The organism is Vreelandella titanicae, from assembly GCF_014697095.1.
GTDB lineage: Bacteria > Pseudomonadota > Gammaproteobacteria > Pseudomonadales > Halomonadaceae > Vreelandella > Vreelandella titanicae.
The window spans coordinates 514,997-627,594 of the sequence record NZ_CP059082.1 but is presented as its reverse complement, the minus strand read 5'-3'; the positions used below and the strand labels follow the sequence as shown (position 1 = coordinate 627,594).

Below are 112,598 nucleotides of genomic sequence, written 5' to 3'. Positions count from 1 at the left end.
GCTTTCCCCATGCTGCGTTTCGCCCCGGCCAGCGCGAACTCGCTGAAGATGTTTACAAAGCTGCCAGCACCGGGCGCTGCCTGCTCGCCCAGGCGCCCACCGGTATTGGTAAAACCATGGGCACGCTGTTTCCGATGCTTTCGGCCATGCCCCGCCAGCAGCTCGATCGGATCGCCTTTCTGACCATGAAAACCCCTGGCCGCCGTTTGGCGCTGGATGCCCTGGCGACACTGCGCGGCAGGCGCGACGCCGCCGAGGCCCAGCCCCTGCGCGTGCTGGAACTGGTGGCCCGGGATAAAGCCTGCGAATACCCAGATCGCGCCTGCCACGGCGAGTCGTGCCCATTGGCCGCCGGCTTTTACGATCGCCTGCCTGCAGCACGCCAAGCGGCGGTGGATCAGGGATGGCTGGATCGCGACGCGCTGCGCGAAGTGGCGTTGGCCCACGATGTTTGCCCCTATTATCTCGGCCAGGAGCTGGCGCGCTGGGCGGATGTGATCGTCGGTGACGTCAATCACTGGTTCGATAGCCACGCCCTGCTGCACGGTTTGGCCCAGGCCAACGATTGGCGAACGGGCGTGCTGGTCGACGAAGCGCATAATCTGATTGAGCGCGCCCGCGGCATGTACAGCGCCGAGCTCGATCAGCAGCGTTTCAACCGGGTTCGCCGTGCTGCGCCCAAAGCGCTCTCCCGGCCCCTGGGTCGTTTGTCCCGCCAATGGCAAGCGGTGATTAAAGAAGCAGGGCTGGAAGAGGAGGGCGACCCCAGGAAACCGGCCTACCGGCTGCTTACGGTATTGCCCGACAAGCTAGTCACCGCTGCCCAACAGGTGGGCGCCGCCATCACTGACCACCTGGGTGAGCACCCCGAAGATGCCAGCCTGGAACTACAGGAATTGTTATTTGAAGCGCTGGCATTCTGCCGCCTGGCGGAGCGCTTTGGTGAGCACTCCCTGTGTGATCTTACCCGCTATGGGCGCGGTCAGGCGGTGTTGGGGTTACGCAATCTGATACCCGCCGATTTTCTGGCCGCACGGTTTAACGCGGCCCACTCAGTGGTGCTGTTTTCGGCGACGTTAAACCCTGCCCACTACTACCGGGATCTGCTGGGCTTGCAGGAAAACACGGTATGGCGGGAAGTGGCATCGCCCTTTACTGCGTGTCAGTTGGAGGTGCGTATACGCACGGATATCTCCACGCGTTTTCGGGATCGGGACGCCTCTATCGATCCTATCGTCGCGGCCATGGCGCAGCAGTATCAGCGCAAATCAGGCCACTATTTAGCGTTCTTCAGCAGCTTTGCCTACCTGGAGGCAGCGCTGGCGCGGTTTCGCGAGGCGCACCCGGAAGTACCCGTTTTCAGCCAAACCCGCGGGATGCCGGAAGCGCAGCGCGAGGAATTTCTGGCGCGCTTTGCACCCGGCGGAGAAGGCATCGGCTTTGCGGTGTTGGGCGGTGCCTTTGCAGAAGGCATCGACCTGCCCGGCGACCGATTGATCGGAGCCTTTATCGCCACCTTGGGACTACCGCCGTTTAACGACTTTAACGAAGCGCTTAAAGCACGACTAACCGCCCGCTTCGGCCAAGGTGACGACTATACCTACCGCATTCCCGGCATGATCAAAGTGGTGCAGGCCGCAGGTCGCGTTATTCGCAGTCCAGAAGATCAAGGGGTTGTGGTATTAATGGATGATCGTTTTGCCCAGGCCAGCGTACGTGCGCTATTGCCACGCTGGTGGACGCTGGGAGATATCCACTCCTAACTTAGGATCCTAACGCGAACCATGACAGATCTACTCTGGTACCAGTATGCGCTGATCGGGCTAATTTTTGCCTGGAGCGGTTTTGTGCGAACCAGCCTGGGCTTTGGCGGTGCCGTGCTGGCACTGCCTTTCCTGCTTTTGGTCGTCAACGAGCCACTGGTATTTTTGCCGATTATTGCCATTCACCTGCTGATTTTCTCCAGTTGGATCGCCTGGAGTGGGCATCGCCAGCTGCAGCAAGCGGGCGTGGGCACCACATCGCCAGAGAGTAATATCGATTGGGGTTATTTAACCAAAGCCTTGAAAATCATGATCATCCCCAAGCTGATTGGGGTAGTGGGGCTGTTAACGCTGCCCGCACAAGTCATGACCAGTATCATTTTCGGCATTGTGATCATCTATGCCATTGGCTATGTATTGAATAAGCCGTTCAAAAGCAAGAACAAGTACGTGGACTACGTGCTGCTGGCGCTTGGTGGGTATGTCAGCGGTACGTCGCTGATTGGCGCGCCGTTGATTGTGGCGGTATTCGCCACTCACGTCGCCAAAGAGCAACTGCGGGATACCATGTTTGTGCTGTGGTTTATCCTGGTGATGATCAAGATGGTCTCGTTCCTGATTGCAGGCGTGGATCTTCAGTTAATTCACCAGCTGTGGCTGCTGCCCTGTGCCTTTATCGGCCATTTGGTGGGCGAGAAAGCCCATCGCTATATGCTCAAAGCGAACACCGGGCTGTTCTTTCGTGTGCTGGGCGCGGTGCTGATTCTTGTCAGTGTCGTGGGGTTGGTTCACCCGCCCGCGTAAGTGCTGATGCTCAAAGCTGGCTGTCGGCCTTTAGCGTCGTCTTGCCTAGAATGATCAGGACAACGGCCAGCAGGCCGCACACGACTGCCATGCCGGTAAACACGTTACGCAACGACTCCAGCCAGATCACCGCCGGGGCGACCACCACCGGGGAGATAAACTGGCCGAAAAAGAAGGTCGAGGTAAAACCGCCAAACACCCGACCACGCACCCGTTGAGGAGTGATCCGCATCAGCCACGTGGTGGTATTGGGCATAAAGGCGCCAAGGCCAAAACCGGAGATCGCCGCACCCACGATGGCCATGGCGTAACTCTGGGTGAAGCCCACCACCAAAAAACCGGCGGCCGCCAGGAAAAAACCGAGCACATAGATGGTCATCACCGACAGGAACGGCTTGTAGTAACCATAGCAAAACGCCACGATGCTGGCCGTCAGGGCTGCCATCGAGAGCGCCACGCCGATCGCTACGCCGCTGACTTGACCCTGCTGGGAAAGCAGAAAGGGCAGCTGCGCGGGAAACATATAAAACATGGTCATGCTGATCATGGCGATCAGGTAAGCAAGACAGGTACGCCCGTAGTCCACCGTTACCGGCGCATCGCTTGTATCGCGGCTGGCACCATCACTGGATTGAGGCTCTTGGAGAATCGCCCAGGCATAGGGAAGCAGCAGCACACCGGTCATATAGAGTAAAAACGGGCCGCGCCAACTCCAGTCGGAAAGTAGCCCGCCCAGGTTAATAAAGATTACCCCGCCCAGCGCCATGCAGCTGCTTTGCAGCCCCAAAAAACGGGCGCGTTCGGAGCTGTCAAAATAATCCCCCACCAGCGTGGTACTGATACTGAGAATACCGGCTACCGCAATCCCCATCAGTGCACGGGAGCTTAATAGCAGATCCACGCGATCAATGAAAAAGCCCGCGCCCCCCGCAAAACCGTAGATGCCCAGCATCATCAGCAGCAATTTCTTGCGCCCAAACCGGTCAGCAAGATAGCCCATCAGTGGACTGAACAGCGTAATCATCAGCGCAGGCAGGGTCAGAATCAGCTGGATCACTACCTGGGGCTGGTCGGGAAAATGGCGGCTGATGCCCGGCAGTGCAGGCGCGATAATTGCCCCCGACATCACGGTCATGGTGCTGGCAAACAGTAGTACGGCCTTAATATGCGTTAATTGGCTAATAGTCTTGTCCATATCAAGAGGAGGGGAGAGAGTGAAGAGCACAAACGCTAATCGTAGCATGTTTGTTAGCGTGCTATGTTTGTGTTTTTTACCTTCTACTTCTCAAGCAGTAAGGTTCGGCTACGAACCGTTAAGCGCTATGGGAAGAACCAACGGGGTAGCGGTCATCTTCATATTTCTTGATGAGCAAGGAGAGTGCCTCAAGCTCATTAGCCTCTGGAGTACCAGCATCTGCGGCCCATAGCTCTTCTAGGCGAGCAAATGCACGATCAGGATCGGCATCGTTATGGATAGGCTGGATATTCATCATACAGTCTCCGCATTTACGTGGTCGTACTGTTGATGCGTGCCAACAAATGGTGGCCAGGGCTGTTTTGTGACCGCACAGCAGTTCAAGGGGTGGTGGTAAGGCAAGCCAGGTGTTGGGCGGTGTAGGCGAACTATTACATTACGTAACGTTAAATTACTTGTTTGCAACTTAGCAAAACTTTGCCATAGTGAAAGTGTCGCCTAAGAGCACGCGTTGCGGAAACGCTTCGCCAGAATAATGCGGCAATAAAAACCCTCGGCTATTTGGAGTAGCCGGGGGTTTTGTTTTGCTTGGGTTATGCGCCTTTGCGTGCTCTGGCCAGTTCGGCCATGGCGACGCGGGACAGAAAGCCCGAGCGGGTTTTGTCGCCGGGGTGGCTGGCCACAAAGTCGTCAATTTGCTTAACCAGTAAATCAGGTAATGTGACGTTGATCTTGTGGCTTTTGCCCAGATAGGGGGTCAGGTCGATATCCACCACCGCCCAGATCCAGCCGGCGTATTCAGGGTTGTCCATGTGGTGCTCAATAGACGTTGCTTCGGGAATGGAGTCGCCATAGTCCACGGCTACTTCCAGCCATCCTTCGATCGCTGCTTTCACATTGGCTAACGCCTCTTCAAAGGTGTCACCCGCTGAAAAGCAGCCGTTAAGATCGGGTACTACGACGCCATAGGCGTGCTGTTCGTCGCCGCGCTCAATTGCAATGGGAAACAACATACGTTGATCTCCTTTATGGGGGGCAGCAGTGGCCAACCTCATAAGAGGCCGGCGCTTTTTCTGATTGCTCTTACCAAGCCCGTTTTCAAATTCTTTTTGGGATGTGGCACTGTCACCGTGCCGGGCTTGGTAGGTTGCCTGAAGTGGCAGTGGCTGCCGTTGACTCTGACCAACTCCCAGCCATCTTTCTTCAGTTCTTTTATCAGTGTTCTGCTATCCACCTCCTGCCTCTGTGCTGTTAATTATTGGGGTTACTATAACCCCGAGTTTAAAAAGGATCAACTTCTATAACCCTGATAACCCCAGTTTACTCAATGGGTGGTTCCGTCGATTATCCGGTGATTGTCGGTGTAAGAGATCTTTTACAAATCTTGTCGGCAATGGCTTACATCAATGGGGGCTTGAGGAGCTGGCTATGACGCTTGGATGCGCGAGCTGGAAGGAGCCAGCTTTTCTGTAAGGAGACGGATACCAAAGACCATCGGCCATTGGATGGCCGGGGATTATGTTTTTAAAACAGGGCATTGGGAAAATGAAGCGGCTGAATTGCTTAAACAGAAAGTTCGTGTTCGATAGCGGTGGTTACAAACTGATTAAGGCTTTGTCCTTTGGTCGTGGCGGCGTCGGCGGCGTGCTTGTGCAGCTCTTCCGGTAGGCGCACCTGAAACTTGCCAGAGTAGGACTTGGTGGGTTTAATGTCGCGCTTTTGGCATTCATCCAGAAAAATACGCAGCAAGATTTTGCCTTCGTCGCGTAGCCTGGCAACGCTATCGGCGTATGCGATGTATTAGCCATTTGCTGCTAGCCTCTAATGTTTCTGCTTGGAACCTAGTGTTGCTACCAACAAAAAACGGCCACTTGCTATATTAGCTAAGTGGCCGTTTTTTCTAAATTTTTTGGTCGGAATAGCAGGATTCGAACCTACGACCTCTGCCTCCCGAAGGCAGCGCTCTACCAAGCTGAGCTATATTCCGAAGGTTGCCGAGCAATGCTTATCTGTGCTCAACAACGGAGGTGGATCATACTTAGCCAGAGGTGTTTTTTCAAGTCCTCGGCGGTGTGATCTAGCAATTTTTATGCTTGGCGATCAACCGCTAAGCGGGCCAATTGGGCCATGCTGTCGCGGTAGACGCTGGGCGGTAGGGCGTCCAGTTGCTGGAGGGCTTTATCGGCCATCTCTTCGGCGCGCTGGCGGGTATAGTCGAGTGCGCCGGTGGCGTGAATAATTTCCAGCACGGCGTCGAGCTGCTCAAGCCCGCCATCGCGAATCACCTGGCGAATCAGCTTGGCCTGTTCCGGCGTGCCTTGCTCCATGGCGTGGATCAGCGGCAGTGTCGGCTTGCCTTCGGCTAGGTCGTCGCCAACGTTTTTGCCCATGGCATCGGCGTCGCCCTGGTAATCCAGCAGGTCATCGATCAACTGAAAGGCGAGACCTAAGTAGCGGCCATAATATTGGAGAGCGCGCTCCTGTTCCGGCGTTGCTTCTGCCAGCACAGCACCGCTGTGGGAAGCCGCTTCAAACAGCATGGCGGTTTTGCCCAAAATGGTCTCGAAGTAGTCCTCTTCGGAGATGCTGGGGTTGCCGATGTTGGTCAACTGCAGCACTTCCCCTTCCGCGATGATGCAGGTAGCGCCGGAAAGGATCGCCATAATGCGCATCGAGCCCACATCGACCATCATCTGAAACGAGCGGGCGTAGAGGAAGTCGCCGACCAGTACCGAGGGCGCATTGCCCCAGGCGTCGTTGGCGGTTTTCTTGCCCCGGCGCATATGCGATTCATCCACCACGTCATCGTGTAGCAGCGTGGAGGTGTGCATAAACTCTATTAATGTGGCCAGCGGAATATGCTTGTCGCCGGTGTAGTCGAGGGAGCGGGCGGCTAGGAGTGCCAGTAAAGGGCGCAAGCGCTTGCCGCCGCTTTCGGTAATGTACTGGCCGATCGTTTCAACCAGTGGCACTTTAGAATTGAGCTGCTCGACAATTGTCCGATTGACGGCTGCGAAATCATCGGCCACCACGGCATGCAGCGGTGAAGGCGTTGGGCTGTCAGGCTGGGCTGAGGAGACGTTAGCGGTCATGGGATACGTTCATCGCGGCAGATTGAGGCGGTAACTCCCGCCCATAGTGGAGGTCATGCTATGGGGCTGCCTGTTAGGCGTCAAGACACGCGCTGTGGTCACGCTATGATATGCCGTTATAAGGAGATGGTCGTGTCAATTGACAACGGCCTATGGTCTTGTGGTAAGAGAAGATAGTCGTTATAATCCGCGACCCACTCATCTTGCTCCCTGTCAGATGGCTCCAAAAGGGGCGCCACTCGCAGCAGGTCGATAAGAGCACGACTCGAAAGAGCGTAGGAGATGAGTGCCGTTTAACCGTTAGAACGGCATTAACGACAGTCCGGAGAGCGACATGTACGCAGTTATCAAAAGCGGTGGTAAGCAGTACCGCGTTCAAGAAGGTCAAACCCTCAAGCTCGAGAAAATCGAAGTCGCTACCGGCGAAACGATTGAGTTTGACGAAGTGCTGATGGTCGCTGACGGCGATGACTTCAACATCGGTGCGCCGATGATCAGTGGTGCTAAAGTCTCTGCCGAAGTGGTTTCCCACGGGCGCGGCGATAAAGTCACCATCATCAAGTTCCGTCGTCGTAAGCACCACATGAAGCGTCAGGGCCACCGCCAGTGGTTCACTGAAGTCAAAATTACCGGAATTTCTGCGTAAGCGGTCAATTCCCTTAGGAGGATTTTGCAATGGCACATAAAAAGGCAGCCGGCTCCACGCGTAACGGTCGCGATTCCGAGTCCAAACGCTTAGGTGTAAAACTCTTCGGTGGCCAAGCGGCGACTGCGGGTAACATCATCGTGCGTCAGCGCGGCACGCGTTTCCACGCGGGCACGGGCGTAGGCCTTGGTCGTGACCACACACTGTTCGCACTGAGCGACGGTTTTGTGAAGTTTGAGACCAAAGGCCCGAAAAACCGCAAGTTCGTTAGCATCGTTTCTGCCTAAACGGCTAGTGCTATGCTCGCGGTTGCGAGAAAAAAGGCCCCGCTATGGCGGGGCTTTTTTGTCGGTTAAATCTCTTTTCCAATACCCTTTCCCAATATGTCTTAACACTATGTCTGTAATCAGTATGCTGGTGGCAATAAAGGGTTGGGAAAAAATTTGGTAAACAGCAGTGCATATTAGGGCGGCGGAAGCGGCCGGGAGAATCCAATGCAGTTCGTCGATGAAGCCTCGATTATTGTTGAGGCGGGCAAAGGCGGCAATGGCTGTCTGAGCTTTCGCCGCGAAAAATATGTGCCCAGAGGCGGCCCTGATGGGGGCGATGGCGGTCATGGTGGTAGCGTTTACTTAATTGGTGACGATGCCCTTAACACCTTGATCGATTTTAAATTCCAGCGCTTCTATAAAGCTCAAAACGGGCAGGGCGGCATGGGTCGTCAAATGAGCGGCAAGGCCGGTGAAGATCTGCACGTCAAAGTGCCGGTGGGTACCACGGTGATTGATGAAGACACCCTGGAAGTCATCGCCGATGTGACCGAAATTGGCCAGGTGGTGCTGGTGGGCGAAGGTGGTCGGCGTGGATTGGGTAACATCCACTTTAAATCGTCTACCAACCGCGCACCGCGCCGTACCACAACGGGCACCGACGGTGATCGCCGCAACCTGCGCCTGGAAATGAAAGTGATGGCCGATGTCGGCCTGCTGGGCATGCCCAACGCGGGTAAATCGACGCTGATTCGCTCGGTGTCCGCTGCCAAGCCCAAGGTCGCCAACTACCCGTTCACCACCTTAGTGCCCAACTTGGGCGTAGTGAAACTGGGGATGCACGAGCACTTCGTCATGGCCGACGTACCGGGCTTGATCGAAGGGGCCTCTGAAGGCGCAGGATTGGGGCTACGTTTTTTGAAGCACCTAACCCGCACGCGGCTGCTGTTCCATGTGGTCGATGTGGCACCGTTTGATGAGTCTGATCCGGTGGAAGCGGCCAAGGCGATTGTGCACGAGTTGGGTCAGTTCTCTCCGGCGCTTTCTGAGCGGCCGCGCTGGCTGGTGCTGAACAAGTTTGACCTGCTGCCGGAAGATGAGCGTGAAGAGCGCGCCCAGAAGATTATTCAGGCGCTGAACTGGGAAGGCCCGGTGTTCCGCATTTCAGCGATCAGCAGCGACGGCACCGATAAGCTGGTTCAGGCGGCTTACCGCTGGTTGACCGAGCAGCGCCGCCTTGAGAACGAAGATGAAGAGGCGCTGGCCCGTGAAGAAGAGATGCGTCGCCGCATGGAAGAAGAGTCGGTTGCGCGTACCGAAGACCGTTTGGGTCGTCGGCGTAAGCGGGACGATGAAGATGATGAAGATTTCGACGACGATGATTACGACGTTGAAGTCGAATACGCCCCTTAGTGGTATTGAACGGGTGCATTCGGTAGTAAGCTAAAATCGGTAGTATGCAAAAAGGGGGCTGCGTTCGCGCGGCCCCTTTTATGGGCGTCTGATTAAGTTGCAAGTGGCTGATTTAGTGATGAGTGCCTGATTAAGTTGTTAGCGTCTGATTGAGGTGGGTCGCATGGAAAGTAACGAGCAAATCCTGGGCCGCAGCGCGCTCAGCCGTGCACGGCGGGTCGTGGTGAAGATTGGTAGTGCGCTGCTGACTAACGATGGCCGCGGCCTGGACGAACCCGCCATCGGTGGTTGGGTGGATCAAATTGCCGCTTTGCACCAGAAGGGGATTGAGGTGGTGCTGGTCTCTTCCGGCGCCGTGGCGGCTGGCATGGTGCGTCTTGGCTGGCAGGTGCGCCCCAGCGCCGTGCATGAACTGCAGGCGGCTGCGGCGGTAGGCCAAAATGGCCTGACCCAATGCTACGAGCAGCACTTTGCCCGCCACGACATGCTCACCGCGCAGATTCTGCTTACCCATGACGACCTTTCCAACCGCAAGCGCTACCTTAATGCGCTCTCTGCGCTGCGTACGTTGGTAGAGATGCGCGTGGTGCCGGTGATCAATGAAAACGACACCGTAGTCACTGATGAGATTCGCTTTGGCGACAACGACACCCTAGGCGCGCTGGTTGCTAACCTACTGGAAGCGGATGCGCTGCTGCTATTGACCGACCAGGAAGGCCTGTTTGACGCCGACCCACGGCATAACCCCGATGCCCAGATGATTGCCGAAGGGCGCGCCGACGACCCACGCTTAGCCGCCGTCGCAGGCAGCGGTGGCGCGCTGGGGCGGGGCGGTATGACCACCAAGGTGCGCGCGGCGCAGTTGGCGGCGCGCTCCGGGGCGGTCACGGTGATTGCCAGTGGCCGCCAGCCCGACGTAATCAACCGGATAATGTCGGGCGAAGCGCTAGGCACGCTGCTGCGTCCTGACCAAGTGCCCATGGCGGCACGCAAGCGCTGGTTGGCGGGTCAACTGCAGGTGCGTGGCACGCTGGTGCTGGATGCGGGGGCGGTCAAGGTATTGCGCGATAAAGGCTCAAGCCTACTGGCAGTGGGCGTGCGCGATGTACAGGGCGGTTTCAAACGCGGCGATATGGTGGTGTGTGTGGATGAGCAGGGTGCGTCAGTGGCCAAAGGCTTGGTCAACTATGGCGCTGATGAAGCGCGCCAATTGGCGGGCCAGCCCAGCCACCAGATCGAAGCCATCCTCGGTTACGTGGAAGCCCATGAACTGATCCATCGCGATAACCTTGTCGTTATATAGAGGCTTCTTCTGGTCGTTTTTCAGTCCCGAATGCGGGGCGGTAGAGGCACTTGCCGGGGCCAGTCATCAGGTACCAAAAATAGCCGCTCGTAGCGTTGTTCATTGTGCTCCCGCTCTGAGAAGCACAGCATTACTTGCTGGGGTGAGCGCCAGGCGTGAACCTTTTCGATAATGGTGGGCAACTGCTCCGCCGCAGGGCGAAAAGCGCTGAGGGGTGGCGGTGCCAGCCAGTGAGGTTTTTCCAACCACGCCATGCGCGGCATGGTGGAAAACCGGGCTGCCAGCGCAGGCCAGTCACGTAAGTAGCACCAGGTACCTCGGCGATGATCAGCCGTCGCGCCTTCGGGCGCTGGCATGGCGGCGTGCCAGGGGTAGTAAAGTACGCCGGGCATCGCCAACCGCTGGGTTAACTGCTCGCCTAAACGCAGATCAGAAACACCCAGATCCCGTGGCGTTAGCCAATGCGTAAGCGTTTCCAGCGCAGGCGCCGTGGTGGAAAGGGGGAGCTGGTGACGTCTGAGGTGAGAGCACTTAAGCGCCAGGCTGTCTAACCCGCCGGGGCCAATCCAGCGGCTTTGACTATTGGCTGCCCCAGGCCCTTCAGGCAGCCCCAGGTAGAACTTAATAGCGACTTCTAAATGTATCGGTGCCGGGTTGTCGCGGGTTCTGTACAGCATATCCAGCTCGCCCAGGGTGTTGCGCTGGCGGGTGATGCGCACGTTCCGGGCGAGCAGCCGTGTATTCGGTGCGTGATCTAATAGCATATGCCACAGGCGTTCGTGGTAATGGCCCATGCGCGTTGCGCGGCTGCCGTTCAACGCGGTTAGCGGTGATAGGCCAAGCTTACGTAGCCAGGGCAATAGCGCTTTCTCCAGCCCTAACTCTTTAATGGTGGGCCGCCCTCCACAGGGAATCGGCGGAGGAAGCACCACAAGATCAGGCGTGGAGATCAGCCAAGCCAAATCTCTTAGCACTGACACCGTGTTGCCGAGTTCTACATTCTCCAGCGCGCCATCAACGCCTTCGTTCAGCACGGATATCTCCTCAGCAACCTCATAAGGTCAGCACTATCACTTTAGCTACATGATTTGTCAGCCTACCATAAACGCAGCGGGCTCCCCGTGGGGAGCCCGCAAAGCGATTAGCTGGATAAATTAATCGCGGTCAATTTGAGTCACTTCGGAAGAACCCTGACGGACGCTGATTTCTAGCTCACGGCCATCTTCGCCGCGGCCTTCAATATCGATGATGCCGCTTTTATCGATATCGAGATCTTCAAATTCAACCATACCCTCCTGGCTAGCTACGTCCAGTGCTTGACGGATATCGTCTTCGCTCATACCCCAGGCACCGGTAATCAGGCGCTCGCGTTTCTCTTGTAGCGTTTCACCGTTATCAAGAGAAAATTCCACATCGGCGTACCACTCATCGTCCAGCCAACCTTCTACCTCTACGCGGCCACGGCTTTTAATGCTAACTTCTTCGTAGTGGCTGAAACCGTAGTCATTGGCGTGGGTCAATACGTCATCAATGCGATCCATCGGCAGCGAATCGTCGGCCTGGACACTCCCTGCAGCCGCAGCAAGCAGCAGCGCAGAGGTCGGGATCAGCAGCATTTTTTTCATGGTGTTCATAGCAAATTCCTTCTTTACGTATCTGTACGAGAATGTCTGTACGTCAATGTTTATACAACAGTGAATAAACGGCATTCAGCGAATGCGACAGGGAATTTATACCACCCCGATACTTTCCTTAAGCTGACAAAGCTGTTCATCTAACGTTCATGTTGCCTTTGGCATGCTGACCCTATGAGTAAAATCCTACGCCACTTTAAAAAGCTACTGCGCAGCGTCCCTCGTCGCAACGTCACTGGGTTAGCCTTGGTGCTGTTGCTGGCGGGTAGCGCGGTGGGTGACCAGCATTGGGAGTCGCTACACGGCGAAGTGCGCCGCGGTGAGGTCGTGCCGCTCGACACTATTTTGGACTGGCTGGAAGCGCACTATATAGGGGAAGTGCTGGAGGTTGAGGTGGAACGTGAAGGAGGTTATGTCGAGTATGAGATCAAATTGCTTGGCCCCCAGGGCCAAGTTGTCGAGTTCGAGTTTGATGGCCATAACGGCCAATTAATGGCCATTGAAGGGGTGCGTATCAATGATATGCGCCGCTAGCCTGTTGATGTCACTTGCCAAAAAAGGGTAGTTAGCCGATGAAGTGTTTGTTGGTAGAGGACGACCAGGCGCTGGCTCGCGAGCTTAGCCAAGCGTTGCGCGATGGCGACTGGCTTGTAGAGCATGCGGCTAACGGTCAGGATGCCGATTTTCTGGTACGCACGGAAGCCTACGACACGCTGATTCTGGATGTCGGACTACCCGATGGCGATGGCACTCGCTGGCTTTCGGCATGGCGGGAAGATGGTATCGACCTGCCGGTGCTGATCCTTACCGCCCGGGAACGCTGGGCCGATAAAGCCGCGGGTTTTACTGCCGGGGCGGATGACTACGTCACAAAACCCTTTGAGCCCGCGGAAGTACTGTTTCGCCTGCGCGCCCTTGTGCGCCGCAGCCACGGCCATGCCCATCCAGTACTGAAAGTGGGTGAGCTGAGTTTGGATACCCACACCCAGCACGTCACCTTGGCAGGGCGTCCGGTGGGATTAACCGCCCAGGAAACCCGACTGCTGGGCTATTTAATGCACGCCGCACCGCGGGTGGTGAGCCGCACCGAGCTCTCGGAGCACGTTTATGACCGCGACCACGAGCCGGACTCCAACGTGATCGATGTTCAGGTCAGCCGCCTGCGTCGCAAGTTGGGCAGTTGGCGAATTGCCACCCTGCGTGGCCAGGGCTACCGCTTATTAGCAGAAGAGCCCGCTACCGAATGAGTCGACTCAATTCGGTCTGGCCTGAACTTTGGGTAAGGCGCTGGGCAAAGCGCTCTATAAGCCTGCGGCTACTGCTGGCGGTGCTAGTGATGATAGGGCTGGCGCTGCCCGTTGCGGGCACGCTGCTTTCTCATCATTACCGTGCCTCGGCCACTCAGGCCTTTGATGAGCGCCTGGGGGCCACCCTCAACGTCATCATGGCGGGCGTTACCTACGACCGCATAGAGCAACAGCTTGTCCATGACCGGGCGCTGGGCGACCCGCGTTTTGACAATGTCTACTCCGGCTGGTATTGGCAAATCACCGATGGCGAGCAGCATACGTTGGCCTCGCGCTCGCTGTGGGATCAGCGCCTGCCGGTGATTGATAGCGACACTCTTAGCGCTCGCTCGATACCTGGCCCTCGGGGGCAGTCGCTGCGCGTGGTGGAGCGTGATATCTATTTGGCGCCGTTAGAAACGCCGCTACATATTAGCGTCGCCGCCCGGGACGATGTGTTGGCCCGGGACATTGGCGAATTTCAGCGCCTGCTGTGGGGCGGTTTAGTGGGCCTGGGCGTGTTGTTGCTTGGCGTATTGGCGCTCCAGGTACGCTGGGGGCTAGCGCCACTGCGCCGCATGCATGCCAACCTGCATGAGGTGGAGCAGGGGCGCGCCGAGCAGTTAGATACCCGCTTGCCCGACGAGCTGGCAACGCTTGCTGCCTCAATGAACGCGGTGCTGGCCCGCGATCAGCGCTTGATTGAGCGTGGCCGCCATACCGCTGGCAACCTTGCCCATGCGCTGAAAACCCCGCTGAGCGTGATGCGCCTGCAGCTACGCCAGTTGCCGGAAGCGAACCGAGCCGCCTGGGAGGTTGAGCTAGAACGCGTGGATAGTGCGGTACGTCATCATTTGGCACGCGCTTCAGCGGCGGGCGAAGGCGTTCGCTTTGCGCCCATTGATTTACATGCCACCCTGGCGCCGCTGCTCAATGGGCTGGCCAGGCTTGCCCAGCGGCGTGGCATTGAGCTGCGCCAAACCTGGGCGGGTGAGATTAAAGTCCATATGGATGGGCAGGATATTCAAGAGCTGGTGGGTAACTTAATGGATAACGCGCTGCGCTGGGCGCATAGCGATGTGCAGCTACAGCTAGAGAGTGACGGGCAGCAGTTAACCTTGACCGTTAGCGACGACGGCCCCGGTATGAACGAAGCAGAGTGCCAGCAGGCGGTGCAGCGCGGTAAACGGTTGGATGAACAGCGTTCGGGCAGTGGCTTGGGTTTGGCCATTGTGACTGATCTTGTCGCTCTGTATAGCGGCCAACTGCACCTTAGCCGCGCCAGCACTGGTGGGTTAAAAGTCGTGGTGGAGCTGCCCGTCGTCGCTCGTAATCGTCTCGTATAAATAATGGAGACCGCACCGAATGAATCGTACAGATACGCTGCCCGATATAGTCGCCGGCCCCCTATTAAGACGTATCAGCACTACACGGCTGGTACTTTGGCTCGTCGCCACTCGGCCACTGAACATGGCATTAGTGCTGCGCCCAGGGCACGCCGATAGCCAGTCAATCGGCTTAGCGCACCACCAGCAGTGCATCCCCATCGGTCAGCGGGCCTTTATCTACCTAATTGATTGTGAGCTTGAGTCAGCGCTGCCCTGTGACGAGCGCATCGAGTACGACCTGCAGGTGGTAACACAGCAGGGCGAGTGGCGCTCTCTGCCCGAGTGGGCGCCGTGGCTCTGTTATGATGGCGCCGCCTATCCTGCCTTTGTGATTGCATCCCGCCATCACCGCCTGATGCATGGCTCCTGCCGCAAGCCCCATCACGACAGTGCCGATGGCCTGGTGCGCGCCGACAGTTGGCTTGCTGAGCAGCAGTCAGCGCCCACCGAGTGGCCCGCTTGGCTGCTGATGACCGGTGATCAGGTGTACGCCGACGACGTGGCCGGGCCGATGCTACGCGCCGTGCATGCGTTGATTGAGCGGTTAGGGCTGGTGGATGAGCGGCTGGAAGGCGCGACTGTCGACGATAGCCAGGCGCTCTACCGCTCGCCGGATAGCTACTATCGGCGCGCGGAGCTGCTGCCCGATGTGACCAGCAACGCGGCACTGCGCGAGCGCTTCTTCGGCGGTGTCAAAAAGCCAGTGTTTACCTCGGCGAATGCCCATAATCACTTGATGACGCTGGCTGAAATGCTCGCCATGTACTGCCTGGTGTGGTCGCCGGTGCCCTGGCAGGTGATTGCCCCTAAAGCGCCTGCCTTAGATGAAAAAGACGCCGAGCTCTATCGTCAGGAGCAGGCGGTAATCGATGCCTTTGCTGAAGGCTTGCCCCAGTGTGCGCGGTTGATGGCGCACCTGCCCAGCCTGATGATCTTCGATGACCACGACGTTACCGACGACTGGAACCTAACCGCCGACTGGGAGCGCGCCGCCTACGGTCACCCGTTCTCTAAACGTATTATCGGTAACGCTCTGGTGGCCTATCTGCTTTGCCAAGCCTGGGGTAACGATCCGGATAAATTGAACCCGTTAGCCCATCATGCCTTGACCCTGCTGGGTGATGGCGACCAACCGCTAGTCTGCGCTGAACAGGATGGGCTGATCGAGCGATTGCTGCGTTTTCAGGGCTGGGAGTTTCAGGTGCCCGGCACTCCCGCACTAATTGTGCTGGATACCCGCACCCGACGCTGGCGCAGCGAACGCAGCCCGCATCGGCCTTCAGGCTTGATGGACTGGGAGGCGCTAATGGAAATGCAGCAGGCGCTAATGGGGGCCAAAAGTGCGGTGATTGTCTCTCCCGCACCGATGTTCGGCGTCAAGTTGATAGAGGGAATCCAAAAGCTGTTTACCCTTGCCGGTAAGCCACTGGTGGTGGATGCCGAAAATTGGATGGCGCACCGGGGAGCGGCCAATACGCTGCTGCAGATTTGGCGGCACTCCAAAACCCCAGGCAACTACGTGATTCTATCTGGCGACGTGCACTACTCGTTTGTCTACGACATTGTGGTGCGTCATCAGCGCCGTTCTCCCCATCTGTGGCAGATCACCTCAAGCGGGATCAAAAACACCTTTCCCAAAAACCTGCTCAATACCTTTGACCGGCTCAATCGCTGGCTCTATGCGCCGTGGTCGCCGCTTAATTGGTTCACCAAGCGCCGCAAACTAAGCGTTCACCCCCGCGATCCTGACCGCGCCAGCGCGGGTGAACGGCTGTGGAACGCCAGCGGCATTGGCTTAGTAACGCTGGATGAAAAAGGCCACCCTATCGATATCCGACAGCTCGACGCCGACGGTAGCGAGGTGGTCTTTCCGGCGCGGGAGAAACCGCTCATTTAACGTCAGTGTAGCGTCAACTGACTGATGTCCTTGATGATTGTCATTATAGCGTCACAAAAATGACGCACGCTTGCTTGCAGCTTATCAACCAACTCCAGGGAAGGTGACACATCATAGGAACCACCGCTGGTTATTAGGGTGGCAGAATAGGGCAGCAGGCAAATGACCGCACAAGAATCGCAGTGGTTGCAAAAGATTATTGCAACAGAAGAGTTGCACGTGCTCTTTCAGCCCATTGTGGATGCCAGCCAGCAGGCGATTTATGGCTACGAAGCACTGATTCGTGGGCCTAAAACATCGCCGCTTCACTCGCCGTTACGACTGTTTGAAGTAGCCACTCAGGCCGGAAAGCTGGTGGAATTAGATATACTCTGCCGACGGTTAGCCATCTACCGCTTTGCAGAGCTCGATCTGCCGGGCCTGCTGTTTCTTAACGTTATGCCGTTGACGATCGTAGAGCGTGATTTTCGCGAAGGCTTAACGCTTGGCTTTATTCGTGACAGCGGCTTGCCCCCAGAGCGGGTGGTGATCGAGCTCACTGAACACGTGCCAATCCACGACTACGAGCTAATGCGCCAAGCGGTGGATCACTACCGCACCATGGGCTTCCAGGTGGCGCTGGATGACCTCGGTGCAGGTCACTCAAGCCTGCGCCACTGGTCGGAGCTGCGCCCGGATTTCGTTAAACTCGACCGACACTTTATCTCCGGCATTGACCAGGATCCTGCCAAGCGAGAGTTCCTGCGTTCGATTCTCGATGTGGCGCGTAGCCTGGACTGCCAAGTGATCGCCGAAGGGGTGGAGACCGCTGCTGAGCATCTTTGCTTGTGGGAACTCGACCGTGGGCTCGCACTACTACAAGGCTTCTATTTCGCCCGACCCAACCAGCAGCCGCCTTTAGAACTCAATATGGTGCTGCCAGCGAGCACCCAATTAAAAAGTCCAGCGGGTCGCACCACGCGCTCGATTTTACGGGCTACCGATGCCATAACTACGGATTGCGCAGTGCCGTATATCTCCGAGCGATTTCGCCAACAACCCAGTTTGCGCTGTGTGGCCGTGCTGGAGAATGGTAAGCCCGTGGCTGTGGTGCGACGCAACTCGTTTTTAACTCTATTTACCAACCCCTATAGCCATTCGCTTTATGCCAAGCGCCGTGTGCTGGACGTTGCTGATGCACGCATGCTGGTGGCCGAAGCGGATACTCCGCTTGAGATTTTGAGTCAGAAGTTGACCGACAGCCGGGATATTGAGCAAGAGGACTTTGTCATCGTTAACGCTAACGGTGACTACCTGGGGATGGGCAATATCGTTGACCTTTTGCGTGAGATTACCGCGATTCAGGTGCGCCAAGCGCGGCATGCCAACCCGCTCACCGGCCTGCCGGGTAATATCCTGATCAATGAAACCCTGGCGGCTTATTTGGCCTCCGGGCATGGGTTTGCTGCGGCCTATGTTGACTTGGATAACTTTAAAGCCTTTAACGATGCCTATGGCTACGCCCGAGGTGACCACATCATCATTTCGCTATCGCGGCTGCTGCAAGCACAGGTAGAGAATGCCGGGGGCTTTATTGGCCATATTGGCGGCGATGATTTTATGATGTTGCTGCCGCTTGAGTACTGGGAAAGTGTTTGTCAGCAAATTCTACACTCATTCGAGGTGATGGCTCCGGGCTTCTATGAAGAGGCTGACCGCCTTCAGGGCGGGATTCACATCGAAAACCGTCAAAATAGAATGACGTTTTTTCCCTTTGTGAGCGTCTCGATTGCGGTAAAACCCATCCATGATACGACTACCTGCCAATCGCTGGATATCGCAGGCGAGCTTTCTGAGCTGAAGCACCAGGCGAAAAAAATTCCCGGTAACAGCCTGTTTGTAGAGCGCCGCGGTCACGAGGCTTTTCAAGCTGTAGATTAACTGTCCTTCGCCAAAACGTCACGAAGTGGTCATATAAGTGCCCCATTTTTGTCATCTGGAGTCGTCAGGATGTTGTCATCTTTTAATAACTCTACAGAACGCTACAGGTGACCCATGCAGACATTATCCCTCTCCCGCACGTTAATCAGTGCCGCCGTTGCCAGTGCCTTCGCCTTGGTCGCAGTGAACGCCTCTGCGGATCTTTCATCGCGCTATGTGGATAACGATGGCGATATGGTTGCCGATGTTCCCAGCGACGAGTCACAGTGGGTGGATCCGGATACCTTGGTGTTTGCTTATACGCCGGTTGAAGATCCTGCGGTTTACGCTGATGTCTGGTCTGGTTTTTTGGATCACCTGAGCGAAGCCACCGGCAAAAAAGTCCAGTTCTTCCCGGTGCAGTCCAATGCTGCCCAGCAGGAAGCGCTGCGCGCTGGCCGTCTCCACGTAGCCGGTTTCAATACCGGTGGCGTACCGGTCGCGGTTAACTGCGGTGGTTTCCGCCCCTTCGCCATGATGGCCGCGGAAGATGGCAGTTTTGGCTATGAAATGGAGATCATTACCTACCCCGGAAGCGGCATTGAAGCCGTTGAAGACTTGCAGGGTCGCCAACTAGCGTTTACCTCAGAAACCTCTAACTCTGGCTTCCGCGCCCCCTCGGCGCTGCTGCGCTCTGAGTACGGTATGGAAGCGGGTGAAGATTTTGAGACCGCTTTCTCTGGTTCTCACGACAACTCCATTCTCGGTGTCGTTAACGAAGATTACGACGCGGCGGCGATTGCTAACTCCGTAGGCAAGCGGATGATTTCCCGCGGTGTAGTGAACGAAGGTGATTACGACATTATCTACACCTCACAAACCTTCCCCACCACCGCTTACGGGCTGGCGAATAACCTGAACCCGGAACTTGCCGAGAAGATTCAGGATGCGTTCTTCAGCTACGACTGGGAAGGCACGGCCCTCGAGTCAGAATTCGCCAACTCCGGCGAAGCGCAGTTTATTCCGATTACTTATCAGGATAACTGGGCGGTTATTCGCACTATCGCTGACGCCAACGGCGTGACCTACGACTGCGATTAATCTTTAAGCAGTACCCCAATACGATCGGCCAGGAGGGCAACCTTCTGGCCGAACCGCTATGTAGATGAGGCACTTCCATGTTGACACTCACCGGCGTTGGTAAACGTTACCCTACCGGGGATCGAGCGCTGACGGATATTGAACTCACGCTGCCCAAAGGCCAAGTGATGGCGCTGATTGGACCATCTGGCGCGGGTAAAAGCACACTGATTCGCTGTGTGAACCGGTTGGTTGAGCCTACTCAGGGCAGCATTCGCCTGGACGGCACGGAACTGACGAAGCTCTCGGGACATAAGCTGCGTCATGCCCGCCGCTCCATGGGAATGATTTTTCAAGAGTATGCGTTAGTAGACCGCCTAACCGTGATGGAAAACGTGCTTTCAGGTCAGCTCGGTTACGTGGGCTTTTGGCGCAGCTTCCTGCGCCGCTACCCGCAGGAGGCTGTGATTGAAGCCTTCCGTCTATTGGAGCGAGTGGGGTTGCCGCATGCCATCGATAAACGTGCCGATGCCCTGTCTGGCGGCCAGCGCCAGCGGGTGGGTATCGCCAGGGCGCTCCTGCAAAGTCCTAAGCTGTTGCTGGTGGATGAACCCACCGCCAGCCTTGACCCAAAAACTTCGCGCCAAATCATGCGTTTGATTCGTGAGCTGTGCGCAGAGCGCGAACTGGCGGCGATCATCAATATTCACGACGTAGCGCTGGCCCAGCAATTTGCTGACCGCATTGTCGGCCTGCGGGCGGGTGAAATCGTCTTCGATGGCCTTCCCAGCGACCTCACCAGCGAGATCCTCACCACGATTTACGGTGAAGAGGACTGGGACACCACGCCTGAACCAATGGACGATGAAGTCAGCGGCGATGAGGCGACTAACACTGCTCCGATTAATCCTCCCTACGCGCGGGTGATGTCGTCAATCGAAGCGGGGGCAGCACGATGAGCGAGCATGCACGCCAGCAGGCGGCGCAGCACGGTCAGTGGCGGCGACTACCGCTAATTGACAGTCCCCGCTTGCGCTGGGGACTCGCCATTGGAGCAGTGGTGTATCTGTCTTTAGCGCTTGCCTCGGTTGAGGTGAACTGGGAGCGGGTGGCGGAAGGCGCAGGCCGTGCGGTTAATTTTTTAGGCGCCTTTATGCAGCCCGACTTTGTCAGCCGCTACGACGATATCGTCGCGGGATTGCTGGAAAGTTTGACCATGACGCTCACCTCCACGGTACTGGGTGTGCTGCTGGCGATCCCCGTGGGTTTAGGGGCAGCGCGTAACATTTCACCACTGCCGATCTACTTTGTGTGCCGCGCGATTATCGCCGTTTCGCGCACGTTCCAGGAGATCATCATCGCGATTCTGTTTGTGGTGATGTTCGGCTTCGGGCCCTTTGCGGGCATGATTACTCTGGCCTTCGCGACGATTGGCTTTATGGCCAAGCTACTGGCGGAAGATATTGAAGATTTGGATTGGCGGCAGGTAGAAGCGGTACGCGCCACGGGCGCCAGTTGGTGGCAAACCATGAACCACGCCGTGCAGCCCCAGGTCATGCCGCGTTTGATCGGGCTCTCCATGTACCGTTTGGATATCAACTTCCGTGAGTCCTCGGTGATTGGCATTGTCGGCGCAGGCGGTATTGGCGCCACGCTGAATACCTCGCTGAGCCGCTATGAGTACGACACCTCCGCGGCGATTCTGCTGATTATCATCGCCATCGTGCTGCTGTGCGAGTACAGCTCAAGCCATGTCCGCCGCTGGACTCAGTAAACGCTGATTCAGTAACTGCTGGATCCGTAAGTTCTGGCCCCTTAATTTGTCGAGAGTTTAAATGCCTGTTTCCACTACACCCCAGGGTCAGCCGGTTTGGCGGCGGCGCACCACCCGCGCTCAATGGTTGCAGTACCTGGCTTGGCTGGCGGGTGTCAGCCTATTTCTGCTCTGCTGGAAGATGATTTCCGACAACACCATGTGGGTGTTTGTGGAAGATGCCGGCCGCCAGGGAGCAGATTTGATCAGCCGCATGACCCCTCCCGAATGGAGCTACGCCAATGTGCTCTGGAAGCCCATGTGGGACACCATCAATATCGCCACTTTGGGCACCGCGTTAGGGATTATGATGGCGTTTCCGGTGGCATTTTTAGCCGCCCGTAACACGACGCCGCATCCGCTGGTGCGCAGTTTGGCGCTGATGGTGATCGTTTCATCGCGCTCCATTAACTCGCTGATTTGGGCGATGCTACTGGTCACCATTCTTGGCCCCGGCGTACTGGCGGGGATTATTGCCATTGCCCTGCGCTCCATCGGCTTTGTGGGCAAGCTGCTTTACGAAGCGATTGAAGAGATCCATCCCACGCCCGTTGAGGCGATTAGCGCTACCGGCGCGAGTCGACTGCAGGTGATGAACTACGGCGTGCTGCCCCAGGTGATGCCCGCGTTCGCGGGGATTAGCGTTTACCGCTGGGACATTAATATCCGTGAGTCGACGGTGTTGGGCTTGGTCGGGGCAGGTGGTATTGGTCTGCAGTTGAATGCCTCGATCAATAGCCTCGCCTGGGATCAAGTTAGCGTCATCTTTATTATGATTTTCGCCACCGTGCTGGTGTCGGAGTGGATTTCCGCACGTGTGCGTCACGCGATTATCTAGTAATTGGTTTCCTAATCTACAAACTGCCTAGGTCGGCGAGGTTACCCCTATGCGCTTTCCTGAAGCCGAACAAACAACGATAGATTTACTGCGCCACGGCGAGCCGGTGGGCGGGCGTATGCTCCGCGGCTCCACCGACCATCCGCTGAGTGAAACCGGCTGGCAGCAGGTGACCGATGCAGTCATGCGGCAGACGGTCGACGGGCATCTTCCCTACGATGCGATCGTGACCTCGCCGTTAACGCGCTGCCGTGAATTCGCCTTATGGCTGGGCGAGGAGTTTGATCTGCCCGTTCAGGTGGAAGACGATTTCGCCGAGTTGCATTTGGGGCAGTGGGAGGGCAAAACCCACGCCCAGGTGTTTGCCGAAGAGGGCACCGAGCGAATGAGTGCCTTTTGGTTCGATCCTGCCGCGGTGTCTCCCCCCGGTGGCGAAACCCTGCAAGCCTTTGACGCGCGATTAGCCGAGGCCTGGCAGCAGCTGTTAAGTAACCCGCCTGGCAAGCATGTGCTGGTAGTGGCGCATCTATTTGTCTGCAATGGCCTGCTGCGCCAGGTGATCGAGCAGCCGCTTTCGCGGGTACTGGCAATGGATTTACCCTACGCGGCAATGAGCCGGGTGCGGCATGAACGCCATGCGCTGGGTGAAACCAGCTTTGTCGAGTGGATTGGCCGCTAACCATTGGCGGCTAGGCATGCTTTGCGCCATCATGAAAGCACGTTGATTTATTGGAGCGGCTGCCCATGCTACTGGTTCGCCTGTGGCCTCTACCTTGCGGGTTGGCACCTTCTGGAAGGTGGCTGCTTACCTGCCTGTTACTACTGGCACTAGCGGGTTGTGCCAGCCGCGATCTTACCCCCATTGAGGCGCCTCCTAACCGCGCAGGACTCTCTATGGAGCGTGCGCTGATTCTCTCCCATGCTCAGCAGGCCATTGGCACACCGTATCGTTTTGGGGGAAATACGCCCGATGGTCTGGACTGCTCTGGCTTAGTGGAAATGACCTACCGGGCGGCGGGTATTCGTGTTCCGCGTTCCGCCGATGAACAGTTTCGTGCCTTGCCACAGGTGAAAAAACCACGCCCTGGTGATCTGCTTTTCTTTGGCGACCGTCGCAAAGCGACCCACGTAGGAATTTATCGTGGCAACGGCCAAATGATTCATGCACCTGGTAAGGGCCGTGCAGTAGTCAGCGTGCCGTTAGAGATCGATTACTGGCAGGCGCGCTTTTTGGGTGCCGCCAGTCCAGCGCCTTAAGGAGCGCTCAATTCAGCCGCTTGTTAGGCCTGAAAATCCGTCAGACTTTATGATTTGAATCAATATAGAGTTCCCCAAACGCCCTATACTCGCGCCGCTTGTCGTTATTTCATCCCCTAAAATTAATCGTATTTCACTAAACGGCAAAGTGCGGCAGACTTAGCTAAACGCGTCAGTTGATGCGGACAATAATAATCAAGCACGCCGCTTACCTCCCCAACGACGCTATCTGTTTGAGGCTAAGCTATGAAAACTATCGTTAACCGCATGTCGATGCGGTTTAAATTTGTCTGTGTATTGCTGCTTCCCTTGCTTGCCCTGGCTTGGTTTGCTGCGCAAGGCATTATGGAACGGCGCGCGACGGTGCAGGAGTTTGATCGTCTTCACGCCTTGACCCAACTGGCCCAGCGTGCCGGTGACGCCGTGCACCAAATGCAGCTTGAACGGGGCATGACCGCTGGCTTTCTGGGCAGCGAAGGTAATGCCTTTGGCGATCAGCTTAATCAGCAGCGTCCCAACACCGACGCCGCTGTCCAGGCTTTCCAAGCTCAGCGTGATGCCTTGGATCCAGCGCTGTTAACACCTGCTGTCCAGCAACGACTCAACGAAATCGACGCCCAGTGGCAGCGCCAGGCAGCCTTACGCAAGCGTGTCGATGGCCTTGATATGGCGATGGGTGATGCGTTGAGCCACTACACTGGCATCAACGGTCAACTAATGGCCTTTGTGGGTACGTTGTCGCATCTAACCAGCGAAGGGGGTATTGCTCGCCAGCTAAGTGCCTACTACCAACTGCTGGAAGCCAAAGATTTAGCGGGGATTGAGCGGGCGATGCTTTCCAATGCCTTCGCCAGCGACGGCATGCCCGACGCTACGTTACGCCGTTTCTTGTCCTTGCTGGGCGAGGAACAGGCATTCTTGACAAGCTTCCGCCTGTTGGCTGGAGATGAAAGCCGCGACCAGCTTGACCAGGCATTGAGCGGTGCAGAGATCGAGCGTCTCTTGGCTCGGCGCGAATTGGCGATCAGTCAAGCGCAAGCCGGCGGTTATGGTGTCGACCCGGAACAGTGGTTTGAGTGGCAAACGGTGAAAATTGCCCGCCTTAAAGCGTTAGAGGATAGCGTGGCAGATACAGTGGTGGCCCAGACTGTCGCGCTGCGTGAGTCGGCCCAACAGGCACTTTGGCAGTATGCGGTAATTGCGCTCGTGGCCAGCTTGATGGCGATTGTCGCTGCCGTATTGATCGTACGCGTCATTACCCAATCGCTTAACCAAGCGCTAACCAGTATCGCGACCCGGGGTAGCGATTTGACACAGCGCTTAGTGGTGCCGGGTAGCGATGAGTTATCAAAGCTATATCAGGCGTTTAATGAATCGTCGGAAGTTACCGAAGCGCTGGTCGCTGACGTTAAGCGCAATGCGCAGTCGGTGGCGGTGGCCAGCAATCAAATGGCGCAGGGTAATCAGGATCTTGCCCAGCGAACCGAAGAGCAGTCCGCCTCGCTGGTGCAAACCGCGTCGAGCATGGAGCAGATCACCGCCACGGTGCGCCAGAGTGCTGAGAACGCGCAGCAAGCCCAGCAGATGACCGGTGAGGTGGTTCAAGAGGCAAAAGAAGCCACCGCAGTCGCTTCTCAAACCCAAGCCGCCATGCAGCTTATCCTGCAAGCCAACGAGCAGGTGACTAGCATTGTGGCGACCATCGATAACATCGCTTTCCAAACCAATTTGCTGGCGCTTAATGCCTCGGTTGAAGCGGCGAGAGCCGGTGAGCATGGGCGTGGTTTTGCGGTGGTTGCCGATGAAGTACGCAAATTGGCTAGCCGCAGCGCCCAGGAGGCCAGCCAGATTCGCCAATTGATCGATAATAATGTGACCAAAATTTCAGAAGGCGAAAGCCTGGTGACTACCACCAATGAAGCTCTGGGGCGGATTGCTCAACGGGTAGGGCAAATGGCAAGCCTGATGGATGAAATGGCGTCGGCTACCCATGAACAGTCGGCGGGTATTGAGCAAATTAACCGTGCCATGGCCCAGTTAGAGGAGGTGACTCAGCAAAACGCTGCATTGGTTGAGGAAATGGCCGCGGCGAGCCGCTCTCTTGATGATCAGGCCGATGATATGACCCGCAAAGTGAGCGATTACCAAGTACGCGATACGGCGTTGGCCACCCAGCGTTTAGCCCTCTCTCCCGCGTAGCTTACCTGCCATTATATTGAGCAAACTCTTTAACTAATTACCTCGTCAGCCGATAAGGTACTTTGTAGTGCAAAGTACCTTCGCCGTCATAGGGTGTTATTATGCCTAGCAATACTACTGTCTTCATAATAACAGCTCTATATAACAACGAACCTATATAGCGACGGCTCTATAAAAACGACGAGGAGAGCAAAGACATATGTATGAATCCTTGAATTTATCGAAGGAACAGTCTTTGTCTCAACAGCACTCCCAGCCATCGCCTTCACTGCCCCGCTCGAATGCGATGCCAACGGCATCTGTAAGCCATGCGGCGTCACCCGCTGAATCGGTATTTAGTTACGCCAACGAAGCGATCATTATTACTGATGCGGAAAATCGGGTGGTGGAGGTGAACCCCGCTTTTTGTGAATTAACGGGGATTACGCAGGGCGATGTACAGGGCAAAACACCAGAAGCGTTCAGCATTTTACCGCTGGACGATAGCCGCACCACGCGGTTGATGCGGGAAGAGCTGCAGTTGCGTGACCGTAGCAAAAGCCAGGTGAGCTACCGTAGTCACGATGGCCAGTTTTATCCCGGCATGATGTCGATCAATCGTGTGCGCAATGAGCACGGCGAGATCGATCACCATGTGATTGTGCTCGCAGATCTTTCGGCCATTCCGGCCCATGCCCGCCACCTTAATCGAGAAGTCTACTTTGATGCCCTCACGGGGCTACCCAACCTGCAACTGCTGACGCAGTTGATTCAAGAGTCCATGCAGCATGCAGAAGCCAAGCAGCTCCCCTTGGCGGTGTGTTCGCTGGATATCGACTTCTTCAAAAATATTAATGACCGGCTGGGTCCCACCGTAGGCGATGCGCTGCTGTCTTCTTTTTCACAGCGCATCAGCCATCTGCTGTTTGGCGATGACGTGCTGGCGCGGGTGGGTGGCGATGAGTTCGTGCTGTTACTGCACCACGGTGTCGACGATGACTTTTTCGAGAAGTTGCTGGGCTCCATTCGACAACCGATGATGATTGAGGGCCAGAGTGTTCATCTGACGGCGAGCCTGGGGGTTACGCTCTACCCTAATGACCACGTTCAGGGCGATGTGCTGCTGCGGCATGCCAATCAGGCCATGTATCGTGCCAAACAGCGTGGCCGCGACACGTTCCACCTGTTTGACCCTAACCATGACCGCTTGCTGCAGGTGCGCCATGAGCAGCGCCAGCGTTTTATTGATGCCCTCACTCACAATGAACTGTGCCTTTACTATCAGCCCCAGGTCGATATGCGCAGTGGCAAAGTGGTCGGTCTAGAGGCGCTGATTCGTTGGCAGCACCCTGAAGATGGGCTGCTGGCACCTGGGCAGTTTTTACCCATCATCGATACCACGCCGTTGGAGGTGGATCTTGGCGAGTGGGTCATTGAACGAGCGCTGCGTCAGTTGAGTGAGTGGCAAGTTCAGGGCATCGCGCTGCCGATCAATGTGAATATAAGCCCTACGCATCTGTTAGTGAGTGATTTTAGCCAGCGGCTTGGCGAGTTATTGGCACGTTACCCTGATGTACCGCCCGTAATGCTCAAGCTCGAAGTGCTGGAGAGCGCCGCAATGCACGATATCCAGGCTGCGCTGCAAAATATGGCGCGCTGCCAGTCGCTGGGGGTGAGTTTTGCTATTGATGATTTTGGCACCGGGTTTTCGTCGTTAACCCATCTGCGGCAGTTGCCGGTCAGCCTGATCAAAATTGATCAGAGCTTTGTCCGCGATATGCTCACCGATCAGGATGATATGGCGATTGTGGAAAGCGTCATTTACATGGCTAATCGCTTTAAGCGGCCCATGCTGGCAGAGGGGGTAGAAACCTTAGACCATGCCAAAGCCTTGATGGCGCTAGGCTGCGATTTAGCCCAAGGCTATGGTATTGCGCGGCCTATGCCCGCCGAGGCATTACCTACCTGGTTGGCAAATTGGCCTAGCCGTGAAGAGTGGAGCTCTCTTGCGCTAGCGGACAATTAAGCAGCTTGTTCCTCTGAAGGTTGCTCGTTAGCGGCTGATTCATCAGCAGAAGAAGTTGCCTCGGCGCCGTTGCTGCGGGCTTGCTCCATTTCACTGCGCTGCATGGACGCTTCGAGCTTGGCTTCCAACAAGTACTGACGCGCTTGGGCAGCCACTTGATGATCTTTGGGAGAGGGATCTGCAGGCGCCATGGCTGCGGCGATCACGGTTTGCATTTTTTCGATAGTGGCTTGGGGGTCATTGGGTACCGGGCCATAATCGATCGGTACTTCTCCCGCGACCGCGTAGCGCTTGCCATCGGGGCCAACTTCATACTCGTAGCTGGCGCCGCCTGCATAGGCACCGCCCACGGTTTGGTGCGCCATCTCGTGCTGGCGAACTTCGCGGTCGTTCTGTTTAAGCTGGTCTAGTAGCCGAATCTCATCCGGCGCCATGGGCGTACCGTCAGCCCGTTTGGGGCCAGCCTCGGCACTGCTGCTCTCTTCACTAGCACTAGTCGTTTTTGGGTCGTCGGTAGACGCCGTATCTTCTTCTAGAGCACGGCCTTTAGCGGCTTGCTCAACGCGCGGGGACATTGTATTCGCTGAAGGGGACGTCCAGGCAGCGTGAGAAACAGTGCTAATGGAAGAAACGGCCATAGGTCATTACCGACTAAGTACGAGTTGGGATACCATGAAGTATTAGCGAGCAACGCCGACAGTGCAAGTTTGCGCTGTGCGATGCCAACACTTTTCTGACACGATGCCAGCCTATGCCAAGTCTATCCCTGCCCTATGCAAACCATTGATGTGGTCATTAATCTTAATTATGATGAATGTCTAGCCCATTACGAAGGGCGTATCGCCAACGTGCGAACCCGCAGCGTAGATGGCCGTTGGGTGATATTTCCCGCCGAAGCAATTCGGCGGGTGGTGGGCCGGGACGGTGTGCGCGGTATTTATCGATTAAGTTTTTCTGAGCAGGGCCGATTTATTAGCATTGACCCCTTAACCGGACGTTGAACCGCCTATGCACCGCCATGGAACACCGATCACTTTAAATGACCTCATTTATTCCATTATTCCTAATTTAAACAGTGCTGAAAAGTTAGTTTTCGCTACGTTAGAAAGCTTGATCGAAGCCGCTTCAAATCCTTTGGACATCCTTAAACGCACCGATCAACGCCAAGCGTTTGGTCTGGAAGTTCATCGTATACGCATCAACCTGGAGCACCTGCTCGACCGTTACCGCACCGAGTTAGAGGCTGTGCTGCGTAGCGAAGGTGAGTATACCGGCCCGGTAGTAGAGCCCGACGCCCAAGAGGCCGATGCCATTCGCAGCGCTGTGGATATCTATGTTCATGTATGCGCCTTTCAACGCGGCGAGCGCCCCCACCCTGTGCCTGGGCGCGAATCCATGTCGCGCCAACGGGTATAGCGCATCATTCATCACATGGCATCAACATTGCTTGTATAATGTGCCAATTGGACTTTCAGGGTTATCCCCTTGAAAGCAAACAGCCTGCCTACCCGGCGCTGGCTGTAGACACATTAGGAGATATACCATGTCTGCCTCACCCGTCACGTTGATGGTGGCTCGTCGCGTTGAGCACGGCCGCTACGCCGATTTTAATCGTTGGCTTAATGAAGGGCGCGAACTGGCGGCCGACTTCGCTGGCTACCTCGGTTCTGGCGTACTGTCGCCACCGGCTGATGACGATGAATACCAGATTATATTCCGCTTTAGCAGCAGCGAGACCTTAGCCGCTTGGGAGCACTCCGCTTCACGGCATGCGTGGTTGGCGCGTGGTAAAGGCTTATATGAGGCGCCCCATGAGCACCGGGCCACCGGGTTGGATGCGTGGTTTCAAACCGGCAGCAGTGCACCGCCGCGCTGGAAGCAGGCCGTGGCTGTCTGGCTGGCTTTCTTTCCTATCTCGCTGATCTTTCAGTTTGTGTTCGGCGGCGTATTGGCCGATTGGGCGTTGCTGCCGCGGGTGGTGGTGAGTACCCTAATGCTGACGCCAGTGATGGTATTTGTGTTTATTCCGCTCTCTATGCGTTTACTAGCGCCCTGGCTGCAAGGTAAGTGGTCACCGCTGGATCTGCTGGCGCGTTGGCGCCATGCGCACCGTTTATAACGCACCTAATTAATAAGCATTAATTTTGACGTTGCGTTGATACTAATGCTCCTATGATGATGGGCTTTATGGTACTAAGCTAAATGTGCCATTAGAAAAGGAATACGTGTCGCCAGTGCAATGCTGGCGCGCGACTCAGCCCCACGGAGTGTTTATGATCCACGTTCACCATCTGGAAAAGTCTCGTTCGCATCGCATCCTGTGGCTACTTGAAGCCCTTGAACTGGACTACGAGTTGGTGGTTTACCAACGCGATGGCAAAACCCAGCAAGCGCCAGATTCGCTGAAAAAAATTCACCCGCTGGGTAAATCTCCGGTGATTACCGACGGCGATTTTACCGTGGCCGAATCAGGCGCCATCATAGATTACCTTGTTCAACGCTATGGGCAGGGGCGCTGTCAGCCTCCCATCGGTGATATGAGTGCGTGGGTGGACTACCGCTACTGGTTGCACTATGCCGAAGGGTCATTAATGCCGCTGCTGGTGATGCAGCTTGTGTTTAGTCAAATTCCCAAACAGTCGCCCTGGCTGATTAAGCCACTGGCTAAGGGAATTAGCGATACGGTAAGCAAGCGCTTCTTAGCACCGCAGCTTAAACAGCACCTGAACTTCATAAACCAGCACTTGTTGGCGCAGGGTAATTTTGCCGGGCCGTGGCCCAGTGGTGCTGATATTCAAATGAGTTTCCCGTTACAGGCCATGGCCGCCGTGCAGTCGTTGGAAAAGTATCCTGCCATCGCTGCGTTTGTGTCACGTATTGAAAAAGACGCTGCCTGGCAGCGAGTGGTCGAGCGGGCGGGCCCGCTGACCATGCCTGGCCAGTGAACAGCCACTATGTACTATTTTGCCTCGTCTGCAGCTCTTCCGGCGGAGCTTCTGCGCAGCATTGACAGCTACTTGGGGCGATGGGGCATCGCCTTGCTGCTTGTGTTCCTTCTTTTGGCGCTGCTGGGCAACCTGTTGCTCAAGCGGCGCATGCAGCATAACCGGGCGTTACTGCAATCCAATAAAGAGATGCTGGCGACTATTCTGGATAGCGTCGATGCCTTTATCTATATCAAATCCCCAAGCTTGGAGTATCAATACGTTAATCGTCGGATGAGCGATCTATTTGGCCTGCCTGCCGACAAAATTATCGGTAAGCGCGATGCGGCGTTTTTTGATGCCGGGAGCGCTGCGGAAATCAACCAGGTTGATCGCAACGTATTAGATTCGGGGAAAAAAGTAACGGTAGAAGAGAGCAACGTTTTGCGGGGTGAAAGCCAGGTAAGAACGTTCTTATCGATTAAAATGCCGCTTTCCATGTCCCCAGGCGCACCTCCCTCCCTGTGCGGTATTTCGACCGAGCTGACTGACTACCTCGAAATGCAGTCACGCACCCACTACCTAGCCTTCTATGACTCGCTAACCGGGCTGCCCAATCGGCGGCTACTGATGGACTCCTTAACGGCTACCATTGATCATGATGAGTGGACTATATTTTTCAGTGCGGTACTGGTGATCGACCTGGATAATTTTCGCTTAGTGAATGATATTCAGGGCCATGAGAGTGGTGACCAGCTTTTGGTCAGCGTGGCTGAACAGCTACGCCAGCGGCTTGATGAAGAGGTAACGCTAGCCCGCTTCAGTAGCGATGAGTTTGTGGTGCTGATCAAGAACCTGGGCGAGGAACAAAAAGACGCCGCACTAAAAGCCGAGCGTGTGGGGCGGCAACTGCTGGAAGTCATTGCGCAATTAAGAAGCAGTCACTCGTTACCAATCAGTGCCAGCATTGGCATTTCGCTGTTTACGGGAGCTGGCGAGTACAGTATGGATAGCGTGCTGCAACAGGCAGATATGGCGTTGCAGCAGGCGAAAAGCGCGGGCGGCAATACGCTGCGCTTTTTTAACAGCGAAATGCAGACCAGCGTATTGGAACGGGCCAGTTTAGAAGCCGATTTGCATCAGGCGCTCAAGCGCAACGAGCTGGCGCTGCATTACCAAGTGCAGGTCGACCATCAGGGCGTGACTACCGGCGTTGAAGCGCTGCTGCGGTGGTATCATCCTCAGCGTGGCTGGGTATCCCCCGCAACGTTTATCCCGCTTGCGGAAGAGAATCGGTTGATTGTGCCGATCGGTTACTGGGTGCTGCGGTCAGCTTGCGAGCAGCTAGCGAAATGGTCTCATCAACCGGCCTATGCGCCGTTAAGTATTTCCGTCAACGTGAGTTCAGTGCAGTTTCAGCAGCCGGAGTTTGTACGTGATGTTGAAGAGCTATTAGCAGAAACCCTGGCGCCGCCGAACCGCTTGGTGCTTGAAGTCACCGAGAGCCTGTTGATGCACGAGCCGGTGAGGGTGCGTAGCACGATGTTGAAACTGCGTGCTAGGGGGATTCGCTTTGCGTTGGATGACTTTGGTACCGGTTACTCATCGCTGAGTTACCTGAAGCGCTTACCGCTGGATGAATTGAAAATTGACCAATCGTTTATTCGCGAGCTGCTGACCGATAAGACAGACGCAGCGATTGTCGATACCACGATTCTACTTGCGGTAAGTTTAGGCTTAACCGTGGTCGCGGAAGGAGTGGAGAAAAAAGAGCAGTTCGATTGGCTAAGAGGCCACGGCTGTTACCGCTATCAGGGCTATCTATTTGGCCGCCCGACACCCATTGAGTATCTTTTCGAAAGCTATTAAACGGCTATACCAAAACCCCTTTCCAGCACGCTGAAAAGGGGTAAAGAGATACAAGGAAAAGAAGAAATAGTGCCATCTATTTCTCTTTTGATCGGGCTTAGCTGAAGAGCGTAAAGCTCTCAGCGTTGAGCCACATATGCACCAGAATACTGGCGATGTAGCCGAGCAGAATAACCGGCGACCAGCGCAAGTGGCCCATAAAAGTATAGGAACCCCTTGCCTGACCCATAACCGCCACACCGGCCGCGGAGCCTATCGATAGTAGGCTGCCCCCGACGCCAGCGGTTAAGGTAATCAGCAGCCACTGACCATGGGACATATCAGGCTCCATGGTCAGCACCGCAAACATCACGGGGATGTTGTCCACCACGGCCGAAACAACACCTAATACAATGTTCGCCGCAGTAGCATTCCAACCGGTATACAGCGCTTCTGACAGCAAGCCGAGATAGCCCATAAAACCCAGCCCGCCAACGCACATAACGACGCCGTAGAAGAACAGCAATGTATCCCACTCGGCCCGCGCTACGCGGTTGAAGACGTCAAACGGCACCACGCTACCCAATTGCTCCAGCTTGCGGTTGTCCCCTTGCCGGCTATAACGCTCGCGCTTGCGCTCCAGCGAGCGCGGCAGGCTGCGGCGCAGGTAGTAACCAAAGAACTGCAAGTAGCCCAGGCCGGTCATCATGCCCAACACCGGCGGTAGGTGGAGCACAACGTGACACAGTACGGCGGTCACGATCGTCAATAAAAACAGTAGCACAATGCGCCGGGCGCCACGCTTCATCCACACATCTTCATAAACACTTGCGGGCTTTTCATCCTTGATAAACAGGCTCATGATAGAGGCAGGAATCAGGAAGTTGACCAGGGCGGGGAAGAACAGAATAAAGAACTCCTGGAACTCCACCATGCCCGCTTGCCATACCATTAGAGTGGTGATATCGCCAAAGGGACTAAACGCACCCCCCGCGTTGGCGGCCACCACGATATTGATACAGGCCAGGTTGATATAGCGCTGGTTGCCTTCGGCCACCTTGGTCACCACCGCGCACATCAAGAGTGCGGTGGTGAGGTTGTCGGCAATGGGGGATAACACAAAGGCGAGACCGCCGGTCAGCCAAAAAAGGGTTCGGTAGTTAAAGCCTTTACGCAGCATCCAGGAACGCAATGCATCGAAGACCCGACGCTCTTCCATGGCATTGATATAGGTCATGGCCACCAGCAAGAACAGCATCAGCTCGGTGAACTCCAACAGCGTGACGCGGAAAGCGTACTCAGACGCGTCCGACATGCCGTTTTGGACATACACCCAGCCGATGAGGCTCCAGATGATACCGGCTGCCACCAACACCGGTTTAGACTTGCGCATATGGATCTTTTCTTCCGCCATGACTAATGCATACGCCAGGACGAAAATCGCAACAGCAAAAAAGCCAACGGTAGAGGTGGTTAGATCTAGTTCACCGGTCACTGCAAATGCACTGGGACTTACGCCTAATAGTAAGGCCGCTAACAAAAAAAGCCAGCGACGATATAATCGAGGCTGGCAAGAGGGTTGGCACAACGTAGGCATGTGACGTTCTTCCTCATGGTTAAGTTGTCAGGAGTGGTATAAAAGCGGCCTCATTTTATCAGTCTATATTGCGCCGCAATACCTTATTAAAACGAACGGAAGTAGTTCTTCTTAAGGTAATAGCATCTTTTTTTAGGAAATTAATCTTTTAGGTAATGGTAAATCGTGCAGTAATAGTTTTATAAAAAAGTTAATAGCGGTTTAAGAATTATACTATTGACGCATAGCATTGTTGAAAAAGATTCAGAATTTATATCTTTTTAAGCTAATATTAGATGTCAATAAAACACCCTGGAGGGCATGGGGAGGGCGACCGCGGAGAGTGCCTGTCCGAGGGCAGTCGTGCTATTTTAATGCGCTCCACGCTCTCAGCTTGGTCATATAACAACTGGGTAAGATAAAAACGAGGCCGATTAGAAGTGGCCGCTGGATACGTTGAGGAATATAACGATGCGCAATCCCTTTCGCTCCCTACACCGCTCGCTTTTCGTCTCGGCTACTACGTTAGTGCTGACAAGTGCCGCCTTCTCCGCCCACGCAGAAACGCGTGTGACCTATAAATCGGCTTCAGCGGGTACTGCCTATTATCAAATGGGCGTAGAACTCTCAGAAGCGATTCGCCAGGGAACCGATGACGCTATCATCCTTACCCTGGAAGAAAGCCAGGGTTCGGTACAGAACGTGATGGAAGTCATGGCTCGCCAGGGCAACTATGTATTTACCACGCCGCCCGCGTTAGTCGATCAGGCCATGGGTGGGGAGGGTGCCTTTGCCGAGCGTCAGAATCCGCGTTTTCAAGAGATCCGGGGGTTGTTCCCGATCCCCTCTATCACCATGCACTTTGTATTAGCGGGTGATGACGGTGTGACCGATATTTCCACACTGGAAGGCAAGCACTTATTGATTGGTCGAGGCACCTTTGGCGCCCGTGAAGCGGCTCGTTACCTGGAACTGTTTGGTCTGGAAGAGAGCGTGAAAATTGCCGATGCAGCGATGGGCAGCGGCCCCGATGCGCTTAAAAATGGCCAGATTGATGGCTTTGTGACCGCCAGTTCCTTTCCCTCACCCAATGTGATTGAGACAGCTGCCAGCATGCCGGTGACCTTGGTTAGCCTGACAGACCAACAAATCGAGCAAACGGGAGCGCCACGCCAAACGATCCCCGGCGGCACTTATCCCGGCGTGGATAAAGACGTTGAAACCACATCGCTACCGGTGATCGCCTACACCACAACGTATATGGACGATGACACCGCCTACACGCTGACCAAAACGTTTTGGGAGCGCCGCGACGCCATGGCCGAAGAGGCGGCGTGGTGGAGCAGTATTAGCCCTGATATGTTGGAAAACATGACTGGCACGCTTCACCCAGGCGCGCTGCGTTACTACGAGGAAGCGGGTATCGAGGTACCTGACGCGCTGCGCTAGTCGTTTTCTTCCATTACCCATCTTCTTGCTGCCACGGTGCTTGCGCTGTGGCAGTCCTGTATTGATGCAGTATTGATAGGCAGTGTGGCATGCGTGTTTTTACCTCTTCACAGGCGTCGAGCCCTGAGGATGATCGCTCAGTAGCGCCTGGCTGGATGGCGTTAGGCGCGGTCAGTGTAATATTCCATCTTGGCTTGATTTTTTATGGCTTAACGCCTGCGCTGGTCAGCCGGCCGCTGCATATGGCGCTGCTGTTGCCATGGGTACTGATTTATATGGCCAATACACCAGCGCAGCGAGTCAGCGGCTGGCTGCTGACGGTATTGGGTGTTGCTGCCTGTGGCTATATTGCGTTTAACGAAGCTGCGCTAGCCAACCAGTACGGCTTTATTGATACCCACCTACAGATGGGGATTGGCCTGTTTTTGATTGCTCTAGCGCTTGAAGCGGCGCGCCGAGCCATCGGTTGGCCTCTGCCGCTGGTTGCCTTGCTGGCGTTGATGTATGGCGCCTTCGGTCAATATATTCCAGGCGCTTTTGGTCACCCTGGGCTGCCGCTGGCCAGTATGGTGGGTACGCTCACGATTGCCGAAGGCGGATTATGGGGTTCGCTGACGGGGGTAAGCGTCAGTGTGGTGGCGATTTTTGTGATTTTCGGCGCGGTGCTCAATGCGGGAGAGGCGGGCCAGGGCTTTATGAACCTAGCCAGTGCGGTGGCGGGGCGGCTCACCGGTGGGGCCGCTAAAGTGGCGGTGATTTCGTCGGCGCTGATGGGCTCTATCTCCGGCTCGGCGTCTGCCAACGTCGCTTCCACTGGGGCAATTACCATTCCCTCCATGGTGCGCCTGCGTTACCCGCGTTCGCTGGCGGGTGCGGTGGAAGCCGTTGCCTCCTCCGGCGGGCAAATTATGCCGCCGCTGATGGGCGCCGGGGCATTCGTGATGGTGGAACTGACGGGCACGCCCTATACCCAGATCATGGCCGCGGCGATGCTTCCAGCGGTGCTGTACTTTTTGACGGTCTGGGTGGGTATTAATGCCTATGCGACCCGGCATGATCTAAAGCCCGTGGCCGAAAGCGAGCGACCCAACGCGAAAGAGGTGCTGATTACCTCGCTGTTTTTTCCATCCCCTTCGTGCTGCTGTTAGAGCGCATCTTTAATGGCGGTTTTACCCCTCAGTACGCCGCCAGTGTTGCGATTTTCGCGGGCATTGCGCTGCTCTTCTTTAACGTGACGCTGCGCTTTTCGCTCCCCGGCTTTGCCACCCGTTTATCCGACGCAGTGGTCACCGCTGGGCGTCAGATTGCCGTCATTGGTTCCATTATTCTATGTGCCTCGCTGGTAGTCGGCGTGCTGTCGTTGACAGGGTTGGGCGTCAAGATCACCTCGGGCATTCTATCGCTCTCCAACGACATGCTCTGGCCAGCCTTGCTACTAACGGCGCTCGCCTGCTTGATTTTAGGCATGGAGGTGCCCACCACCGCCGCCTATGTGATTTGTGTCTCTGTCGCCGGGCCTGCCCTGACCTCGCTAGGTTTGGAACCGCTTCTGGCGCACCTTTTTGTCTTTTGGTACGCGCTGCTCTCGACGATCACGCCGCCGGTGTGTGGCGGCGTGTTCATTGCTGCGGGCATGGTGGGGGAGAACTGGCTAAAAGTCGCATTCAAAGCCATGGCGTTAGGAATAGGGCTGTATATTATTCCTTTAGCCATGGTGGCCAACCCAGAGATGATCCAACTGGCCTTCAATCCTTCCGGCGCCTTGTTGTATGCGCTAAAAGTGGCGATTGGTTTAGGGGCGATCTCTTACGGGGTGATTGCACGAAAAGCACTTTGGCAGCGGAGCGCGTTGGCCGTGGGAGGGATTATCCTGATCTTTGTGGTTTAGCCCGGTTGTTTAAACGTCAGCGTCTAACCGTAGCGGCGAAGAGGCTGCTAGTGGAGTGGTGGCAAACATTACCCAGGTATCCAGCGCAGGCCCCAGTGACTGCACCAAACGCAGTTGCTCGGGGGCTTGGCCTAGCACCTCTTCAGCGCAAATGCCCGCCTCAAAACGTCCCGCAAGAAGCCCTTCTGCCACCGCCACTGTGGTGGGAGCGTCTATGATCTCTGTATAAGCCGTTAAGTCGGTGTAGTAGCGGGTCGCTGGTTGTAGCGCTACTTGGGTGGGGCGAACAGAGTCGCGCTGGGCAATCAGCGCCAGCGGCTTGCTGCCCGCTATAAAGGTGTCTACGGGATAGGCTCGATGCATATAGCGGCCCACGCAGTCGCTATGCGCTGCATGGGCGGTGCACTGTAGAACGTGGCTCACATGGCCCGCGAGGAGCGCCTGAAAGGCCGCTTCAAACTGGCTAAACAGAGTCACGCTGCCTTCGCCTGAGCAACGCATTCTGAGATAGCGCTTGGCAATCAGTTCATGGTTATTGCCACTAGGCCCCAAGGTTGCAATGTGCACGGTGCCGTTTCTCCACGATAAACAATCAAGTCATTGAGCCAAAAACGATGGGTTTTTGGCTCAGCGCAATCAATGATTAGGCCATCTCAAAAAATCGTAAAGCTTAACGCTATATAAGCGGCATAGCCTGCAAGCAGTGCGGCTCCCTCCCAGCGAGACAGGCGCATACCGGTATACAAAAACAGCACCAGTATGCCAGCAGCTCCCAGCATTACCCACTGGTCAAACAGGGCCACGCGTGGCGCAAGGGGCAGCGGCTGTAAAAACGCAGAGATACCCAGGATACCTAACAGGTTGAAAATATTGCTACCCAGAATATTTCCGATGGCAACATCCGCATGACGTCGTAACGCTGCAACCACCGACACGGCCATCTCCGGCAGTGAGGTGCCAACGGCGACGATGGTTAAACCGATGACTGCTTCGGAAATGCCCATGGCCTGGGCCAACCCAATGGCGCCATATAAGAGTAGCTGTGACCCACCAATCAGCATGCCCAAGCCAATCACTAACGCTACGACGATCATCCAGCCTGTAGTGGGTAGTTTGGTCATCTCCTCCGCTTCTGAAGCGTGCATTTCCGCCGCGGGAATGTGCTGACGGCTTTCACTTAAGTAGGCCCAAACAAGATAGCCGACCAGGCCCGCTATAAAAATTGCTGCATCGATGCGACCCAGTGCGCCGCCGAAGGAGAGTCCAATAAACAGCAGGCTGGCCAACACCACGACCAGCCCATCCCGGCGCAGTGCTAAAGGCTGAACCACCATTGGGCAAATAACCGCGCATAGGCCTAGAATCAATAAGATATTGCCGATATTGCTGCCCACGATGTTGCCAACCGCAATGTCAGGCTGCTGGTTAATCGCGGCATCAATCGAGACGACAAGTTCAGGGGCCGAGGTGCCAAAACCAACCACCACCAACCCTGTTAACAGTGGCGAGACGCCGACTCTTCGCGCACCCGCCACCGCGCCGCGGATAAGCGACTCCCCTCCAAGTGTCAAAAGGGCGATACCCGCCAATAAACTAAGTCCGTATAGCATGTTGAAACCTCTTCCAGAATGCTCACCAGGCCGCGAATGAAGCGGGTTTTAGCGAGCAAGCAAAGCGCGCCAGGCGGTCGGATTAGTAGTGCCTGGCTCATTGGCAAGATTAAGGCTATTTTTGCGAATTTGCGCGGTTTTTAAACGGCTATAAGAGGCAGAACAACAAATTAAAAAGCACAAAGGCTTTGACCTGCGACTGCCCACGTGGCAGGATGTCGGCAGTTAGTAAGTTAGCAAGCAAGCATGGTTCCAGAAACATTCGAATTCTTTCGGTAGTCTGTAATTGTATTCCTTGTTCTACTCACTATTTATCTGGGTAATACCAGGATTTCTACAATTCGCGACTTGCGAAAAGGATTTAATATCATGGCAACTGGCACAGTTAAGTGGTTCAACGATTCTAAAGGTTTCGGTTTCATTGCTCCTTCTGACGGCAGCGATGACGTTTTTGCTCATTTTTCTGAAATTCAGTCTGATGGCTTCAAAACTCTGCCTGAAGGCGCTAACGTCTCTTTTGACGTTACCCAAGGTCAGAAAGGCCTTCAAGCTTCAAACATTAAGCTGCTTTCTTAATCCTAGCGATTATTTAAGTTCTCGAATCGTTTAGATTCGATGATCGGGCCCCGCTTAGGCGGGGCCCGATGCGTTTGTGCCTGCCAAAAAATATTTTCCATTAAGCACAGCTGCGCCTGTTATTAGATCAGCAAAAGCTCTGCGATCAATCCCTTAGCTTTATAGGTGTTTATTCGCGTAATGTAAAAAACGAGCTTGATTGGTTGGTATGTTATATTGTATCTTTTTTGGCGACTTGTTTCACGAGCAGCCAAAGGAAAACTGAATATGACACCATTGCCACTTAAGGCCGCCAGCGCGCTTGTATTGAGTGCACTGATACTAACGGGCGTTCAAGGCGTTAGCGCCAGCGATCATGACCATGAGCATGATCACGACCATACTCATAACGACCACGACCACGACCACGACCACGACCACGACCACGACCACGACCACGACCACGACCACGACCACGACCACGATAGCGATATCTATTCGGGCTATTTTGATGACGACCAGGTTGAGGATCGCACGCTATCTGACTGGGAGGGTGATTGGCAGTCCGTTTATCCCTACCTACAAGATGGCACCCTTGACGAAGTGTTTGCGCATAAAGCAGACAATGGTGACAAGTCCGCCGAAGAGTATAAAGCGTATTACGATACCGGTTATCAAACGGATGTAGAGCGTATCGTTATTGATGGAAGCGACGTCACTTTCTTTGAAAATGGCCAAGAGCGCACGGGTGAATACCAATACGATGGCTATGAAATTTTAACTTACCAAGCCGGTAACCGGGGTGTGCGGTTCATCTACGCGCTTGAAGAAGCATCCGATGATCTACCCCAATACATCCAATTTAGTGACCACAGTATTTACCCCACCGATGCGCATCACTTCCATCTCTATTGGGGCGATGACCGTGAGGCGCTGTTAGAAGAAGTTACCAACTGGCCGACTTATTACCCATACGAGTTGAGCGGTGAAGAGATTGTCGAAGAAATGATTGCGCACTAGCGGTTACCGCCTAAGCGAAAAACATCTTTTGATGTGTACCTAGAAAGCGCTGGCCGAGATGCCAGCGCTTTGCTTTATTAGTACAGGGTAAATACAGCTTCGTGGACATGTTCTAACTTTTTCCGGTTCGGATTTAACCAGCATCAAGAGGTGTCACTATGCGCTTATCGTCTCTCTTTCTGAGTGTCGGGCTTTTGCTATCAAATAGCTTTGCTACCGCGGATGATTCGTGTGCTAGCGCCAATACGCAAACCGAGCTAAACCAGTGCACGGCGCAGGCCTATCAAGCGGCGGATGACGAGCTCAACGCGGTTTACCAAACCGTTGTTAGCCGTCTGGAGGACAATTCAGCGTCACTCGAAAAGCTCAGAGCGGCGCAGCGGGCGTGGATCGGCTTTCGTGATGCTGAGTGCGCGTTTGAAAGTAGTGCTGTGGAAGGCGGTAGCGCCCAACCCATGGTGCGTAACGGCTGTCTGGAAACGCTGACAGCGGAACGTACCGAGCAACTGCGTGAGCATGCTAGTTGTGAAGAGGGCGATCTCAGCTGCTCTCGGTAAACGGCGGTCAAGCGCTAGAATGCAAACCGTTGCCCCGAGGTAAAGGTGTCATCCGTGCTCGGTCAGCCGAGCGAACAGCGGCATAAGCAGCGCGAACAGCTCCGCCTGGGAGGAGATGCAGCACTTGGCGTAGAGTTGGCGGCGGAAGACCTTAACTGTTTGAAGGCTGACGCCCAAGTGTAGGCTGATCGATAGGGATGAGTGGCCTCTTAGAATAAACAGCGCCACCTCTGCTTGGCGCGGGCTTAGCCGGATGCTGTGTTGCTGATTCAGCGTCTCTCTCAGACGTTCCTCTAAAGGGGCTGGTGCCGCTTTCATCACATCGTCAGAGCGGTAATCTTGCCAGTGTTTTTTCAGCAACGAACTGAGGGTTAACTCGTACTGTTGCAGAACCTCAAGCTCACGCCTGTTAAAGGGCTTACCACTGGAACGATCCCTACCGAAACAAGCGGTTATCGTATCACTCTCAGTGATATTGGCGAAAACCGCTACCTCGTCTAGTAGTGTGGTCTGCTGGTAGTAATTCTTATAGTAATGCGTGCGTCGAAAGTGATCGGGCGCTATATCCCTCAATCGGCGTATACCCTGAACACCGCCTCTGAGGTGCTCGCGGTAAAACGGATCCAGCAGGTAATCTCCTCCTAAATATTGGCTATCCATGGGTAGATAAACGACAGGGTCGGTGTATTCGCGATAGAGCACCGCTGGCCGGTGTTCGCCGTGATAAGCGATGATGATCAAGTTATCGAATGCCGCTAGACGTTTCACCAATGTGGAGAAGTGTTGAGGCAACGCAGGGGTCGCCAACGCCATGAGGGTATTGGCCAGTACTTCGTCAATTTCGCTATGAGTCACCAATTCCACATCCGAAGGCCCATACCACGCTGGGGTTATATACGATCCGATGAGCTGCCAATACCGTTCTAGATAGGTTGGCTACTAGGCATCTCAGTCTAGCTGGACAGCTGCAACGCCAGCAACTGAGGGTTATTAGCCGATCATTAACGGTAGCAAGCTGGTCTAGCCTCGGCGGCTGGCTTGATAAACCACCTCTTCGTTTTGCGCCGGCTCAGCGATTGCCCGCTGTCGGTTCCAACGTTTCCTGGAGATGGATCATGACGGATAACAATATCAAACTGGAAAGAACCCTATCCCTAAAAGCCGTGGTGTTGTTTGGCCTTGCCTACATGACGCCATTAATCGTGCTGGGCACTTTCGGTGTGATTGCCAGCACTAGCAATGGCGCCGTACCCACTGCTTACCTCATCACTACCGTCGCCATGCTATTCACGGCATACAGCTACGGCATTATGGCGCGTACTTATCCGGTAGCCGGGTCTGCCTATACTTACGCACGCAGAGCCATCGACTCGCGTGTTGGCTTTATGGTGGGGTGGAACGTGCTGCTGGACTATTTCTTCCTGCCCATGGTGATTTGGTTGATCGGTGCTGCTTATTTGAACGCGCGTTTTCCTGAAGTGCCGAGCTGGATATTCCTGCTCGGCTTCATCGGTATCACCACCTTCTTGAATATCTACGGCATCAAGCTTGCTTCCAAAGTGAATTCGTTGCTGATGGTCTTCCAAATACTGGTGATCGCGTTCTTCGTACTGCTTTCAATTCGTCACGTATTTGCGACCGGTGGCACTGATTCGCTTTTTAGCCTGGGGCCGTTCTTGGGTGAAGAGGCTGGTTTCACCGCGATTGCCGCGGGCGCAGCGGTGGCCGCATACTCTTTCCTTGGTTTCGATGCCGTTACCACGCTGACCGAGGAGACCATCGAGCCAAAGCGTAATATTCCCAGAGCCATCATGCTGACTGCACTGATCGGTGGCGGTATCTACGTGCTGGTAGGTTACACAACTCAACTGGTTCACCCAGGTGGCAGTTTCGTAAATGCTGACTCCGCTGCCTTTGAAATTGCCACGACCATCGGTGCGGATCTCTTCGGGGCTATCTTTCTGGCCGGTATGGTGCTTGCCCAATTCACGTCTGGCCTAGCCGCCCAAGCGAGTGCCTCTCGGCTGCTGTTTGCCATGGGGCGGGACGCGGTACTGCCGCCTAAGCTGTTCGGTGCGCTGCACTCGCGCTTCCATACGCCGGTGTTCAACATCGTGTTAACGGGCGCTATAGGCATCATCGCTTTGTTCCTCGATGTATTATCTGCCGCCTCGTTTATCAACTTCGGTGCCTTTATCGCCTTCACGATGGTGAACCTGTCAGTGATCTTTCTGGTCAGCAAAGACGCCGATGCAAAGCGCCAGTATGGTGTGATTAGAGGGATGCTGGTGCCGCTCATCGGTGCCCTGGTTAACCTTTGGCTGATGAGTAAGCTGGATATCAACGCCTTTATTCTTGGGCTGATCTGGCTTTCCATTGGTCTCGCCCAGCTGGCCTACCTTACTCGATTCTTCCGTCGCGAACCGCCGGAAGTGGCCTTTGATGAATCCGAGCCCGAGTCAGCGCCCACCTCAGTAAAAGCGACCCTTTAAACGGAGATCTACCATGTCCAGAAATTTGCCTGTCCTTGTGGTGCAGGAGGCCTCGCGGCCGCACGGCATTGACTCCGAACTGCTGGACTTCGAGGCCGAGCTGGCGGTACACCTGAGTGACTTCGGTGCTGATTTTGAACAGCCAAGGATGGTGGTTTATCCGGAGCTTCATCTATGCGGTGCCACCGGTACGCCTCAGCAGCGCAGGGAGCAACTGGAAGCTGCTGCTGAACCGATCGATGGCCCCCGTGACCAGCACTTATCACGTATCGCCCGCAACCTGGGAGTATGGCTGCTGCCCGGCACAGTATGCGAGCGGGGAGAGGACGGGCATCTGTACAACACCGCGCCGGTGTATTCGCCCGAAGGTGAGCGAGTGGCCGCCTACCGTAAGTGTTTCCCCTGGCGGCCTTACGAGCCCTATCAGCCGGGAGATCGCTTTGAAGTGTTCGAAGTGCCGGGCATAGGCCGGGTCGGCCTAGCCATCTGCTACGACATCTGGTTTCCCGAGATGGTGCGTCAACTGGCGTGGCTGGGGGCGGAGGTGATCATCAACCAAGTGGCCACCACCACCTGCGACCGCGCCCAGGAGCAAATCCTTGTGCAGGCCAATGCTATTTTCAACCAGGTGTATATGGTGAGCGCTAATTCAGCCGCGCCTGCGGGGGAGGGTCAGAGTTTGATCGTCGACCCCGAAGGCCGCATCCGCGCGCGGATGTCAGGCGCTACCCCGGGCATCCTTACCGATGTACTCAACCTGGGTGAGGTGGAGCGTGTGCGAACCTTCGGCACTGCAGGCTTGAACCGCATGTGGTCTCAGTTCCGAGACGATGACCCAGTGCTGGAATTACCGATGTACGAAGGCCGCATTGATCCACGTAAGTGGAGGGGAAAACGGTAAGCAGCCGACCACCACTCTCTCCAATCCCGAGTTATTCCCATCCCGTGCAACGATGCCATCACCCAGGTGATGGCTGTTGCCTGCAATAAGCTAATTGCTGAGATAGCTGAGCAGCTAACCCGCCCAGCGTTAACGTTACTTCTTCCCGCATCTGCGTCTGAATATCCCAACCCGTTTGCGTCCTCGCAAGGGCAACGAATGGGCGCGGATATCGCGTTTACTGAGAGCTTTTTTTATCCCTAGCAGCTCCTGCTTACCTGACAGCGTCGGCGTTGAAAGCCGAAACTTAAGATCATCAGCTGTCCTAAGCACACTGTGCTAATCTGGATTGGGTAGGTGGATCAGTTAAAGCAGTAAGACAGGTAACCGCCCAAGGCGGAGGTGCGGAGGTGCCTGGCAATGCAGCAGGCGTGCGAATTTTGGATATTCGGCCTAATGAAAATTAGCAATAATGTCTATCAATGACTTAGAGTGAATTTTGTAGGCTGCATTTGTCGGAAAAACGTGCCGGCACGTTTATACAATCATAGGGTGGGCAGTCTAATACCTGTTAGAGCGAGTTGAGTTCAACCTTTTGGAGCCAGAATGATAGTAAAACGCATAGTCTCCAATATCGCGGCAGCTAGCCCATCAGAAGCAGAGAGGTTCTATGCGGACATCTTTGGGCTCAAGGTTGTGATGGATCATGGGTGGATAAGGACCTATAGCTCGGGCGAGGAAATGACCACTCAGGTAAGCGTGGCGTCGGAAGGTGGCTCTGGCACGCCAGTCCCTGATCTCTCTATAGAAGTCGATAACTTGGAGGTTGCTTTGGAGAGAGTGACAGGCGGAAATATTGCAATAGAGTACGGACCAGTAAGTGAGCCATGGGGTGTCCGCCGGTTTTATGTACGCGATCCATTCGGGAAGCTCATTAATGTCTTACAGCACGAGTAATCCTCAAGGATTCTCTAACAATGCGCGTCACTCGGATGCCCTTGTCTCCGCTTCGCTGCGCCAAGGCCACCGGTGCGCTCTGCGTTATGTGATTCAAGGAGTATCATGCTTGAGCTGATAGCTTATAACATACGGATTCATAGGCTTCTTAAACGCTTAGCAAAGCAACGCGTAGGAATGGTTTTGCAGCCTGGTAATGTGTGGGTTATAGAGTATGCAGTTGAAGACAATGAAGAGACGGACGCGCTTCTTAAAACTTGCTACATGCGCGGCTGGGTTGAGCCTCTTCAGAATTCCGTGCCAAAGGGAAAGTTGGGGAATGATGGCTCATTACCGGATGGCCCTATGTTTAGTTCCTCTGGGCCAATTTGGAAGCTAACCGATTCCGGTTGGGGGGCAATCCAGCGCCGCCATCAACTTAGTATTTTGGCGCTGCTCGCAACTATTCTTGGGGGCTTCATTGCAGTCATCACATAACAATGCCAAGCACGGCGACGGCTTTTTCATCCCGGCTTCGCCTCCATTACAAAGCCGCGAGTGTTGGCGGCATTATGTGTAAGGGAAACCAAAATTAAAGGGGTCAGATCGATTTTATTTTGATCCATGTAAATGGGGCAGGTTGATTTGTTTTTAACCAAGCTGACTGATTTAAAATCTATCTGACCCCTTTTGGTTCATTGCCTCCCGTTCTTCGCCTAGCCCCTAAACCTGCGCGTAGCCCCCGTCAACGAACACCTCGCTCCCCGTCATAAAGCTGCTATCGTCGGACGCCAGGAACGCGACCGCGCCTGCGGTTTCTTTGGGATCGCCCAGACGCTCAAGCGGTACGGTCCGTTTCATCTCGCTCAGGGCTTCGGATGGGAGCAGTTCCGTCAGCTTGTCTGTTTTGGTCGGGCCAGGAGACATGACGTTCACGCGAATGCCGGTGCCCCTGAGATCATGGGCCCAACTGCGCACCAGATTTCGGACGGCCGCCTTGGAGGCGCTGTAGATGCTCATCGCGGGGGTGCCCATGCTGCCGACCGTGGAACCGGTGAGGATGATGGAGCCGCCGTTCGTCATCAGGGGAAGGGCCTTCTGGACGGTGAAGAGGGTGCCTTTGACGTTGATGTCGAAGATGTAGTCGTAGTGCTCCTCGGTGATCTGTCCCAGGCTGGCGAATTCGCCGACGCCCGCGTTGGCTACCAGTACGTCCAGGTGTCCTTTTTCTTTCTGGATCGTTTCGAAGACGCGGTCGAGATCCTCTGGCTTTGTCACATCCGCCTGGACGCCCTGGGCGCTGGATCCCAGTGCCTCAGCCGCGTTGTCAAGGACGTCCTGGCGCCGTCCGGCGATAAAGACGAAGGCGCCTTCGTCGATGAGGCGTTGGGCCGAGGCCAGGCCGATGCCGCTGGCTCCGCCTGTGATCAGTGCGATTTTACCGTTTAGCCGACTCATGGTTGGGTCTCCGTGTGTATTGACTCGGTTCGCTTTTACGGTATATACCCACTTACAAAAGTTCAAGTATGCACCTTTTGGTAAGTATCCGTTATGGCGAAAGAAAACTCAGAAAACCCACGTTTCATTTGCGGCCTGCATGCGACGCTGCACGTGATCTCCGGGAAGTGGAAGCCTTTGATTCTGTTCTTTTTAAGCAAGGGCCCGACGCGTTACGGCGAGCTCAAGCGAAGCGTCCGAGGCGTGAGCGACAAAATGTTGATCCAGCAGTTGAAGGAGCTGGAGTCCGACGGCATCGTCCAGCGAACCGACTATGGGGAGATCCCGCTGCGCGTCGACTACTCGCTGACGCCCTTCGGGGCAAGTCTGGTGTGGGCCATGGAGCCGCTTTGCGGCTGGGGCGAGGAGAACGAAGAGGACATTGCCGCGGCGATGGACCGCCGGAAAGCCAGCCGGTAGGAAGCGAAGCCGGTTGGTGGACAGGCACCCAATCATGCCATCCGGCGAGTCCTCCGGGTAAACCTGTACATTCAGTGTTCTGGTTCGTAGCGCCATGGGTTCTGTTGGTGCAAAGTATCAAGGAGTCGGCATCCGGTATCGGGTGCCAAAACAATGGGTGAACGGGCCCATAACCAGGCGGTCAACCGGACACCATATCCCTTGCGGGCCCGGTTGACCACCGCGCGCAAGGCGTTGATGCTTGCTTCCTTCGACCTGGTCTTGCTAGACCGCACCTTGCCGGACGGGGATGGGCTGTCCCTCGTTCCTGCGATACGTGCGAGCAGTCCTGGCCTTCCATCTGGCTACGCTGATGGTCTCGTTCGCCATCCTTCTTGCTGTGACAATCCGCATCGACAGTGGTGGCCTGTACGTCGATGAGCAGATCACTCCGGTCATTGCCCGCGCCATAATACGCCAAGACGATGGCCAACTTGCCGTCCGCATGACGCCGGAGCTGGCAGAATTGCGCGAGACGACAGACGACTTATGGTTCGTTTTCGAGGATGACGCTGGTAGAAGTGTCACATTTGGGCAGGGCGAGTGGCCGCCTACCGAAAGTGCTTCCCCTGGCGGCATTACGAGCCTTATCAACCAAGAGATCGCGTTGAAGTATTCTAGGTGCCGGGGTGGATGTGATGATTATTAAGTCGTAGAAAGGCCAACGTGCGGGAGATAAGGCGGAATGAAAACGAGGCTCACGAATAAAGGGTGAAGGTTCTTGAGTCAGACCAGATTTTTTCTGTTTTCACACGGCCAGGACCCAAAGCGGCCATTCGTTACTTTAACTCTGTAAAGCAAAGTTAATTAAGGCTCAAAATTATTATGTCAGCTGCTTGATAGGCCTTAAAATTTTTACCGTGCAGTTCGTCAGTTTGGGTTGTCCATGATGTCATGACAAACAACCCATTTGAGGAAAATGTTGAGATCAAAATGTTCGGGTTAGTGCACTGTGGATAATATCCACAGTGCACGCCTGCGCGATTTATCTCCGATTTAGTCACTTAGATATTTTACTTAATAACTATCATCCTAAGTCGCAAAGCATTGCCGATAACGCTTACTGAAGAGAGTGACATCGCTGCTGCAGCAATTATTGGCGATAACAGAATGCCGGTGAAGGGGTACAAGATTCCAGCAGCAATGGGAATACCCGCCGCATTGTAGGCAAAAGCAAAAAACAGATTTTGGCGGATATTGCGCATGGTGGCTTTTGAAAGCTGGTGTGCCGTGGCAATACCGGTAAGATCCCCACGCAGTAGGGTAATTCCAGCACTTTCTATCGCCACATCGGTGCCGGTTCCCATAGCAATGCCGACATCTGCTGTTGCCAGCGCGGGGGCATCATTCACGCCGTCGCCGGCCATGACAACAATGCGCCCTTCATCGCGGAGACGCTGAATCACCCGGCCCTTGTCTTCTGGAAGTACTTCAGCTTCGACCTCATCAATGCCTAGCCGACGCGCCACAGCTTCTGCGGAGGTACGATTATCGCCTGTCAGCATCACCACTCGAATACCGTCAGCCTGTAGTGAGCGGATAGCTTCTTCGGTGGTTTCCTTGACCGGATCGGCAATGGCGAGAAGACCAGCCAAATTCCCGTCGATGCTCGCAAAGATGACTGTAGCACCGTCACTGCGCAATTGATCGGCATGTGTGTCTTGAGACTGGGTGTTAACGCCTTCGCTTTCCATCAAGAGCCGATTGCCCAGGGCAATACGCTTGCCATCTATCTGGCCTATAACGCCCATGCCGTTGGGAGCCTCGAAGTCCAACGCTTCTGTTAATTTTACCTCTGCCTCTTTAGCCTTTTCGACTATCGCATGGGCCAAGGGATGCTCGCTGCCTCGCTCAAGACTAGCTGCCAAGCGCAAAAGCTCCGATTCAGCAATGCCCTCAGTGGGAATCAACTCGGTCACTCGTGGTCTGCCTTCGGTAAGCGTGCCGGTTTTGTCGACGACGACGGTGTCGACCTTCTCTAGACGTTCAAGAGCTTCGGCGTCGCGGATCAACACGCCTAACTGGGCACCGCGCCCTACACCCACCATAATCGACATGGGGGTAGCGAGGCCTAGCGCGCACGGGCAGGCAATGATCAGAACACTAACCGCCGCAATCAGGCCAAACGCCATCGGCGGGGTAGGGCCCCACAATGACCAGGCGATGAAAGCCACAACGGCAATGAGAATAACGACGGGTACAAAGATGCTGGCGACTTTGTCGGCAAGCCCTTGAATGGGTGCGCGGCTGCGCTGGGCGCTGGCGACCATTTGCACAATCTGCGACAGCATGGTGTCCTGGCCCACCTTGTCAGCGCGCATGACAAAGGATCCTTGACCATTGATACTGCCGCCAATGACGCCATCGCCGACTTCCTTTTTCACCGCTAGTGGTTCGCCGGTAACCATGGATTCGTCAACGTTGGAGCGACCTTCCATCACTTCGCCATCTAATGGCACCTTATCGCCGGGGCGCACCCGGAGACGGTCCCCTACCTGAACCTGGTCAAGGGAGATATCTTCCTCATTGCCCTGATCATCAAGGCGTCGAGCGGTAGCGGGCGCCAAGTCGAGCAGAGCACGAATAGCGCCAGAGGTTTTTTCACGAGCGCGTAGCTCTAATACTTGTCCCAGTAAAACTAAAACGACAATCACTGCCGCTGCTTCGAAATAAACGGCCACCGAGCCATCGGCTTGACGGAAGGTGTCGGGAAAGATGCCCGGTGTGAGGGTGGCCAGCAAACTGTAGATCAACGCGGTGCCGGTACCGATCGCGATTAGCGTGAACATATTAAGGCTGCGATGCACTAGCGAACGCCATCCGCGTACAAAGAATGGCCAACCTGCCCAGACGACTACCGGCGTTGCCAGCAGCAGTTGAATCCAGTTAGAGGTTTGCTGGGAAATAAAATGCATAAGACCAAACACGTGGCCACCCATTTCTAGGGCAAACACGGGCAGGGTCAGTACTAGGCCGATCCAAAAGCGCCTGGTCATGTCCTTGAGTTCGTCTGAAGGGCCGGTGTCAGCAGAGACGGTCTCAGGTTCCAGCGCCATGCCGCAGATTGGGCAGTCGCCTGGCCCTTCTCGTCGAACTTCTGGGTGCATCGGGCAAGTATAAATAGAACCCGAGGGTACTGAGGCTTGTGACTGTTTGCTTGGCTCAAGATACGCGTCTGGCTTGGCAACAAACTTATCCCGACACTTTTCTGAGCAGAAGTACCAGGTCTTACCCGCGTGATTGGCACGGTGGTGAGTAGCATGGGGATCAACGTCCATGCCACAAACAGGGTCTTTCACCTTTGTCTCGTTATGGTCTTCAGACATCGTTCATTCCCCCGGTTTGGCGAACAAGGCGCATGACTTCGTACTCTTCAAGTTCTAATAGCCTAGAACCCATGTGCAGCCTTTAAGTCAAATATGCGGCATGGCAGGTGTTTGCATCAGCCTACCAAGAGATGTTGTGTCTGGCGATTACACGGGGGATGTAGCAAGAAAAACGCCACCTAAAACATTAACCTGACACCCGCAACCACACCGGTGTCTTCGCTACTATCTCCACTAGCACGAGAAAGGTCGGCGGTATCGCCATACTCTTTTACCCAGTAAGCGCCCACGTACGGAGCGAAGCGGCGGGTGACCTCGTAGCCGAGACGCATCCCCACACGCACTGAGTTGAGCCCCTCGCCCACACCAAACTCCTCGACTTCACTGGCAGCAACGGCAATTTCAGTACGTGGTTGAAGATAAAGGCGTTGCGTCAGGCGCAGGTCGTATTCGCCCTCAAAGCTGGCGGCTAGATCGCCGTCATCGCTCAGTTGTAGGGAGACATCGGTTTCGATGCCATAGGGCATCACGCCTTGCAGGCCCACCACAGCATAGGTTCGCTCGGCGTGGTCATCGGAAAAGACGCCACCCTGATAACCCACGCCGCCCTGTAACTCCCAAAAGTCGGCAACCAGGCGGCTGTAGAGCAGTTCAAGGGATTCGAACTCGGCATCCTCGCCGTCGCCCTGGACGTTCTCGCCTTCCGACTTAAGGTATACACGATTAATATCACCGCCGTACCAGCCTTGAAAGTCCCAAACAACGGCCTCTTCGCCGTTGTCGGGCACGCTATATTCAAGGCGATCAAAGAGCGCCATCCCCATATTGTGTTCCATCATCGGGGCTGGCCAATCATTCGGCGCGTCGTAACCATCTTCCGCCTGGGCAGCGGTGGTCATGGCAAACGCTAAGCTAATGCCAGTGAAGTAGAACTTGGCTTTCATACTGCCTCCTTAAGAAACCTGAACAACGCGGAACATGCCAGCATCCATGTGATAAAGCAGATGGCAATGGAAGGCCCAACTGCCTTCGGCATCTGCCGTGATCAGCGCCGAAACCCGCTCGCCGGGCTTAACATTCAGGGTGTGTTTACGCGGAATCAGCTCACCCTGACCGTTTTCCAGCTCCATCCACATGCCGTGTAGGTGAATGGGGTGTTCCATCATGGTGTCGTTGATCAGTATTAAGCGCAGCCGCTCGTCTTTCTCGAAGTGAATTGGCCCAGTTACTTCGCTAAACTTCTTGCCGTCGAACGACCACATGTAGCGTTCCATGTTGCCGGTGAGGTGCAGTTCAAGCTCGCGTCTGGGCTCGCGGCGGTCGGGCCATGGCGTGAAGGCCTTCAAGTCTCGGTAAACCAGAACACGACGCTCATCGGGGTCAATGCCTATGCCCACTTGACCATAGCGTGAGCCCGGCTGGGCGTCGCCAGCTGCCAACATACCGCTTGCGAGCATGTTGCGCTGCTCTCCGGCCATGCCATTGGAGTGATCCATGTTGTTCATACCCGACATATCCGAATGGTCTATTCCTTCCATGTTGGAATGATCCATACCCTCCATATTTGACATAGCCGAGTGATCCATTTCTTCCATGCTGGCGTGGTCCATCCCCTGCATGTTCGACATGCCCGAATGGTCCATTCCTTCCATAGTGGAATGATCCATGCTGGTCATGCCGTGGGCACCCATGGCTTCCATACCGCGGTCAGCAATTTGGCGACGGTCCGGAATCTCCGCCTGCATGCCTTCGCGCGGGGCTAAAGTGGCGCGAGCGTAGCCGCTGCGATCCATGGATTCGGCGAAGATGGTGTAGGCCTGATCGTCTTCGGGTGACACCAAAACGTCGTAGGTTTCGGCAACGCCGATTCGGAACTCATCGACAGGTACGGGCTGAACCGGTTGGCCGTCGGCGGCCACTACGGTCATTTTGAGGCCGGGTATACGTACATCAAAGTAGGACATTGCCGAGCCGTTGATCACTCGCAGTCGTACACGTTCGCCCGGCTTGAACAGCGCGCTCCAGTTTTCCTCAGGGGAATGGCCGTTGAGTAGGTAGGTGTAGGTGCTGCCAGTGACATCCGCGATGTCCCGCGAACTCATACGCATTTTGGCCCACATGCCGCGCATCTCGGCGGTGGGGGCCAAGCCGTTTTGCCGTACATCGGCGAAGAAATCGGCAACCGTGCGTTCCTGGAAGTTGTAGTAGCCCTCCATGGTTTTCAGGTTGCGAAACACCGACATGGGGTCTTCAAAGGTCCAGTCGGTGAGCAGTATCACGTGCTCGCGGTCATAGCGGAAGGTTTCGCGCTCGGCGGCGTCGATAATCAGCGGCCCCACGTGGCCTAGCTGCTCCTGCATGCCGGAGTGGCTGTGATACCAGTAGGTGCCATTCTGGCGCACAGGGAAACGGTAGGTGAAGGTTTCACCGGGCGCAATGCCAGCAAAGCTTACCCCTGGTACCCCATCCATTTCCGGGGGCAGAATTAAGCCGTGCCAGTGAATGGAGGTGGACTCATCGAGCAGATTGGTGACGCGCAGCACTGCGTCCTGGCCTTCCTGCAGGCGAATCAACGGGCCGGGGCTGGTGCCGTTGATACTAAAAGTGCTCGCTTCCTGACCATCAATCGGAATGGATTCACGCCGGATGGCCAGCGATACCTCCGGGCCTTCTTCCACGCCTTTGGAATAGACGTTTGTACGCCCCCAGGGGTTGGCCCAGGCGGGGCTTAAGCCCATTGCTGCGGCGGAACCTAACCCTAGCGCCGCGCCGCCTTTCAACACCTGGCGACGTGAGAGTGGGTGGGTGATGATGTTCGAACGCGTCATATAAAGCTCCCATCGCTGATGAATATCATCATCTTGGGGGAGCAAGCTGAATCAACGCTGAAAAACAGTTAAGCGGATGTCACTGCCGTTAATGGGAGCGTGGTGATAACCCGCAGACCACCCAGTGGGCTGCGCTCAAACTGGCAGTGACCGTGATAGCGTTCTACCAGCTGCGTCAAAATAGCAAGCCCCAGGCCGTAACCGGGATGGCGTTCATCCAGCCGAGTGCCACGCTCACCTAAACGAGGTATGTCGCTTTCCGCGACGCCGGGACCGTCATCATCAACAGTTAGCATGAGCGTTTGCGGCGTAACGTCGATATGGCAACAAATCTCTTGTTTGGCCCATTTGCCAGCATTATCCAGCACAATGCCCAATATTTCGGAGTAATCGTGGGCATCAATAGGGACCTGGTCACGCTGATTAATTGCCTGCGTTAGTTCGAACGCCTGCTGAGGGTAGAGACTACGGAACATGCTCATTAGGCGTTGACTGTCGCGGATGAGGTGGGTCAAACGCCCCGCATGAGGGCCTGCGATACGCGCACGGCGAAGCTCGGCATCCAATTGTACGTTGATATCTTCTAGCCGCATCAGAAGCTTATGGCGGCGGCTGTCGTCAATTGGCCGGCTGCCCCTGAGCACTTGGGTGATCGCCGCCAACGGTGTTTTAAGCGCATGAGAAAGGTTGGCAACTGACTCCCGTGAGCGTTGCAAACGTAGGTCGATGTCATCCATAAAGCGATTGAGCTGCGAGACCAAGCCATCTAGCTCGGCGGGCGCGTTCAGAGAGAGTCGCTGACGCTCGCCTGCTTGCAGGGCTTCAAGCTGATCACGCAACTGCCACAGGGGCTGCAAACCACGGTTAACGGCCAACATGTTGAGCGCGACCAGAACCGAAAGTAAGCCTGCAGCAATACCGCCTACCCACCAGTGCAACGTGGCTAGCCCATTTTCTACCTGAGAAAAATCCTCACCAATCAGCAATACGCCGGTGCTGTCCTGCCACTCGAAATGCTGGCGATACACCAGCAAATGGCGCTTGCCACGCTTGACCTCGATGAGCGCATTACCTTCTTCGTTCAGTAACATTGCGAGCTGTCTCTGCCACTCTGGGTCTGAGGCGCTGGTCTCACCATTGAGACGTAGTACGTAAAGGTGATGAAATACTTGGTAAGTTTTGCTAGTCGAGACGAGCGATATGGGCATTGCCAACCGGTCATTTTCTAACTGTGATACAGCATGTACGGCTTCACGCTTGAGGCGTTCACCAAGAAAATCCTTAGCAAGCTTTTGCAGAAACACGCCGTGCAGCAACCATGTCAAGCCAACAACCAGCAACGCGACGCCGCCCAGCCAAGCTAGTAGACGAAACCGTAAGCTGCGTTTATCAACGTGAAACAAAAATATACCCCTGGCCGCGGCGCGTCTGGATGATCGACTTGCCAAGGTAACGGCGCAGACGCGCCACGTATACCTCAACAAGGTTGGGGGCGGCGGCGTCTTGCTCCAACGCGTAAAGCTGTTCTAGCAGTCGCTCCTTGGAGTGAATGCGGTCGGGATGAAGCATCAGGTAACGCAGTAGCCGAAACTCGGTGGCAGTAAGCGAACGCCATGCTGATTCTTCGCTGCAAACACGTTGGCTCGCTTCATCCAAGGAGACACCGTTGAGAGTGATGACTTGGGATAGCTGGCCAGACCGCCTGCGCAGTAGTGCCTTTAGGCGTGCCATCAGTTCGGCTTCGTGAAAGGGTTTAGTGAGGTAGTCGTCGGCCCCGGTTTCCAAGCCAACCACCTTGTCTTCCCACGTATCGCGCGCGGTGAGTATCAAAACAGGAGTAGTACGTTTTTGTTTACGCCACTGGGTGAGTAGTTCAAGCCCCGAGCCATCGGGTAACCCAATATCTAGGATGACAAGCTCGTACTCTTCGGTTGCCATAAACGACGCAGCCGCCTTGACAGAGGCGGCTACATCGACGAGGTAACCGTTGTCTTTCAGACTTTCAGCTAGGCTCTCGGCTAACAGGTCATCATCTTCCAGAAGCAACAGTTTCATAAGCTGATATCGCGTTAAAAGTTAATATCACCATACATTCCTGATTCATAATGACCAGGGATATTGCAGGCGTACTCCAGACTGTCAACATCTGAGGAAGCCGTCCATACCAGCGTTTTGGTTTCACCTCCCCCGATGGTGATAGACGGCATTTGCCCTCCATGTGCACCTTCCGCCATGTCGTGACCACCGTGTCCGCCATGACCTTCACCATGACCACTACTCATTTCTTGCATCATCTTACGGTGCTCTTCCTGGGCGGCTTTATCACCTATCACGAACTCATGCTCAAGATTACCGGTGTTGGAAATTTCAAATTTAATGGTCTCACCGGCGGTAACTTGGATATCTTCAGGATCAAACCACATATCGCCTGCTTCAAAGCTAATAGTGCGATCAACATCGGCAGAGCTCGCGTCATTGAGAGAACCATCATGTTCGCCCGCTGCCCAAGAGGTGGACCCCATAACACAGAGTGATATTGTCAGTAGACTGTAGGTCAGGTAGGTCTTGCGCATCATGTTTACCTCTTAGTGGTGTACCTAAGCGTTATAGCGTACCAACCTGAAATGAGCCTGAACCTCATGTCATTTAGTGTTAGTTGCCTAAGGACACCTTCAATACAGCGGTGAGCTCGCTGCGGATTAGTGTCACGTCCATCGCCTCAATGACCTGTCGTGCATCGCTTGCAGCGCGCGGATGGTATCGGCCTTGCCTTCCGGAGAGCGTTGCTTATAGCTATTAAGCTGGACGCTTAACTAACCAGGGGATGTCCTTTCCTTAACCATTCGGTGATGTGACCCTTGTCAGCACCGCAGTGATCAGCAGTATAACTGCGACCAGTACCATCTCCAGAGCAATACTGCGCTGTAAACGTCGTGGGGCTGTAGCGTCGCCGCTCTCAAAGGCCGGTACAAGTCGGTACTTGTTTGCGGCAGCAAATAACAGTAGCACCGCGACAATCAATACCTTGCCGATCAAGAGCTGTCCATATGCCGTGGTGAGCAGCGGCGTGAGGCCGCCCGTAAGCAGCGTGGCCAAAGTGACGCCCGTCAGCACCAACAAGCCAACCCCGCCCATGGCGATTTGCCCGAAACGAGTCAGAATGCGGGCGCTATTGCCCTGGTTGTGACGTCGCCCCACTAAGTGGAACAGCGGCCACAGTGAGGCCACCCAGAATGCCGCTGCCATCAAGTGAAAGATCAGCAAACCAGACAGGACGAGGCGTGGGGTGTTCACTGTATGTCCCACCTGCACGAACGCTAACATCACCAGTAACACGCCTACTAGGCTCAAGCTATTGGCTGTTTTCGAGAGTAGTAAGTTATTGAGCTGAATCGCCTGGACCAGCAGCAAGCCAGTAACGGCCAGTATCAGCCGCGTCCCGGGCGCACCCTCGAGCACGATCCCGAGCAGCATCGGGTTGGTTGCAGCAGCCACATTGCCGCCCCCAAGGTATCCGGCTTGCAAAGGCCACTGGAACAGAACCAGGGTAACCCCCGACCAAGCAGCGAAGACACCCATGCGGACAACGCGCCTCCGGTCGTGATCAGGGAGTTGCGGAAACGCTAGGCGAAACAGCACGGCCCCCGTTGCGACTAGGGCGCTAAGGTAAACCCCGGCCGCCACGAGGATCATCGTGACGATCCAGACGTCGAGGCTATTTACGGAGAGCCGCCAGGCCACGGGTCAGGGCTCGATCGAGAAGTTAAAACCGTCGGACATCATGTGCCCGTCATCCGATAGGCCTCGCCAACGCACCTGGTAGTTCCCAGCCGAAAGAACTTCACCGGGCTTTACGAAGTATGTTCACTACCTGGCTGACCATCAAGGGGAACTGAGCCATTCGGGCCTGTCACCTCAAACTGGGTGATGCGCATCACGCCTCCAAACTCAATGCCAATTTTCGCAGGGGAGTCCTGAACGGTGTCACCATCCTTAGGCGAAGTGCTTGTGCGGCCTTCATGGGCGGGTGCCGGGATTGCTAGCGAAATCAGCAGTGTTGCTAAGGTAGCGTGAGCGATCAGGAGAGATCTCGTCTTCTTTTGCATGCCGATTCCTTATATGTTTTTTCAGGGTTGAATGGATGCTGCTTCTTCATCGCGGAGGCGCTAAAACTGATTCGGTTGAGCATTCAGAGGCCGTTCATTCGTCCTGTTTAGCGAACAAGGCACATGGCTTCGTGTCCTTTGGGAGCTAAGAGAGCGTCCAGGAACACTTTGGCTTCAGGGGGTTCCGCCTCTTGAGCGATGAGGTATTTGAGCCAGTATTTGGACGCGCTCTTCTTCATGGAAGTAGCTCAGTTTTATAACGTGCCAACCTGAAACAGGGCTGAAAACGGCGGGAAAAATGACTTGTGACAACATTTAGGTATCGGGATTGGTTTTCCCTTTACCTTTGGGCTACCTATAGGTTGTAGGCTTATAACGTAAGCTAACTCCGCCTTCTTCTGTAGGAAAAGGCGATGTCTCGACCAGCAACATGAGAGGAAATATCATGGTTAAGCACAAGGTGATTTTTGCCCTTGGTCTGGCTGCAAGCCTCAGTGTCACAAGCAGCGTCATCTTCGCTCAAGGTATGAACCAAAGCGCCCAAGTTCAAGGCAATATGATGGGCGGCCAAGGCGGTATGGGTTCGGGCATGATGATGGGCAGTCAAGAAGGCATGTACCCAGGAATGATGATGGGAGGGCAAAGTGGGATGATGCCTTGTCCAATGATGGGAGGCATGGGGACTATGTCCGGCATGGTCGGTATGCTCGACGAGCAGCAGATGAGTACCATGCGTGAGATGCGTCAGGAACACCGCGCGGCCCAACTTGAGCGGATGGGCGAAATGATGAACCTTCGCGACGACATGATGCAAATCATGCAGGCTGAGCGACCAGAGCCAGAGGAAGTAAAGGCGCTGCATGCCCAAATGGCCAACCTTCATGGCGATATGATGGCTGATAATGTGCGCATGCATAATCAGATGCAGGACTTACTAACCGATGAGCAGCGTGAACAGATGAGGGGAAGCATGCGCAGCTACCATGGCCCGCAATAAGCCTTGGCGATGAAGTGAACTTCACCTTACGCCGGGTGAGGGCACCGAGTACAAACTGACAATGGAAGAAGGCGCTGTCGCGACATTCGCTTGGGCCTCCGTTGGTGGGCCACTTAATTTCGACACCCACTGTGACGGAAATGACAACTCGATCAGCGATGAGAAAGGGCGTGGTTTGCCCAAAGACGAAGGCGAACGTGAAGCTGACTTCACCGGTAACCAAGGTTGGTTCTTTCATAATCGCAATGATAACGACGTGACCGTGGTGTTGCGTGTTAGAGGGGACTATGGGGAGCTGAATAAGGTTTTCTAAAGCAGTGGCCTCTAGCGCTCTCCTGAGGGCTAGAGGTTTTCCTCCCATCAGCGTTGTTAAAATGATGGGTAAGCGTTTACAAAATTAGGTGAGACAGTAATTAATGGGTTATCTGATTTAATAATATTTAGGCTTATATGCGAAAAAACTGAAAGTCTTCTTTTGGCCGAAGCGGGTGCAGCCAGGGCTTAAGCGAATTGGCTTTGGCAGTCTTCCTTCCGAGGACCAACGCCAAACAGTGGGTCGTGACACCCCGTAACGCTACGCATCCGTATTTTTCGTACTGAGATAATAGGAATCCAGCAGGAAGGCACCGGTTTTACTTTGGATGGTATTTGGGATGGGAAAACAAAAAAAGCACCCGTAGGTGCTTGATTGGCGGCGGCGTTTGAACTGATTTATTAAGTAACTGTTATTAAATGGTTTCTAGTTTTTGGTGTTGGTTGGGCATACATCAGGGCATACACGGTGCTGGCTGCTAGGGCTATTTTGGGGTCGATTCGGTGGAGAAAGTGGGAATTGAATAGCGCCCTTAATCAACTCTCTCCATCGGGCTTTTCATCCTAAAGGTTTCACCGTAGAACTGCCGTTGCGCTTCTCCACAGGTGTTGCGTTTTGTTGCCCTTACTGTTGCGTTTTACTAGTCGTACTCTGGGGGAGGTGAATGCAGGCCTTATCTCTTTGTACGTTGTCCTATGGCTTTAGCGCCGGAATACTTTCCGCTTCAGGTATGCGATTAAGGCCGACCCTTTTGATAGCAGGCTTGAAGGCACGAAGTCCAATAAGTCTAAAATGATTGACCACCTCGTGCCGTAATGCTTCTCTCCCGTCTCACGTGTGACGAAAACAGGAAGCTCCAGGTATTCAGGTTCTTGCTCGCTACCGTTCTGCTTACCGTCATCTTTCATGCTGGTATCGCCTTGCTAGTGGGTATTCAGTAACGCTATCAGGATCGGTCTGCATTGGCATTTGCCCTTGGTGCTTTAGGCATGAATACCCAAGATCAAAAAGCCCCAGCGTTAGCCAGGGCATTAAGGTGCTCAATGTATCCTGTGTATGTGGCGGCACTGTATCCGGTCTGTTAGCCCTCGCTGCTCGGCGTGTTGCAATAGCTCGGCTTCGCTGACTTCCAAGGCGTGGGCAATATCGGCTAGGGCATAGACCGATTCGCCGTTGTCATCGTATCCGGCGGGCTTCAGGCCAGGAAAGAACGTGTCCATTCCTTCCTTCAAGGTCTCCAAGATCGGCAGGCGCAGAAAGGGCGGGTGCTGCTGATCATAGGCGCGGCTAATCATCTTGTCGGTATCGTTAGGCGTCACACCACCAAAGAACTCACGGCGGGCCTTGCGTTCGATGTTATCCAGTAGCGCGGCAATATGGCTGGCTAGCGGCTTCTGTAGACGCTCTGGGGGTACGCACAGCTTATGCGCTGCCCATACTTGCCCGGCAGTTAAGTGGCTTAGGGCTTGCCCGGTAACGGCTGCGTGGGCGAGTGCTTCACGGGTAATAGTCATGGCATTGGCTCCTTAAGCGGCGGGTGGAGGTTGGCTTCATCCAACATGGCGTTTGCTTCCCCGTAGTTCTTTGTTAGCGGCGCGTCGGCCTGCATTGTTTTGGGCGGCTTGTCGTGGCTCGATACTCGCCGCGTGCTTCCAGGTGATGACGTACTGCTTGGCAGCTTCCACGGCTTCCCGTGATGGCCGCATCGCTAGGCAACGGGTAAGCATCTTTTCGTCTTCAGGCACCAGCGGGCAGTGCTCACGAATTAGGCGCAGCCATTGTGGGGTACGATCGGCCACGGACGTGGCTTTGATTGCCTGGGGGATAGCTGCCAGGGTAGGGGGTAGGTCAGGCCATACCGCCTTGACGGCTTCCAGCGCTTGCGGGTCGTTCAGCAGACAGCGGCAATGAGCGCGGGCGGTGGCGTCATCCGCTGCAACTTCAAACACGTCATCCAGTACTACGGCCAACTCGGCAGCGGCTTCCCGTGTTAGCTGGGCCATGGCTTCACGCGCCAGCGCTTCCACTAGCCCAAGCGAACGGCCTGCAGCTTTCAGACCACCGACAATGAAGGCAATCTCTGCCGTGGTGGCGGGCACCTGTTTAGGCTTAACATCCTGCTTGTCTATTTTGTGGTGTCCACGGGGGCCATGGGGGCCACTTGCCTCAACCATGCGGGTTGCAGCGTGGACACAGGGTGGACACGGTGTGGTGTCCGGTGTCCATTTGGCGGTGTCCTTGGTGCCTGCATACTGTTGGTATAGGCTCTCAAGACTCATATTCACCCCCTTCATCATCCGGGCGCACGGCGTATAGCCGCGAACGCTTACCGTTGATCTGTACACGCACAGAACGCTTGCCGCTTTCGCGCTCTGCTATCCAGCCTGCTGAGTCCAGGGCATCCAATCCCCGGCGAGTATCGAACCCGCGCAACGCTTCTTTCATGGCGTCGTTTGTCAGCAGGTAAACGCGGCCCTCCGGTTGGTCACGCCAATAACCAGCCCGGTTGTGTACCGTGTGGGTATGCCTGGGATCTCCGTCTAAGTCGCTAAAGCGGCTGTCTCCATGGCGTTCAATGAAGGCCCGGACACTGACCAGGATTTGCTCATGCTCGGTTTGCACACCGCCTTGAAAGGTGCGCCAGCCCTTTAAAGCGATCTCAGCTGCTTTCAGCGCTTCACCCTCGTGCCAGCCTGTTAGCCCGTACTCGGTCGCCAGCTCTCCGGCCAAACCAATCAGCACCAGCGCTTTGGCAGCACGGCCTTGCAAGGGGTGGTCGGTGGTGAACTTTGGTGAGTCAGTGAATTGGCTGACTATGGCAGCCAAGTCTCGGTGCTCTTTTACCAGCCGCTCGATGAAAGCCGGGCCAAGGTGGCCGTGGTGGCGAGTAGCTTCGCTCTTTAGATGATCGGCAAAGGCTCGGCCATCGCTGAGGTGGTGCAGACTATCGAACGCGCCATACTTCCGCTTGGCGGGAATGTCGAGCAAGCGCACGGCTTGGCCCGCTTTAGGGCGTTGGCCTGCTTCGCTCATGTGGGCGGCCAGGGTACGCTCTCCACTGGATAAGATCGCAATGCGCCAGCGGTGAGGGCGTCGTGCGGTGCCGTTGCGGCTAGCGCGTGCTTTCCCGGTGCCGTTGCCAAGTGCGTAAATGGTCGCGCCGATTTCGCGGCCATCGGCCTCGCCTATCTCGTCCAGGATTAAGCAGGTATCGCTCAGCGCAGCGGCTACCCCTTCTAAGCCGTTACCCGTGGCCCGCCATGTGCGTATGAACTCTGGCCCACCCCATACGCTGGCCGCGACTTCTAGCGCGGTCGTCTTACCGTTGGAGCTATCGCCCACTAAGTGAATACCGGCTGATTTACGGTGTGTTATGTCCAGCAGTGGGCCAGCCAGTGCCGTGGAAACCGCCAGGATCAGCAGCGGGTTATCACTGCATAAACTGCCAATGCACTCACGCCAGCTAGCCAATGTGCCTGCCTGGGCGTAGTCGTCATGAGTGCCGTACTCGCTTTGGAACGTCACTCGGCGGGAAAGCTCTACACTGCCCAAGGTGCCCCGGGGCATGACAAACACACGCCCACCCTCTAACTGGTGCCATCCAACGCGGGTTGCTGCTATCACTCGCTCATCAGGCAGGCATTGCGCCAAGTATTTGTTCAGCAGCTTGTAGGCGTCGGGGTTTATCCGAAGGCCCATGTTCAGTAGCTCGCCGCGCATTTCCTCACCGCTGCCCTTCAGCAGGTGCAGCGGCATTGCCCACTCACGCCAGCCCCCATAAGGAGATTTGAAGCGCAGCAGTAGCCCGTGGTTATCGTTGCGCTCGTCGTGTGTGGCTGCGTTGCACTCCAAAGGGCCGCATATCCATACGTCATAAGGCTCCGGGTCGCTGTCGCCTCGCGGCTGCCGCTGTCCATGGAAATAAAGTCCAGGTATCCCATAGCGGGTATGAGTTAAGTAGGTGGCAAACGCGGGTCGAAACGGCTCGCTAATCTCAGTAGGTAGCGCGTCTATGGTGTCCGGTTCCACCTCACGGCCAAGGGTGGTGGCCTTGTCTTGTGGACACGGGCTAGGGGGTGTTGTCCGCTTGGTGTCCACGCTGGAAGCCGCGTGGTTGTCACGGTTGGGCCCCATGGCCCCCGTGGACACGTAATTTTGGGCAGGGCCGTGTTGGTTGCTGTCATCCAACCCAAACAAGTCCAGGTTGTCATCTGGCTGCCAGCTCATAAGCCATACTCCTTACGGCATAAGGCCACGTCTGCGAAGTCCGTACAGAGCTGGCAGTCAGCGCAGAAGGTGGGCATCAGCACCTTGGCCCCAATAGCGAGTGCTGCCAGCCGTGCCTTGGTGGCACCGGGGTTGCCATCAGTGAAACGGTCGTCATCAGCGGCCAGGGTGATCGCTACGTCATCCGGTAGACGTCGGCGTAGGCGGCGGGCCACGGCTTCCAGGTTGTCTGCATTGCGAGCCACCACCACAGGAAGAGCCATTGCCTCAAAAAGGGCCGCGGCGGTTGCCCATCCCTCAGCTATCAGGACGCGCTCAGCGCCAGCCAGTTTGCCCACTACCCCGGCCACGCCTTTAGCACGACCACCAAACAACGCCTTCTTGGCACCGTCCGGGTAAATGCGCTCGATGTTGACCAGCTCGCCGTCATAGAACAGCGGTACCAGTAGTATTGAGTCACGCTGGCGTAGGCCGTGGGGTGCCAAGCGCTTCTTGGTCAGGTAAGGGTGTGACGGATCGGCAGAGCCAGCCATTACCCACCAGCGGCGGGCTTGCTCGGCGGTCTTTGCTTGCTGAACGCGGCGTTCTGCGTCGCGTTGCTCCCGTGCCCGCTGTGCGGCTAGACGCGCTACAGCGGCGGCGGTGGGGTCAGCCTTACCGCCAGTGGTAATGGTGTGCTGTTCCCCGGTATGCCAGAAGCCATAAACCGCTACTTCCAGTGAGGGGCAGACGTACCAGCCGTTACGGTTGCCCTTGGCCTTGTCGGTGGTGTCAAAGCGGTGAACGGCACCATCGGCATGGATCGCCAGCCCGGTGACGCCATACGCGGCCAGTGCATCGCCTAGCGCTTGCTCAATGCTGGTATACTGGTGGCACTCTGACTTGTGGGTATTCCCATGCTCCCGGCGCTTACTACGCCGGGTTTCTTTTGTCGTGATTGCGGTCATGCCTTCCCCCTCAGCCTCCCGGCTGTAGTGAACCCTCATGGGCCAATGCCTGCCCATGCAGGTAAAACGCCAACGCCTCAATCGCGGCCAGATGAGTCTCTACACCGTGTAGCGTCGTCGCTACGATGCGAGGTGCGATTAGCAACCGGCCATCACTGTTGGCATCGCCTATGGTCATTTCAGCCATGCGCAGTGTGCTACGGGCATGTTCTACCGCCATCGTTAGTGCGTCATAGGCATCGTCGGCTTCCAGGCTTGGCATTACGGTAATCACATCAGCAGGCTGGCTCATGAGCAGACCTCCTGACGTTCAGCAAGGCGGGTTTCTAACTGTTGAGCTTTGGCTATGTGGTGGTTGTAACGGTTAAGGCGGGTGCGTGTGCTGCTATCAGCAAACAAGGCGGCTTTGGCCATAGCGCGATGGGCAGCGGCACGGCTGGAAAGATTGCGGGTAATGAGGTTGGACAGGCGTAGTGATGCCATGGGTAGGTCTCCAAGTTTTGTGGAGCCATCCCCGACTGTCGCCAAACAGTTAATGGGGGTGACTGTACGCAGGTTGGCGAACCGGGAAACTTGGAACCCGGCAGACCTTGCGGTCTCCCACGCACAGCCACCATAAACGCGAACAGTGGACGCAAAAAAAGCGCCTGTTTCGCGGTGGGCGCTAGTGCGCCAAGTTTTGTCCCGGTCGCCAAACCAGGCTGACGATTTTGCGCCAGCACAAAAAGCATACAGCGGCATTGGTAAGAGTTGCAAGGCCATCATGCAGCACCTCTCTCGGCCAGCTTGGTTTCTAGCCAGGTGTTCACTTCACCCACGGGGAAGTAGCAGGTTGCCTGCTGGCTATCGCTAAACTTCAGCGGGCGGGGAAAACTGGGATCGTTCTTGAGTAGCTTGTCTATGCCGCTGCGTGTCATATCCATAGCGCGGCATAGGTTCGGCTTGGTGATTAGCTTTTGGTCTTGGGGGAGTGCTTCGATATTCATTTGAGCGCAACCGTATGTATGGGTGACGCTCAAATGGTGGCGCGATGATTAAGCAGATTGTTTTAAATGGAATTGCTGGCGTTCCATTTGCTTCCAGGTAGCGGTATCTGGAATTATGGATCGCGCTCCTCTCGGGCTTTTTGTATCTCTCTTATTGTCTCGGCTATCGGCTCTTTGTTGAGTGTCAGTCCATGACTTTCAAGAATTACTTCTAGTCTCCCCGCCGTTTTGTACGGCTCGTCCGGAATTTCACCCAACGCTTGCACCATTAGCGCCTCTATCAATGTTAGATAGGTTTGTCGGCGGCGTGCGTGAAGCGGCTTGTTATATGGTTCGGGTGTATCCTGGAGCTTAGGGATTAATTGCAAGTTTTTGGGAATGTCGTTATCCGTAACACCCGAAGCCTTTAGCCAGCGATAAACCTCTAATCTTTGAAGTTGCATCTTGAGCTCATGCTGCTTGAAGATTGTTAAGAGAAAGCCTACATCTCCGACAGGTTCCGAACACCACCTCTTGGTGGTTCGGTCGCCGTGCTCATCATCAATCGGATAGCGATAGACCATTAAGGATTCTGCCTTGAGATCGCCGCGTCCCACGGCTTCGACAATCTGATGCTCCCAGGCGAAAACATCAGCAACTTGATAATTCAACTCAGGGCCATGCTTAAGCAGGCTATCAACTTCGCTAGGTTCATACCCAGCCAGAATACAGGCTACCTCCCAGCAATCCATTTTAGGGGCGACTGACCAAGGTGAAAGACCCATAAACGCGCTACTCCTAACGCTTACACTCCAATTAGGTTGGCTGGCTAACGCGGTGGAGTTGTCCGCGCTTTCGGGTGATCGGCCCTAGCCAGCCAATTCGGTTGTTACGCTCGCTTAGATACCACTACGAGACCTCGGTCAGATTTGGCAGGGGCGACACCTCTAGCCGCATGAAATAGCCTCCAATGGGCACCGGACACCATGCCGGGGCCACCCCGTTTCCACGCTTTAACCCGCATGGTTGAGCCAAGTGGCCCCCATGGACACCACCAAATAGAAAGGTAGTCATGCGCGTTTAAACTCCACCACATTTCCACGCTGCAAGTTGTCCAGGTAATCGGCGTACCACTGCATCATCACGCGGCGCTGCTCGATGTACTGCGCTTTGTTATAGACGCCTGCTACACCGTCTTTAACGTGCGATAGCTGGGCCTCGATGTGGTCAGCGTTATAGCCGTGCTCATTCAGGATCGTGCTAGCGATGTGTCGGAAGCCGTGCCCGGTCTGGCGTCCCTCATAGCCAAGGCGGCGTAGTGCCATGATGAACACCGTGTTGGAGCGTGGTGCTGTCTTGTTGCTGCGACCAGGGAAAAGCAGAAGTTGGTACCCGGTCAGTTGATGCAGGTTTTGAAGGGCGTCAATCGCTTGCTTGGGCAGGGGAACTGTATGCTCCCGGCGGCGCTTCATCCGTTCAGCGGGGATCGTCCATAGCGCTCTGTCCAGGTCGAACTCTTCCCAGCGGGCCTCGCGTAGCTCTGAAGGGCGCACCGCCAAGCGGGACAGTAGGAATAGGCCAAGGCGCACATCCTCAGCGTGAGGGTAGGAGCCAATGGCACGTAGCAGGGTGGGTAGTTCGTCTTGGCTAACGTGGGAATAGTTGGTTGCCCGGCGGGTGGTCAGGTGCTTATGTAGGCTCTCAAGCGGGTTGTACTGGATGCGGCCACTCACTAGCGCCAGGTCGTAAACTTCCCGGCAGATAGCGCGTATGCGACTGGTCTGCTCAATGATCCCGGTCTTTTCCAGGTTACGCAGAAACTCCAGCCACTCCATGGGCGTTATGTCAGTGAAGGGACGCTTGCCAAACTTGGGGAACACATGCTTTTGCAGTGCGCCAATCACACGGGTAGCGGTGCCTTCTGTCCAGTTCTGCCGCTTGTTGGTGTGCCACTCTCGCGCCAGCGCTTCAAAGGTGCTGTTGGCAGCTTCCAGGGTTGCAGCCTCCCTTGTCCGCTTGGAGACAATGGGGTTCTCTCCCTTGGCGGCGTCTGCCCTAAGTTGTTCGGCTTTCTCACGCGCTAGGCTGCCACTGGTTTCTGGGTACCCACCAAGGCCAATCCACGACCACTTGCCGTCTGGCTTCTTGTAGCGCAACTCCCAAGACTTGGAGCCGTTAGGCTTCACCCTGAAGTAAAGGCCATTGCCGTCCAGTTCCCGGTAGACCTTGGTCTCTGGTTCCAGTGTGGCCAGCACGGTATCAGCTAAGGGGCGTCGTTTGATCTGAGAGCGCTTCATCTTGTATGCCTTTGGTTCAACATATCGTGAAGCATACACACAGGCATACACGGTGCGCAATGCTGTATGGGTATATGTGAAAGCATACAGACACAAAAAAACCCGCACGGGGCGGGCTTTTTAGCGTCATTCAGACCTATATGGGAGCATCTGAATTTAGGTAGGTGGTGGAGGCGGCGGGAATTGAACCCGCGTCCGCCAGCACGCGCCTATTGGCTCTACATGCTTAGATTTCGTCATTTGATTTAACGCAACTGACTCCGACGATCAGGATTCAGCCACGCGAGTCTTCTAAAGTTTAGCGCTTGGCGAGAAGACACCACCAAACGCGATCCTATCAGCTTTAGCTCGTATCCCCTCAGCGATGAATAGGCACATCACCTTGGGGCCAGACAAGAAGCTAACAGTGTTTAAGCTGCTAGCGCGCCTTGAGCGTAGTTTTCGTCATTTGCGACTATTTTTCGTGATGTGGGATTTACGAGATACATCACGCTCTCGGCATGCACCGCAAGGGTTGTCACCGGCGTCGAAACCATGTCGCCCCCTTATTTCAGTTGAGCATTCTAACGTGCTCACACCTGATTGACCAGTTATGCCTTGTTATGTTCCCGCATAATTCGACCTTTTTGGCGGCTCCAGTCGCGATCTTTTTCTGTTGCGCGTTTGTCATGCAGCTGTTTACCGGTCACTAGCGCCAGCTCGCACTTCACTTTATTGCGTTTCCAGTAAAGCTTGAGGGGCACACAGGTGTGGCCTTTGTCCTGGGTGATCGAAAAGATTTTGGCGATCTCTTTGCGATGCAGCAGCAGTTTGCGGGTGCGCGTCGGGTCAGCAATCTCGTGTGTGCTCGCAGTATTCAGCGGCATGATATGACTACCCAGCAGAAACGCTTCGCCGTTACGAACCAAAATATAGGTATCGGTGAGCTGAGCCTTACCGGCGCGCAGGCTCTTCACTTCCCAGCCAGCGAGCGATAGCCCCGCCTCGAAGGTCTCATCGATATGGTACTCAAACCGTGCCTTCTTGTTTTGGGCAATAACGCTGCTACCGGGGCCCTTACTGTTACCTTTCTTAGTGGCCATGGAACCTCATAATTAATCTGTCAGTGGCTTCCCCTTCGTTATTTGGGGAGGCGTGATACCATTTAGGGTCTGAAAAATGTTTCCCATGATACGCTTTGGGCACTGTGAAGTCAGCGGAGAGGTCAATGCCAACCGTCAATCGTTCCGCCTTAGTGCGGCACACCCCCCAGAAAATGTTCGATCTGGTTAACGACTTCGAACGCTACCCGGAGTTTTTGCCAGGCTGCCGCCAGGCGCGTTTGCTCGAACATGATGATGTGCATCTGATCGGCGAAATGACCCTGGGTCGCGCCGGTGTTGAGCAAACCATCACCACGCGCAACGAACTTTTTGCGCCCGAGCGTATTGAACTATCGCTGGTAAAAGGGCCGTTCAAGCGGCTTAAAGGTCGCTGGCTGTTTATCCCCATGGGGGAGGATGCCTGCAAGGTGAGCCTTGAGATGGAGTTTGAGTTCGCCAACCGGCTGCTCAGTATGGCGTTCGGCAAACTCTTTCAGCAAATCGCTGGCCAGCTAGTCGATGCCTTTACCAAGCGCGCAAACGAGCTGTATGGGCGCTGAAGCGCTTACGGTTGAGGTGGCCTTCGCGTTGCCGTCCAAACAGCGCATAGTGGCTCTGCGCGTGCCTGAGGGCACTACTGCACGTCAGGCCGTTGCCTTAGCCGATTTGCCCACGCTCTTTCCTGATGTGCCCGGCGAAACCTTTGCTCAGGCGCCGCTGGGCATCTTCGGTAAAGCGCTACGCGAACCCGATACCCATCTATTACGCGACGGGGATCGGGTCGAAGTCTACCGGCCATTGGCGATCGACCCCAAGGCCGCTCGCCTAGAGCGCGCTAAGCGCCAAGCGAGCGACCCGAAGCGTTAACCGCTTTTAAGGCTGTTGAACAGGCTGTGTGCCCTCAGGTGGCCGCGTCTGGGTGCTCTCTGTAGGGAGGGCATCCATTGGATCAACGCCTTCCGTTGCAGGCCCCATGCTGCTATCGCCTTCAAGCGGTAGCTCTTTGGATAGATCCCCTTCTTGCTCAATGTTCACCAGGCGGCCCTGGGGATCGAAGGTGAGCGTTACGCGACGCTGCTCTACATCGCCATACGCTTTATCTAAACGAAACACATAATCCCACTGGCTGGCGTCAAAGGGCGCTTCCAGCAATGGCCTGCCCATTACGTAAGTCACCTGCTCTTGGGTCATGCCTGGCTGAAGCTGGCTGACCATTTCCTGAGTGACCAGGTTGCCCTGGGGAATATCGCGCTTGTACACGCCTACGTAGCTGCAGCCGCTAATGACAGTAAGGGCAACGGAGAGCGTGATGATTTGAGTCAATTTTTGCATTTGGGCCTATTCTTCACTATCGTGGTTTCGGTTGATCATACCCGACCTAACCAGTTACTGCGAAGAGCGACCATGGCCGATCAGAACCATGAATTGCGCAAAGCCGGTCTAAAAGTGACCCTGCCGCGCGTCAAGATACTTCAAATTCTCGAAAATGTTTCGGGTCAGCACCACCTTAGCGCGGAAGAAGTGTACAAAACACTGATTGATGCGGGCGAAGATGTTGGCTTGGCAACCGTATACCGCGTATTGACTCAGTTCGAGTCAGCGGGCTTGGTAATTCGTCATAATTTCGACGGAGGCCATGCGGTATTCGAGATGACCCAAGAGGATCACCATGACCACATGGTGTGCCTAGAAAGCGGTGAAATCATTGAGTTCGTTGATGAAATCATTGAACGCCGTCAGCAAGAAATCGCTGAAGAGCACGGCTACGAACTAGTGGATCATGCTCTGGTGCTATATGTACGTCCGCGCGGTTCCGACGTGACGCGCCAGGACAGCGGGCCGACGAACAAGAAATAGTGTTCGTAGGTCGCTGTTAGTCGCAGACCGTTAATCGCGGTTCGAAATATAAGCGCCCCTGAGCCATTTGGCCGAATTCCTGGTTAACTGAATTCGCCAAGTGGATCAGGGGCGTTTGTTTTGCTGTGTGCAGATGTGCTGTATAGCTGTGCGCTATAGAAATGCACAGAAACGGCGCAGGGCGCCCGCTCAATCAGTGCGGCGGGCGTTGGCTGGCGTGCAGCATCTCCCGAGCGTGGGCCAGGGTTTGGTCAGAAAGCGTGACACCGCCCAGCATGCGCGCCAGTTCGCTGATGCGGCCCTGTTCGTCGAGTAGCGCCATCTGGGTCAGCGTTGTATCGCGCTTCGCCTGTTTCTCGATATGCAGGTGCTGGTGCGCCTGTGCTGCCACCTGGGGTAGGTGGGTCACGGTCATGACCTGGCCGTTTTCGCCCAGTTTGCGCAGTAGTTGGCCAACGATCTCTGCGGTGGCCCCCGAGATACCCACATCCACTTCGTCAAACACCAGGCTGGGAACCGTTGAGTGCGTCGCCGCGACCACTTGAATCGCCAGGCTAATCCGCGACAATTCACCGCCGGAGGCGACTTTGGTCAATGGGCGAGCGGGCTGGCCAGGGTTGGCGCTAATCAAAAACTGCACGCGATCAAGGCCTTCAGGGGAGGGCGCGTCTTTAGCGGTGACCTCCACTTCAAAACGGGCTTTGCCCATGGCCAAAAAGCCCAGTTGCTGCTGCACCTCTTTACCCAAGCGAAGTGCGGCTTTTTGACGGCTCTCGCTGAGTTTTTTTGCCTCTTGGCGATAGTCTTCGCGTAGCTCGACGACCCGCGCACTGAGTGCCTCCAGGTCATTGCCACCCTCTTCTAACTGCGCGACTTCCCGCTGTAGGTCAGCATGCAGGGCGCATAGCTCATCAGGAGCAACGTGGTGCTTGCGGGCAATCCGGTGTACGTCGGTCATTCGTTCTTCAACCCAGGCGAGCCGCTCAGGGTCTAATTCGGTGGTGCTGGCGAGGCGATTAAGCTCGCTGGAGGCCTCTTCCACTTGAATGCGCGCATCGCTCAGCATGGCAAGCGTGTTCGCCAGGGTGCCTTTGTCGCTACCTGGCAGGGCGCTTAAGTGGGTGAACGCTTGGTTGAGCAAAGAGAGCGCACCGCCCTCGTCACTGGCGCAGCAGTCGGCGGCAAACTGGGTTTCGCGCAGGGTCTCTTCCGCGTGAGCCAGGGTGTGCTGCTCTTCCTCTAACGTGGCTAATTCACCTTCCGCTAAACCGAGCTGATCCAGCTCTTCTACTTGGTAACGCAGCAACTGCCGTTTGGCCTCAACTTCACTGCCTTCTTCGCTTAGCTTCTTCAGCTGCCGACGCGCACTGCGCCACTCGCGGAACGTTTCAGCTAATTGAGTGGTGGCATCGTTTAGGCCTGCGTAATCGTCCAGCAGGGCAAGGTGGGTCTCTTCGCGCATCAGCGCATGGTGAGCATGCTGTCCATGAATTTGAATCAGCTGTTCGCCGAGGGATTTTAGATCCGAGATAGTCGCGGGTTGGCCGTTAATCCACGCTTTGGAACGGCCGTTGGCGGTGACCACTCGGCGCAGCAAGCATTCCTCAGCGGGGAGCTCCCGCGCCGTTAGCCACTCGACGGCGGCAGGCAGGTGCTGAATGTCGAAGCGTGCGGAGAGATCCGTACGCTCGCGGCCGTGACGCACGCTTCCGGCGTCGGCACGCTCGCCCAGGCAGAGCCCAAGGGCGCCTAACAGGATCGATTTGCCCGCGCCGGTTTCCCCGGTAATCGCGGTCATACCGCCGGTCAAGTCGAGTTCCAAGTGATCGACAATGGCGAAATCTTGAATAGCTAGCTGAGTAAGCATGGCGCCTCCTGAGGCGGTACAGCATAGAAGCTGGATACTTATCCAATAGTTGTTGATTTATACAGTAGTTAATAACTCACTTCAATGCACCTCTTGAGATGGAATTTATGGCCCCCATATAGCGTGCATGATCAGTCAAAGCTAGTGACTTAAAGCTTACTTCTTTGCGCGCCGCCCGCGTGGCCGCGCTCTACTTTTTAGGAGCACAACATGGCGAAAGAACCGCAAACACCAATGGACGATGAGCTGGCCCGCCACGAGCAAGACGCCGATGGCGCCGAGCAAGCAGCTGAGAAGGTTGCTGAAGAGCGCTTGATGGAGGGCGAGCTGGAAGGTTTGATCAATGACGAAGAGGCGCTAGAAGACAGCGTCGACAACCCGGAAGCGGAAATGCTGGCAGCCCAAGTAGGTGAGTTAGAGCAGAGCTTGGCCGAAGCCAAGGATCAAGCCCTACGCGCCGCCGCTGAAGCGCAAAACGTGCGCCGTCGTGCGGAGCAGGAAGCGGAAAAAGCCCGCAAGTTTGCCCTGGAGAAGTTCGTTAAAGAGCTGCTGCCAGTGGTGGATAGCCTGGAAAAAGCACTTGAGACCATGGAAGAGGGTGCATCGGAAGTTCACCGTGAAGGTGTCTCCATGACCTTGAAAATGCAGCTGGATGTACTCAACAAGTTCGGCGTTGAAAGCATTGAACCCCATGGTGAGCCCTTCGACCCGCAAGTGCACGAAGCCATGACCATGGTGCCTAACCCGGATCTCGAACCGAACACCGTGATGGACGTTATGCAGAAAGGTTATTTACTCAATGGACGCTTGGTGCGCCCAGCGATGGTTGTAGTGAGTAAAAAAGCCGATTAAGCCACTGGCGGCACAGAGTTTGAAAAAAGTGTGTGAAAAAAAGCCCTTGAAATGTCAGCGGCGGCCCCCAAATAAAGGGCAACCCCGCGGGGAAACCCGCAGACAAGCTTTAAAAACTAAATTTTCAGTTTTGTAACAACCGAATTCGAGGTATTGCTATGGGACGTATAATTGGTATCGACCTGGGCACCACTAACTCTTGTGTGGCCGTGCTCGATGGTGACAGCGCTAAAGTTATCGAAAACGCCGAAGGCGGTCGTACGACGCCTTCTATCATCGCCTACACCGATGATGGTGAAACGCTGGTAGGTCAGGCGGCTAAACGTCAGGCCGTTACTAACCCAGAAAACACCCTGTACGCCATCAAGCGCCTAATTGGCCGTCGCTTTAAAGACGACGTTGTCCAGAAAGACATCAAGATGGTGCCGTACAAAATCAGCGAAGCTGATAACGGTGACGCTTGGGTTGAAGTAAAAGGCAAAAAAATGGCACCGCCGCAGGTAAGCGCGGAAGTGCTGAAGAAAATGAAGAAGACTGCCGAAGACTACCTGGGCGAAGCAGTCACCGAAGCGGTCATTACCGTACCGGCCTACTTCAACGACAGCCAGCGTCAGGCGACCAAAGACGCCGGCCGCATTGCCGGTCTGGACGTTAAGCGCATTATTAACGAGCCGACCGCTGCCGCACTGGCCTACGGTATGGACAAATCCCGCGGCGACAAAACCATCGCGGTCTACGACCTGGGTGGCGGCACCTTCGATATCTCGATCATCGAAATTGCCGATGTCGACGGCGAAACCCAGTTTGAAGTGTTGGCCACCAACGGTGACACCTTCCTGGGCGGCGAAGACTTTGACTTGGCGCTGATCAACTACCTGGTAGACCAGTTCAAGTCTGACAGCGGCATTGATCTGTCTGGCGACAACCTGGCCATGCAGCGTCTGAAAGAAGCTGCCGAAAAAGCCAAAATTGAGCTGTCTAGCGCTCAGCAGACCGATGTGAACCTGCCTTACATCACCGCCGACAACACTGGCCCGAAACACCTTAACGTTAAGGTGACCCGTGCCAAGCTGGAGTCGCTGGTCGAAGAGCTGGTTCAGCGCTCGCTCGAGCCGTGCAAAATGGCCCTGAAAGATGCAGGCCTGTCTGCCTCTGAAATCGACGAAGTGATCCTGGTCGGTGGCCAGACACGTATGCCGATGGTGCAGAAGAAAGCCGCTGACTTCTTCGGCAAAGAAGCACGTAAAGACGTTAACCCGGACGAAGCGGTTGCCGTTGGTGCCGCGATTCAGGGCGGCGTACTCGGTGGCGACGTTAAAGACGTTCTGCTGCTCGACGTTACCCCGCTTACCCTGGGTATCGAAACCCTGGGTGGCGTGATGACGCCGCTGATCGAAAAGAACACCACCATCCCGACCAAGAAGACACAAACCTTCTCGACGGCGGATGACAACCAAACGGCGGTGACCATTCACGCCGTGCAGGGTGAACGTAAGCAAGTGTCGCAGAATAAGTCGCTGGGTCGTTTTGATCTTGCTGACATTCCGCCTGCACCGCGCGGTGTGCCGCAGATCGAAGTCGCCTTCGACTTGGATGCCAACGGTATTCTGAACGTATCGGCAAAAGACAAGGCCACTGGCAAAGAGCAGTCGATTGTCATCAAGGCGTCTAGCGGTCTGTCCGAGGAAGAAGTCGAGCAAATGGTACGTGATGCCGAAGCTCACGCCGAAGAGGACAAAAAGTTCGAAGAGCTGGTGCAGCTGCGTAACCAAGCTGACGGTATGATTCACGCTACGCGCAAAACGTTGGAAGAAGCTGGCGACAAAGCGACTGACGACGAGAAGCAGGCGATTGAAACGGCCATCAGCGAGCTGGAAGAAGCGGTTAAAGGTGACGACGTCGATAACATTCAGAAGAAACTGGATGCACTGACCGAAGCCTCTGGCCAGCTAGCCCAGAAGATGTACGCCGAGCAGGCCGAAGCGGCGCAGCAAGAGGGCGGTGAAGGTGCCGAGGGCACCAAGCCGGAAGAAGACGTGGTTGACGCCGAGTACGAAGAAGTCAACGACGATCAGAAAAAGCAGTAACATCCTCTTTCTGCCAAGGAAAGCGGTGACGCGGGAGCTTACTCCCGCGTTGCTGTTTCCGCGGCCAAGACGCACGTAGTTAAGTATCACGTAGTTAAATATACAGTTGAATACATAGCTAAATGTGCAGTTGAGTGCGTAGCTAACCAGGAGGCGTAGGGCCTATGTCCAAACGCGATTATTACGAAGTCCTGGGTGTCGAAAAAGGGGCCGATCAGAAAGAGATCAAGAAGGCCTATCGCCGTCTGGCGCAAAAATTCCACCCTGATCGAAACCCGGACGATACCACCTCCGCGGAAAAATTCCGCGAAGTGTCCGAAGCGTATGAAGTGCTTAGCGACGGTGAAAAACGCGCTGCCTATGACCAGTTCGGCCATGCGGGCGTTGATGGCCAAGGTGGCGGCGGTTTCGGCGGTGCTGGCGCTGGAGATTTCAGCGACATTTTCGGCGATGTGTTTGGCGATATTTTTGGCGGAGGTGGCGGTCGCCGCCGTGGCCCCAATGCCCCGGCACGCGGTTCCGACCTGCGTTATAACCTAGAGCTTGATCTGGAAAACGCCGTTTCAGGCACCACGGTGGATATTCGTGTGCCGCGGCATATCGAGTGTGACCGTTGTGATGGCGGCGGCGCTGAGCCCGGCTCTTCTAAAGAGACGTGCCCTACCTGCCACGGTCACGGTCAAGTACGTATGCAGCAAGGCTTCTTTGCCGTGCAGCAGACTTGCCCGACCTGTCATGGCTCTGGCCAGCACATTAAAGTGCCGTGCCATAAGTGTAATGGTGAAGGCCGTGTACGTGAGACACGCACGCTGTCCGTTAAGATTCCGCCCGGTGTGGATACCGGCGACCGTATTCGCTTGAACGGCGAAGGCGAAAGCGGTGTTAACGGTGGCCCGCCTGGGGATCTGTATGTGCAGGTGGCTATCAAGCCGCACCACATCTTCCAGCGTGACGGCAAGCACCTGCAGTGTGATGTGCCGATCAACTTTGTTGATGCAGCGCTAGGTGGCGAGCTTGAAGTGCCGACGCTAGATGGCCGCGTGAAGCTGAAGATTCCGCCGGAAACCCAAACAGGCAAGTTGTTCCGCCTGCGCGGTAAAGGCGTGAAGCCCGTGCGCGGTGGGATGCCCGGCGACCTGCTGTGCAAAGTGGTCGTGGAAACACCGGTGAAGCTTAACGACGAGCAGCGCGACCTGTTGCGCAAGCTGCAACAGAGCTTCGACGACAGCAATAGCCACAACCACTCGCCGAAGAAAACCGGCTTCTTCGACAGCGTGAAAAGCTTCTTTGAAGATATGAAGCCGTAACGGCGACGACGCGCTTCGCTGCATGATCAACGCCCCAGCATCTTTTAGGTGCTGGGGCGTTTTTTTGTAGATGATCTATTGCTGCAGGTGATCCATGCGCCAAGCTAGCGCCTCGCGATCAGGCTGGTACCGTGCCGATCTGGGTAGTACTAACATCTGCCCGTCTAATTCCCAAAGCCAGCAGTTATCGGCCACGAAACGGTCAATGCTTGGACTTACATGCCATTTGAGGTCTGGCCCAGGGGAGATAAGGTGGTTATCCATCGCCCAATGCAGGTTTGGTGTGAGCGCGAGACCGTTCGTTGGGCGATCATCTTGGCTTTCTGAGAAAGGAACTAGGTGGGCAGCTTCAACAAGGTAGCGATAGTCGGGCGTAATGTAGCGGAGACGACTTGCCGCGCACCGGTAGTCATAGGCTTCAAGAACCAAGGAGCGAAAGGCAGCAGAGCGGGCCTGCTGTTGACGCTCCTCTCTGACATTGCCGATCAGTTTTTCAGGGTGCTTTTCATATTCGAAGCTGTCTAACGCGCTTGTCAGGTAACGGTGAATGTCTTGCTGGCTGTATTGCTCATCATAGAGATATTTGGTTACAAGGAGTGCGCTGGCGTCGTGAGCCCTCTGGCTGTTCTGAAATATTTTAAACAGCTCGGGATCCAGTAGTGCTTCGGTGAAAAGCTTCCTTAGGGCAGTGATGGATTTTGGTTGGCCTAATTGCGGTGCAAGGGTGGCAATATTTGTAGCGAATAGTGGTTTCCATAGATGGCCGGACGGGCCTTGATCGCTTTTGAGATGCCAAAGCGGAAGCTGAGGATTGGCTGACTGACGTTGCCCGGTAGTGGCCTCATAGAGGTCGAAGTAGCGCGATATAAGTCTGTCATCAATAGCTACAGTCGGTGTTTTTATATGTCCGCTCTGGATTTCACAAATAATCGCCAATAAGAGGCAGGGCTTGTTGGGGGCCAAGCGGCCACGGCTGTGGCCAACTCTTAGAGTGTTCAGACAGCTTAGTGTTTCATCCATCATGTTGTGTCTCTAGCGGTGCATAACGTTGCTGCGAAGGTTAGCACGCCTTTCAGGTAAAACGGGGTGCTCACTGATGTAAAATGGTTGGCCTTTATTGGCTATATAACAGGGCAAGTTGGCGCTTCGTGCAATCCTGGTTCTCTATTTAACGCTCTGTTTGGAAGTGGTTTTCTGCAAAGGACAAGGGAAATGATGGCAGCTGAAGAAGACCGCCCAGGGTTGGGCATTGGGTTGCGGATACTGTCAGGCGCCCTGTTTACCGGGATGCTGGTGTGTATTAAGGCAGTCAGTGACGAAGTGCCTGTGGGGCAGTCGGTATTTTACCGCTCGCTGTTTGCGCTGCTGCCTATCGTCGTTTTCCTTTTGCTGCGGCGGGAGTTTCCATGTGGGTTGGCTACGCGCCGCCCGCTGGGTCATGCGCTGCGCTCTGGGTTGGGGGCGGCGGCGATGTTTGCCTCCTTTGCTGCGGTGGCGCTGTTGCCAGTGGCCGAGGCAACATTGCTCGCTCAGCTTACCCCGGTCTTTATGGCGATTGGTGGTGTTCTGCTGCTGGGGGAGCGCTGCTCGCTTAATCGCGCGGGTGGTGTGGTGCTGGCGCTTGCCGGGGTGGCCGTGCTGATTTTGCCTGGGCTGAATGCCAGTTCCAGTAATGGCCAAGTGGCCGGGTATGCGCTAGGGGCGTTGGGTGCGCTGCTAACGGCAGGTGCTTTATTAACCGTCAGGCGTATTTCACGCACCGAGACAGCGGCTTCAATCGCCTTCTACTTTATTTTAGTGGCCGCGCTAGCCGGGCTGGCAACGCTTCCACTGGGCTGGGCGGCACTCAATCAGGTAGAGTTTTCGCTGTTGGTGCTCTCGGGCCTGTTTGGCGGTGCTGCGCATATCGCGATGACATTAGCTCTACGCTACGCCGAGGCGTCACGTTTGGCACCTTTTGAATATATTGCCCTGGTGTGGCCCGTCCTCGCCGATTGGGTGCTGTTTGGAATACCGGTCTCCAGCGGCTTCCTGCTAGCGCTACCGCTGATGTTAAGTGGGGTAGCGCTAGCGGCGATGGAAGGGCGGCGGCTTAGGCAAAGGGCTAGATAGCGGCTTCGACGATAAGCTGCGGCTGACCTTTCGAGCAGGGCTCGATACGCGTAGATACCCGATAAACCTGGCGTAGCAACGCAGGGGTAATCACTTCGGCAGTGGAGCCGCAGGCAATCAAGCGGCCATTTTCGAGCATCATGGCGGCATCGGCGAAACGTAGCGCATGCCCCAGGTCATGGAGCGCCACCAGAATCAGCATCTGGCGCTCGTCGGCTAACCGGCGCAGCACCGTCAGCAGGCTGATCTGGCGGTTCAAATCGAGTGCCGAAGTGGGCTCGTCCAGCATCAGAATCTCGGGTTCTTGCACCAGAGCCTGGGCAGCGCTGACCAACTGGCGCTGGCCGCCGCTAAGGTCGCCAATATCCCGTTCGCCAAGGGCCGTAATGCTGAGTTCTTCCAGCGCGCGATCAACCTGCGCTAAATCCTCAGGCTGCACTTTTAATCCACGCCCCTGCATACGTGCCAAAAGCACTGATTCATATACCGTCAGTACGGCCTTGGCACCGGTGTCCTGGGGCATATAGCCCACGGGGCGTTCGGCGCTGGTGCCGCTGATAATCACTTCGCCTTCGCCTTTCAATAGTCCTAACACGCGGCGAAAAAGCGTCGATTTACCTGCTGCGTTGGGCCCTAGCAGAGCGACGACTTGCCCCCCTTGAAAGCAGGGCGTGGTGATCTCTTCCAGAATAGGGCGACGCCCATAGCGGGCGGATACACGGTTCAGTTGTAGGGTTACCATGAGGCCTTCTTGTGGTTAAGCACCAGAAACAGAAAGAAGGGAATGCCCACCAGCGAGGTGATAATGCCAATGGGAATAATGGTGCCAGGAATAATAATCTTGGAGATGACCGAGCCAACGGAGAGGATCAGTGCGCCGCACAGGGCCGAGCCTGGTAGGAAGAAACGCTGATCCTCGCCCAGTAAAATGCGCGCGATATGCGGCCCCACCAAGCCAATAAACCCAATGGTGCCCACGAACGCCACCGCGATGGCGGCAAGTAGTGACACCAGCACCAGCACTTCCAAACGCAGCGCGCGGGGATTGACGCCCATGCTCTCGGCTTTGGCGTCGCCCAGGCGCATGGCCGTCAGCGCCCAACCATGCCGGGCAAGCAGCGGCATGGATAAGGCAAGAATGCTAAGGGCGATCCAGAACTTGGGCCAGGTGGCTTTGGTTAAGCTGCCCATCGTCCAAAACACCACCGCGGAGACCGCTTCCTGGCTGGCAAAGAACTGAATCAGCGCCATCAGCGAGTTGAAGATAAACACCATGGCGATGCCGAGCAGCACAATCGTCTCTACCGTCACGCCGCGCTTAAGGCTTAAAGCATGAATTAAGAACGCGGTGAACATGGCCATCACGAAGGCATTGATGGGCACCACAAACTCAATGGCTGCGGGAACAATGGCGACACCAAAAGCAAGCCCCAACGCGGCGCCAAAACTGGCCCCGGCGGAGATCCCCAGGGTGAATGGGCTGGCTAGCGGGTTGCTCAGAATGGTTTGCATCTGTGCCCCGGCCACCGACAAGCTGGCGCCCACCACTAGCGCCATCAGCGCTACCGGCATGCGGATTTCCCAAAGAATAACCCGGGCCTGCTGGCTGACGCTGTCTGGTGTGAATAGCGCTGCGACCACTTCACCCAGACTATAGCGGGCAGGCCCCAGCGCCAGATCGACGCAGAGGCTAAAAAACAGCGCTAAAACCAGTGCCGCCAGTATCATTTGGCGGCGGAAAACCTGGCTATGGTAGAAGGCGCGCCCCTGTGAAAGGCGTTCTGTTACCGCCGTTTCCGTTATCCTCGTATCAGTCGTCATGGAGTGATATCCAGTAGCCGGTTTCATAGTCGATGGGTAAGAAGCGCTCGTGTAGCTCTTCCATCGTGGCGTTGGGATCCAGGTCTTCAAACAGCTCTGGGTGTAGCCATTTGGCTAGCTGTTGCACGGCCACGAAGTAGTAGGGGCTATTGTAAAACTGGTGCCAAATGGCGTGGAAGTTACCTGATTCCACCGCCTTGATGCCGGTCATCGCGGTGCGCTCGGTCAGTGCTTCAAGCTTAGCGCGAGCGCTTTGCATATCAGACCCAGGGCCTACGCCGACCCAGTTGCCACCCGGCACGTAGGCGTCCCAGTTGCCGCCGGTGACAACCACATGATCAGGGTTGGCAGCAATAATCTGTTCAGGGTTCAGGTTGCCGAAACTGTTAGGAATGATGCCCTCGGCAATATTGCTACCGCCAGCCAGGGTGACATAGTCGCCAAAGTTGGCAGGGCCAAAGCTCATGCAGCACTCGTCGGAGTAGCCACCGGCCCGGTCAATAAACACGCTGGGGCGCTCTGGGTTGGCTTCGGCGATGACATCGGTTACCCGTGCCAACTGTGTCTCGGCAAACTCGATGAACTCTTCCGCCGCTTCTTCATCGTCCATGATCTGGCCGATGATGCGCATGGAGGGAATGGTGTGTTCAATCGGGTCTTCGCGAAAATCCACATAGACGATGGGAATGCCGAGTTGTGCCAGCTTGTCGTCGTAGGCGGCGTCTTCTGTGGCGGCTTTGGCCTCGATATTCATCAGCACTACGTCAGGATTAAGCGAAGCGGCCTGCTCTACGTCAAAAGTGCCGTCTTTAAAGCCGCCAAAGGTGGGGATCGCTTCAATCTCTGGGAAGCGTTCGGCGTAACGGGCATAGTTGTCGGGATCCGCTTGAGAAAAGTCTTCGCGCCAACCGACCACGTGGGCAAAAGGAGCTTCAGGTTCGAGTAAACCGAGCAGATAAATTTGCCGCCCTTCGCCTAAAATAACCCGCTCGGCAGGGCCATCCAGAGTGATTTCGCGGCCAGCGACATCGGTGACGGTGATAGCGTCAGCCATAGCAGTGGCGCCGCAAGCAAACGTGATAAGCGTACCAAGCAGGATTTTTAAGCGCGGAGAATTGAGCATTTTTTAACTCGTTGGTCGATATTGGTTAACAGGGCGGCATCGCTGATGCGCATTAACGGTGATAGCACAGAGATGCAATTGCTATTGTAACTGATTAGCGTTTGGGCGGCATTATTAGGGTGCCGCGCTTAATGGTCAACATGCTACGCTTTACACTGAGCATTTATCCTACGGTGATGGCTTCACATATTTGGCTCTAACGGCTCATTGTTGAAGGATTACTTAGTTTGTAAGTACTTACATTTTTTGGAGAGGCCGCTATGCCTTTATCTCGTGTCGAAGTTGCCACGCCTTCCGCCGAGCGTTTAATTAATCGGCTCTGTAAACACTGGGCGCATAAGCTGGAGGTCGAGCAAAGCGATCAGCAGGCCACCATTACGTTTGCCACTGGCACCTGCTTAATGGTTGCTGAGGCCGATAAATTGGTGGTGGCCCTCGAAACCCTGGAAGAGGAGCATCTGGATGAGTTGGAGGGGGTCGTCGAGCGCCACCTGATGCGTATGGCCGGTGATGAAGAGTTGGCGATTGTGTGGGAGAACTAGATACCGGCTGGTCAGCTATAAACGGAGAGCGTCGAAGGCATCGATGGGTCTGCTATAATCGCGCTGATTTTGAAACATAAGTCTTACGCACTGAAACCTAGAGCTCAGGAGTTCGCATGACCCGAATTGCCATTGTAGGCGTGGCTGGCCGCATGGGCCGTACGTTGGTAAATGCTGTAGAGCAAGATGCTGAGGCGACGCTAGCTGGCGGGATCGTGGAGCCAGGTAGCTCCTTGGCGGGCGCTGATATTGGCGAGCTTGCGGGTGTCGGGAAGCGCGGTGTTGTCGCGGTCGATTCGCTCACGTCGATTGTCGATGAATTTGATGTGCTGATCGACTTCACGGCCCCTCAGGTCACGCTTGGTAATCTGGCGTTCTGCGCAGAGCACGGCAAACGTATCGTGATTGGTACTACTGGCATGAGCGATGATGAGTTGGCTCAGCTCGATAGCTACCGCGACAAGGTAGCCATGGTGTTCGCACCCAATATGAGCGTCGGGGTTAATCTGACCCTGAAACTGCTCGAAACCGCTGCCAAAGCGCTGGGTGATGAAGGCTACGATATTGAAGTGATCGAGTCTCACCACCGTCACAAGGTTGATGCGCCTTCCGGCACCGCGATCAAAATGGGCGAAGTAATTGCCGACAGCCTGGGGCGTAACCTTAAAGAGCACGGCGTGTTTGAGCGAGTCGGGCAGTGCGGTCCGCGCACCGACAAAGAGATCGGCTTTGCCACCGTGCGCGCGGGCGATATCGTGGGTGAGCACACGGTAATGTTTGCCACCGAAGGTGAGCGCATTGAAATCACTCACAAGGCCTCCAGCCGGATGACCTTTGCCAAAGGTGCGGTTCGCGCGGCGCGCTGGGTCGCTGGCAAAGAGAGCGGCCGTTACGACATGCAGGATGTATTGGGGCTAGAGTAAGGGATTGCCTGTCACTGCTTGAGCAGGGCGCTAGAACAGTCCTGCCATCAAGGGGTAGTCTTCGATCAAGAATTCCTGTAACATTTCAAAAATTTTGGCCGGGTGGCCTGGAAATCTTAAACGGCGCGCTTGTTGCGTTGGTCAACCCAAAGCCTGCCTCCTCAGGGTTTGCTGCTATAAAGCGGTGCTGCTGTTAAGCGTAACGCTAGAGGCTAAGCGAATCAGAAAGGCATCGAACAACAAGCGGGATGAAACCGATTCTTTTTATCGGCTTCGTCCCGCTTTTTTACGACCCCAGTTTTACTAGTGATAGTTTTTATTAGCGATAGTGTTACGTCGCGGATAATCAAGAAATTGCTGAGCCTGCGCCCCACAGGCTCCCACCAGCATGGGAGGATCTTGTTTTGAATAACCCCGCATTGAGCAAACCCGCAATATTGGCCCTGGAAGATGGCAGCGTGTTCCACGGCATTGCCGTTGGCGCGGACGGATTAACAAGCGGTGAGGTGGTGTTCAATACGGCCATGACCGGCTATCAAGAAATCCTCACCGACCCTTCCTACACCCGCCAAATCGTTACCCTCACCTATCCCCATATCGGCAATACAGGCATTAACGCTGAAGACATTGAGTCAGCTTCTATTGCCGCAGCAGGTTTGGTGATTCGCGATTTACCGCTAATGGCCAGCAGCTTCCGCTCTGAGCAGTCGCTGTCGGACTACCTGAAAAGCCAGAACGTGCTGGGTATTGCCGATATCGATACCCGCCGTCTAACGCGCATTTTGCGAGATAAAGGTGCGCAGAACGGGGCGATTTTGGCAGGCGTTGATGCGGAAGGCGACGGGGCGGTCACACGGGCGCTGGAAGCCGCCAAGGCTTTCCCAGGCCTGAAGGGGATGGATCTGGCCAAAGAGGTGTCGTGTAAACAAGCCTACGAGTGGTCGGAAGGTGAGTGGACGCTGGGTGAAGGCTACGCTGATGCTTCCAAAAGCGAGCGCCCCTACCATGTGGTGGCGTACGACTACGGTGTGAAATTCAACATCCTGCGCATGCTGGCCGCTCGCGGCTGCCGCCTGACAGTTGTGCCCGCGCAAACGCCTGCTGCTGAGGTGCTGGCGATGAATCCGGATGGCGTGTTTTTAGCCAACGGCCCTGGTGACCCGGAGCCCTGCGATTACGCCATCAAGGCAATTCAGGACGTGCTGGAAACCAATATTCCGGTGTTTGGTATCTGCCTGGGCCACCAACTGCTGGCGCTCGCCGCCGGGGCGAAGACGGTCAAAATGAGCCACGGCCACCACGGTGCCAACCACCCGGTGCAGGATCTGGATAGTGGTACGGTAATGATCACCAGCCAGAATCACGGCTTTGCGGCGGATGAAGCGACCCTGCCCGCTAACGTGCGCGCCACGCACCGTTCGCTGTTCGACGGCACCTTGCAGGGAATCGAGCTTACCGACCGACCGGCGTTCAGCTTTCAAGGCCACCCGGAAGCGAGTCCCGGCCCGCGTGATGTGGCGCCGCTGTTTGATCGCTTCGTGGCTATGATGCAGGCACGCCGTTAACGCGTCCCTAGCATCACCGTATCGCCGTCTTTTGTCGCTCATCGTCACCATTTTTTGCGGGAACCGTTATGCCTAAGCGTACCGACATCAACAGTATCTTGATCATTGGCGCTGGCCCGATTGTGATCGGCCAGGCCTGCGAATTCGACTACTCCGGCGCCCAGGCGTGTAAAGCGCTGCGCGAGGAAGGTTACCGGGTTATTTTGGTTAACTCCAACCCCGCCACCATCATGACTGACCCGGCCATGGCCGATGCCACCTACATCGAGCCGATTACCTGGCAGGCGGTGGAGAAGATCATCGAAGCCGAGCGCCCTGATGCCATTCTGCCGACCATGGGTGGTCAGACGGCGCTGAACTGTGCCCTCGAGCTTGAAAAGCATGGCGTGCTGGAGAAGTTCGGCGTCGAGATGATCGGTGCCAACGCCGATGCGATTAACATGGCCGAAGACCGTGATCTGTTCGATCAGGCCATGAAGCGCATTGGCTTGGAGTGCCCGAAAGCGAAAGTCGCCCACACCATGGATGAAGCCTGGGAGATTCAGGCTGAACTGGGTTTCCCGACCATTATTCGCCCTTCCTACACCATGGGCGGCTCCGGCGGCGGCGTGGCGTACAACAAGGAAGAGTTCGAAGAAATCTGTACCCGTGGTTTTGAGCTTTCCAATAACCACGAGCTGCTCATCGATGAGTCGCTGCTGGGGTGGAAAGAGTACGAGATGGAAGTTGTGCGTGATAAAAACGACAACTGCATCATCGTCTGCGCGATTGAGAACTTCGACCCCATGGGCGTGCACACCGGCGACTCCATCACCGTGGCGCCGGCGCAAACGCTGACCGATAAAGAGTATCAGATCATGCGTGACGCCAGCCTCGCGGTACTGCGCGAGATTGGCGTAGAGACCGGTGGCTCTAACGTCCAGTTTGGTATGGATCCCAAAACCGGCCGTTTGGTAGTTATCGAGATGAACCCGCGGGTGTCACGCTCTTCAGCGCTGGCCTCAAAGGCGACCGGTTTCCCGATTGCTAAAATCGCCGCGAAATTGGCGATTGGCTATACCCTGGACGAGCTGCAGAACGATATTACCGGTGGTCAAACGCCGGCATCGTTCGAGCCGTCTATCGATTACGTGGTCACCAAAATTCCGCGCTTCACCTTCGAGAAATTCCCCCAGGCCAACGATCGCCTAACGACGCAGATGAAGTCGGTGGGTGAGGTGATGGCGATTGGCCGCACCTTCCAAGAGTCGCTGCAGAAAGCCCTGCGTGGCCTGGAAACCGGTAACGATGGTCTTGATCCGATCATTACCGATTTCACGCCGGACAACATGGCGATTATCCAGGGCGAACTGCAGGCCGCCGGTGCCGAGCGTATTTTCTACGTGGCGGACGCCATGCGTTCCGGCATGAGCGTCGATGACGTCTTTGTCCTGACCAATATCGACCCTTGGTTCCTGGTGCAGCTGGAAGATTTGGTGCTGACTGAAAACGCCGTTGCCAAGCGCTCGCTGGCTGACTTCTCGGCTCGTGAGCTCTATCAGCTCAAGCGCAAAGGCTTCGGCGATGCGCGCCTGGCCAAGCTACTGAATGTCAGCGAAAAAGAGTTCCGTCAAACCCGCCAGGCCGCCGGCATTCGCCCGGTTTATAAGCGTGTCGATACCTGTGCCGCGGAGTTTGCCTCTGATACCGCCTATATGTACTCCACTTACGAAGAGGAGTGCGAGGCGGATGTTTCTGACCGTCAGAAGATCATGGTATTGGGCGGTGGCCCTAACCGGATCGGCCAGGGCATCGAGTTTGACTACTGCTGCGTTCACGCCGCCTTCGCCATGCGCGATGATGGTTATGAAACCATCATGGTCAACTGCAACCCAGAAACCGTCTCGACCGATTACGATACCTCTGATCGTCTCTACTTCGAGCCGGTAACGCTGGAAGACGTGCTGGAGATCGCCGACAAAGAGAAGCCGGTGGGTGTGATCGTTCAGTTCGGTGGTCAAACGCCGCTGAAACTGGCCCGTGAGCTAGAAGCTGCCGGTGTGCCGATCATTGGTACCACGCCGGATGCTATCGACCGCGCAGAAGACCGTGAACGCTTCCAGGTGATGATCGATAAGCTGGGCCTGAAGCAGCCGCCCAATGCCACGGCTCGCAGCTTTGCGGAAGCCTTCGATAAAGCCGAAGCGATTGGCTACCCGCTGGTAGTGCGCCCCAGCTACGTGCTGGGTGGTCGGGCCATGGAGATCGTCTACGACGCCTCCGAACTTGAAAATTACATGACCCATGCGGTGAAAGTCTCCAACGACTCACCGGTGCTGCTGGATCACTTTTTGAGTGCCGCGATCGAGATCGATATCGATGCGGTGTCGGATGGTCAACAGGTGGTGATCGGCGGCATCATGCAGCACGTAGAGCAAGCGGGCGTTCACTCCGGTGACTCCGCCTGCGCGCTGCCGCCTTACTCGCTGCCTGCGGATGTGCAGGACGAGATGCGCCATCAGGTGAAGCAGATGGCGGTTGAGCTGGGCGTTAAAGGCTTAATGAACGTGCAGCTGGCCTGGCAGGATGGTGAGATCTATGTGATCGAGGTGAATCCCCGCGCTTCGCGTACGGTGCCCTTTGTGTCCAAGTGCATTGGCACCTCGCTGGCGCAGATCGCAGCGCGCTGCATGGCCGGTAAAACCCTGGCTGAGCAGGGCTTTGAGCAGGAAATCGTACCGCACTTCTATAGTGTTAAAGAGGCGGTCTTCCCGTTCAATAAATTCCCCGGTGTCGACCCGATTCTGTCGCCGGAAATGAAGTCCACCGGCGAAGTGATGGGCTCTGGCGACACCTTTGCAGAAGCCTTCTTCAAGGCGCAACTGGGGGCAGGTGAGGCCATTCCTGGGCTTACCGGTGAGCGCAAGGCATTCCTTTCCGTGCGCGAACCGGACAAGGCGGGGATTATCGAAGTGGGGCGTTCTCTGTTAGCATTAGGCTTTACGCTATGTGCTACACGGGGAACAGCGGCTGCTTTGGAAGCTGCCGGGCTTGCCGTGGAACACGTCAATAAAGTCTACGAAGGCCGTCCCCATATCGTCGATCTGCTTAAGAACGACGAAATCGCCTACATTGTGAACACTACTGAAGGTCGTCAGGCTATTAACGACTCTTCGGTCATTCGCCGTACTGCTCTCTCGCGCAAGGTGCCCTATGCGACCACCTTGGCGGGCGCTAATGCTGTTTGCATGGCGCTTGAGTACGGTAGGGAGATTACGGTGCGGCGCCTTCAGGATCTGCATGCAGGAGCAAGTCAATGAACAAGGTCCCGATGACAGTTGCGGGAGAAAGAAGCCTTCGTGAAGAGCTCGACCACCTTAAAAGCGAAGCTCGTCCGCAGGTGATCGCGGCCATCGCCGAAGCGCGTGAACACGGTGATCTTAAAGAGAACGCCGAGTATCACGCCGCTCGCGAGCAGCAGGGGTTTATCGAAGGGCGGATTCAGGAGATCGAAAGTAAGCTCTCTGTCGCTCAAGTGATTGACGTCACCAAGCTGCCGAAAACTGGCAAAGTGATTTTCGGCGTAACCGTATCGCTAATGAATCTGGATACTGATGCGGAAGTCACTTACCGTATCGTCGGCGAAGATGAGGCGGATATTAAGTCTGGCCGTATCTCGGTTACCTCACCGATTGCCCGTGCCCTGATCGGCAAAGAGGAAGGCGATGTCGTGGTGGTCAAAACACCCGGTGGTGACGTGGAGTACGAAGTAGGTAGCGTCGAACACGTATGACAAAAAACGCCCCTTCGATTGACTCTGGAGTCAGTTGAAGGGGCGCTTTCGTACGGCGACACTCTATTGCACGCGTTGAATTTAACGCTTAATGGCGGCCGTGGTGGTTCTCAAAGCGGGTAACGTTAGAAAGCTTCGGGTTCACCTGCGGATTTCTGCGATAGAGCAGTGCCATTTTGCCAATGGTTTGCACCAAGTCGGCACGGCTGTTGGCGATCAGTTCGGCTATCATGGCAGCACGATCATCCCGCTCAGGAAGGGCAAGTTTCACTTTGATCAGTTCGTGATCAGTGAGTGCGCGGTTAAGTTCTGCGAGCAAATTTTCGGAGACGCCGTTCTCAGAAACGGTGACCACTGGGTTAAGATGGTGGCCAATGCTACGAAATGCTTTCTTTTGTGCCTGTGACAAGCTCATGGTATCTTGCGGTATCCCGGTTAGCGCTTAACGCTCCATCTTACGGTGAAACGTCACCGAGTGAAAGCGATCGCGTGAATGCGCCCATCTCTTATTCCAGTGTTAGATTCCCACATGCAGCAAAAGCCCCCGAACCGAAAACATTCCGTTAGCAAGACCAGCAATAACTGGAAGAAGGAGCATTTTGACGACCAGTACGTGAAGCAGAGCTGGCAAGATGGCTACCGTTCCCGTGCCAGCTATAAGCTGATTGAGTTGGATGAAAAAGATAAACTGCTGCGTCCCGGTATGACGGTGATTGATCTGGGCGCCGCCCCCGGCGGGTGGAGTCAAATTGCAGCGGAAAGGGTAGGGCCTGAAGGTGTGGTGATTGCCTCTGATATTCTGGAGATGGATGCACTGGCCGGGGTGGATTTTATCCAAGGTGATTTCACTGAAGAGGCGGTGCTGGAGGCGATACTAAAATGCCTGGATAATCGCCGTGTAGACCTTGTGATGTCGGATATGGCCCCCAATATGAGTGGTATGGCGGCGATTGATCAGCCCCAGGCGATGTATTTAGTGGAGCTAGCGTTAGAACTTGCCCGCGAAACGTTGTCACCTGGTGGCCGGTTTTTAGCTAAAGTATTCCAGGGGGAAGGGTTTGACGCCTATTTGAAAGAATTGCGCGGCAGCTTTAACAAGGTAGTAACCCGTAAGCCAGACGCCTCCCGGGCGCGTTCCCGTGAAGTCTATTTTCTGGCCGAAGGGTTTCGCGGGTGACTCTCCTTAACATGAGAGGCTGCCCGTGTGGTTCATAGCCAAGATTTATCAGCGCGATTGCCAGACAGGCAAGCGCAACGTGTGTCACATTAGTCGCCATAAGTGCGCGTGACACAGATGGCCCGAGGCATAAGACGCTTTGGCAATGGTTGAACGCTTGATGCTGATGTAATGTCGTATTACTAAGCTTATTGGTAAAAGACTTTATGAAGCACCAGGGTTTAACTGACGGATTCTTGTAATGAGGGTAGCCCCTTGAATGATATGGCGAAGAACCTGATTCTGTGGTTGGTCATCGCGGCCGTCCTACTGACAGTGTTCAATAATTTCAGTACGGAAAGCGCACCGCAAAACACAAACTATTCCCAGTTTGTGCAGCAGGTGCAAAATCAGCAGGTACGTAGCGTAACGATTGATGGTTACACCATCAGCGGTGAGCGCACGGACGGCACTCAGTTCCAGACCATCCGCCCAGCGGCGGAAGATCCAAAGCTGATGGACGACCTGTTGAGCAACAATGTGACGGTGGTGGGCAAAGAGCCAGAGCAGCAAAGTATCTGGACGCGGCTACTGATCGCCAGCTTCCCGATTCTGCTGATTTTGGGCATCTTTATGTTCTTCATGCGCCAAATGCAGGGCGGAGCCGGTGGCGGTAAAGGCGGCCCGATGAGCTTTGGTAAATCGAAGGCCAAACTGCTCTCTCAAGATCAGATCAAAACCACCTTTGCCGATGTGGCAGGCTGTGATGAAGCCAAGGAAGAAGTAGAAGAGCTGGTCGACTTCCTGCGTGACCCAACCAAATTCCAGCGCCTGGGCGGTATGATTCCCCGCGGCGTGCTGATGGTAGGGCCCCCGGGTACCGGTAAAACGCTGCTGGCGAAGTCCATTGCGGGCGAAGCCAAAGTGCCGTTCTTCTCTATTTCGGGTTCTGACTTCGTTGAAATGTTTGTCGGTGTCGGTGCATCGCGTGTGCGCGACATGTTCGAGCAGGCCAAAAAGCAGGCGCCGTGCATTATCTTTATCGATGAGATTGACGCCGTGGGCCGTTCACGTGGCACCGGTATGGGTGGCGGTAACGACGAGCGCGAGCAGACGTTGAATCAACTGCTGGTCGAGATGGATGGCTTTGAAGCCAACGAAGGCATCATCGTTATTGCTGCGACCAACCGTCCTGACGTACTTGACCCTGCGTTAATGCGCCCAGGCCGCTTTGACCGTCAGGTAACGGTCGGCTTGCCGGATATCCGTGGCCGTGAGCATATTCTGGGCGTTCACCTACGTAAAGTGCCGCTGGGTGATGACGTAAAACCGCAGCTGATCGCACGTGGTACGCCTGGTTTCTCTGGTGCGGATTTGGCCAACCTGGTCAACGAAGCCGCTCTGTTTGCCGCGCGCCGCAATAAGCGCCTGGTCAGCATGGAAGAGCTTGAGCTCGCGAAGGATAAGATCATGATGGGCGCTGAGCGCAAATCGATGGTCATGACCGACAAAGAGAAGCTCAATACCGCTTACCATGAGTCGGGTCACGCCATTATCGGTCTGGTCGTGCCTTCCCATGATCCGGTCTATAAGGTAACGATTATTCCCCGTGGCCGTGCGCTGGGTGTCACCATGTTCCTGCCGGAAGAGGATCGCTACAGCCTCTCCCGTCAGCAAATTCTGGGGCAGATCTGCTCGCTGTTTGGTGGCCGTATTGCCGAAGAAATGACGTTAGGCCCGAATGGTGTAACGACAGGCGCCTCAAACGACATCAAGCGTGCTACTGAGCTGGCCCATAACATGGTTGCCAAGTGGGGCTTGTCGGACGAAATGGGCCCGATCATGTACGACGAGGATGAGTCGCATCAGTTCCTCGGCGGCCCGGGTCAGGGTGGTGGCAAGATGAAGTCTGGTGACACCACCACGCGCCTTGATAAGGAAGTCCGCAAAATCATCGACGGTTGCTACGAGCAGGCACGCCAAATCCTGACCGATAATCGCGATAAGCTGGACGCCATGGCCGAGGCCTTGATGAAGTACGAGACCATTGATGCCACGCAGTTGAAGGACATCATGGAAGGTCGTGAGCCGCGCCCGCCGGAAGGTTGGGATGACGGTGACTCATCCGGTGGCGGTACGCCTGTCAACGATGACAAGCCGCAAGCGAAGGCTGAAGACGATGCTTCTTCAAACGCTTCTGGAGGCGATGCGTCCGGTGGTGACAGTGAAGAAGATGACGACGGGCCGCGTCGCCGTCCCTCAGACCCGCTAGGTGGCCCTGCAGGCTCATAAGCCAGCACTGCCGTATGAGCCAAAGGCGCCCCGTCATGGGGCGCCTTTTTTGATATGCTGTATACATAACAGCAATGTTTCATTTCTTGATCAGGCTGCAGCATGAAATCAATTCTGGACACGTCCTCTTCACGAAACGCAGAAAATGCTCTCCAACTGCGTTGCGGGCGCCATCTGTTGGATCTCTCCTTTCCCAGGGTAATGGGTATTCTTAATGTGACCCCGGACTCTTTTTCTGACGGTGGCCAGCACGTGGCATTGGATGATGCTTTGCGCCACGCTGAGCGGATGCTGGCCGAAGGGGCGGCGATGATAGATGTGGGCGGCGAATCGACCCGCCCTGGGGCTACCCCCGTCAGCCCCCAGGAGGAGCTAGACCGGGTGGCGCCAGTGGTGGAAGTCCTGGTACGCGAGCTGGATGCGTTGGTGTCGGTGGATACCAGTTGCCCGACGGTTATACGCGAGGCGAGCGAACTGGGCGCTGGTATGATTAATGATGTGCGTGCGTTAGAGCGCGAGGGAGCCCTGCTGGCCGCGGTGGGTAGCGGGCTGCCCGTCTGTTTGATGCACCGCCAGGGCGAGCCGCAGGATATGCAGCAGTCGCCCACTTATCAGCGCCCGATTGAAGAAGAGGTGGCGGATTATTTGGCCCGTCGGATTGCTGAGTGCGAGGCGGCCGGTCTGCGCCGCAATCGTCTATTGGTTGACCCTGGTTTTGGCTTCGGCAAAACCGTCGAACACAATCTACGCTTACTCAAATACATGGAGTCTCTGCAATCGCTGGAGCTTCCAGTGCTGGTGGGTATGTCACGCAAAAGTATGATTGGAAAAGTGTTGGGTCGACCAGTGGAGGAGCGTCTCTCCGGTGGTTTGGCGCTCGCTGCCATGGCGGTTGAGCGAGGGGCAAATATTTTGCGCGTGCATGACGTGGCTGCAACGGTCGATGCAGTCAATATGGCGTGGGCGGTACTACAAGAAGGCTGCGAGCCGCCGCTAAATAAGGAGTTTGACGCATGACAAGGCGCTATTTTGGGACGGATGGTATTCGCGGCACGGTGGGTAAATCACCGATTACCGCTGATTTTATGCTCAAGCTGGGCTGGGCGGCGGGTCAGGTGCTGCGCCGTGATAAAGGTCGAACGCGGGTACTGATCGGCAAAGATACCCGGATCTCTGGCTATATGTTTGAATCCGCCCTAGAGGCGGGGCTCTCGGCAGCGGGTGTCGATGTATCACTGCTGGGGCCAATGCCCACGCCGGGTATTGCCTATTTAACGCGCACCTTCCGTGCCGATGCAGGCATCGTCATTTCGGCATCGCACAACCCCTTTGATGATAACGGCATCAAGTTCTTCTCCGCTGAGGGCAAGAAGCTTCCCGATGACACGGAAGATCGTATCGAAGCGATGCTGGAAGCGCCGCTGACCACGGCCGAGGCCGCGCAGCTGGGTAAGGCAACGCGTATCGACGACGCCGCAGGCCGTTACATCGAGTTCTGTAAATCGACCTTGCCTGACCGGCTTAGCCTGCACGGCCTTAAAATCGTCTTAGACTGTGCTCACGGTGCCACTTACCATATCGCACCCAATGTGTTCCGCGAGCTGGGGGCTGATGTCACCACCATTGGCTCTGCGCCTGACGGGTTAAACATTAACCAGCAGGTGGGCTCAACGCACCCCGCGGCTCTACGCGCTGCCGTTATTCAGCAAAATGCGGATTTGGGGATCGCCTTTGATGGCGATGGCGACCGCGTGCTGCTGGTAGATGGCGACGGGCGGGAAGTCGACGGCGACGATATTCTCTATCTGATTGCCCGAGATCGCCACGAGCGTGGCTTGCTTCAAGGCGGCGTGGTGGGCACCCTGATGTCAAACTTTGGCCTGTCGATGGCGCTGGATAAGCTGGGAATCCCCTTTGAGCGCGCAAAGGTGGGTGACCGCTTTGTGATGGAGCGTATGGCCGCCAATGGTTGGGAGCTGGGCGGTGAGTCGTCGGGGCATATTGTGTGCGCCCACGTGCAGACCACCGGCGACGGCATTGTCTCCGCGTTGCAGGTATTGGCGCTGATGATGCGCGAGCAAAAAAGCCTCCCGACACTGTTAAAAGAGTTGGAGAAAGTGCCCCAGGCGCTGGTTAATGTACGTTTGCCCGCTCATGCCAGCGCCAAAGAGGTGATGGCATCTGCGCCGCTTCAGCAGGCAGTGGCTGCGTTAGAGCATGAGTTAGGCGATGAGGGGCGAGTGTTGCTACGTCCCTCAGGTACTGAGCCGCTTATTCGAGTAATGGTGGAAGGACGTGCCCATTTAGATGTCGATCAATTGGCGCATAGCTTGGCCGATCAGGTTCAGGCGCTACTTAATTAAATGTGTTCAGCTAACCGGTTCGGTAAACTGGTTTGGTAAACCCAGCTTGTGGTTATAACAGCGGTTGTCTTGACAAGGCCGCTCCTATACCATTTCGCTCCACCTTGAGTGAGGAGAGTCGATGCGTACGCCTTTAATCGCCGGTAACTGGAAAATGAACGGTTCCGTGGCGTTAATCAATGAATTCGGCCAGGCCTTCTCCGCCGCCGTATCGCCAACGAGCGTGGATGTCGTTATCATTCCGCCGTTCCCCTATTTGGATGCGGCGCGCCACGCGTTTGAAGGTACGGTGCTTTCATTGGGCGCGCAAACGTTGAACCCTATTCACTCTGGGGCGCATACCGGCGAAGTAAGTGGTCGCATGCTAAAAGAGTTTGCGGTCTCTTACGTATTGGTGGGGCACTCTGAACGACGTCAGCTCTACAAAGAGAGCGATGAACAGATCTTTGCACGCCTGCTAGCAGCATTGAGCGTGGATATCACGCCGATCCTCTGTGTGGGTGAGTCCCTGGAGGAGCGCGACGCAGGGCGCACGATGGATGTGGTGCTTCGTCAAGTGGGCTATGTAATGTCCCGCTTAGAGCCCGACCAGCGTAAGCAGGTCGTGATTGCCTATGAGCCTGTTTGGGCCATTGGCACTGGGCGCACGGCAACGCCTGAGCAAGCCCAGGACGTTATGGCAGGCATCCGTGCCTACCAGGCGGGTTTCGATAAGGGCCTCGCCGAGCAACTGCGTTTGCTTTACGGCGGCAGTATGAACGCAAGCAATGCGGCTGAGCTGCTTGCTCAGCCAGATATCGACGGCGGTCTAGTGGGCGGAGCCTCACTCAAGATCGATGATTTTTATGCCATTTGTCAGTCAGCAGGATAACGCCATGCAAGTTGCAATTCTTATGATTCATGTGGTGATTGCGGTCGCCCTGGTGGTACTCATTCTGCTTCAGCAGGGTAAAGGTGCCGAAGCCGGTGCCGCTTTCGGAGGCGGTGCATCACAAACGGTATTTGGTTCGCGGGGCAGTGGTAACTTCCTGTCGCGCACAACGGCTATTTTGGCGGCGGGTTTCTTCGTCACCTCAATGGCGCTAGCTTACTTTGCCACCCAGGCGGGCCAGGCACCGGAAGCGGGTATTCCCGATTCGCGCTTGATCGAGCAGCAGCAAAGCGTCCCGACGCTTGACGACAGGCCTGCGGACGTGGATAATACCGCGCCAGTGCTAGAGGAAAGCAGCGAGTAAGCAGCTGCTGTTTTTTAGCCTCCCCTGATGCCGAAGTGGTGGAATTGGTAGACACGCTATCTTGAGGGGGTAGTGACCGTATGGTCGTGCGGGTTCAAGTCCCGCCTTCGGCACCATCTGTTTTGCTGGCACGCCAGCTTCCCAGAACGTTTCTTTTGTTACCAGAATGCCCATTGGCACCTGAGGCGAAAAAGACAGCTTTAAGTAAGTGGTTCTTGAAGCAAGTAGTTCTTGACGTAAGTGGCTTTAGTGTCTATTATCGTCGACCTAGATTGATGCGGGGTGGAGCAGTCTGGTAGCTCGTCGGGCTCATAACCCGAAGGTCATCGGTTCAAATCCGGTCCCCGCTACCATTTTCTAGTAGCATGTTCTAGATTGTTATTTTTAAGACGTATTGGAAATAACGGTCATTTCAGGTACAGCCTGTTACATGTTGCTAAGACGGTACTGGAAGTAGTACTTAAGAAATGGTACACAAGGTTTCTTTCAAAAAGCCCCTTCCAGTGAAGGGGCTTTTTGTTAGCAGCTTTTGGCTAGCAAGCGCGCCTGGTCGCTGTTTTATTGGCGCCCCCCGCTTTGTTAGCCAGAATATCGTTAGCACGAATATCTTAATAGCGGATGTCGTCCGGAAAACCGGAGACACATTCCCAAGTAACGCCAATCAGCCACCTAGCTTTTCTAATAACTCCTGGCCAGGTGCCTGATGCAACGGCTATAGGAGCTTTGTCTGTGGCCACTAAACACGCTGCGCTTCACGCGCTGATCGAACCTGTTGTTGCTGCCATGGGCTTTGAGCTATGGGGCATCGACCATCTTTCCCAGGGCAAAAATTCGCGGCTGGTGATCTATATCGAGCGCGAGAGTGGTGTCAGCGTGGAAGACTGCGCAGATATTAGCCGCCAAGTCAGTGCCGTTATGGATGTAGAAGACCCCATTCCCGGTGAGTACCGGTTGGAAGTCTCCTCGCCAGGCATGGCACGTCCCTTGTATTCCCTGGATCAGTTTACCCGCTTTCAAGGTCATCACGTCGCGCTGAAATTGCGCACTGCCTTTGACGGGCGGCGCAAGTATCAAGGGCTTTTGGTCGGTGTTGAGGGGGATGAAGTACTGCTACAACTGGATGGCGAAGAGTACTGCTTTCCAATTGAGAGTATTGATTCTGCTCACATTGTACCGCAGTTCGACGATTGACCGGGTGGCGGCGCTGCCGGCAGGCTGCCGGGGTGATGCACATAAGGATAGGTTTTCTGGCGAGGCATACGCATGAGTAAAGAAATTTTAATGGTCGTTGACGCGATCTCCAATGAGAAGGGCGTCCCACGTGATGTCATCTTCGAGGCGGTAGAAGCCGCTCTTGCGAGTGCGTCACGCAAGCGTTTTGAAAGAGAAGAAGCCAATGTGCGCGTGCATATTGACCGCCGCACTGGTGAATACGAAACCTTCCGCACCTGGACCGTTGTGGAAGATGACGAATTCGAAACGCCAGATTATGAAATTAAAGAGAGCATCGCCGAGCAGCGCGATCCGCCGCTGAAATTAGGCGATGTGGTCGAAAAAAGCATCGAAAATGCGTCGTTTGGCCGTATTGCTGCACAAACCGCCAAACAGGTGATCGTACAGAAAGTACGCGAAGCCGAGCGGGCTGAAGTCGTGCGCCAATATGCCGATCGCGAAGGTGAACTGGTTGCGGGCATCGTTAAAAAGACCACACGTGATGGCCTGATCATTGATTTGGGCGAAAACGCTGAGGCGTTTTTGCCGCGCAATGAAATGATTCACGGCGAGCGTTACCGCATGAACGAGCGGGTGCGCGCCCTGTTGGTCAAAGTGGATCCCGATGCACGCGGTGCCCAGCTTCAGCTATCGCGGACGTGTCCCGAGCTGATCATCGAGCTGTTCAAAATTGAAGTGCCAGAGATCGCAGAGCAGTTGATTGAGATCAAAGGTGCTGCGCGTGACCCCGGTTCACGGGCCAAAATTGCGGTAAAAACCAATGATCGCCGCATCGACCCGGTCGGTGCCTGTGTGGGTATGCGCGGTTCGCGCGTTCAGGCGGTCTCTTCGGAGCTGCAAAACGAACGCGTTGATATCGTGCTGTGGGATGACAATCCCGCCCAATTGGTGATTAACGCCATGGCACCTGCCGATGTTGGGTCTATCCTTGTGGACGAGGACGCCCACGCAATGGACGTGGCCGTGGCGCAGGATAACCTTGCTCAGGCGATTGGTCGGAGCGGTCAGAACGTGCGTTTGGCTTCTGAACTTACCGGCTGGCGCATTAATGTCATGACCGAAGAGGAAGCGGAGTCTAAGCGCGATCAAGAGATTGATAGCCTGGTGGACTCTTTTATCCAGCACCTCGATGTGGATGAAGATGTCGCTCGCCTGTTGGTGGATGAGGGGTTCACTACCCTGGAAGAAGTCGCCTACGTGCCGATGGAAGAGATGCTCGAAATCGAAGAGTTCGATGAAGATTTAGTCGAAGCGCTTCGTGCACGTGCGAAAGACGAGCTGCTGACGATGGCAATTGCCACGGAAGAAGCGCTAGACGGTGCCCAGCCAGCAGCAGATCTGCTGGAGATGGATGGCATGGAGCGCCACCTGGCCTTCATTCTGGCCAGTCGCGGCATCGTTACCATGGAAGATCTCGCCGAGCAGTCTGTCGACGATCTGGTCGATATCGAGGAGTTGGACGAAGCGCGCGCAGCGGCACTGATCATGACTGCCCGTGCGCCCTGGTTTGAAGTCGATGACGCATCGGATTCGAACACACAGTAAACAGGTCACGGGCTGAGGAGGGTCAATATGTCAGATATGACAGTTAAAGATTTCGCAGGAAAGGTGGGCCGTGATGTGCCTCGCCTACTAGAGCAAATGAAAGAAGCGGGTTTGAAGCACGCTTCTGAAAGCGATGCTGTGTCTGAAGAAGATAAGCAGAAGCTACTGAGTTTCTTGAAGAAGAGCCACGGCGGTAGCGACACCCCTGAAGCGGGCAAAAACCGCATCACGCTGACGCGCAAAACCCGTAGCCGTATCAATACCGGCGAGCGCGGCAAAACCATTGAAGTGCAGGTACGTAAGAAAAAGACCTACGTCAAAAGCGCTGAAGATGAGAAGCCGAAAGCGCCGGAGCCTAGCTATACTGGCCCGCGCCAGCTAGTGGGCGATATGGCGGAAGCCGAAGCTGAGCGCAAAGTGTCTGATGCGCGTGAAGCCGAAGAAAAAGCCGCTGCTAAGAAAGCCCGCGCTGCACAGGTAGCGGAAGCCACCGCGCGTAGCAATAAAGAAGCTGAAGCGACGGCGCAAAGTAACACGGCGCGTAGCAATAAAGAGTCTGAAGCCAAGCCGAAAGCGCCTGCGGCAGCCAAAGCACCGGCTACGCCAGACATTCCTGTGCCGAATCTTGAAATCGACGATACGCCGTCCGGTGACGATATGCCGCCAGCGCCGCCGAAAGAGGGCCGCACTGACCGTCGTACCGCTCCGCCCAAGAAGACGGCGGCGAAGAACAAAGGTCGCCGTGACGATGAAGATCGTGGTGATCGCGAAGAGCGCAAGCGCGGCGGCGGTAAGAAGGTAAAACGTGCCGAACAGCGTCGCGGTGGTCGCCGTGGTGGCAACCAGACCGGCAATGGCAAGCACGCTTTCCAGAAGCCGACTCAGCCGATCGTGCGTGAAGTATCGATCCCTGAATCGATCAGCGTGGCGGAATTGGCCGATAAGATGTCGATCAAGGCCAATGAAGTGATCAAGGCCATGTTTAACATGGGCGCGGCGGTTACCATCAACCAAACCATCGATCAGGATACGGCTGCGATCGTGGTGGAAGAGATGGGCCATACACCGAAGCTGGTTAAAGATGACGCGCTGGAAACGGAAATGCTCGAAGGCATCTCCTATGAAGGCGAAGAGATCACGCGTTCACCCGTTGTTACGGTGATGGGCCACGTTGACCACGGTAAAACCTCGCTGCTGGATTACATCCGTAAAGCGAAAGTGGCGACCGGTGAAGCCGGTGGTATTACCCAGCATATCGGTGCCTACCATGTGGAAGATAACCACGGTGGCGTGACCTTCCTGGATACCCCAGGCCACGCGGCGTTTACCGCCATGCGTGCCCGTGGTGCCAAGGCGACAGATGTGGTTATTCTGGTTGTGGCTGCCGACGATGGCGTGATGCCTCAGACGATTGAGGCGATTGAACACTCCAAAGCCGCTGAAGTGCCCATGGTGGTAGCGGTCAACAAGATCGATAAAGATGGTATCGATCTTGATCGCATCAAGAATGAGCTTTCGCAGCACGGCGTGATCTCCGAAGAGTGGGGCGGTGATACTCAGTTTGTTCACGTTTCCGCCAAGACCGGTGAAGGTATTGAAGAACTGTTGGAAGCAATCCAACTGGTCTCTGAAGTGCTTGAGCTTAAAGCCGTTCCTTCTGCGCCGGGTAAAGGCGTGGTGGTTGAATCGCGCCTTGATAAAGGTCGTGGTCCAGTCGCTACCGTACTGGTTCAGAACGGTACGCTGAAAAAGGGCGATATCGTCCTGGCTGGCCTGCACTACGGTCGTGTACGTGCGCTGACCAACGAACTTGCCCAGCAAGTCGATGCGGTTGGCCCGGCCATGCCGGTAGAGATTCAAGGCTTGGGCGGCACGCCGGATGCCGGTGATGACTTTATGGTCGTTGCAGACGAGAAGAAAGCCCGCGAAGTGGCTAACTTCCGTCAAGGCAAATACCGCGAAGTGCGCCTGGCGCGTCAGCAGAAGGCCAAGCTGGAGAACATGTTCAGCCAGATGGGCCAAGACGAAGTGGCCAAGGTCAACATCGTCCTCAAAGCCGACGTTCAAGGTTCTCTGGAAGCGATCAAAGGCGCCCTGGAAGAGCTCTCCACCGGTGAAGTTGAAGTCGCCGTGGTCTCTTCGGGTGTCGGTGGTATCACCGGTACCGATGCCAACCTGGCGCTTGCGTCGGAAGCCATCGTAGTCGGCTTTAACGTCCGTGCTGACGCCGCTGCCCGCGAGATCGTTGAGCGCGAAGGCCTGGATCTGCGTTACTACAGCGTTATTTACCAGCTGATCGACGAGGTCAAACAGGCGATGAGCGGTATGCTCGCACCTGAGTGGAAAGAAGAAATCGTCGGTATTGCCGAAGTGCGTGATGTCTTCCGTGCGCCGAAGATTGGTGCCATCGCCGGCTGTATGGTGGTTGAAGGCAGCGTGCATCGTAATAAGAAGATCCGCGTGTTGCGTGATGACGTGGTGATCTACGAAGGCGAGCTCGAATCGCTGCGCCGCTTCAAAGACGATGTGCAGGAAGTGCGCAACGGCATGGAGTGTGGCATCGGCGTGAAGAACTACAACGATGTCCAAGTCGGCGATAAGATCGAAGTCTTCGACCAAGTGAAGGTCGAGCGTAGCCTGTAAGGTTGCGAGGAGCTAAACATGCGCGAATTTAAGCGTACCGACCGGGTAGCCGACCAGCTCCAAAAGGAGCTGGCGGTGCTGATCCAACGAGAAGTGAAAGACCCGCGTTTGGGCATGGTCACGGTTAGCGGTGTCACCGTTAGCCGTGACCTTGGCTACTCCGACGTCTACGTCACTCTGTTGGGTGAGCAAGAGCCCGAGCGTATTAAAGAGAATCTGCAGGTGCTTAAGCGTGCTGCTGGTTTTCTAAGAAGCCAGATTGCCAAGCGCATCAAGCTACGTCACGTACCGGAGCTGCGTTTTCATTTCGATGAGAGCGTGGTGCGCGGTCAGCAGCTTTCTTCATTGATTGATGAAGCGGTGACGACGGATCGTGCACGCTATCAAAACGATGATGACGATTATCAAGACGCTGGCCAAGACAGTGACCCAGACGGCGACGCCCAGCAAAGTGAGGAAACTCGCTAGTGGCGCGTCAACGTCGAGGTTTGCCCGTTAATGGCGTACTGCTGCTGGATAAGCCCAAGGGCGTTTCCAGCAACCATGCGCTGCAGCGTGTACGTCGGCTGTTCCAGGCTCAAAAAGCCGGGCACACCGGCACGCTAGACCCGATGGCAACCGGCTTATTGCCGATTTGCCTAGGCGAAGCGACCAAGTTTTCATCGCACTTGCTGGAAGCCGACAAGGTGTATCGCACCCGGGTAGAGCTAGGGGTGATCACCGATACCGGCGATGCGGAAGGCACGATTATTGAGCAGCATGAGGTTCCCAGCCTAAGCGTCGATGACGTGGAAGCTGTGCTCACCCGTTTTCGCGGTGAGATTGACCAAGTGCCGCCGATGTATTCGGCTCTCAAGCATCAGGGCAAAAAACTTTACGAGCTGGCCCGGGAAGGCAAGCAGGTAGAGCGTGCAGCCCGGCGCGTAAGCGTGTATGATGCGCGCCTGCTATCGTTTGAAGGCACTGCTTTTGAGCTGGAAGTAAGCTGCAGTAAAGGCACTTACATCCGCACGTTAGCCGAAGATATTGGCCAAGCGCTTGGCTGTGGTGCGCACATCAGTCAACTAAGGAGGCTCAAAACGGGGCCCTTTTTAGCCGACGCGATGTGGACGCTAGAGGCCTTGGAAGCATTGGCCGGCCAAGCGGCACTGGAAGCTGAGCTCATGCCCGTGGATGTATTGGTGGACCATTTACCGTTACTGACGGTAGACGACACCGCGCATTCTCGTTTGGCCCATGGCCAGCCCGCTGCTCTCGAAACCGGCGCATTAGCCGCGGACGAAGTAGCCCGACTTTATTACGCCGAGACGTTTATCGGCCTTGGCGTAGTGAAAGGTGCTCAGGAAGTGGCACCTAAGCGACTGTTAAGTACTGTCGCTATCTCGTAAACAGCGTTGCAAGGAGGCGACCGTCTACGTGAAAATTGCAAGATCCGACGTGCACGTCGAAACGTGTACGTAGAAAATAGTAGCTTGAGACTGCAAATATGCGTGGTCTCACCCATTCATTTTTAGGCATATTGCTTACTGGAGAGACAGATGGCTTTAACCGCTGAGAAGAAGGCCGAGATCGTCACTGAATACGGCCGCGGCGATAACGATACCGGTTCCCCTGAAGTGCAGGTTGCACTGCTGAGCGCCAACATCAATGGCCTGCAGGATCACTTCAAGACCAACAAACAGGATCACCACTCTCGTCGTGGTCTGATCCGCATGGTTAACCAGCGTCGTAAGTTGCTGGACTACCTAAAGCGTAAAGATTTCGAACGCTATCAGTCCCTGATTCAGCGTCTGGGTCTGCGTCGTTAAGCGTTAACGGCAACGATTAGAAACGGGCAGCTCCTTGTGAGCTGCCCGTTTTTTTATGTTTCGTGTTTACGGCAAGAGGGAACTGGTAGCCCTATCGCGCTCCAGCGCCTAGAATGGTAACGAGTCAAAACGACCTAAACGAATAGACAAGTAGATATTGATAATGCTGAAGGAAGTCGCTGTGAATCCGGTAAAGAAAACGTTCCAGTACGGTCGTAGCACCGTCACGCTCGAAACCGGGCGTATTGCTCGCCAAGCTACCGGCGCTGTCATGGTTACCATGGATGACACCGTCGTGCTGTGTACCGTTGTCGCTCGCAAAGAGGCAAACCCGAGCCAACCCTTTTTCCCTCTCTCGGTACACTACCAAGAGAAAACCTACGCAGTGGGCAAGATTCCTGGCGGCTTCTTCAAGCGCGAAGGTCGTCCCACTGAAAAAGAGACGCTGACCTCGCGTCTGATTGATCGCCCAATCCGTCCGCTGTTCCCTAAAGGCTTTATGAACGAAGTGCAGGTCGTCTGTACCGTTCTCTCCACCGACCGTAACCACGATCCGGATATCGCCGCACTGCTTGGCACCTCCGCGGCGCTGAGTATCTCTGGCGTGCCGTTTAGTGGCCCGATTGGCGCAGCCCGGGTTGGTTTTAACGAAGAGAAAGGCTACTTCCTCAACCCAACGGTTGAAGAACTGGCCACCTCTGAGCTCGACATGGTCGTCGCCGGTACTGAAAAAGCCGTGCTGATGGTTGAGTCGGAAGCCAAAGAGCTGCTCGAAGACGAAATGCTGGGAGCCGTTCTGTTCGGTCACCAGGAAATGCAGGTCGCGATCAGTGCCATTAACGAACTGGTTGCTGAAGCGGGCAAGCCGCGCTGGGAGTGGCAGGCCGCCGAAGAGAACCAGGCGCTCAAAGCCGCCATGGCCGATGCATTTGAAGCGAAAGTGGGCGATGCTTACCGCATCACCGACAAAATGCAGCGCCAGGATGCACTGGCTGAGTTGAAAGATCAGGCGATTGAACAACTGGCAGCCGATGAAGGCGAACCGGTTAACGACAAGTTCAGTAAAGATGACGTCAAAGGTGCCTTTGCTAGCCTGGAAAAACGCGTTGTGCGTTCACGGGTGGTAAAAGGTGAGCCGCGTATTGACGGTCGTGACAATCAAACCGTTCGTCCGCTGGCTATCGAAGTCGGTGTGCTGCCGAAAGCTCATGGTTCTGCCATCTTTACGCGTGGTGAGACCCAGGCGATTGCCGTAGCAACACTGGGCACGCTGCGTGATTCACAGCTAATCGAATCACTGGAAGGTGAGCGTAAAGACCGCTTTATGCTGCACTACAACTTCCCTCCCTACTCGGTGGGTGAAGCTGGCTTTATGGGTGGCCCGAAGCGTCGCGAAATCGGCCATGGCCGCTTAGCGCGTCGTGGCGTGCAGGCAATGCTGCCGTCAGAAGATGTCTTCCCCTACACCATTCGTGTGGTGTCTGAAATTACCGAGTCTAACGGCTCCAGCTCCATGGCCTCTGTATGTGGCTCTTCGCTGGCCCTGATGGACGCAGGCGTGCCGTTAAAAGCACCGGTCGCCGGTATTGCCATGGGCTTGGTAAAAGACCCGGACGGTTTTGCGGTATTGACTGATATCCTGGGTGACGAAGATCACCTCGGCGATATGGACTTTAAAGTTGCCGGTTCCGAAGAGGGCGTCACCGCCCTGCAGATGGACATCAAGATCGAAGGCATCAACGAAGAGATTATGGAGCTCGCGCTGCAGCAAGCACTGACCGCGCGACTGAGTATTCTCGAGCAAATGAATGTCGTGATCAGCCAGAGCCGTAGCGATGTCTCCGACAACGCGCCGTCCATGGCAACGATCAAAATCGATCCGGACAAGATCCGTGACGTTATCGGTAAAGGTGGCGCAACCATTCGCAAAATCTGCGAAGACACCGGCGCCTCTATTGATCTCGACGACGATGGCACCGTGCGTATTTACGCGGAAGATAAAGCCGCCGCCAAGCGCGCCATCGACACCGTACTGGCGATTACCGCTGAAGCGGAAATCGGCAAGCTATATCACGGCAAGGTCGTGCGTATTGCTGACTTCGGTGCGTTCGTTAACATCATGCCCGGCACCGATGGCCTGGTTCACATCTCGCAAATCGTTGCCGAGCGGGTTAACAACGTGCGCGACTTCTTGAACGAAGGCGATGACGTGGTCGTTAAGGTGCTGGATATCGACAACCGCAACCGCGTGAAGCTGTCGATGAAAGAGATCAGCGAAGAAGAGAAAGCCGCTTTTACCGCGGAAGCAGCGGAAACCGAAGCGGCGATTTAAATCGCTAGCTAGGTTTCTGAGACCGCCCTCGTAGCCTCTGGCTGCGGGGGCGTTGTTTTTGCTGGGTACTGTTTTTGCTAGATAGTGTTTTGTAGTTAGGTATCGCTTGGTTCGCCGGGATTTAGACAGTCAGGGAGCAGCAGATGGAGCAGCAACAAGCGCCGCGTTGGTGGGCGGTGGTGGCCGTGATGATCGGCATTTTTTTACTGGTGACCGCAGAGCAACTGCCGATTGGGTTGCTTTCTCAAGTGGCATCGAGCATGGGCGTTACCCCTGGCATGGCAGGCTTAATGGTCACCGTGCCCGGCGTGGTCGCTGCCTTTTCAGCTCCTTTGTTGCCGGTAGCGGTGGGGCGCTTGGACAGGCGCATTATGCTCACGGCATTGATGGCCGTAATGGTGGCCGGGAGTGTGCTATCGGCATTGGCCAGCAGCTTTATCCTGTTGCTTGCCGCCCGCGTGCTTGTGGGGCTTAGTATTGGTGGCTTTTGGGCGGTGGCGGGCAGCATTGCCCCACGCCTAGTGCCAGAGGCTCAGGTGCCAAAAGCGATGACGATGATTTTTGGTGGTGTCGCGGCGGCCTCGGTGCTGGGTGTGCCACTGGGCACGCTGCTGGGGGATCTCAGCAACTGGCGGGTCGCCTTTGGGGCGCTGGGAGGGCTAAGCCTGTTAACGGCAGCTGCGCTGTGGTTTTGGCTACCGCCGCTACCACCGCGAGAACCTGTGCGTTTGCGGGTATTGGCGCAGCAGTTTAGCAATCGCGGTGTGCGAGTCGCGGTGTTAACCACCGCCTTTGTAGTGGTTGGCCACTTTGCCGCCTACACCTTTATTAGCCCCATCCTGCAAGAGATCAGCGGTATTTCCCAGCGCCATGTGAGCAGTCTGCTGCTGCTTTACGGGGCGGCAGGCATTGTGGGCAATATTGCGGCAGGCATGTTTGCCGGGCGCCACCCCTACCGCGCTGTGCTGGCGATTCCCAGCCTGTTGCTTATCGTCGTCGCCGTGTTCCCGCTGCTGGGTGTTCAGCCGAGCAGCGGTGTCATGTTGCTCATGATGTGGGGCGCGGTGTTTGGCAGCGTATCAGTCAGCATTCAAACCTGGATTATACGCACTGCACCCAATACCGAAGCCGCCACGGCGTTGATGGCGTTTACCTTCAATATGTCCATTGGCCTGGGCGCCATGCTAGGTGGGCGTATCGTCGATGGCACTAGCCTTCCCATTGCCATGTGGGCCGCATCCGGATTATTCCTGTTGGGGGCGCTGTTGGTCTGGCGAACACCGTCACGCATCGTGGGGGAGAAGCGTCGTTAAGTAAGCGATAAATAATGCGCAAGTATCTGGCTATGTTGGCTGCTCGCGCAGCCAACTACGCAAATTATCCAAACGGCGATCCTCGCGCAGTGCATCTGGGTAGACTAACCAGAAACCAACGTCTGCGTTGACTGGATGTTCGAATACCGACGTTAGCCGCCCCAATCGCACGGCGCTATCGGCCAGCTCGCAGACCACTATCGATACACCCACCCCATCGGCGGCGGCCTGCAGGGTTAATCCGCCGGAATCCACCTGCGTGACCACAGCGGGTTTGAAGGGGCCGTCGGGAAGGCTCTCCATCCAGCGTTGCCATGTCAGGCAGTGGCGGGAGACAAACAGATTGGCCTGGCTGACACGGTCAAGGCGATCGCGATGGGAGCCGGTAGCAAAGCCTGGACGGGCATAAAGGTCGATGGTTGCTTCAAAGAGGAGATCGGCCTGTAATTCCGGCCAATGCCCGTTGCCGTACCAGATGCCCACATCGGCCACCCCCGCGGCAAGGTCTACCTCATCCTGCGTAGTGGATATCTCAAGCGAGAATCCACGCCGCTCGAAGGGATACAGGCTTAACCGTGGCGACAACCAGTTGGTTGCAAAAGTAGGCAACATGTTGAGACGTAGCGGCCCGTCACGGCGCTTTTGGCGAAGTGAGTCAACCCCCTTGGCAATCTGCGTAAAGCCTTGTTGCAGGTAAGGTGTTAGCTTGTGTCCCGCGTCGGTAAGCTCAAGACGCGTTCCTGTTCGGCGCAGAAGCACGACGCCAAACAACTCCTCCAGTATGCGCAGTTGGTGACTGACTGCCGAAGGAGTGACCGAAAGCTCCATGGCCGCTTCCTTGATTGAAAGATGCCGCGCCGTCGCCTCAAAAGCGCGTAGAGCATTTAATGGCACAGGAATCCGCATAATCGCTACCCCCACCCTCGAAGGTTGATAAACAGATCATACAAGAAGCCGCGCTGACCACGCTGTAAAAATCGCTGAGCAAAACTCAGCCCAGTTTGAGATTTACTCACTCGTTTTTAAAACATACAGAGGACAGACTGACGATATCGATAATCTGCTACTGGGTGGGTGCCATGCTAAACGCTCTTGATGACCGAGATGGGTTGATCTGGCTCGATGGTGAGCTGCTTCCTTGGCGTGAGGCGCGCCTGCATGTGCTTAGCCATGCGTTACACATGGGGGGAGCGGTATTCGAAGGCATGCGTGCCTACGGGCGGCGTGTTTTTCTGGGTGACGCGCATTTGGAGCGTTTAGAGCGTTCCGCAGCACTACTGGACTATCGGCTGCCCTGGTCGCACCGCGAGCTCAGCCAAGCGATTGACGCGGTGCTATGGGCCAATCAGCTAACCGATGCGTATATCCGCCCTATCGCCTGGCGTGGCGCGGATAGTGTGTCTATCGCGGCGCCTCAAGCACGTGTCCATGTGGCGATTGCCGCCTGGGATTGGCCTACGGCGGCGTCCCAGGGGCGGGCAGAGATAGGTATTCGGCTGCAACTGGCCAACTGGCGACGCCCGCCCCCTAATACGGCGCCTACTGCCTCTAAGTGTTCTGGACTGTATATGATCGGCACGCTAGCCCGCCATGCGGCCATAGCAGTAGGTTGTGATGACGCGTTACTGCTCGATAGCGACGGCTTAGTCGCTGAAACGACAGCCACTAATCTGCTTTTGGTCAGTGATGGCGTACTGGTAACCCCACTGCCGACCTGTTTTCTTGATGGCATCACCAAGCGCCATGTGTTGGGTTTGGCACGTCAGAGAGGCCTGCCGGTAGAGGAGCGAGCGGTTACACTCGAGGAACTGCGTGCTGCAACCGAAGTGTTGACTGCCGGCACCTCGGTCGAGCTTCAGCCGGTGGTGGCATTGGTGGAAGATAAGGCGAAGACCGAATGGCCCGTGGGCCCTGTCACCCAGCAACTGATTGCGGACTTTCATGCTACGGTCACTGGGGCTAAGAACGGTATAGCTGCAAGGCGACAGAACATTGATGCCTGAGCCCGTCTATATCAGCGCGGCGGATAGTTATGCGCTGCGCGGGTGGGTATGGCGCCGACCTTGTGTTTCGTCGTCTCACCCTGGCCCCGTGGTGATCATTAACACCGCCACCTCGGTGCGCTGCCGCTATTACATGCCCTTTGCTGATTATTTGTATCAGCAAGGGTGGGACGCAGTGACCTACGACTACCGGGGAATCGGCGATTCGCGCCACCATTCGCTGCGCAAACTCAAGGCCGACTGGATCGACTGGGGGCAGCATGATTTTGAAGGCGTTCTACGCTACGTCGCCAGACGTTTTCCTGGTCAGCCTGTCGATGTGGTGGGTCACTCTGCGGGCGGTTTCGTGATTGGCTTTGCCCAGTCCGCCCATCGCGTGCGTCGCATCTTCACCATGGGCGCACAGTATGCCTACTGGCGGGACTACGCACCCGAGGCTCGGCGATCTATGTTCTTGCGTTGGCATCTAGCGATGCCACTGTTGGCACTTTTGGTCGGCTACGTACCCGCCAAGCGTCTGGGCTGGATGGAAGATACACCCAAAGGCGTAGCACTGGATTGGGCGCGAATGGGGCCGCGCTTTGAGCACAACGTGCGGCGTAAACGTGAAACACCTGAGGGCGAGCCCGAAGCTGAGATGCTGGTGCGGGGCTTCACGCGTGTGCAGGCACCGATTTTGGCGCTGGGCATCGATGATGACCCTTTCGGCACTCGTCCCGCGCTTGATCGCCTTCTAGAGTATTACAGTAGTAGCGAACGCTATCACCTGCGGCTAGCGCCAACTGCGGTGGGCCAGCCAAGCATCGGTCATTTCGCTTTTTTCCATAAGCGCTTTCGCGACGTGCTCTGGCCACTTGCCATGGAGTGGCTGCGCACCGGTAATCCGCCCACGACTTTTCCTGGCGAGCTGCGCTATCGACCGCGTAAGGAGACCTGCAATGACAACTAACAAGCCAGCGACCCAGCTGCTATTTCTGCCCGGTCTCGGCAATTCTGATGCCGACCACTGGCAGTCACTATGGGGGCTAAAGCGGCCTAATAGCCTCCGTTTTCAGCCTGGCTCCTGGGATGAGCCGAATCTCGACGATTGGCTGCAGGCATTGGATACCGCCATTGATGAAGCTGAGGCACCGGTGTTGCTCGTTGCTCACAGTCTTGCGTGCCTGCTGGTGGCGCACTGGGTACAGGAGGTCACTATTAGCGATAAGAAGAGCAGCGATGAGAGAGCTCATCGAGTGGCGCAGGTAAGCGGCGCGTTGCTGGTGGCAGTACCTGACCCTGGCGCAAAGGCTTTCCCACCCGAAGCGAGCGATTTCCGCAACGCTCCTGCTCGGCCTCTGCCATTTCCAGCGCTGGTTGTAGCCAGCAGTGACGACCCCTACGCGACGACAGACTATGCCCGGCAGCAGGCTGCGACATGGCAAGCCGACTTTGTTGACGTGGGCGCCTGCGGGCATATCAACGCCGCAAGTCAGTTGGGGGAGTGGCCTCAGGGGTGGGCGTTGTTGGAGGCATTAGCATGAGTTTTCATACGATGACAGCACGCGATGCACTGACTGCGCTCTGGTCACTGGGTGGTTTGCCGGCGGAGGCTTTGGACAAGATCACGTTGACCGGCCATGATCCCGGTTTCCCATCGTCGTTTGCCGTTGGCGCCGCCGCGGCGCTTGCTGCCTGCGAGCGGGGTATTCACGCTAACAGCCCTGCGGGCTGGCCTAACTGGACGATGTGCACATGACCCGAGTGGCACCGCAAGCGGCCTTGATCGTTCCTGTTCGCGAAGCCGAACCCGTGGTTGACGAGCTTCGTCAGCGCTATGACGCCACAGCGGCTATAGGCGTGCCCGCGCACATAACACTACTTTATCCCTTTGTATCACCTAACGAGATTGTCGAGAAAGATCTTCGCAAGCTTAAAGCGATTGCTAAACAAGCCACTGCTTTTGAGTTTTGGCTATCGGGTGTGGGCCGATTCACGGACACGGTGTATCTTCAGCCAAGCCCTAGCGCTCCTTTTATCTCGCTGATTAAAGCATTCGTCGATGCCTTCCCAGACTACCCACCCTACGGTGGTCTCCATACGGGCAGCATACCTCACCTCACCGTCGCCAGAGAGAGTGAGCCAGAGGCACTCGAACGAATAGAAGATGAGGTGCGTTTGTTGATGGCGAAACAGAGAGCGATTCAGTGTTACTGCAAAAATTTTGCGTTGATCGTGAATACTGAGGGGAGATGGGTGACTCAACAACGATTTTCTCTTGTCGCGTCAGAGGCCAATGGCGACTAGTGCCATTTAGCTCGGTAATGATGATGTTAGTAGAACAAGATAAAGAGGTTTGTGCATCCCGAACGGAAAAAGCCCTCGTCAATTGACAAGGGCTTATATTAGTTCTTAGCTAGGCGAGCGAAGGGTGGGTTTTTAAGGCCGCTCGATAGCCAAGGCTACGCCCTGACCGCCGCCGATACACAGCGTCGCGAGGCCTTTCTTGGCGTCGCGGGCGATCATTTCGTGGAGCAGCGTGACCAGTACGCGGCAGCCGGAGGCACCGATGGGGTGGCCTAGAGCGATCGCGCCGCCGTTGACGTTCACTTTAGACGTATCCCAGCCGAGCTCTTTGTTGACAGATAGCGCCTGGGCGGCAAACGCTTCGTTGGCTTCGACCAAGTCCAGGTCGTCCAGGCTCCAGCCGGCTTTTTCCAAGCAGCGGCGAGTGGCCGGTGCGGGCCCGATACCCATAATGGCAGGGTCAACGCCTGCGTTGGAGTAAGCCGCTATGCGTGCCAGTGGCTCTAGCCCCAACTGCTTAGCTTTTTCGGCGGAGCAGAGCATAACCACCGCCGCGCCGTCGTTAAGCGCCGAGGCGTTACCGGCGGTAACGGTGCCGTCTTTCTTAAACGCAGGGCGCATGCCGCCAAGCTTCTCCGCGGTCACTTCCCGTGGATTCTCGTCGGTATCAAACACCACCGGGTCGCCTTTGCGCTGGGGAATTTCCACCGGCACGATTTGGCCTTTGAACTTACCTTCTTTGATGGCGGCAGCTGCTTTCTGCTGTGACGCTGCGGCGAACTCATCCATCGCTTCGCGGGTGATACCGTACTTCTCGGCTAAATTCTCGGCGGTAATGCCCATATGGTAGTTGTTGAACGCATCCCACAGGCCGTCGTGTACCATGGAATCAATTGCCTTCCAATCGCCCATGCGCTGACCGTTGCGAGAATTGGGCAGTACGTGGGGCGAGGCAGACATATTCTCCTGACCGCCGGCCAGAATCAGCTCGGCATCGCCGCAGCGAATGGCCTGCGTAGCGAGATGCAGTGCCTTAAGGCCTGAGCCACACACTTTGTTGATGGTCATGGCCGGTACCGAGTCCGGTAGGCCGCCTTTAATAGCCGCTTGGCGCGCCGGGTTTTGACCAACGCCCGCGGTGAGCACCTGGCCCAGCAGTACTTCGTCAACCTGATCGGGAGAAACGCCGGTTGAGGCAAGGATATCCTTGATCACCAAAGCGCCTAGGTCGCTCGCTGGAATACCTGCGAGGGAGCCGCCGAAAGCGCCCACAGCGGTGCGGCGTGCCGCAACAATGACTACTTCTTGCATAAGATGACTCCTGGAGTAATTAACAGACAGTCTGATACCAGATGCCCGATAGGCGTGCTCTGTCAGCCGTACTCTTTTATTCGTACTCTGTCAGCCGTCTCTTCAGCATAGGGGAAGGTGGTGCGTTGCGGCAATAAACCTTTATGGGCAAATAAAAACGGGCCAACATGTGGCCCGTCAGAAGAAAGCATTAGAGGCGCTAAGATTAGGCCAGTTGTGATCAGGCCAACTGTACCGGGATAATATTGCTGGTGTGGCTGACGTGGTTGCCTTCCTGGAGATACACCAGAGCAGGCTGGTGGTTTTCCAGTTCGGCTTCGGAGTAGTGGGCATAGCTGCAGATAATGATCCGGTGGCCAGGGGCGGCGAGGTGGGCCGCAGCGCCGTTGATCGAAATGAGCTTGGAGCCTTCCTCACCGCGAATGGCGTAAGTGGTAAAGCGTTCGCCATTCTCGACGTTGTAAATCTGGATCTGCTCATTTTCACGAATACCCGCCATATCCAGCAGGTCGCCGTCGATGGCGCAGGAGCCTTCGTAGTTAAGCACCGCGTGAGTGACGCGAGCCATGTGCAGCTTGGCTTTGAGCATAATAGTATGCATGTGAGTTCCTATTTTTACCCGTTGTTTGTTTATTCTCTGCCAGTAGTGGCAGCGCTGGCCGGGAGTTGAACAGTGAGGTTGTCGATTAA

The 112,598-nt window shown here is 55.6% G+C and carries 112 protein-coding genes, 3 tRNA genes, 1 other RNA gene and 1 pseudogene (2 of these 117 running past the window's edge); 70 read left to right on the top strand and 47 right to left on the bottom strand.

Translation table 11 applies throughout. From position 1 onward, the window contains the following. Both HZS52_RS03000 and HZS52_RS02995 read left to right on the top strand, forming a co-directional pair. On the top strand, window positions 1-1,763 hold the 3' portion of the coding sequence (locus HZS52_RS03000; RefSeq protein ID WP_190374126.1) for an ATP-dependent DNA helicase. Its footprint begins 535 nt before the window's first position; only the last 1,763 of its 2,298 coding nucleotides appear in the window; its start codon lies beyond the left edge, outside the window; the stop codon is at window positions 1,761-1,763. A 21-nt stretch (window positions 1,764-1,784) separates the two neighbouring features. Further along, on the top strand, window positions 1,785-2,567 hold the full coding sequence (locus tag HZS52_RS02995) for a sulfite exporter TauE/SafE family protein (protein ID WP_027958186.1): 783 nt from the start codon (window positions 1,785-1,787) through the stop codon (window positions 2,565-2,567). A gap of 10 nt (window positions 2,568-2,577) precedes the next feature. On the opposite strand, the gene HZS52_RS02990 is transcribed toward HZS52_RS02995, so the two are convergent. From HZS52_RS02990 to ispB, 7 genes are all read right to left on the bottom strand, one after another. Beyond that, window positions 2,578-3,810: an MFS transporter gene (locus HZS52_RS02990; protein ID WP_223828039.1), complete on the bottom strand. Its 1,233-nt coding sequence runs from the start codon at window positions 3,808-3,810 to the stop codon at window positions 2,578-2,580. A 70-nt stretch (window positions 3,811-3,880) separates the two neighbouring features. Next, window positions 3,881-4,060 carry a transcriptional regulator gene (locus tag HZS52_RS02985; RefSeq protein WP_176316341.1) on the bottom strand — a complete coding sequence of 60 codons (180 nt, stop codon included), beginning with the start codon at window positions 4,058-4,060 and terminating at the stop codon, window positions 3,881-3,883. Between the two features lie 295 nt (window positions 4,061-4,355). Further along, window positions 4,356-4,775 (bottom strand): type II toxin-antitoxin system HicB family antitoxin, encoded by a 420-nt coding sequence (locus HZS52_RS02980; protein WP_190374125.1) that lies wholly within the window; start codon window positions 4,773-4,775, stop codon window positions 4,356-4,358. A gap of 38 nt (window positions 4,776-4,813) precedes the next feature. Continuing rightward, window positions 4,814-4,996 (bottom strand): type II toxin-antitoxin system HicA family toxin, encoded by a 183-nt coding sequence (locus HZS52_RS24735; protein ID WP_190374124.1) that lies wholly within the window; start codon window positions 4,994-4,996, stop codon window positions 4,814-4,816. A 329-nt stretch (window positions 4,997-5,325) separates the two neighbouring features. Next, window positions 5,326-5,511: a YlcI/YnfO family protein gene (locus HZS52_RS02970; protein ID WP_223828038.1), complete on the bottom strand. Its 186-nt coding sequence runs from the start codon at window positions 5,509-5,511 to the stop codon at window positions 5,326-5,328. Window positions 5,512-5,672: 161 nt separating this feature from the next. Then, window positions 5,673-5,749: transfer RNA gene (locus tag HZS52_RS02965), tRNA-Pro, on the bottom strand. Window positions 5,750-5,849: 100 nt separating this feature from the next. After that, window positions 5,850-6,854, bottom strand: coding sequence for an octaprenyl diphosphate synthase (ispB, locus tag HZS52_RS02960; RefSeq protein ID WP_009287882.1), 1,005 nt, complete (start codon window positions 6,852-6,854; stop codon window positions 5,850-5,852). A gap of 334 nt (window positions 6,855-7,188) precedes the next feature. Between ispB and rplU the strand changes: the two genes are divergently transcribed. The 4 genes from rplU to proB all read left to right on the top strand — a co-directional run bounded on the left by rplU (window position 7,189) and on the right by proB (window position 10,485). After that, complete coding sequence (gene rplU / locus HZS52_RS02955; RefSeq protein ID WP_022520761.1) at window positions 7,189-7,500, top strand: 50S ribosomal protein L21; 312 nt, start codon at window positions 7,189-7,191, stop codon at window positions 7,498-7,500. Window positions 7,501-7,529: 29 nt separating this feature from the next. Then, entirely contained in the window at window positions 7,530-7,787 is a 258-nt protein-coding gene (gene rpmA / locus HZS52_RS02950; RefSeq protein ID WP_008957069.1) for a 50S ribosomal protein L27, read from the top strand. 207 nt (window positions 7,788-7,994) lie between these two features. Beyond that, window positions 7,995-9,182 (top strand): Obg family GTPase CgtA, encoded by a 1,188-nt coding sequence (gene cgtA, locus HZS52_RS02945; protein ID WP_190374123.1) that lies wholly within the window; start codon window positions 7,995-7,997, stop codon window positions 9,180-9,182. A gap of 163 nt (window positions 9,183-9,345) precedes the next feature. After that, entirely contained in the window at window positions 9,346-10,485 is a 1,140-nt protein-coding gene (gene proB, locus HZS52_RS02940; RefSeq protein ID WP_190374122.1) for a glutamate 5-kinase, read from the top strand. Window positions 10,486-10,505: 20 nt separating this feature from the next. On the opposite strand, the gene HZS52_RS02935 is transcribed toward proB, so the two are convergent. Further along, window positions 10,506-11,519: a DUF1853 family protein gene (locus tag HZS52_RS02935; protein ID WP_190374121.1), complete on the bottom strand. Its 1,014-nt coding sequence runs from the start codon at window positions 11,517-11,519 to the stop codon at window positions 10,506-10,508. A 120-nt stretch (window positions 11,520-11,639) separates the two neighbouring features. Continuing rightward, window positions 11,640-12,119, bottom strand: coding sequence for a hypothetical protein (locus tag HZS52_RS02930; RefSeq protein ID WP_027958197.1), 480 nt, complete (start codon window positions 12,117-12,119; stop codon window positions 11,640-11,642). A 174-nt stretch (window positions 12,120-12,293) separates the two neighbouring features. On the opposite strand from HZS52_RS02930, the gene HZS52_RS02925 reads away from it, so the two are divergent. The 13 genes from HZS52_RS02925 (at window position 12,294) to HZS52_RS02865 (ending at window position 27,781) form a co-directional block, all read left to right on the top strand. Beyond that, window positions 12,294-12,653, top strand: coding sequence for a PepSY domain-containing protein (locus HZS52_RS02925; RefSeq protein WP_022520757.1), 360 nt, complete (start codon window positions 12,294-12,296; stop codon window positions 12,651-12,653). Between the two features lie 38 nt (window positions 12,654-12,691). Further along, window positions 12,692-13,366 carry a response regulator transcription factor gene (locus HZS52_RS02920; RefSeq protein WP_022520756.1) on the top strand — a complete coding sequence of 225 codons (675 nt, stop codon included), beginning with the start codon at window positions 12,692-12,694 and terminating at the stop codon, window positions 13,364-13,366. Beyond that, window positions 13,363-14,751, top strand: coding sequence for a sensor histidine kinase (locus HZS52_RS02915; RefSeq protein ID WP_022520755.1), 1,389 nt, complete (start codon window positions 13,363-13,365; stop codon window positions 14,749-14,751). Before HZS52_RS02920 ends, HZS52_RS02915 begins: the two co-directional genes overlap by 4 nt. 19 nt (window positions 14,752-14,770) lie before the next feature. Next, window positions 14,771-16,690 (top strand): alkaline phosphatase D family protein, encoded by a 1,920-nt coding sequence (locus tag HZS52_RS02910; protein ID WP_190374120.1) that lies wholly within the window; start codon window positions 14,771-14,773, stop codon window positions 16,688-16,690. A 162-nt stretch (window positions 16,691-16,852) separates the two neighbouring features. Next, window positions 16,853-18,610 (top strand): EAL domain-containing protein, encoded by a 1,758-nt coding sequence (locus HZS52_RS02905; RefSeq protein WP_009287888.1) that lies wholly within the window; start codon window positions 16,853-16,855, stop codon window positions 18,608-18,610. A gap of 114 nt (window positions 18,611-18,724) precedes the next feature. Then, window positions 18,725-19,690, top strand: coding sequence for a phosphate/phosphite/phosphonate ABC transporter substrate-binding protein (gene phnD / locus HZS52_RS02900; RefSeq protein ID WP_041158977.1), 966 nt, complete (start codon window positions 18,725-18,727; stop codon window positions 19,688-19,690). 77 nt (window positions 19,691-19,767) lie between these two features. After that, on the top strand, window positions 19,768-20,628 hold the full coding sequence (gene phnC, locus HZS52_RS02895; protein ID WP_041158978.1) for a phosphonate ABC transporter ATP-binding protein: 861 nt from the start codon (window positions 19,768-19,770) through the stop codon (window positions 20,626-20,628). Continuing rightward, window positions 20,625-21,443 carry a phosphonate ABC transporter, permease protein PhnE gene (gene phnE / locus HZS52_RS02890; RefSeq protein WP_041158979.1) on the top strand — a complete coding sequence of 273 codons (819 nt, stop codon included), beginning with the start codon at window positions 20,625-20,627 and terminating at the stop codon, window positions 21,441-21,443. The genes phnC and phnE (HZS52_RS02890) overlap by 4 nt, the downstream gene beginning before the upstream one ends. A 61-nt stretch (window positions 21,444-21,504) precedes the next feature. Beyond that, complete coding sequence (gene phnE, locus HZS52_RS02885; protein ID WP_022520751.1) at window positions 21,505-22,320, top strand: phosphonate ABC transporter, permease protein PhnE; 816 nt, start codon at window positions 21,505-21,507, stop codon at window positions 22,318-22,320. Window positions 22,321-22,369: 49 nt separating this feature from the next. After that, complete coding sequence (locus HZS52_RS02880; RefSeq protein ID WP_027958201.1) at window positions 22,370-22,999, top strand: histidine phosphatase family protein; 630 nt, start codon at window positions 22,370-22,372, stop codon at window positions 22,997-22,999. 65 nt (window positions 23,000-23,064) lie between these two features. Further along, a complete protein-coding gene (locus HZS52_RS02875; protein WP_022520749.1) occupies window positions 23,065-23,577 on the top strand; it encodes a C40 family peptidase in 513 nt (170 codons plus the stop codon). 246 nt (window positions 23,578-23,823) lie between these two features. Continuing rightward, entirely contained in the window at window positions 23,824-25,776 is a 1,953-nt protein-coding gene (locus HZS52_RS02870) for a methyl-accepting chemotaxis protein (protein WP_190374119.1), read from the top strand. Window positions 25,777-25,975: 199 nt separating this feature from the next. After that, complete coding sequence (locus tag HZS52_RS02865) at window positions 25,976-27,781, top strand: putative bifunctional diguanylate cyclase/phosphodiesterase (RefSeq protein ID WP_009287896.1); 1,806 nt, start codon at window positions 25,976-25,978, stop codon at window positions 27,779-27,781. Here the strand turns inward: HZS52_RS02865 and HZS52_RS02860 are convergent. Beyond that, on the bottom strand, window positions 27,778-28,356 hold the full coding sequence (locus HZS52_RS02860; protein ID WP_235270528.1) for a putative metalloprotease CJM1_0395 family protein: 579 nt from the start codon (window positions 28,354-28,356) through the stop codon (window positions 27,778-27,780). The two genes, HZS52_RS02865 and HZS52_RS02860, sit on opposite strands and share 4 nt — an antisense overlap. Window positions 28,357-28,554: 198 nt before the next feature. On the opposite strand from HZS52_RS02860, the gene HZS52_RS02855 reads away from it, so the two are divergent. From HZS52_RS02855 to HZS52_RS02835, 5 genes are all read left to right on the top strand, one after another. After that, window positions 28,555-28,782: a DUF2835 family protein gene (locus HZS52_RS02855; protein WP_022520746.1), complete on the top strand. Its 228-nt coding sequence runs from the start codon at window positions 28,555-28,557 to the stop codon at window positions 28,780-28,782. 7 nt (window positions 28,783-28,789) lie between these two features. Next, window positions 28,790-29,197, top strand: a complete 408-nt coding sequence (locus HZS52_RS02850) for a hypothetical protein (protein WP_022520745.1) — start codon at window positions 28,790-28,792, stop codon at window positions 29,195-29,197. 127 nt (window positions 29,198-29,324) lie between these two features. Continuing rightward, entirely contained in the window at window positions 29,325-29,900 is a 576-nt protein-coding gene (locus HZS52_RS02845) for an antibiotic biosynthesis monooxygenase (protein ID WP_009287898.1), read from the top strand. Window positions 29,901-30,054: 154 nt separating this feature from the next. Next, window positions 30,055-30,726, top strand: coding sequence for a glutathione S-transferase (locus HZS52_RS02840; RefSeq protein ID WP_027958206.1), 672 nt, complete (start codon window positions 30,055-30,057; stop codon window positions 30,724-30,726). A gap of 9 nt (window positions 30,727-30,735) precedes the next feature. Then, window positions 30,736-32,574, top strand: a complete 1,839-nt coding sequence (locus HZS52_RS02835) for a putative bifunctional diguanylate cyclase/phosphodiesterase (protein WP_041158981.1) — start codon at window positions 30,736-30,738, stop codon at window positions 32,572-32,574. A 97-nt stretch (window positions 32,575-32,671) separates the two neighbouring features. Here HZS52_RS02835 and nhaD read toward each other — a convergent pair whose 3' ends face one another. Continuing rightward, complete coding sequence (nhaD, locus tag HZS52_RS02830) at window positions 32,672-34,150, bottom strand: sodium:proton antiporter NhaD (protein ID WP_009287900.1); 1,479 nt, start codon at window positions 34,148-34,150, stop codon at window positions 32,672-32,674. 450 nt (window positions 34,151-34,600) lie between these two features. Here nhaD and HZS52_RS02825 point away from each other — a divergent pair, with 450 nt between their 5' ends. Both HZS52_RS02825 and HZS52_RS02820 read left to right on the top strand, forming a co-directional pair. Then, window positions 34,601-35,578 (top strand): TAXI family TRAP transporter solute-binding subunit, encoded by a 978-nt coding sequence (locus tag HZS52_RS02825; protein WP_190374118.1) that lies wholly within the window; start codon window positions 34,601-34,603, stop codon window positions 35,576-35,578. An 89-nt stretch (window positions 35,579-35,667) separates the two neighbouring features. Next, window positions 35,668-37,466 (top strand): annotated as a pseudogene (locus HZS52_RS02820) (TRAP transporter permease). A gap of 9 nt (window positions 37,467-37,475) precedes the next feature. Here the strand turns inward: HZS52_RS02820 and HZS52_RS02815 are convergent. Then, window positions 37,476-38,033 (bottom strand): hypothetical protein, encoded by a 558-nt coding sequence (locus HZS52_RS02815; protein WP_041158983.1) that lies wholly within the window; start codon window positions 38,031-38,033, stop codon window positions 37,476-37,478. A gap of 86 nt (window positions 38,034-38,119) precedes the next feature. Then, complete coding sequence (locus tag HZS52_RS02810) at window positions 38,120-39,076, bottom strand: calcium/sodium antiporter (protein WP_009287904.1); 957 nt, start codon at window positions 39,074-39,076, stop codon at window positions 38,120-38,122. Between the two features lie 369 nt (window positions 39,077-39,445). Between HZS52_RS02810 and HZS52_RS02805 the strand changes: the two genes are divergently transcribed. From HZS52_RS02805 to HZS52_RS02795, 3 genes are all read left to right on the top strand, one after another. Then, complete coding sequence (locus tag HZS52_RS02805; protein ID WP_007111857.1) at window positions 39,446-39,652, top strand: cold-shock protein; 207 nt, start codon at window positions 39,446-39,448, stop codon at window positions 39,650-39,652. Between the two features lie 267 nt (window positions 39,653-39,919). Beyond that, a complete protein-coding gene (locus HZS52_RS02800; protein WP_041158984.1) occupies window positions 39,920-40,651 on the top strand; it encodes a metal-binding protein ZinT in 732 nt (243 codons plus the stop codon). 158 nt (window positions 40,652-40,809) lie between these two features. Beyond that, window positions 40,810-41,208, top strand: a complete 399-nt coding sequence (locus HZS52_RS02795; protein ID WP_190374117.1) for a lysozyme inhibitor LprI family protein — start codon at window positions 40,810-40,812, stop codon at window positions 41,206-41,208. 48 nt (window positions 41,209-41,256) lie between these two features. Here the strand turns inward: HZS52_RS02795 and HZS52_RS02790 are convergent, their stop codons facing one another. Next, on the bottom strand, window positions 41,257-42,063 hold the full coding sequence (locus tag HZS52_RS02790) for a LuxR family transcriptional regulator (RefSeq protein ID WP_223828037.1): 807 nt from the start codon (window positions 42,061-42,063) through the stop codon (window positions 41,257-41,259). A 260-nt stretch (window positions 42,064-42,323) separates the two neighbouring features. Between HZS52_RS02790 and HZS52_RS02785 the strand changes: the two genes are divergently transcribed. From HZS52_RS02785 to HZS52_RS02770, 4 genes are all read left to right on the top strand, one after another. Then, window positions 42,324-43,700, top strand: coding sequence for an APC family permease (locus HZS52_RS02785; protein ID WP_190374116.1), 1,377 nt, complete (start codon window positions 42,324-42,326; stop codon window positions 43,698-43,700). A gap of 13 nt (window positions 43,701-43,713) precedes the next feature. After that, a complete protein-coding gene (locus HZS52_RS02780; RefSeq protein ID WP_190374115.1) occupies window positions 43,714-44,601 on the top strand; it encodes a carbon-nitrogen hydrolase family protein in 888 nt (295 codons plus the stop codon). A 585-nt stretch (window positions 44,602-45,186) separates the two neighbouring features. Next, window positions 45,187-45,537: a VOC family protein gene (locus tag HZS52_RS02775; RefSeq protein ID WP_027958216.1), complete on the top strand. Its 351-nt coding sequence runs from the start codon at window positions 45,187-45,189 to the stop codon at window positions 45,535-45,537. Between the two features lie 105 nt (window positions 45,538-45,642). After that, window positions 45,643-46,014, top strand: coding sequence for a hypothetical protein (locus HZS52_RS02770; RefSeq protein ID WP_041158985.1), 372 nt, complete (start codon window positions 45,643-45,645; stop codon window positions 46,012-46,014). 225 nt (window positions 46,015-46,239) lie between these two features. On the opposite strand, the gene HZS52_RS02765 is transcribed toward HZS52_RS02770, so the two are convergent. Continuing rightward, window positions 46,240-46,974 (bottom strand): SDR family NAD(P)-dependent oxidoreductase, encoded by a 735-nt coding sequence (locus HZS52_RS02765; RefSeq protein WP_027958218.1) that lies wholly within the window; start codon window positions 46,972-46,974, stop codon window positions 46,240-46,242. 93 nt (window positions 46,975-47,067) lie between these two features. On the opposite strand from HZS52_RS02765, the gene HZS52_RS02760 reads away from it, so the two are divergent. Continuing rightward, complete coding sequence (locus tag HZS52_RS02760; protein WP_190374114.1) at window positions 47,068-47,433, top strand: winged helix-turn-helix transcriptional regulator; 366 nt, start codon at window positions 47,068-47,070, stop codon at window positions 47,431-47,433. 352 nt (window positions 47,434-47,785) lie between these two features. Next, window positions 47,786-48,121, top strand: coding sequence for a hypothetical protein (locus HZS52_RS02755; RefSeq protein ID WP_190374113.1), 336 nt, complete (start codon window positions 47,786-47,788; stop codon window positions 48,119-48,121). Window positions 48,122-48,485: 364 nt separating this feature from the next. On the opposite strand, the gene HZS52_RS02750 is transcribed toward HZS52_RS02755, so the two are convergent. The 9 genes from HZS52_RS02750 to HZS52_RS02715 form a co-directional block, all read right to left on the bottom strand. Continuing rightward, a complete protein-coding gene (locus tag HZS52_RS02750; RefSeq protein ID WP_190374112.1) occupies window positions 48,486-50,798 on the bottom strand; it encodes a heavy metal translocating P-type ATPase in 2,313 nt (770 codons plus the stop codon). Between the two features lie 179 nt (window positions 50,799-50,977). Further along, the gene (locus HZS52_RS02745; RefSeq protein WP_190374111.1) at window positions 50,978-51,742 is read right to left on the bottom strand and encodes a copper resistance protein B; all 765 of its coding nucleotides are present in this window, start codon (window positions 51,740-51,742) and stop codon (window positions 50,978-50,980) included. Window positions 51,743-51,751: 9 nt separating this feature from the next. Further along, the gene (locus tag HZS52_RS02740; RefSeq protein ID WP_190374110.1) at window positions 51,752-53,626 is read right to left on the bottom strand and encodes a copper resistance system multicopper oxidase; all 1,875 of its coding nucleotides are present in this window, start codon (window positions 53,624-53,626) and stop codon (window positions 51,752-51,754) included. A 68-nt stretch (window positions 53,627-53,694) separates the two neighbouring features. Beyond that, on the bottom strand, window positions 53,695-55,029 hold the full coding sequence (locus tag HZS52_RS02735; RefSeq protein WP_190374109.1) for an ATP-binding protein: 1,335 nt from the start codon (window positions 55,027-55,029) through the stop codon (window positions 53,695-53,697). After that, window positions 55,016-55,681 (bottom strand): response regulator transcription factor, encoded by a 666-nt coding sequence (locus HZS52_RS02730; RefSeq protein WP_027958228.1) that lies wholly within the window; start codon window positions 55,679-55,681, stop codon window positions 55,016-55,018. The genes HZS52_RS02735 and HZS52_RS02730 overlap by 14 nt, the downstream gene beginning before the upstream one ends. Before the next feature lie 14 nt (window positions 55,682-55,695). Continuing rightward, entirely contained in the window at window positions 55,696-56,202 is a 507-nt protein-coding gene (locus HZS52_RS02725) for a cupredoxin domain-containing protein (RefSeq protein WP_009287909.1), read from the bottom strand. Between the two features lie 259 nt (window positions 56,203-56,461). Continuing rightward, a complete protein-coding gene (locus HZS52_RS02720; RefSeq protein ID WP_223828036.1) occupies window positions 56,462-57,319 on the bottom strand; it encodes a copper resistance D family protein in 858 nt (285 codons plus the stop codon). A 51-nt stretch (window positions 57,320-57,370) separates the two neighbouring features. Beyond that, a complete protein-coding gene (locus tag HZS52_RS24730) occupies window positions 57,371-57,442 on the bottom strand; it encodes a hypothetical protein (RefSeq protein ID WP_201764703.1) in 72 nt (23 codons plus the stop codon). Between the two features lie 35 nt (window positions 57,443-57,477). Next, complete coding sequence (locus tag HZS52_RS02715; protein WP_263365025.1) at window positions 57,478-57,732, bottom strand: copper resistance protein CopC; 255 nt, start codon at window positions 57,730-57,732, stop codon at window positions 57,478-57,480. A gap of 445 nt (window positions 57,733-58,177) precedes the next feature. Here HZS52_RS02715 and HZS52_RS02710 point away from each other — a divergent pair, with 445 nt between their 5' ends. Both HZS52_RS02710 and HZS52_RS02705 read left to right on the top strand, forming a co-directional pair. Next, complete coding sequence (locus HZS52_RS02710; RefSeq protein ID WP_190374107.1) at window positions 58,178-58,729, top strand: hypothetical protein; 552 nt, start codon at window positions 58,178-58,180, stop codon at window positions 58,727-58,729. Between the two features lie 61 nt (window positions 58,730-58,790). Continuing rightward, window positions 58,791-59,042, top strand: a complete 252-nt coding sequence (locus HZS52_RS02705; RefSeq protein WP_190374106.1) for a hypothetical protein — start codon at window positions 58,791-58,793, stop codon at window positions 59,040-59,042. 701 nt (window positions 59,043-59,743) lie between these two features. Here the strand turns inward: HZS52_RS02705 and HZS52_RS02700 are convergent. From HZS52_RS02700 to smpB, 12 genes are all read right to left on the bottom strand, one after another. Beyond that, window positions 59,744-59,950: a hypothetical protein gene (locus HZS52_RS02700; protein WP_190374105.1), complete on the bottom strand. Its 207-nt coding sequence runs from the start codon at window positions 59,948-59,950 to the stop codon at window positions 59,744-59,746. A 132-nt stretch (window positions 59,951-60,082) separates the two neighbouring features. After that, window positions 60,083-60,556 (bottom strand): hypothetical protein, encoded by a 474-nt coding sequence (locus HZS52_RS02695; protein WP_190374104.1) that lies wholly within the window; start codon window positions 60,554-60,556, stop codon window positions 60,083-60,085. 36 nt (window positions 60,557-60,592) lie between these two features. Continuing rightward, window positions 60,593-61,321 (bottom strand): hypothetical protein, encoded by a 729-nt coding sequence (locus tag HZS52_RS02690; RefSeq protein ID WP_190374103.1) that lies wholly within the window; start codon window positions 61,319-61,321, stop codon window positions 60,593-60,595. Continuing rightward, on the bottom strand, window positions 61,311-63,269 hold the full coding sequence (locus HZS52_RS02685) for a DUF927 domain-containing protein (RefSeq protein WP_190374102.1): 1,959 nt from the start codon (window positions 63,267-63,269) through the stop codon (window positions 61,311-61,313). The genes HZS52_RS02690 and HZS52_RS02685 overlap by 11 nt, the downstream gene beginning before the upstream one ends. Continuing rightward, window positions 63,266-64,216: a toprim domain-containing protein gene (locus HZS52_RS02680; RefSeq protein WP_190374101.1), complete on the bottom strand. Its 951-nt coding sequence runs from the start codon at window positions 64,214-64,216 to the stop codon at window positions 63,266-63,268. The genes HZS52_RS02685 and HZS52_RS02680 overlap by 4 nt, the downstream gene beginning before the upstream one ends. A 10-nt stretch (window positions 64,217-64,226) precedes the next feature. Beyond that, a complete protein-coding gene (locus HZS52_RS02675; RefSeq protein WP_190374100.1) occupies window positions 64,227-64,508 on the bottom strand; it encodes a hypothetical protein in 282 nt (93 codons plus the stop codon). Continuing rightward, window positions 64,505-64,699, bottom strand: coding sequence for a hypothetical protein (locus HZS52_RS02670; RefSeq protein WP_190374099.1), 195 nt, complete (start codon window positions 64,697-64,699; stop codon window positions 64,505-64,507). The genes HZS52_RS02675 and HZS52_RS02670 overlap by 4 nt, the downstream gene beginning before the upstream one ends. Window positions 64,700-64,977: 278 nt before the next feature. Beyond that, on the bottom strand, window positions 64,978-65,202 hold the full coding sequence (locus tag HZS52_RS02665) for a zinc finger protein (protein ID WP_190374098.1): 225 nt from the start codon (window positions 65,200-65,202) through the stop codon (window positions 64,978-64,980). 113 nt (window positions 65,203-65,315) lie between these two features. Continuing rightward, the gene (locus tag HZS52_RS02660) at window positions 65,316-65,966 is read right to left on the bottom strand and encodes a hypothetical protein (protein ID WP_190374097.1); all 651 of its coding nucleotides are present in this window, start codon (window positions 65,964-65,966) and stop codon (window positions 65,316-65,318) included. A 285-nt stretch (window positions 65,967-66,251) separates the two neighbouring features. After that, window positions 66,252-67,478 carry a tyrosine-type recombinase/integrase gene (locus tag HZS52_RS02655; protein ID WP_190374096.1) on the bottom strand — a complete coding sequence of 409 codons (1,227 nt, stop codon included), beginning with the start codon at window positions 67,476-67,478 and terminating at the stop codon, window positions 66,252-66,254. A gap of 165 nt (window positions 67,479-67,643) precedes the next feature. Beyond that, window positions 67,644-68,023, bottom strand: a transfer-messenger RNA (tmRNA) gene (ssrA, locus tag HZS52_RS02650). A 45-nt stretch (window positions 68,024-68,068) separates the two neighbouring features. Further along, window positions 68,069-68,560: an SsrA-binding protein SmpB gene (gene smpB / locus HZS52_RS02645; protein ID WP_008958772.1), complete on the bottom strand. Its 492-nt coding sequence runs from the start codon at window positions 68,558-68,560 to the stop codon at window positions 68,069-68,071. A 125-nt stretch (window positions 68,561-68,685) separates the two neighbouring features. Here smpB and HZS52_RS02640 point away from each other — a divergent pair, with 125 nt between their 5' ends. Both HZS52_RS02640 and HZS52_RS02635 read left to right on the top strand, forming a co-directional pair. Continuing rightward, entirely contained in the window at window positions 68,686-69,120 is a 435-nt protein-coding gene (locus HZS52_RS02640) for a type II toxin-antitoxin system RatA family toxin (protein WP_022520728.1), read from the top strand. Next, complete coding sequence (locus tag HZS52_RS02635; RefSeq protein WP_133731610.1) at window positions 69,110-69,427, top strand: RnfH family protein; 318 nt, start codon at window positions 69,110-69,112, stop codon at window positions 69,425-69,427. The genes HZS52_RS02640 and HZS52_RS02635 overlap by 11 nt, the downstream gene beginning before the upstream one ends. A gap of 6 nt (window positions 69,428-69,433) precedes the next feature. On the opposite strand, the gene bamE is transcribed toward HZS52_RS02635, so the two are convergent. After that, window positions 69,434-69,892 carry an outer membrane protein assembly factor BamE gene (gene bamE, locus HZS52_RS02630; RefSeq protein WP_027958232.1) on the bottom strand — a complete coding sequence of 153 codons (459 nt, stop codon included), beginning with the start codon at window positions 69,890-69,892 and terminating at the stop codon, window positions 69,434-69,436. 72 nt (window positions 69,893-69,964) lie between these two features. Here bamE and fur point away from each other — a divergent pair, with 72 nt between their 5' ends. Continuing rightward, the gene (gene fur / locus HZS52_RS02625; protein WP_007111850.1) at window positions 69,965-70,417 is read left to right on the top strand and encodes a ferric iron uptake transcriptional regulator; all 453 of its coding nucleotides are present in this window, start codon (window positions 69,965-69,967) and stop codon (window positions 70,415-70,417) included. Between the two features lie 193 nt (window positions 70,418-70,610). Here fur and recN read toward each other — a convergent pair whose 3' ends face one another. Continuing rightward, window positions 70,611-72,284 carry a DNA repair protein RecN gene (gene recN / locus HZS52_RS02620; protein WP_159175951.1) on the bottom strand — a complete coding sequence of 558 codons (1,674 nt, stop codon included), beginning with the start codon at window positions 72,282-72,284 and terminating at the stop codon, window positions 70,611-70,613. A 210-nt stretch (window positions 72,285-72,494) separates the two neighbouring features. Here recN and grpE point away from each other — a divergent pair, with 210 nt between their 5' ends. From grpE to dnaJ, 3 genes are all read left to right on the top strand, one after another. Then, a complete protein-coding gene (gene grpE / locus HZS52_RS02615; protein ID WP_027958234.1) occupies window positions 72,495-73,136 on the top strand; it encodes a nucleotide exchange factor GrpE in 642 nt (213 codons plus the stop codon). A gap of 158 nt (window positions 73,137-73,294) precedes the next feature. Beyond that, window positions 73,295-75,223: a molecular chaperone DnaK gene (dnaK, locus tag HZS52_RS02610; protein WP_190374095.1), complete on the top strand. Its 1,929-nt coding sequence runs from the start codon at window positions 73,295-73,297 to the stop codon at window positions 75,221-75,223. Between the two features lie 164 nt (window positions 75,224-75,387). Further along, a complete protein-coding gene (gene dnaJ, locus HZS52_RS02605) occupies window positions 75,388-76,530 on the top strand; it encodes a molecular chaperone DnaJ (protein ID WP_022520724.1) in 1,143 nt (380 codons plus the stop codon). Window positions 76,531-76,605: 75 nt separating this feature from the next. Here the strand turns inward: dnaJ and HZS52_RS02600 are convergent, their stop codons facing one another. Further along, window positions 76,606-77,553 carry an HNH endonuclease gene (locus tag HZS52_RS02600; protein WP_190374094.1) on the bottom strand — a complete coding sequence of 316 codons (948 nt, stop codon included), beginning with the start codon at window positions 77,551-77,553 and terminating at the stop codon, window positions 76,606-76,608. Between the two features lie 189 nt (window positions 77,554-77,742). Between HZS52_RS02600 and HZS52_RS02595 the strand changes: the two genes are divergently transcribed. Then, entirely contained in the window at window positions 77,743-78,642 is a 900-nt protein-coding gene (locus HZS52_RS02595) for a DMT family transporter (RefSeq protein ID WP_423250063.1), read from the top strand. On the opposite strand, the gene HZS52_RS02590 is transcribed toward HZS52_RS02595, so the two are convergent. The 3 genes from HZS52_RS02590 to HZS52_RS02580 are packed head-to-tail and all read right to left on the bottom strand — an operon-like array spanning window position 78,635 to window position 81,586. Beyond that, window positions 78,635-79,384: an ABC transporter ATP-binding protein gene (locus tag HZS52_RS02590; RefSeq protein ID WP_041159421.1), complete on the bottom strand. Its 750-nt coding sequence runs from the start codon at window positions 79,382-79,384 to the stop codon at window positions 78,635-78,637. The genes HZS52_RS02595 and HZS52_RS02590 overlap by 8 nt on opposite strands. After that, window positions 79,378-80,463 (bottom strand): FecCD family ABC transporter permease, encoded by a 1,086-nt coding sequence (locus tag HZS52_RS02585; protein ID WP_041159422.1) that lies wholly within the window; start codon window positions 80,461-80,463, stop codon window positions 79,378-79,380. The genes HZS52_RS02590 and HZS52_RS02585 overlap by 7 nt, the downstream gene beginning before the upstream one ends. After that, window positions 80,453-81,586 carry an ABC transporter substrate-binding protein gene (locus tag HZS52_RS02580; RefSeq protein ID WP_041159423.1) on the bottom strand — a complete coding sequence of 378 codons (1,134 nt, stop codon included), beginning with the start codon at window positions 81,584-81,586 and terminating at the stop codon, window positions 80,453-80,455. Before HZS52_RS02580 ends, HZS52_RS02585 begins: the two co-directional genes overlap by 11 nt. Before the next feature lie 260 nt (window positions 81,587-81,846). Between HZS52_RS02580 and HZS52_RS02575 the strand changes: the two genes are divergently transcribed. From HZS52_RS02575 to greA, 5 genes are all read left to right on the top strand, one after another. After that, a complete protein-coding gene (locus tag HZS52_RS02575) occupies window positions 81,847-82,128 on the top strand; it encodes a DUF2218 domain-containing protein (protein WP_022520719.1) in 282 nt (93 codons plus the stop codon). Between the two features lie 116 nt (window positions 82,129-82,244). Next, window positions 82,245-83,051, top strand: a complete 807-nt coding sequence (dapB, locus tag HZS52_RS02570; protein ID WP_041159424.1) for a 4-hydroxy-tetrahydrodipicolinate reductase — start codon at window positions 82,245-82,247, stop codon at window positions 83,049-83,051. Window positions 83,052-83,470: 419 nt separating this feature from the next. Next, a complete protein-coding gene (carA, locus tag HZS52_RS02565; RefSeq protein ID WP_190374854.1) occupies window positions 83,471-84,616 on the top strand; it encodes a glutamine-hydrolyzing carbamoyl-phosphate synthase small subunit in 1,146 nt (381 codons plus the stop codon). Window positions 84,617-84,684: 68 nt separating this feature from the next. Next, window positions 84,685-87,915 (top strand): carbamoyl-phosphate synthase large subunit, encoded by a 3,231-nt coding sequence (gene carB, locus HZS52_RS02560; RefSeq protein WP_190374093.1) that lies wholly within the window; start codon window positions 84,685-84,687, stop codon window positions 87,913-87,915. Continuing rightward, on the top strand, window positions 87,912-88,388 hold the full coding sequence (gene greA / locus HZS52_RS02555) for a transcription elongation factor GreA (RefSeq protein WP_009287920.1): 477 nt from the start codon (window positions 87,912-87,914) through the stop codon (window positions 88,386-88,388). The genes carB and greA overlap by 4 nt, the downstream gene beginning before the upstream one ends. 88 nt (window positions 88,389-88,476) lie before the next feature. On the opposite strand, the gene yhbY is transcribed toward greA, so the two are convergent. Next, window positions 88,477-88,803, bottom strand: a complete 327-nt coding sequence (yhbY, locus tag HZS52_RS02550; protein WP_022520713.1) for a ribosome assembly RNA-binding protein YhbY — start codon at window positions 88,801-88,803, stop codon at window positions 88,477-88,479. A 114-nt stretch (window positions 88,804-88,917) separates the two neighbouring features. Here yhbY and rlmE point away from each other — a divergent pair, with 114 nt between their 5' ends. The 16 genes from rlmE (at window position 88,918) to HZS52_RS02470 (ending at window position 106,308) form a co-directional block, all read left to right on the top strand. Next, window positions 88,918-89,565, top strand: coding sequence for a 23S rRNA (uridine(2552)-2'-O)-methyltransferase RlmE (gene rlmE, locus HZS52_RS02545; RefSeq protein ID WP_027958245.1), 648 nt, complete (start codon window positions 88,918-88,920; stop codon window positions 89,563-89,565). 255 nt (window positions 89,566-89,820) lie between these two features. Beyond that, window positions 89,821-91,836: an ATP-dependent zinc metalloprotease FtsH gene (ftsH, locus tag HZS52_RS02540; protein WP_022520711.1), complete on the top strand. Its 2,016-nt coding sequence runs from the start codon at window positions 89,821-89,823 to the stop codon at window positions 91,834-91,836. Window positions 91,837-91,938: 102 nt separating this feature from the next. Then, window positions 91,939-92,853: a dihydropteroate synthase gene (gene folP / locus HZS52_RS02535; protein ID WP_190374092.1), complete on the top strand. Its 915-nt coding sequence runs from the start codon at window positions 91,939-91,941 to the stop codon at window positions 92,851-92,853. Beyond that, on the top strand, window positions 92,850-94,199 hold the full coding sequence (glmM, locus tag HZS52_RS02530) for a phosphoglucosamine mutase (RefSeq protein WP_022520709.1): 1,350 nt from the start codon (window positions 92,850-92,852) through the stop codon (window positions 94,197-94,199). The genes folP and glmM overlap by 4 nt, the downstream gene beginning before the upstream one ends. Window positions 94,200-94,320: 121 nt before the next feature. Beyond that, window positions 94,321-95,070, top strand: a complete 750-nt coding sequence (gene tpiA, locus HZS52_RS02525) for a triose-phosphate isomerase (protein ID WP_009287925.1) — start codon at window positions 94,321-94,323, stop codon at window positions 95,068-95,070. Between the two features lie 4 nt (window positions 95,071-95,074). Then, window positions 95,075-95,434, top strand: a complete 360-nt coding sequence (gene secG / locus HZS52_RS02520) for a preprotein translocase subunit SecG (protein WP_022520708.1) — start codon at window positions 95,075-95,077, stop codon at window positions 95,432-95,434. Between the two features lie 29 nt (window positions 95,435-95,463). After that, a tRNA-Leu gene (locus HZS52_RS02515) sits at window positions 95,464-95,550 on the top strand. A gap of 160 nt (window positions 95,551-95,710) precedes the next feature. Then, window positions 95,711-95,787, top strand: a tRNA-Met gene (locus tag HZS52_RS02510). A gap of 376 nt (window positions 95,788-96,163) precedes the next feature. Then, window positions 96,164-96,625, top strand: a complete 462-nt coding sequence (gene rimP, locus HZS52_RS02505; protein WP_022520707.1) for a ribosome maturation factor RimP — start codon at window positions 96,164-96,166, stop codon at window positions 96,623-96,625. A gap of 72 nt (window positions 96,626-96,697) precedes the next feature. Then, window positions 96,698-98,212, top strand: a complete 1,515-nt coding sequence (gene nusA, locus HZS52_RS02500) for a transcription termination factor NusA (RefSeq protein ID WP_009287927.1) — start codon at window positions 96,698-96,700, stop codon at window positions 98,210-98,212. A gap of 27 nt (window positions 98,213-98,239) precedes the next feature. Then, window positions 98,240-100,855, top strand: coding sequence for a translation initiation factor IF-2 (gene infB, locus HZS52_RS02495; RefSeq protein ID WP_159175958.1), 2,616 nt, complete (start codon window positions 98,240-98,242; stop codon window positions 100,853-100,855). Window positions 100,856-100,873: 18 nt separating this feature from the next. Beyond that, window positions 100,874-101,323, top strand: coding sequence for a 30S ribosome-binding factor RbfA (gene rbfA / locus HZS52_RS02490; RefSeq protein WP_027958247.1), 450 nt, complete (start codon window positions 100,874-100,876; stop codon window positions 101,321-101,323). Continuing rightward, complete coding sequence (gene truB, locus HZS52_RS02485; protein ID WP_190374091.1) at window positions 101,323-102,243, top strand: tRNA pseudouridine(55) synthase TruB; 921 nt, start codon at window positions 101,323-101,325, stop codon at window positions 102,241-102,243. Before rbfA ends, truB begins: the two co-directional genes overlap by 1 nt. Before the next feature lie 150 nt (window positions 102,244-102,393). Beyond that, window positions 102,394-102,663: a 30S ribosomal protein S15 gene (gene rpsO / locus HZS52_RS02480; protein ID WP_007111823.1), complete on the top strand. Its 270-nt coding sequence runs from the start codon at window positions 102,394-102,396 to the stop codon at window positions 102,661-102,663. A gap of 163 nt (window positions 102,664-102,826) precedes the next feature. Further along, window positions 102,827-104,995 (top strand): polyribonucleotide nucleotidyltransferase, encoded by a 2,169-nt coding sequence (gene pnp, locus HZS52_RS02475; protein ID WP_022520704.1) that lies wholly within the window; start codon window positions 102,827-102,829, stop codon window positions 104,993-104,995. A gap of 143 nt (window positions 104,996-105,138) precedes the next feature. After that, window positions 105,139-106,308 carry an MFS transporter gene (locus tag HZS52_RS02470; protein ID WP_138801366.1) on the top strand — a complete coding sequence of 390 codons (1,170 nt, stop codon included), beginning with the start codon at window positions 105,139-105,141 and terminating at the stop codon, window positions 106,306-106,308. A 30-nt stretch (window positions 106,309-106,338) separates the two neighbouring features. On the opposite strand, the gene HZS52_RS02465 is transcribed toward HZS52_RS02470, so the two are convergent. Beyond that, window positions 106,339-107,214 (bottom strand): LysR substrate-binding domain-containing protein, encoded by an 876-nt coding sequence (locus tag HZS52_RS02465; protein ID WP_159175961.1) that lies wholly within the window; start codon window positions 107,212-107,214, stop codon window positions 106,339-106,341. A gap of 173 nt (window positions 107,215-107,387) precedes the next feature. Here HZS52_RS02465 and HZS52_RS02460 point away from each other — a divergent pair, with 173 nt between their 5' ends. From HZS52_RS02460 to HZS52_RS02440, 5 genes are read left to right on the top strand one after another with little or no spacing between them, the layout of a single operon-like run. After that, window positions 107,388-108,311, top strand: coding sequence for an aminotransferase class IV (locus tag HZS52_RS02460; protein WP_190374090.1), 924 nt, complete (start codon window positions 107,388-107,390; stop codon window positions 108,309-108,311). Next, window positions 108,304-109,260 carry an alpha/beta hydrolase family protein gene (locus HZS52_RS02455; protein ID WP_190374089.1) on the top strand — a complete coding sequence of 319 codons (957 nt, stop codon included), beginning with the start codon at window positions 108,304-108,306 and terminating at the stop codon, window positions 109,258-109,260. The genes HZS52_RS02460 and HZS52_RS02455 overlap by 8 nt, the downstream gene beginning before the upstream one ends. Beyond that, window positions 109,250-109,834 (top strand): RBBP9/YdeN family alpha/beta hydrolase, encoded by a 585-nt coding sequence (locus tag HZS52_RS02450; RefSeq protein WP_190374088.1) that lies wholly within the window; start codon window positions 109,250-109,252, stop codon window positions 109,832-109,834. The genes HZS52_RS02455 and HZS52_RS02450 overlap by 11 nt, the downstream gene beginning before the upstream one ends. After that, window positions 109,831-110,049, top strand: a complete 219-nt coding sequence (locus HZS52_RS02445; RefSeq protein ID WP_190374087.1) for a hypothetical protein — start codon at window positions 109,831-109,833, stop codon at window positions 110,047-110,049. Before HZS52_RS02450 ends, HZS52_RS02445 begins: the two co-directional genes overlap by 4 nt. Continuing rightward, the gene (locus HZS52_RS02440; RefSeq protein WP_041159436.1) at window positions 110,046-110,597 is read left to right on the top strand and encodes a 2'-5' RNA ligase family protein; all 552 of its coding nucleotides are present in this window, start codon (window positions 110,046-110,048) and stop codon (window positions 110,595-110,597) included. Before HZS52_RS02445 ends, HZS52_RS02440 begins: the two co-directional genes overlap by 4 nt. Before the next feature lie 132 nt (window positions 110,598-110,729). Here the strand turns inward: HZS52_RS02440 and HZS52_RS02435 are convergent, their stop codons facing one another. The 3 genes from HZS52_RS02435 to panC all read right to left on the bottom strand — a co-directional run. Continuing rightward, window positions 110,730-111,908, bottom strand: coding sequence for an acetyl-CoA C-acetyltransferase (locus HZS52_RS02435; protein WP_022520696.1), 1,179 nt, complete (start codon window positions 111,906-111,908; stop codon window positions 110,730-110,732). A 220-nt stretch (window positions 111,909-112,128) separates the two neighbouring features. Then, entirely contained in the window at window positions 112,129-112,509 is a 381-nt protein-coding gene (gene panD / locus HZS52_RS02430) for an aspartate 1-decarboxylase (RefSeq protein WP_007111819.1), read from the bottom strand. A 29-nt stretch (window positions 112,510-112,538) separates the two neighbouring features. Continuing rightward, window positions 112,539-112,598 carry the 3' end of a pantoate--beta-alanine ligase gene (gene panC, locus HZS52_RS02425; RefSeq protein WP_190374086.1) on the bottom strand. The gene runs 813 nt beyond the window's last position, so only the last 60 of its 873 coding nucleotides appear in the window; its start codon lies beyond the right edge, outside the window — the gene reads right to left on this strand; its stop codon occupies window positions 112,539-112,541.

Excerpts from the sequence above, each read along its gene's own strand:
- fur (WP_007111850.1), top strand. The coding sequence starts at position 69,965 with ATGGCCGATCAGAACCATGAATTGCGCAAAGCCGGTCTAAAAGTGACC.
- carB (WP_190374093.1), top strand. The coding sequence starts at position 84,685 with ATGCCTAAGCGTACCGACATCAACAGTATCTTGATCATTGGCGCTGGC.
- HZS52_RS02660 (WP_190374097.1), bottom strand. The coding sequence starts at position 65,966 with ATGGGTCTTTCACCTTGGTCAGTCGCCCCTAAAATGGATTGCTGGGAG.
- HZS52_RS02880 (WP_027958201.1), top strand. The coding sequence starts at position 22,370 with ATGCGCTTTCCTGAAGCCGAACAAACAACGATAGATTTACTGCGCCAC.
- nhaD (WP_009287900.1), bottom strand. The coding sequence starts at position 34,150 with ATGCCTACGTTGTGCCAACCCTCTTGCCAGCCTCGATTATATCGTCGC.
- HZS52_RS02840 (WP_027958206.1), top strand. The coding sequence starts at position 30,055 with ATGATCCACGTTCACCATCTGGAAAAGTCTCGTTCGCATCGCATCCTG.
- infB (WP_159175958.1), top strand. The coding sequence starts at position 98,240 with ATGTCAGATATGACAGTTAAAGATTTCGCAGGAAAGGTGGGCCGTGAT.
- HZS52_RS02655 (WP_190374096.1), bottom strand. The coding sequence starts at position 67,478 with ATGAAGCGCTCTCAGATCAAACGACGCCCCTTAGCTGATACCGTGCTG.
- HZS52_RS02800 (WP_041158984.1), top strand. The coding sequence starts at position 39,920 with ATGACACCATTGCCACTTAAGGCCGCCAGCGCGCTTGTATTGAGTGCA.
- HZS52_RS02725 (WP_009287909.1), bottom strand. The coding sequence starts at position 56,202 with ATGATGCGCAAGACCTACCTGACCTACAGTCTACTGACAATATCACTC.
- tpiA (WP_009287925.1), top strand. The coding sequence starts at position 94,321 with ATGCGTACGCCTTTAATCGCCGGTAACTGGAAAATGAACGGTTCCGTG.
- HZS52_RS02870 (WP_190374119.1), top strand. The coding sequence starts at position 23,824 with ATGAAAACTATCGTTAACCGCATGTCGATGCGGTTTAAATTTGTCTGT.
- folP (WP_190374092.1), top strand. The coding sequence starts at position 91,939 with ATGAAATCAATTCTGGACACGTCCTCTTCACGAAACGCAGAAAATGCT.
- rpmA (WP_008957069.1), top strand. The coding sequence starts at position 7,530 with ATGGCACATAAAAAGGCAGCCGGCTCCACGCGTAACGGTCGCGATTCC.
- HZS52_RS02915 (WP_022520755.1), top strand. The coding sequence starts at position 13,363 with ATGAGTCGACTCAATTCGGTCTGGCCTGAACTTTGGGTAAGGCGCTGG.
- nusA (WP_009287927.1), top strand. The coding sequence starts at position 96,698 with ATGAGTAAAGAAATTTTAATGGTCGTTGACGCGATCTCCAATGAGAAG.
- HZS52_RS02760 (WP_190374114.1), top strand. The coding sequence starts at position 47,068 with ATGGCGAAAGAAAACTCAGAAAACCCACGTTTCATTTGCGGCCTGCAT.
- rbfA (WP_027958247.1), top strand. The coding sequence starts at position 100,874 with ATGCGCGAATTTAAGCGTACCGACCGGGTAGCCGACCAGCTCCAAAAG.
- HZS52_RS02740 (WP_190374110.1), bottom strand. The coding sequence starts at position 53,626 with ATGACGCGTTCGAACATCATCACCCACCCACTCTCACGTCGCCAGGTG.
- HZS52_RS02785 (WP_190374116.1), top strand. The coding sequence starts at position 42,324 with ATGACGGATAACAATATCAAACTGGAAAGAACCCTATCCCTAAAAGCC.
- HZS52_RS02590 (WP_041159421.1), bottom strand. The coding sequence starts at position 79,384 with ATGGTAACCCTACAACTGAACCGTGTATCCGCCCGCTATGGGCGTCGC.
- HZS52_RS02980 (WP_190374125.1), bottom strand. The coding sequence starts at position 4,775 with ATGTTGTTTCCCATTGCAATTGAGCGCGGCGACGAACAGCACGCCTAT.
- dnaK (WP_190374095.1), top strand. The coding sequence starts at position 73,295 with ATGGGACGTATAATTGGTATCGACCTGGGCACCACTAACTCTTGTGTG.
- HZS52_RS02440 (WP_041159436.1), top strand. The coding sequence starts at position 110,046 with ATGACCCGAGTGGCACCGCAAGCGGCCTTGATCGTTCCTGTTCGCGAA.
- HZS52_RS02825 (WP_190374118.1), top strand. The coding sequence starts at position 34,601 with ATGCGCAATCCCTTTCGCTCCCTACACCGCTCGCTTTTCGTCTCGGCT.
- HZS52_RS02455 (WP_190374089.1), top strand. The coding sequence starts at position 108,304 with ATGCCTGAGCCCGTCTATATCAGCGCGGCGGATAGTTATGCGCTGCGC.
- HZS52_RS02770 (WP_041158985.1), top strand. The coding sequence starts at position 45,643 with ATGCTTGAGCTGATAGCTTATAACATACGGATTCATAGGCTTCTTAAA.
- yhbY (WP_022520713.1), bottom strand. The coding sequence starts at position 88,803 with ATGAGCTTGTCACAGGCACAAAAGAAAGCATTTCGTAGCATTGGCCAC.
- ispB (WP_009287882.1), bottom strand. The coding sequence starts at position 6,854 with ATGACCGCTAACGTCTCCTCAGCCCAGCCTGACAGCCCAACGCCTTCA.
- bamE (WP_027958232.1), bottom strand. The coding sequence starts at position 69,892 with ATGCAAAAATTGACTCAAATCATCACGCTCTCCGTTGCCCTTACTGTC.
- proB (WP_190374122.1), top strand. The coding sequence starts at position 9,346 with ATGGAAAGTAACGAGCAAATCCTGGGCCGCAGCGCGCTCAGCCGTGCA.
- HZS52_RS02685 (WP_190374102.1), bottom strand. The coding sequence starts at position 63,269 with ATGAGCTGGCAGCCAGATGACAACCTGGACTTGTTTGGGTTGGATGAC.
- secG (WP_022520708.1), top strand. The coding sequence starts at position 95,075 with ATGCAAGTTGCAATTCTTATGATTCATGTGGTGATTGCGGTCGCCCTG.
- cgtA (WP_190374123.1), top strand. The coding sequence starts at position 7,995 with ATGCAGTTCGTCGATGAAGCCTCGATTATTGTTGAGGCGGGCAAAGGC.
- HZS52_RS02845 (WP_009287898.1), top strand. The coding sequence starts at position 29,325 with ATGTCTGCCTCACCCGTCACGTTGATGGTGGCTCGTCGCGTTGAGCAC.
- HZS52_RS02635 (WP_133731610.1), top strand. The coding sequence starts at position 69,110 with ATGGGCGCTGAAGCGCTTACGGTTGAGGTGGCCTTCGCGTTGCCGTCC.
- HZS52_RS02985 (WP_176316341.1), bottom strand. The coding sequence starts at position 4,060 with ATGATGAATATCCAGCCTATCCATAACGATGCCGATCCTGATCGTGCA.
- HZS52_RS02745 (WP_190374111.1), bottom strand. The coding sequence starts at position 51,742 with ATGAAAGCCAAGTTCTACTTCACTGGCATTAGCTTAGCGTTTGCCATG.
- HZS52_RS02910 (WP_190374120.1), top strand. The coding sequence starts at position 14,771 with ATGAATCGTACAGATACGCTGCCCGATATAGTCGCCGGCCCCCTATTA.
- HZS52_RS02875 (WP_022520749.1), top strand. The coding sequence starts at position 23,065 with ATGCTACTGGTTCGCCTGTGGCCTCTACCTTGCGGGTTGGCACCTTCT.
- HZS52_RS02780 (WP_190374115.1), top strand. The coding sequence starts at position 43,714 with ATGTCCAGAAATTTGCCTGTCCTTGTGGTGCAGGAGGCCTCGCGGCCG.
- rpsO (WP_007111823.1), top strand. The coding sequence starts at position 102,394 with ATGGCTTTAACCGCTGAGAAGAAGGCCGAGATCGTCACTGAATACGGC.
- HZS52_RS02855 (WP_022520746.1), top strand. The coding sequence starts at position 28,555 with ATGCAAACCATTGATGTGGTCATTAATCTTAATTATGATGAATGTCTA.
- panD (WP_007111819.1), bottom strand. The coding sequence starts at position 112,509 with ATGCATACTATTATGCTCAAAGCCAAGCTGCACATGGCTCGCGTCACT.
- HZS52_RS02690 (WP_190374103.1), bottom strand. The coding sequence starts at position 61,321 with ATGAGTCTTGAGAGCCTATACCAACAGTATGCAGGCACCAAGGACACC.
- HZS52_RS02865 (WP_009287896.1), top strand. The coding sequence starts at position 25,976 with ATGTATGAATCCTTGAATTTATCGAAGGAACAGTCTTTGTCTCAACAG.
- phnE (WP_041158979.1), top strand. The coding sequence starts at position 20,625 with ATGAGCGAGCATGCACGCCAGCAGGCGGCGCAGCACGGTCAGTGGCGG.
- HZS52_RS02680 (WP_190374101.1), bottom strand. The coding sequence starts at position 64,216 with ATGACCGCAATCACGACAAAAGAAACCCGGCGTAGTAAGCGCCGGGAG.
- HZS52_RS02585 (WP_041159422.1), bottom strand. The coding sequence starts at position 80,463 with ATGACGACTGATACGAGGATAACGGAAACGGCGGTAACAGAACGCCTT.
- HZS52_RS02670 (WP_190374099.1), bottom strand. The coding sequence starts at position 64,699 with ATGGCATCACTACGCCTGTCCAACCTCATTACCCGCAATCTTTCCAGC.
- HZS52_RS02925 (WP_022520757.1), top strand. The coding sequence starts at position 12,294 with ATGAGTAAAATCCTACGCCACTTTAAAAAGCTACTGCGCAGCGTCCCT.
- HZS52_RS02860 (WP_235270528.1), bottom strand. The coding sequence starts at position 28,356 with ATGTCCCCGCGCGTTGAGCAAGCCGCTAAAGGCCGTGCTCTAGAAGAA.
- dapB (WP_041159424.1), top strand. The coding sequence starts at position 82,245 with ATGACCCGAATTGCCATTGTAGGCGTGGCTGGCCGCATGGGCCGTACG.
- HZS52_RS02640 (WP_022520728.1), top strand. The coding sequence starts at position 68,686 with ATGCCAACCGTCAATCGTTCCGCCTTAGTGCGGCACACCCCCCAGAAA.
- HZS52_RS02715 (WP_263365025.1), bottom strand. The coding sequence starts at position 57,732 with ATGCAAAAGAAGACGAGATCTCTCCTGATCGCTCACGCTACCTTAGCA.
- phnC (WP_041158978.1), top strand. The coding sequence starts at position 19,768 with ATGTTGACACTCACCGGCGTTGGTAAACGTTACCCTACCGGGGATCGA.
- HZS52_RS02580 (WP_041159423.1), bottom strand. The coding sequence starts at position 81,586 with ATGCTCAATTCTCCGCGCTTAAAAATCCTGCTTGGTACGCTTATCACG.
- HZS52_RS02990 (WP_223828039.1), bottom strand. The coding sequence starts at position 3,810 with ATGCTACGATTAGCGTTTGTGCTCTTCACTCTCTCCCCTCCTCTTGAT.
- HZS52_RS02450 (WP_190374088.1), top strand. The coding sequence starts at position 109,250 with ATGACAACTAACAAGCCAGCGACCCAGCTGCTATTTCTGCCCGGTCTC.
- HZS52_RS02850 (WP_022520745.1), top strand. The coding sequence starts at position 28,790 with ATGCACCGCCATGGAACACCGATCACTTTAAATGACCTCATTTATTCC.
- HZS52_RS02720 (WP_223828036.1), bottom strand. The coding sequence starts at position 57,319 with ATGATCCTCGTGGCGGCCGGGGTTTACCTTAGCGCCCTAGTCGCAACG.
- HZS52_RS02575 (WP_022520719.1), top strand. The coding sequence starts at position 81,847 with ATGCCTTTATCTCGTGTCGAAGTTGCCACGCCTTCCGCCGAGCGTTTA.
- HZS52_RS02810 (WP_009287904.1), bottom strand. The coding sequence starts at position 39,076 with ATGCTATACGGACTTAGTTTATTGGCGGGTATCGCCCTTTTGACACTT.
- HZS52_RS02710 (WP_190374107.1), top strand. The coding sequence starts at position 58,178 with ATGGTTAAGCACAAGGTGATTTTTGCCCTTGGTCTGGCTGCAAGCCTC.
- HZS52_RS02665 (WP_190374098.1), bottom strand. The coding sequence starts at position 65,202 with ATGAATATCGAAGCACTCCCCCAAGACCAAAAGCTAATCACCAAGCCG.
- HZS52_RS02835 (WP_041158981.1), top strand. The coding sequence starts at position 30,736 with ATGTACTATTTTGCCTCGTCTGCAGCTCTTCCGGCGGAGCTTCTGCGC.
- HZS52_RS02465 (WP_159175961.1), bottom strand. The coding sequence starts at position 107,214 with ATGCGGATTCCTGTGCCATTAAATGCTCTACGCGCTTTTGAGGCGACG.
- recN (WP_159175951.1), bottom strand. The coding sequence starts at position 72,284 with ATGCTTACTCAGCTAGCTATTCAAGATTTCGCCATTGTCGATCACTTG.
- HZS52_RS02445 (WP_190374087.1), top strand. The coding sequence starts at position 109,831 with ATGAGTTTTCATACGATGACAGCACGCGATGCACTGACTGCGCTCTGG.
- HZS52_RS02805 (WP_007111857.1), top strand. The coding sequence starts at position 39,446 with ATGGCAACTGGCACAGTTAAGTGGTTCAACGATTCTAAAGGTTTCGGT.
- HZS52_RS02700 (WP_190374105.1), bottom strand. The coding sequence starts at position 59,950 with ATGAAAGATGACGGTAAGCAGAACGGTAGCGAGCAAGAACCTGAATAC.
- HZS52_RS02755 (WP_190374113.1), top strand. The coding sequence starts at position 47,786 with ATGGTCTCGTTCGCCATCCTTCTTGCTGTGACAATCCGCATCGACAGT.
- rplU (WP_022520761.1), top strand. The coding sequence starts at position 7,189 with ATGTACGCAGTTATCAAAAGCGGTGGTAAGCAGTACCGCGTTCAAGAA.
- HZS52_RS02775 (WP_027958216.1), top strand. The coding sequence starts at position 45,187 with ATGATAGTAAAACGCATAGTCTCCAATATCGCGGCAGCTAGCCCATCA.
- HZS52_RS02435 (WP_022520696.1), bottom strand. The coding sequence starts at position 111,908 with ATGCAAGAAGTAGTCATTGTTGCGGCACGCCGCACCGCTGTGGGCGCT.
- glmM (WP_022520709.1), top strand. The coding sequence starts at position 92,850 with ATGACAAGGCGCTATTTTGGGACGGATGGTATTCGCGGCACGGTGGGT.
- pnp (WP_022520704.1), top strand. The coding sequence starts at position 102,827 with ATGCTGAAGGAAGTCGCTGTGAATCCGGTAAAGAAAACGTTCCAGTAC.
- HZS52_RS02795 (WP_190374117.1), top strand. The coding sequence starts at position 40,810 with ATGCGCTTATCGTCTCTCTTTCTGAGTGTCGGGCTTTTGCTATCAAAT.
- HZS52_RS02920 (WP_022520756.1), top strand. The coding sequence starts at position 12,692 with ATGAAGTGTTTGTTGGTAGAGGACGACCAGGCGCTGGCTCGCGAGCTT.
- HZS52_RS02675 (WP_190374100.1), bottom strand. The coding sequence starts at position 64,508 with ATGAGCCAGCCTGCTGATGTGATTACCGTAATGCCAAGCCTGGAAGCC.
- HZS52_RS02905 (WP_009287888.1), top strand. The coding sequence starts at position 16,853 with ATGACCGCACAAGAATCGCAGTGGTTGCAAAAGATTATTGCAACAGAA.
- HZS52_RS02730 (WP_027958228.1), bottom strand. The coding sequence starts at position 55,681 with ATGAAACTGTTGCTTCTGGAAGATGATGACCTGTTAGCCGAGAGCCTA.
- HZS52_RS02695 (WP_190374104.1), bottom strand. The coding sequence starts at position 60,556 with ATGACTATTACCCGTGAAGCACTCGCCCACGCAGCCGTTACCGGGCAA.
- HZS52_RS02750 (WP_190374112.1), bottom strand. The coding sequence starts at position 50,798 with ATGTCTGAAGACCATAACGAGACAAAGGTGAAAGACCCTGTTTGTGGC.
- grpE (WP_027958234.1), top strand. The coding sequence starts at position 72,495 with ATGGCGAAAGAACCGCAAACACCAATGGACGATGAGCTGGCCCGCCAC.
- HZS52_RS02930 (WP_027958197.1), bottom strand. The coding sequence starts at position 12,119 with ATGAACACCATGAAAAAAATGCTGCTGATCCCGACCTCTGCGCTGCTG.
- greA (WP_009287920.1), top strand. The coding sequence starts at position 87,912 with ATGAACAAGGTCCCGATGACAGTTGCGGGAGAAAGAAGCCTTCGTGAA.
- HZS52_RS02470 (WP_138801366.1), top strand. The coding sequence starts at position 105,139 with ATGGAGCAGCAACAAGCGCCGCGTTGGTGGGCGGTGGTGGCCGTGATG.
- HZS52_RS02705 (WP_190374106.1), top strand. The coding sequence starts at position 58,791 with ATGGAAGAAGGCGCTGTCGCGACATTCGCTTGGGCCTCCGTTGGTGGG.
- HZS52_RS02995 (WP_027958186.1), top strand. The coding sequence starts at position 1,785 with ATGACAGATCTACTCTGGTACCAGTATGCGCTGATCGGGCTAATTTTT.
- dnaJ (WP_022520724.1), top strand. The coding sequence starts at position 75,388 with ATGTCCAAACGCGATTATTACGAAGTCCTGGGTGTCGAAAAAGGGGCC.
- smpB (WP_008958772.1), bottom strand. The coding sequence starts at position 68,560 with ATGGCCACTAAGAAAGGTAACAGTAAGGGCCCCGGTAGCAGCGTTATT.
- HZS52_RS02600 (WP_190374094.1), bottom strand. The coding sequence starts at position 77,553 with ATGATGGATGAAACACTAAGCTGTCTGAACACTCTAAGAGTTGGCCAC.
- rlmE (WP_027958245.1), top strand. The coding sequence starts at position 88,918 with ATGCAGCAAAAGCCCCCGAACCGAAAACATTCCGTTAGCAAGACCAGC.
- phnE (WP_022520751.1), top strand. The coding sequence starts at position 21,505 with ATGCCTGTTTCCACTACACCCCAGGGTCAGCCGGTTTGGCGGCGGCGC.
- HZS52_RS02765 (WP_027958218.1), bottom strand. The coding sequence starts at position 46,974 with ATGAGTCGGCTAAACGGTAAAATCGCACTGATCACAGGCGGAGCCAGC.
- phnD (WP_041158977.1), top strand. The coding sequence starts at position 18,725 with ATGCAGACATTATCCCTCTCCCGCACGTTAATCAGTGCCGCCGTTGCC.
- HZS52_RS02460 (WP_190374090.1), top strand. The coding sequence starts at position 107,388 with ATGCTAAACGCTCTTGATGACCGAGATGGGTTGATCTGGCTCGATGGT.
- HZS52_RS02595 (WP_423250063.1), top strand. The coding sequence starts at position 77,743 with ATGATGGCAGCTGAAGAAGACCGCCCAGGGTTGGGCATTGGGTTGCGG.